General features: G+C 45.4%; 96 protein-coding genes and 1 pseudogene (1 of these 97 running past the window's edge). 54 read left to right on the top strand and 43 right to left on the bottom strand.

All coding sequences use genetic code 11. The features are described from left to right. From sdhC to L5L94_RS09455, 10 genes are all read left to right on the top strand, one after another. A protein-coding gene (gene sdhC, locus L5L94_RS09500; RefSeq protein WP_012089416.1) for a succinate dehydrogenase, cytochrome b556 subunit crosses the window boundary here: on the top strand, positions 1-299 show its 3' portion. The gene continues 97 nt to the left of window position 1, outside the view; only the last 299 of its 396 coding nucleotides appear in the window; its start codon lies beyond the left edge, outside the window; its stop codon occupies positions 297-299. Then, positions 293-640 carry a succinate dehydrogenase, hydrophobic membrane anchor protein gene (sdhD, locus tag L5L94_RS09495; RefSeq protein WP_028759700.1) on the top strand — a complete coding sequence of 116 codons (348 nt, stop codon included), beginning with the start codon at positions 293-295 and terminating at the stop codon, positions 638-640. The genes sdhC and sdhD overlap by 7 nt, the downstream gene beginning before the upstream one ends. Further along, complete coding sequence (gene sdhA / locus L5L94_RS09490; protein ID WP_011847025.1) at positions 641-2,407, top strand: succinate dehydrogenase flavoprotein subunit; 1,767 nt, start codon at positions 641-643, stop codon at positions 2,405-2,407. Positions 2,408-2,418: 11 nt separating this feature from the next. Next, a complete protein-coding gene (locus L5L94_RS09485; protein WP_028759701.1) occupies positions 2,419-3,126 on the top strand; it encodes a succinate dehydrogenase iron-sulfur subunit in 708 nt (235 codons plus the stop codon). Between the two features lie 214 nt (positions 3,127-3,340). Next, entirely contained in the window at positions 3,341-6,172 is a 2,832-nt protein-coding gene (gene sucA / locus L5L94_RS09480; RefSeq protein WP_198572331.1) for a 2-oxoglutarate dehydrogenase E1 component, read from the top strand. A gap of 31 nt (positions 6,173-6,203) precedes the next feature. Next, positions 6,204-7,394 (top strand): 2-oxoglutarate dehydrogenase complex dihydrolipoyllysine-residue succinyltransferase, encoded by a 1,191-nt coding sequence (odhB, locus tag L5L94_RS09475; protein WP_006081977.1) that lies wholly within the window; start codon positions 6,204-6,206, stop codon positions 7,392-7,394. A gap of 105 nt (positions 7,395-7,499) precedes the next feature. Beyond that, positions 7,500-8,666, top strand: coding sequence for an ADP-forming succinate--CoA ligase subunit beta (gene sucC, locus L5L94_RS09470; RefSeq protein WP_006081976.1), 1,167 nt, complete (start codon positions 7,500-7,502; stop codon positions 8,664-8,666). Continuing rightward, positions 8,666-9,538: a succinate--CoA ligase subunit alpha gene (gene sucD, locus L5L94_RS09465; RefSeq protein WP_028759703.1), complete on the top strand. Its 873-nt coding sequence runs from the start codon at positions 8,666-8,668 to the stop codon at positions 9,536-9,538. Before sucC ends, sucD begins: the two co-directional genes overlap by 1 nt. Before the next feature lie 399 nt (positions 9,539-9,937). Continuing rightward, the gene (gene rnk, locus L5L94_RS09460; RefSeq protein ID WP_028759704.1) at positions 9,938-10,345 is read left to right on the top strand and encodes a nucleoside diphosphate kinase regulator; all 408 of its coding nucleotides are present in this window, start codon (positions 9,938-9,940) and stop codon (positions 10,343-10,345) included. Positions 10,346-10,440: 95 nt separating this feature from the next. Next, the gene (locus L5L94_RS09455) at positions 10,441-10,938 is read left to right on the top strand and encodes a GNAT family N-acetyltransferase (protein WP_263162808.1); all 498 of its coding nucleotides are present in this window, start codon (positions 10,441-10,443) and stop codon (positions 10,936-10,938) included. 83 nt (positions 10,939-11,021) lie between these two features. Here the strand turns inward: L5L94_RS09455 and fur are convergent, their stop codons facing one another. Beyond that, complete coding sequence (gene fur, locus L5L94_RS09450) at positions 11,022-11,453, bottom strand: ferric iron uptake transcriptional regulator (RefSeq protein ID WP_028759706.1); 432 nt, start codon at positions 11,451-11,453, stop codon at positions 11,022-11,024. 257 nt (positions 11,454-11,710) lie between these two features. On the opposite strand from fur, the gene cobB reads away from it, so the two are divergent. The 4 genes from cobB (at position 11,711) to corA (ending at position 14,665) form a co-directional block, all read left to right on the top strand. Next, on the top strand, positions 11,711-12,442 hold the full coding sequence (gene cobB / locus L5L94_RS09445; RefSeq protein ID WP_028759707.1) for a Sir2 family NAD+-dependent deacetylase: 732 nt from the start codon (positions 11,711-11,713) through the stop codon (positions 12,440-12,442). Next, complete coding sequence (locus L5L94_RS09440; RefSeq protein WP_263162804.1) at positions 12,439-12,888, top strand: ATP-binding protein; 450 nt, start codon at positions 12,439-12,441, stop codon at positions 12,886-12,888. Before cobB ends, L5L94_RS09440 begins: the two co-directional genes overlap by 4 nt. 330 nt (positions 12,889-13,218) lie before the next feature. Next, positions 13,219-13,590, top strand: coding sequence for a hypothetical protein (locus tag L5L94_RS09435; protein WP_263162802.1), 372 nt, complete (start codon positions 13,219-13,221; stop codon positions 13,588-13,590). Between the two features lie 127 nt (positions 13,591-13,717). Further along, positions 13,718-14,665, top strand: coding sequence for a magnesium/cobalt transporter CorA (corA, locus tag L5L94_RS09430; RefSeq protein WP_105252689.1), 948 nt, complete (start codon positions 13,718-13,720; stop codon positions 14,663-14,665). 175 nt (positions 14,666-14,840) lie between these two features. Here the strand turns inward: corA and L5L94_RS09425 are convergent, their stop codons facing one another. Next, positions 14,841-16,103, bottom strand: a complete 1,263-nt coding sequence (locus tag L5L94_RS09425) for an HD-GYP domain-containing protein (protein ID WP_028759711.1) — start codon at positions 16,101-16,103, stop codon at positions 14,841-14,843. Between the two features lie 118 nt (positions 16,104-16,221). Between L5L94_RS09425 and L5L94_RS09420 the strand changes: the two genes are divergently transcribed. Beyond that, a complete protein-coding gene (locus tag L5L94_RS09420) occupies positions 16,222-16,917 on the top strand; it encodes a 2OG-Fe(II) oxygenase (protein ID WP_131523317.1) in 696 nt (231 codons plus the stop codon). 15 nt (positions 16,918-16,932) lie between these two features. Here the strand turns inward: L5L94_RS09420 and L5L94_RS09415 are convergent, their stop codons facing one another. The 4 genes from L5L94_RS09415 to L5L94_RS09400 all read right to left on the bottom strand — a co-directional run bounded on the left by L5L94_RS09415 (position 16,933) and on the right by L5L94_RS09400 (position 20,983). After that, positions 16,933-18,282: a sensor histidine kinase gene (locus tag L5L94_RS09415; protein ID WP_028759713.1), complete on the bottom strand. Its 1,350-nt coding sequence runs from the start codon at positions 18,280-18,282 to the stop codon at positions 16,933-16,935. Beyond that, complete coding sequence (locus L5L94_RS09410) at positions 18,273-18,947, bottom strand: response regulator (RefSeq protein WP_028759714.1); 675 nt, start codon at positions 18,945-18,947, stop codon at positions 18,273-18,275. The genes L5L94_RS09415 and L5L94_RS09410 overlap by 10 nt, the downstream gene beginning before the upstream one ends. A 182-nt stretch (positions 18,948-19,129) precedes the next feature. Further along, positions 19,130-19,489: a hypothetical protein gene (locus tag L5L94_RS09405; RefSeq protein ID WP_028759715.1), complete on the bottom strand. Its 360-nt coding sequence runs from the start codon at positions 19,487-19,489 to the stop codon at positions 19,130-19,132. Between the two features lie 171 nt (positions 19,490-19,660). Beyond that, a complete protein-coding gene (locus L5L94_RS09400; RefSeq protein ID WP_198572325.1) occupies positions 19,661-20,983 on the bottom strand; it encodes a dicarboxylate/amino acid:cation symporter in 1,323 nt (440 codons plus the stop codon). A gap of 222 nt (positions 20,984-21,205) precedes the next feature. Here L5L94_RS09400 and L5L94_RS09395 point away from each other — a divergent pair, with 222 nt between their 5' ends. After that, entirely contained in the window at positions 21,206-23,662 is a 2,457-nt protein-coding gene (locus tag L5L94_RS09395) for a hypothetical protein (protein ID WP_263162797.1), read from the top strand. A gap of 127 nt (positions 23,663-23,789) precedes the next feature. On the opposite strand, the gene astB is transcribed toward L5L94_RS09395, so the two are convergent. Further along, the gene (gene astB, locus L5L94_RS09390; protein ID WP_263162795.1) at positions 23,790-25,124 is read right to left on the bottom strand and encodes an N-succinylarginine dihydrolase; all 1,335 of its coding nucleotides are present in this window, start codon (positions 25,122-25,124) and stop codon (positions 23,790-23,792) included. 330 nt (positions 25,125-25,454) lie between these two features. Between astB and topA the strand changes: the two genes are divergently transcribed. Beyond that, positions 25,455-28,097 (top strand): type I DNA topoisomerase, encoded by a 2,643-nt coding sequence (topA, locus tag L5L94_RS09385; RefSeq protein ID WP_105252683.1) that lies wholly within the window; start codon positions 25,455-25,457, stop codon positions 28,095-28,097. Between the two features lie 242 nt (positions 28,098-28,339). On the opposite strand, the gene zomB is transcribed toward topA, so the two are convergent. Next, positions 28,340-29,119, bottom strand: a complete 780-nt coding sequence (gene zomB / locus L5L94_RS09380; RefSeq protein WP_263162790.1) for a flagellar motor control protein ZomB — start codon at positions 29,117-29,119, stop codon at positions 28,340-28,342. Positions 29,120-29,347: 228 nt separating this feature from the next. On the opposite strand from zomB, the gene cysB reads away from it, so the two are divergent. Beyond that, positions 29,348-30,331 (top strand): HTH-type transcriptional regulator CysB, encoded by a 984-nt coding sequence (gene cysB / locus L5L94_RS09375; RefSeq protein WP_028759721.1) that lies wholly within the window; start codon positions 29,348-29,350, stop codon positions 30,329-30,331. A gap of 63 nt (positions 30,332-30,394) precedes the next feature. Here cysB and L5L94_RS09370 read toward each other — a convergent pair whose 3' ends face one another. The 4 genes from L5L94_RS09370 to L5L94_RS09355 all read right to left on the bottom strand — a co-directional run bounded on the left by L5L94_RS09370 (position 30,395) and on the right by L5L94_RS09355 (position 33,983). After that, positions 30,395-31,057, bottom strand: coding sequence for a response regulator transcription factor (locus tag L5L94_RS09370; protein WP_028759722.1), 663 nt, complete (start codon positions 31,055-31,057; stop codon positions 30,395-30,397). 220 nt (positions 31,058-31,277) lie between these two features. Then, the gene (locus tag L5L94_RS09365) at positions 31,278-31,742 is read right to left on the bottom strand and encodes an acyl-CoA thioesterase (protein WP_168825401.1); all 465 of its coding nucleotides are present in this window, start codon (positions 31,740-31,742) and stop codon (positions 31,278-31,280) included. A 181-nt stretch (positions 31,743-31,923) separates the two neighbouring features. Then, the gene (locus tag L5L94_RS09360) at positions 31,924-32,988 is read right to left on the bottom strand and encodes a 3-deoxy-7-phosphoheptulonate synthase (RefSeq protein ID WP_028759724.1); all 1,065 of its coding nucleotides are present in this window, start codon (positions 32,986-32,988) and stop codon (positions 31,924-31,926) included. A 182-nt stretch (positions 32,989-33,170) separates the two neighbouring features. Further along, complete coding sequence (locus tag L5L94_RS09355) at positions 33,171-33,983, bottom strand: pyruvate, water dikinase regulatory protein (RefSeq protein WP_028759725.1); 813 nt, start codon at positions 33,981-33,983, stop codon at positions 33,171-33,173. Between the two features lie 124 nt (positions 33,984-34,107). Between L5L94_RS09355 and ppsA the strand changes: the two genes are divergently transcribed. The 4 genes from ppsA to L5L94_RS09335 all read left to right on the top strand — a co-directional run bounded on the left by ppsA (position 34,108) and on the right by L5L94_RS09335 (position 40,777). Next, positions 34,108-36,477 carry a phosphoenolpyruvate synthase gene (ppsA, locus tag L5L94_RS09350; protein ID WP_263162787.1) on the top strand — a complete coding sequence of 790 codons (2,370 nt, stop codon included), beginning with the start codon at positions 34,108-34,110 and terminating at the stop codon, positions 36,475-36,477. Between the two features lie 98 nt (positions 36,478-36,575). Further along, a complete protein-coding gene (locus L5L94_RS09345) occupies positions 36,576-39,617 on the top strand; it encodes an FAD-binding and (Fe-S)-binding domain-containing protein (RefSeq protein ID WP_263162784.1) in 3,042 nt (1,013 codons plus the stop codon). 125 nt (positions 39,618-39,742) lie between these two features. Next, a complete protein-coding gene (locus L5L94_RS09340; RefSeq protein ID WP_219235230.1) occupies positions 39,743-40,216 on the top strand; it encodes a DUF1285 domain-containing protein in 474 nt (157 codons plus the stop codon). 144 nt (positions 40,217-40,360) lie between these two features. Continuing rightward, positions 40,361-40,777 carry a MarR family winged helix-turn-helix transcriptional regulator gene (locus L5L94_RS09335; RefSeq protein WP_028759729.1) on the top strand — a complete coding sequence of 139 codons (417 nt, stop codon included), beginning with the start codon at positions 40,361-40,363 and terminating at the stop codon, positions 40,775-40,777. 135 nt (positions 40,778-40,912) lie between these two features. Here L5L94_RS09335 and L5L94_RS09330 read toward each other — a convergent pair whose 3' ends face one another. Both L5L94_RS09330 and L5L94_RS09325 read right to left on the bottom strand, forming a co-directional pair. Further along, positions 40,913-41,257: a hypothetical protein gene (locus L5L94_RS09330; RefSeq protein ID WP_011789104.1), complete on the bottom strand. Its 345-nt coding sequence runs from the start codon at positions 41,255-41,257 to the stop codon at positions 40,913-40,915. 211 nt (positions 41,258-41,468) lie between these two features. Further along, positions 41,469-42,503 (bottom strand): Glu/Leu/Phe/Val dehydrogenase dimerization domain-containing protein, encoded by a 1,035-nt coding sequence (locus L5L94_RS09325; protein ID WP_028759730.1) that lies wholly within the window; start codon positions 42,501-42,503, stop codon positions 41,469-41,471. A 280-nt stretch (positions 42,504-42,783) separates the two neighbouring features. Between L5L94_RS09325 and L5L94_RS09320 the strand changes: the two genes are divergently transcribed. Next, positions 42,784-43,233: a DUF4826 family protein gene (locus tag L5L94_RS09320; RefSeq protein ID WP_263162780.1), complete on the top strand. Its 450-nt coding sequence runs from the start codon at positions 42,784-42,786 to the stop codon at positions 43,231-43,233. A gap of 193 nt (positions 43,234-43,426) precedes the next feature. Here L5L94_RS09320 and L5L94_RS09315 read toward each other — a convergent pair whose 3' ends face one another. From L5L94_RS09315 to rluE, 6 genes are all read right to left on the bottom strand, one after another. Continuing rightward, positions 43,427-44,566, bottom strand: coding sequence for a cupin domain-containing protein (locus tag L5L94_RS09315; protein WP_263162777.1), 1,140 nt, complete (start codon positions 44,564-44,566; stop codon positions 43,427-43,429). 152 nt (positions 44,567-44,718) lie between these two features. Further along, on the bottom strand, positions 44,719-46,089 hold the full coding sequence (purB, locus tag L5L94_RS09310; RefSeq protein ID WP_263162774.1) for an adenylosuccinate lyase: 1,371 nt from the start codon (positions 46,087-46,089) through the stop codon (positions 44,719-44,721). A gap of 29 nt (positions 46,090-46,118) precedes the next feature. Continuing rightward, positions 46,119-46,736, bottom strand: a complete 618-nt coding sequence (gene hflD, locus L5L94_RS09305; protein WP_263138561.1) for a high frequency lysogenization protein HflD — start codon at positions 46,734-46,736, stop codon at positions 46,119-46,121. A gap of 3 nt (positions 46,737-46,739) precedes the next feature. Continuing rightward, a complete protein-coding gene (mnmA, locus tag L5L94_RS09300) occupies positions 46,740-47,858 on the bottom strand; it encodes a tRNA 2-thiouridine(34) synthase MnmA (protein WP_014610717.1) in 1,119 nt (372 codons plus the stop codon). 324 nt (positions 47,859-48,182) lie between these two features. Further along, entirely contained in the window at positions 48,183-48,677 is a 495-nt protein-coding gene (locus L5L94_RS09295; protein ID WP_105252674.1) for an NUDIX hydrolase, read from the bottom strand. A 45-nt stretch (positions 48,678-48,722) separates the two neighbouring features. Further along, on the bottom strand, positions 48,723-49,508 hold the full coding sequence (gene rluE / locus L5L94_RS09290) for a 23S rRNA pseudouridine(2457) synthase RluE (protein ID WP_263162770.1): 786 nt from the start codon (positions 49,506-49,508) through the stop codon (positions 48,723-48,725). Between the two features lie 343 nt (positions 49,509-49,851). Here rluE and L5L94_RS09285 point away from each other — a divergent pair, with 343 nt between their 5' ends. Continuing rightward, positions 49,852-52,077 carry an NADP-dependent isocitrate dehydrogenase gene (locus L5L94_RS09285; protein WP_263162767.1) on the top strand — a complete coding sequence of 742 codons (2,226 nt, stop codon included), beginning with the start codon at positions 49,852-49,854 and terminating at the stop codon, positions 52,075-52,077. Between the two features lie 317 nt (positions 52,078-52,394). Here L5L94_RS09285 and cspD read toward each other — a convergent pair whose 3' ends face one another. After that, the gene (cspD, locus tag L5L94_RS09280; protein WP_006081937.1) at positions 52,395-52,601 is read right to left on the bottom strand and encodes a cold shock domain-containing protein CspD; all 207 of its coding nucleotides are present in this window, start codon (positions 52,599-52,601) and stop codon (positions 52,395-52,397) included. A gap of 194 nt (positions 52,602-52,795) precedes the next feature. Between cspD and clpS the strand changes: the two genes are divergently transcribed. After that, positions 52,796-53,104, top strand: a complete 309-nt coding sequence (gene clpS / locus L5L94_RS09275; RefSeq protein ID WP_006081936.1) for an ATP-dependent Clp protease adapter ClpS — start codon at positions 52,796-52,798, stop codon at positions 53,102-53,104. 43 nt (positions 53,105-53,147) lie between these two features. Then, positions 53,148-55,415, top strand: a complete 2,268-nt coding sequence (gene clpA, locus L5L94_RS09270; RefSeq protein WP_263148401.1) for an ATP-dependent Clp protease ATP-binding subunit ClpA — start codon at positions 53,148-53,150, stop codon at positions 55,413-55,415. A 116-nt stretch (positions 55,416-55,531) separates the two neighbouring features. On the opposite strand, the gene infA is transcribed toward clpA, so the two are convergent. The 3 genes from infA to aat all read right to left on the bottom strand — a co-directional run bounded on the left by infA (position 55,532) and on the right by aat (position 57,243). Further along, positions 55,532-55,750 (bottom strand): translation initiation factor IF-1, encoded by a 219-nt coding sequence (infA, locus tag L5L94_RS09265; RefSeq protein ID WP_006081934.1) that lies wholly within the window; start codon positions 55,748-55,750, stop codon positions 55,532-55,534. Between the two features lie 82 nt (positions 55,751-55,832). Further along, a complete protein-coding gene (locus tag L5L94_RS09260) occupies positions 55,833-56,543 on the bottom strand; it encodes an arginyltransferase (protein WP_028759740.1) in 711 nt (236 codons plus the stop codon). Then, complete coding sequence (gene aat, locus L5L94_RS09255) at positions 56,530-57,243, bottom strand: leucyl/phenylalanyl-tRNA--protein transferase (RefSeq protein ID WP_113940541.1); 714 nt, start codon at positions 57,241-57,243, stop codon at positions 56,530-56,532. Before aat ends, L5L94_RS09260 begins: the two co-directional genes overlap by 14 nt. 54 nt (positions 57,244-57,297) lie before the next feature. Here aat and L5L94_RS09250 point away from each other — a divergent pair, with 54 nt between their 5' ends. Both L5L94_RS09250 and L5L94_RS09245 read left to right on the top strand, forming a co-directional pair. After that, positions 57,298-57,768, top strand: coding sequence for a glycine zipper 2TM domain-containing protein (locus L5L94_RS09250; RefSeq protein WP_028759742.1), 471 nt, complete (start codon positions 57,298-57,300; stop codon positions 57,766-57,768). Between the two features lie 70 nt (positions 57,769-57,838). Further along, on the top strand, positions 57,839-58,591 hold the full coding sequence (locus tag L5L94_RS09245; protein ID WP_263162763.1) for a Nif3-like dinuclear metal center hexameric protein: 753 nt from the start codon (positions 57,839-57,841) through the stop codon (positions 58,589-58,591). 156 nt (positions 58,592-58,747) lie between these two features. Here the strand turns inward: L5L94_RS09245 and L5L94_RS09240 are convergent, their stop codons facing one another. Together L5L94_RS09240 and metG are read right to left on the bottom strand one after the other, a co-directional pair. Beyond that, positions 58,748-59,704, bottom strand: coding sequence for an AEC family transporter (locus tag L5L94_RS09240; RefSeq protein WP_263162761.1), 957 nt, complete (start codon positions 59,702-59,704; stop codon positions 58,748-58,750). Between the two features lie 271 nt (positions 59,705-59,975). Beyond that, positions 59,976-62,045 (bottom strand): methionine--tRNA ligase, encoded by a 2,070-nt coding sequence (metG, locus tag L5L94_RS09235; protein WP_263162756.1) that lies wholly within the window; start codon positions 62,043-62,045, stop codon positions 59,976-59,978. A gap of 160 nt (positions 62,046-62,205) precedes the next feature. On the opposite strand from metG, the gene apbC reads away from it, so the two are divergent. The 9 genes from apbC (at position 62,206) to L5L94_RS09190 (ending at position 69,287) form a co-directional block, all read left to right on the top strand. Then, a complete protein-coding gene (gene apbC / locus L5L94_RS09230; protein ID WP_006081927.1) occupies positions 62,206-63,321 on the top strand; it encodes an iron-sulfur cluster carrier protein ApbC in 1,116 nt (371 codons plus the stop codon). Positions 63,322-63,332: 11 nt separating this feature from the next. Further along, on the top strand, positions 63,333-63,971 hold the full coding sequence (udk, locus tag L5L94_RS09225) for a uridine kinase (RefSeq protein WP_028759746.1): 639 nt from the start codon (positions 63,333-63,335) through the stop codon (positions 63,969-63,971). 31 nt (positions 63,972-64,002) lie between these two features. Then, complete coding sequence (gene dcd, locus L5L94_RS09220) at positions 64,003-64,584, top strand: dCTP deaminase (RefSeq protein ID WP_263162751.1); 582 nt, start codon at positions 64,003-64,005, stop codon at positions 64,582-64,584. Between the two features lie 5 nt (positions 64,585-64,589). Beyond that, positions 64,590-65,399, top strand: coding sequence for an aminodeoxychorismate lyase (pabC, locus tag L5L94_RS09215; protein ID WP_263162748.1), 810 nt, complete (start codon positions 64,590-64,592; stop codon positions 65,397-65,399). Next, positions 65,396-66,433 (top strand): endolytic transglycosylase MltG, encoded by a 1,038-nt coding sequence (gene mltG, locus L5L94_RS09210; RefSeq protein ID WP_263162745.1) that lies wholly within the window; start codon positions 65,396-65,398, stop codon positions 66,431-66,433. Before pabC ends, mltG begins: the two co-directional genes overlap by 4 nt. Before the next feature lie 22 nt (positions 66,434-66,455). Further along, positions 66,456-67,082 (top strand): dTMP kinase, encoded by a 627-nt coding sequence (gene tmk, locus L5L94_RS09205; RefSeq protein WP_028759750.1) that lies wholly within the window; start codon positions 66,456-66,458, stop codon positions 67,080-67,082. After that, on the top strand, positions 67,076-68,032 hold the full coding sequence (gene holB, locus L5L94_RS09200; protein ID WP_263162743.1) for a DNA polymerase III subunit delta': 957 nt from the start codon (positions 67,076-67,078) through the stop codon (positions 68,030-68,032). The genes tmk and holB overlap by 7 nt, the downstream gene beginning before the upstream one ends. A 6-nt stretch (positions 68,033-68,038) precedes the next feature. Continuing rightward, complete coding sequence (locus tag L5L94_RS09195; protein WP_028759752.1) at positions 68,039-68,365, top strand: PilZ domain-containing protein; 327 nt, start codon at positions 68,039-68,041, stop codon at positions 68,363-68,365. 133 nt (positions 68,366-68,498) lie between these two features. Beyond that, entirely contained in the window at positions 68,499-69,287 is a 789-nt protein-coding gene (locus tag L5L94_RS09190) for a TatD family hydrolase (RefSeq protein ID WP_131523337.1), read from the top strand. 241 nt (positions 69,288-69,528) lie between these two features. Here the strand turns inward: L5L94_RS09190 and rsmF are convergent, their stop codons facing one another. Further along, complete coding sequence (gene rsmF / locus L5L94_RS09185; RefSeq protein ID WP_263162739.1) at positions 69,529-70,974, bottom strand: 16S rRNA (cytosine(1407)-C(5))-methyltransferase RsmF; 1,446 nt, start codon at positions 70,972-70,974, stop codon at positions 69,529-69,531. A gap of 224 nt (positions 70,975-71,198) precedes the next feature. Between rsmF and L5L94_RS09180 the strand changes: the two genes are divergently transcribed. Next, the gene (locus L5L94_RS09180) at positions 71,199-72,425 is read left to right on the top strand and encodes a nucleoside recognition domain-containing protein (RefSeq protein ID WP_263148416.1); all 1,227 of its coding nucleotides are present in this window, start codon (positions 71,199-71,201) and stop codon (positions 72,423-72,425) included. Between the two features lie 140 nt (positions 72,426-72,565). Here the strand turns inward: L5L94_RS09180 and L5L94_RS09175 are convergent, their stop codons facing one another. Genes L5L94_RS09175 through L5L94_RS09165 form a run of 3 tightly spaced genes read right to left on the bottom strand, consistent with a single transcriptional unit; the run spans position 72,566 to position 76,443 of the window. Continuing rightward, positions 72,566-75,205, bottom strand: coding sequence for a PqiB family protein (locus L5L94_RS09175; protein WP_263162736.1), 2,640 nt, complete (start codon positions 75,203-75,205; stop codon positions 72,566-72,568). Further along, a complete protein-coding gene (locus L5L94_RS09170) occupies positions 75,192-75,809 on the bottom strand; it encodes a paraquat-inducible protein A (RefSeq protein WP_105252657.1) in 618 nt (205 codons plus the stop codon). Before L5L94_RS09170 ends, L5L94_RS09175 begins: the two co-directional genes overlap by 14 nt. Position 75,810: 1 nt before the next feature. Then, positions 75,811-76,443: a paraquat-inducible protein A gene (locus L5L94_RS09165; protein WP_028759758.1), complete on the bottom strand. Its 633-nt coding sequence runs from the start codon at positions 76,441-76,443 to the stop codon at positions 75,811-75,813. Between the two features lie 206 nt (positions 76,444-76,649). On the opposite strand from L5L94_RS09165, the gene L5L94_RS09160 reads away from it, so the two are divergent. From L5L94_RS09160 to L5L94_RS09085, 16 genes are all read left to right on the top strand, one after another. After that, positions 76,650-76,949, top strand: a complete 300-nt coding sequence (locus tag L5L94_RS09160; RefSeq protein ID WP_105252655.1) for a YebG family protein — start codon at positions 76,650-76,652, stop codon at positions 76,947-76,949. A gap of 17 nt (positions 76,950-76,966) precedes the next feature. Next, positions 76,967-77,425, top strand: coding sequence for a GAF domain-containing protein (locus tag L5L94_RS09155; RefSeq protein ID WP_028759760.1), 459 nt, complete (start codon positions 76,967-76,969; stop codon positions 77,423-77,425). A 280-nt stretch (positions 77,426-77,705) separates the two neighbouring features. After that, entirely contained in the window at positions 77,706-78,335 is a 630-nt protein-coding gene (proQ, locus tag L5L94_RS09150) for an RNA chaperone ProQ (protein ID WP_028759761.1), read from the top strand. Between the two features lie 28 nt (positions 78,336-78,363). Further along, the gene (prc, locus tag L5L94_RS09145; RefSeq protein WP_263162733.1) at positions 78,364-80,409 is read left to right on the top strand and encodes a carboxy terminal-processing peptidase; all 2,046 of its coding nucleotides are present in this window, start codon (positions 78,364-78,366) and stop codon (positions 80,407-80,409) included. A gap of 84 nt (positions 80,410-80,493) precedes the next feature. After that, positions 80,494-83,043, top strand: a complete 2,550-nt coding sequence (gene pepN, locus L5L94_RS09140) for an aminopeptidase N (protein ID WP_263162731.1) — start codon at positions 80,494-80,496, stop codon at positions 83,041-83,043. 43 nt (positions 83,044-83,086) lie between these two features. Further along, on the top strand, positions 83,087-83,302 hold the full coding sequence (locus L5L94_RS09135; protein WP_028759764.1) for a DUF2835 domain-containing protein: 216 nt from the start codon (positions 83,087-83,089) through the stop codon (positions 83,300-83,302). Positions 83,303-83,640: 338 nt separating this feature from the next. After that, on the top strand, positions 83,641-85,683 hold the full coding sequence (locus L5L94_RS09130; RefSeq protein WP_263162729.1) for a DUF1302 domain-containing protein: 2,043 nt from the start codon (positions 83,641-83,643) through the stop codon (positions 85,681-85,683). Positions 85,684-85,696: 13 nt separating this feature from the next. Continuing rightward, positions 85,697-87,061: a DUF1329 domain-containing protein gene (locus tag L5L94_RS09125; RefSeq protein WP_263162726.1), complete on the top strand. Its 1,365-nt coding sequence runs from the start codon at positions 85,697-85,699 to the stop codon at positions 87,059-87,061. A 54-nt stretch (positions 87,062-87,115) separates the two neighbouring features. Continuing rightward, entirely contained in the window at positions 87,116-88,132 is a 1,017-nt protein-coding gene (locus L5L94_RS09120) for a WD40/YVTN/BNR-like repeat-containing protein (protein WP_263162725.1), read from the top strand. A gap of 36 nt (positions 88,133-88,168) precedes the next feature. Further along, a complete protein-coding gene (locus L5L94_RS09115; RefSeq protein ID WP_113940560.1) occupies positions 88,169-90,484 on the top strand; it encodes an efflux RND transporter permease subunit in 2,316 nt (771 codons plus the stop codon). 264 nt (positions 90,485-90,748) lie between these two features. Continuing rightward, positions 90,749-95,593 (top strand): NAD-glutamate dehydrogenase, encoded by a 4,845-nt coding sequence (locus L5L94_RS09110; protein WP_263162722.1) that lies wholly within the window; start codon positions 90,749-90,751, stop codon positions 95,591-95,593. A gap of 63 nt (positions 95,594-95,656) precedes the next feature. Further along, positions 95,657-96,676 (top strand): quinone-dependent dihydroorotate dehydrogenase, encoded by a 1,020-nt coding sequence (gene pyrD, locus L5L94_RS09105; protein ID WP_263138625.1) that lies wholly within the window; start codon positions 95,657-95,659, stop codon positions 96,674-96,676. A 200-nt stretch (positions 96,677-96,876) separates the two neighbouring features. After that, on the top strand, positions 96,877-97,410 hold the full coding sequence (locus tag L5L94_RS09100) for a cell division protein ZapC (RefSeq protein ID WP_263162720.1): 534 nt from the start codon (positions 96,877-96,879) through the stop codon (positions 97,408-97,410). A gap of 282 nt (positions 97,411-97,692) precedes the next feature. Further along, the gene (locus L5L94_RS09095) at positions 97,693-97,884 is read left to right on the top strand and encodes a hypothetical protein (RefSeq protein WP_263162718.1); all 192 of its coding nucleotides are present in this window, start codon (positions 97,693-97,695) and stop codon (positions 97,882-97,884) included. Between the two features lie 165 nt (positions 97,885-98,049). Further along, positions 98,050-99,162 (top strand): AAA family ATPase, encoded by a 1,113-nt coding sequence (locus L5L94_RS09090; RefSeq protein ID WP_263162716.1) that lies wholly within the window; start codon positions 98,050-98,052, stop codon positions 99,160-99,162. After that, positions 99,159-99,830 (top strand): DUF4276 family protein, encoded by a 672-nt coding sequence (locus L5L94_RS09085; protein WP_263162713.1) that lies wholly within the window; start codon positions 99,159-99,161, stop codon positions 99,828-99,830. The genes L5L94_RS09090 and L5L94_RS09085 overlap by 4 nt, the downstream gene beginning before the upstream one ends. A gap of 315 nt (positions 99,831-100,145) precedes the next feature. Here the strand turns inward: L5L94_RS09085 and L5L94_RS09080 are convergent, their stop codons facing one another. The 13 genes and pseudogenes from L5L94_RS09080 to L5L94_RS09020 all read right to left on the bottom strand — a co-directional run. After that, entirely contained in the window at positions 100,146-100,481 is a 336-nt protein-coding gene (locus L5L94_RS09080) for a YdbL family protein (RefSeq protein ID WP_006086285.1), read from the bottom strand. 24 nt (positions 100,482-100,505) lie between these two features. Beyond that, positions 100,506-100,724, bottom strand: coding sequence for a YnbE family lipoprotein (locus L5L94_RS09075; protein ID WP_028759774.1), 219 nt, complete (start codon positions 100,722-100,724; stop codon positions 100,506-100,508). Between the two features lie 13 nt (positions 100,725-100,737). Then, the gene (locus tag L5L94_RS09070) at positions 100,738-104,187 is read right to left on the bottom strand and encodes a YdbH domain-containing protein (protein WP_263162710.1); all 3,450 of its coding nucleotides are present in this window, start codon (positions 104,185-104,187) and stop codon (positions 100,738-100,740) included. 306 nt (positions 104,188-104,493) lie between these two features. Beyond that, positions 104,494-105,681, bottom strand: coding sequence for an aromatic amino acid transport family protein (locus tag L5L94_RS09065; protein WP_263162708.1), 1,188 nt, complete (start codon positions 105,679-105,681; stop codon positions 104,494-104,496). Positions 105,682-106,198: 517 nt separating this feature from the next. After that, positions 106,199-106,855: a bifunctional phosphoribosyl-AMP cyclohydrolase/phosphoribosyl-ATP diphosphatase HisIE gene (hisIE, locus tag L5L94_RS09060; protein WP_263162705.1), complete on the bottom strand. Its 657-nt coding sequence runs from the start codon at positions 106,853-106,855 to the stop codon at positions 106,199-106,201. A gap of 112 nt (positions 106,856-106,967) precedes the next feature. Beyond that, the gene (gene hisF / locus L5L94_RS09055; RefSeq protein WP_006081894.1) at positions 106,968-107,741 is read right to left on the bottom strand and encodes an imidazole glycerol phosphate synthase subunit HisF; all 774 of its coding nucleotides are present in this window, start codon (positions 107,739-107,741) and stop codon (positions 106,968-106,970) included. After that, positions 107,723-108,460, bottom strand: coding sequence for a 1-(5-phosphoribosyl)-5-[(5-phosphoribosylamino)methylideneamino]imidazole-4-carboxamide isomerase (gene hisA / locus L5L94_RS09050; protein ID WP_263162703.1), 738 nt, complete (start codon positions 108,458-108,460; stop codon positions 107,723-107,725). Before hisA ends, hisF begins: the two co-directional genes overlap by 19 nt. A 66-nt stretch (positions 108,461-108,526) precedes the next feature. Further along, the gene (hisH, locus tag L5L94_RS09045; RefSeq protein ID WP_263162702.1) at positions 108,527-109,297 is read right to left on the bottom strand and encodes an imidazole glycerol phosphate synthase subunit HisH; all 771 of its coding nucleotides are present in this window, start codon (positions 109,295-109,297) and stop codon (positions 108,527-108,529) included. Positions 109,298-109,328: 31 nt separating this feature from the next. After that, entirely contained in the window at positions 109,329-110,420 is a 1,092-nt protein-coding gene (gene hisB / locus L5L94_RS09040) for a bifunctional histidinol-phosphatase/imidazoleglycerol-phosphate dehydratase HisB (RefSeq protein ID WP_263162699.1), read from the bottom strand. A gap of 107 nt (positions 110,421-110,527) precedes the next feature. Beyond that, complete coding sequence (hisC, locus tag L5L94_RS09035) at positions 110,528-111,730, bottom strand: histidinol-phosphate transaminase (protein ID WP_263163053.1); 1,203 nt, start codon at positions 111,728-111,730, stop codon at positions 110,528-110,530. A 60-nt stretch (positions 111,731-111,790) separates the two neighbouring features. Beyond that, positions 111,791-113,113, bottom strand: coding sequence for a histidinol dehydrogenase (gene hisD / locus L5L94_RS09030; RefSeq protein ID WP_263162696.1), 1,323 nt, complete (start codon positions 113,111-113,113; stop codon positions 111,791-111,793). Between the two features lie 3 nt (positions 113,114-113,116). After that, the gene (hisG, locus tag L5L94_RS09025) at positions 113,117-114,016 is read right to left on the bottom strand and encodes an ATP phosphoribosyltransferase (RefSeq protein ID WP_041408375.1); all 900 of its coding nucleotides are present in this window, start codon (positions 114,014-114,016) and stop codon (positions 113,117-113,119) included. 840 nt (positions 114,017-114,856) lie between these two features. Further along, positions 114,857-115,343 (bottom strand): annotated as a pseudogene (locus tag L5L94_RS09020) (IS110-like element ISShes7 family transposase); the annotation flags it as partial.

The raw sequence follows: 115,343 nt of genomic DNA, 5'->3' as shown, positions 1-115,343 counted from the left end.
ACCGTGTTTCCGGTGTCATCATGCTGTTCGCAGTTGGCATTCTCATTTGGTTGCTAAATTCATCTTTAGCATCAGCTGAAAGTTTCGCTGGCGTACAGTCTCTATTCGATAACTTTGTGATGAAGTTTATCCTGTGGGGCATTATGACTGCACTGGCCTATCACTTGTTTGGTGGCCTGCGCCACTTAGTAATGGATACCGGTCGTTGGGAAGAATTGTCATCGGGTGCCGCATCAGCGAAAGCTGTATTTGCCTTAACGGTAGCCTTTTCAATCATAGCGGGGATCTGGGTATGGTAACCAATGCAGCAAGTTTTGGACGCAGTGGTGTTCATGACTATATTCTACTACGCGCTAGTGCAGTGATCCTCGCCTGTTACACCATTTTCTTGGTTGGCTTTATTGCATGTAGTTCCCCTCTCACCTACGACGTCTGGCATGGCCTATTTAGTGCTCTGCCAATGAAAGTGTTTACACTTCTGACGCTGGTAGCCTTATTAGTACATGCTTGGATTGGTGTATGGCAAGTGCTGACAGATTACGTTAAGTGCACGTCGTTACGTGGTGTTTTACAGTTCACCTTTGTCGTTACCGTATTTTGTTATTTAGCGGCCGGCATTGTTATTGTGTGGGGTGTCTAAGTGAGTATTCCAGTACGCGAATTTGATGCTGTAGTGATCGGTGCCGGTGGCGCTGGTATGCGTGCAGCGCTGCAGATTTCCAAAGAAGGTAAAAGCTGTGCGCTTTTATCAAAAGTATTCCCAACCCGTTCTCATACCGTATCTGCGCAGGGTGGTATCACTGTTGCGTTAGGTAACGCCCATGAAGATCATTGGGAACAACACATGTACGATACCGTGAAAGGTTCCGATTTTATCGGTGACCAAGAAGCGATCGAGTTCATGTGTAAAACCGGTCCTGAAGCCGTGATTGAACTTGAGCAAATGGGTTTGCCTTTCTCTCGTTTCGAAAATGGTACGATTTACCAACGTCCATTTGGTGGTCAATCTAAGAACTTTGGTGGCGAGCAGGCTGCGCGTACTGCGGCAGCTGCCGACCGTACTGGTCATGCTTTGCTTCACTGTTTATACCAACAAAACGTTAAGCATAAGACGCAAGTCTTCTCAGAATGGTATGCATTAGATCTCGTTAAAAACGATGATGGCGCCGTTGTGGGTTGTACTGCGATTGAAATTGAAACGGGCGATATCGTTTATTTCAAAGCTAAGGCAACGATTCTAGCGACAGGTGGTGCAGGGCGTATTTATGCTTCGACCACTAACGCACATATCAACACCGGTGACGGCGTCGGTATGGCAATGCGTGCTGGCGTGCAAATGCAAGACATGGAAATGTGGCAATTCCACCCAACTGGCATCGCCGGCGCGGGTGTACTTGTGACTGAAGGTTGTCGTGGTGAAGGCGGTTATCTGCTGAACAAAGACGGCGAGCGTTTCATGGAGCGTTATGCCCCTAACGCGAAAGATTTGGCATCACGTGACGTGGTAGCACGTTCAATGATGACTGAAATCCGCGAAGGTCGTGGTTTAGACGGCCCATTAGGCCCACACTGTTTACTGAAGCTTGATCACTTAGGTAAAGAAACATTAGAAGCACGTTTACCAGGCGTGTGTGAATTGTCTCGTACTTTTGCCCATATCGATCCAGCCGATGGTCCAATTCCAGTACTACCAACCTGTCACTATATGATGGGTGGCCTACCAACTAAGGTCAGTGGTCAAGTTATTCGTAAGAATGAAGACGGCACTGAACAAGATGTTATTGGTCTGTTCGCTGTGGGTGAGATTGCCTGTGTATCTGTACATGGTGCAAACCGTTTAGGTGGTAACTCACTGCTTGACTTAGTGGTCTTTGGCCGCGCAGCGGGTCAGCATTTAGGTAAAGCTTTGGATGAGACTGACGATCCAAAAGACGCAAGTGATGCAGATATTCAAGCTTCTCTGGCTCGTCTGAATCGTTGGGAAAGCAACAAAGATGGCGAAGATCCAGCGCAAATCCGTAAGGATCTGCAACTGTGTATGCAATTAAACTTCTCTGTATTCCGTCGTGGCGATGCTATGGCTGAAGGGTTAGAGCAGTTGAAAGTGATTCGTGAACGTCTTGCAAATGCTAAATTGTCTGATAACTCTCGTGAATTCAATACTCAACGTATTGAATGTTTAGAGTTAGATAACTTGATGGCAACGGCAATCGCCACGGCTTATGCGGCTAACTTCCGTACTGAAAGCCGCGGTGCTCACTCACGTGAAGATTATTTAGAGCGTGATGATGAGAACTGGTTATGCCACAGCTTATTTGACCCAATCACTGAAACGATGGATCGTCGTGCAGTGAACATGGCACCTAAGTTACGTGAAGCATTCCCGCCGAAGAAACGTACCTACTAGGAGTTGCAAAGATGAAATTGACATTTGCAGTTTATCGCTACAATCCTGACGTAGATACTAAACCGTATATGCAGGATTACAGCTTAGAAGTGGCTGAAGGCTCTGACATGATGGTGCTCGATGCACTGATCAAGTTGAAAGAGCAAGATCCGACTTTGTCATTCCGTCGCTCATGCCGTGAAGGCGTGTGTGGTTCAGACGGCGTGAACATGAATGGTAAGAATGGTCTGGCGTGTATTACCCCAATTTCAACCTTTAAAGGCAAGAAATTAGAAATACGTCCATTACCAGGTATGCCAGTTGTTCGTGACTTAGTTGTTGATTTAACTCAGTTCTATAAGCAGTATGAGAAGATCAAGCCTTACCTCATCAATGATGAGAAACAACCCGCTCGTGAACACTTACAATCCCCTGAAGAGCGTGCTCATTTAGATGGTTTGTACGAATGTATCATGTGTGCCTGTTGTTCTACGGCTTGCCCATCATTCTGGTGGAATCCTGATAAGTTTATCGGTCCAAGCGGTCTGCTTCATGCATATCGTTTCTTGATCGACAGTCGCGATACAGCTACAGAAGAACGTTTATCTGAGCTGGACGACGCCTATAGCGTGTTCCGTTGCCATGGCATCATGAACTGCGTTGACGTTTGTCCAAAAGGTCTTAATCCGACTAAAGCAATTGGTCATATTAAGTCCATGCTGTTGAAGCGAGCAGTGTAATGCGAGAACCCGAGCTGAAACCAATAATAATATAGCTCTTGAAGAGTCACTTTCTGGTAGCAGAAGGTGACTCTTTTGCGTATGTAATGGAAGACAACGCGCCGTATATCTGGACATCTAGGGGCGGCAGAAATTATGCGTCGAAGGTAATCTCTACAGACTGCATATTTAATACTATGGCTAAGCACGTGTATAAAGTTTGAAAGGAATAGAAATGCACCAAGGCATCATGAAAGCCTGGCTCGAATCATCTCACTTAAGTGGTGCAAATTCGACCTACGTAGAAGAGATGTATGAAGCCTATCAAGAAGACCCACAGTCAGTCGCTGATGATTGGCGTGCGGTATTTGATAATCTCCCTCCTGTGAACGGTGCCTCTGTTGATGCGCCTGAAGCTGCTCACTCAAAAGTACGTGATTATTTTCGCAGTTTAGCGTTAGAAGGACGCCATAAGAGCTCTGCTCGTGTGACGGATCCTGAAATGGATGCTAAACAAGTTAAAGTCCTGCAATTAATTAACGCCCATCGTTTCCGTGGTCACCAAGGTGCTAATCTTGATCCCCTCGAATTGTGGAAACGTGAACCCGTAGCTGATTTAGATCCTGCCTTCCACGGCTTGACTAAAGAAGACATGGAACGTGAGTTTAATACAGGTTCTTTTGCTCATGGTGGCGAAACCATGAAGCTCGCGGATTTGGTAAAAGCGCTGAAAGCCACCTACTGTGGTTCTATCGGTGCTGAATATATGCACATTACCGATACCGATGAGAAACGCTGGATCCAACAACGTCTCGAACCTTCCTTAGGTAAAGCTAACTACGATAAAAGTGTTAAGACACGCATTCTTGAAGGCCTTAACGCCGCAGAAGGTATTGAAAAATACTTAGGTGCTAAATTCCCTGGTGCGAAACGTTTCTCGTTAGAAGGCGGTGATGCGTTAGTGCCTATGATGCGCGAAATTATTTATCGTGCAGGTGAAGCCGGTACTAAAGAAATCGTCGTCGGTATGGCTCACCGTGGTCGTCTGAACGTATTAGTGAACGTATTAGGTAAGCGTCCAGCTGAACTGTTTGACGAGTTCGCGGGTAAGCATGCTGATACCCACGGTTCTGGTGACGTTAAGTACCACCAAGGTTTTTCCTCTGATTTTGAAACGCCGGGCGGCAATGTGCATTTAGCACTGGCCTTCAACCCATCGCACCTTGAAATCGTTAACCCTGTGGTGATTGGCTCTGTACGTGCCCGTCAAGACCGTCGCGGTTGTAAGGATGGCTTACAAGTCATGCCTATTACTATTCATGGTGACTCTGCAATTGCAGGTCAAGGGATAGTGCAAGAGACATTCAACATGTCTCAAACCCGTGGCTTTAAAGTCGGCGGCAGTATTCGCATCGTAGTGAACAACCAAGTGGGTTTCACGACGTCTAACCATGCGGACACTCGTTCGACTGAATACTGTACTGACATCGCTAAGATGGTTCAGGCACCGATTTTCCACGTTAACTCTGATGATCCCGAAGCCGTTGCTTTTGTGTCGCAGTTAGCCGTTGATTATCGTAACGAGTTCAAACGTGATGTGGTGGTTGAATTGGTCTGTTATCGCCGTCATGGCCATAACGAAGCCGATGAGCCAAGTGCAACTCAGCCGCTGATGTATGCCAAGATCAAGAAACACCCAACGCCACGTAAGATTTATGCAGACAAGCTAATCGCTGAAAACGTGATGGCAGCTGATGATGTGACTGGTCTTATCAATAATTACCGTGATGCATTAGATCAAGGTGATTGTGTGGTTAAAGAATGGCGCCCAATGACGCTGCATTCTGTTGACTGGACTCCGTATATCGGTCGTGAGTGGGACGAAGCGTATCAAGCCTCTATGTCGGCTGAGCGTTTACAAAGTCTGGCTGACAAACTGAGCTATGTACCTGAAAGTCATCCATTGCAATCACGGGTTGCTAAGATTTATAGCGACCGTTTAGCGATGGCAAAAGGCGAGAAGCCACTCGATTGGGGTTTTGCAGAAACGCTGGCTTATGCCTCAATTCTGGAAGACAACAAGCGTGTACGTATTACAGGTCAGGATTCTGGCCGCGGTACTTTCTTCCATCGTCATGCTGTATTGCACAATCAAAACGATGGCACGACTTACATGCCACTGCGCAATATTGCTGATGAACAAGGCCCAATTGATATTACTGACTCAGTATTATCTGAAGCCTCAGTACTGGCGTTTGAGTATGGTTATGCCACAGCAGAACCCGGCGGATTGACTATTTGGGAAGCCCAGTTTGGTGACTTTGCTAACTGTGCCCAAGTGGTAATCGATCAGTTCTTGTCATCGGGTGAGCAGAAGTGGGGCCGTTTATGTGGTCTGACTATGCTGTTACCCCATGGCTATGAAGGTCAAGGCCCTGAGCATTCAAGCGCCCGTTTAGAGCGTTTCTTGCAGATGTGTGCTAACCACAATATGCAAGTGTGTGTGCCTTCAACACCTGCACAGGTCTACCATATGTTGCGCCGCCAAGTGGTGCGTCCTATGCGTCGTCCACTTATCGTTATGTCGCCTAAGTCATTACTACGTCATCCATTAGCGGTTTCAAGCTTGGAAGAATTAGCCAATGGCAGTTTCCAAAATGTGATCGGTGAAATCGATACGTTGGAAGCAAGCAAGGTTGACCGAGTTGTCTTCTGCAGTGGTAAGGTTTACTTCGAACTGCTGGAAAAACGTCGTAAAGAAAATATCACTAACGTAGCGTTAATCCGTGTCGAACAGTTATATCCGTTCCCACATGATGAAATGATCGTTGCTTTGGCTGATTACCAACATGTGAAAGATTTTGTTTGGTGTCAGGAAGAGCCACAGAACCAAGGTGCTTGGTACTCTAGTCAACACCATTTCTGGGCCGCGGTTCCTGCAGGCGCACAGTTAACTTATGCTGGTCGTGAAGCGTCAGCTGCACCAGCGTGTGGTTACCCTGAGTTGCACACACATCAGCAAGAATCTTTAGTGAACAGTGCCCTGAAACTTACAATCGCACTGTAGTAATAGACATTTTATAAAAGGATAGTTTTTCATGAGTATCGAAATCAAGGTACCCGTACTACCAGAATCTGTTGCCGATGCCACGATTGCCACTTGGCATGTGAAAGTGGGCGAGCAAGTTTCTCGTGATCAAAACCTGGTTGATATTGAAACCGATAAAGTGGTTCTTGAAGTGGTTGCGCCAGAAGATGGCCACATTGGCGAGTTCTTATTTGAAGAAGGCGCCACTGTTCTGGGTGAACAAGTGATCGCTAAATTTATCGCCGGTGCTGTATCGGGCAAAGAAGTCACTAAAGCACAAGCTGAAGCGGCAACGCCTGCAGCTGAAACCAGCGATGAAAGCAGTGATGCGTTAAGCCCATCTGTTCGCCGTTTACTGGCAGAGCACAATGTTGATGCCAGCAAAGTAAAAGGCACTGGTGTGGGTGGTCGTATTACGAAAGAAGACGTAGAAGCCTTCGTTAAGTCTGCCCCTAAAGCTGCGGCGCCAGCAGCACCTGCTGTAGCTCCGTTAGCGGCTGGCCGTAGCGAGAAGCGCGTGCCAATGACACGTCTGCGTAAGACAATCGCAAACCGTTTGTTAGAAGCGAAAAACTCTACCGCTATGCTCACGACGTTTAACGAAGTGAACATGAAGCCCATCATGGATATCCGTAAGCAATACCAAGATATCTTTGAAAAGCGCCACGGTATCCGTTTAGGCTTTATGTCTTTCTACATCAAAGCCGTGACTGAAGCGCTGAAACGTTTCCCAGAAGTCAACGCGTCTATTGATGGCGACGATATCGTCTATCACAACTACTTCGACATCAGCATCGCAGTATCAACACCACGTGGTCTGGTAACACCAGTGTTACGTGACACAGATACCATGAACTTAGCTGAAATCGAAAAAGCAGTTCGTGACTTAGCCCTTAAAGGCCGTGACGGTAAGCTGACTGTGGCTGACATGACTGGCGGTAACTTCACTGTGACTAACGGTGGTGTTTTCGGTTCACTGATGTCTACACCGATCCTTAACCTGCCACAAAGTGCGATTTTAGGCATGCATGCCATTAAAGATCGCCCAATGGCAGTCAATGGTCAGGTTGAAATCCTGCCCATGATGTACCTAGCACTCTCATATGACCATCGTATTGTTGATGGCCGTGAGTCTGTTGGTTTCTTGGTTGCGATTAAAGACTTCCTAGAAGACCCAACTCGTCTGCTGCTTGATCTGTAACACAACTCGATAAGAGATTGCGCTTAAAGAAATAGCCAGACATACCCTCGTGACTGGCCCAAACGGGCCAGTTGGATTTGATTAGAAGTATACGGATAGATCATCATGAATTTGCATGAGTATCAGGCAAAATCCTTATTTGCCGAATATGGTTTACCAGTGTCAGAAGGTTTTGCATGTGATACAGCCCAAGAAGCTGTAGAAGCGGCAGGCCATATTGGCGGAAATTTATGGGTTGTTAAGTGTCAAGTACACGCAGGCGGCCGCGGTAAAGCAGGTGGCGTTAAAGTCACTGGCGATAAAGAAGAAATCAGAGCCTTTGCCGAACACTGGTTAGGCAAAAATCTGGTGACTTATCAAACTGATGAGAAAGGCCAGCCGGTTGCTAAAATTTTAGTAGAAAGCTGCACCGACATCGCTAACGAACTGTACTTAGGTGCCGTTGTTGACCGCGCGACTCGTCGCGTTGTGTTCATGGCGTCGACTGAAGGTGGTGTTGAAATTGAGAAAGTGGCAGAAGAAACGCCAGAACTCATCCACACTGCAATCATCGATCCTTTGACTGGCCCACAAGGTTATCAAGCACGTGATCTTGGCTTCAAGTTAGGTTTAAACCCAACTCAAATGAAGCAGTTCACTAAGATTTTCATGGGTCTGGCGACTATGTTCGTTGATCATGATTTCGCATTGCTTGAAATCAACCCACTGGTTATTACCACTGAAGGCAACCTACACTGCCTAGACGGTAAAATCGGTATCGACGGTAACGCACTTTACCGTCAACCAAAAATCAAAGGCATGCACGATCCATCACAGGATGATGCCCGCGAAGCTCACGCTGCTAAGTTCGAGCTGAACTACGTTGCATTAGACGGTAACGTTGGCTGTATGGTGAACGGTGCAGGTCTGGCGATGGGTACTATGGATATCGTTAACTTGCACGGTGGCAAGCCAGCGAACTTCTTAGACGTAGGCGGCGGCGCGACGAAAGAACGTGTAGCAGAAGCATTCAAAATCATTCTGTCTGACAGCAATGTGAAAGCGGTTCTGGTTAACATTTTCGGCGGTATCGTACGTTGTGACATGATCGCAGAAGGTATTATCGGCGCAGTTAAAGAAGTGGGCGTTAAAGTACCTGTTGTGGTTCGTTTAGAAGGTACTAACGCTGAACTTGGCCGTGAAGTATTAGCTAAATCAGGTCTAGATATCATTGCAGCTACCAGTCTAACTGACGCGGCTGAGCAAGTAGTTAAAGCTGCGGAGGGCAAATAATGTCTGTCTTAATCAATAAAGATACCAAGGTAATTTGCCAAGGTTTCACTGGCGGTCAAGGTACATTCCACTCACAACAAGCTATCGATTACGGTACGCAAATGGTGGGCGGTGTGTCTCCTGGTAAAGGTGGTCAAACTCACTTAGGTCTGCCAGTGTTCAACACTGTGAAAGACGCTGTGGCTGCGACTGGTGCGACTGCTTCTGTGATCTATGTTCCGGCTCCGTTCTGTAAGGATGCCATTCTTGAAGCTATCGACGGTGGCATCGAGCTTATCGTTTGTATCACTGAAGGCATTCCTACACTGGACATGCTGCAAGTTAAAGTGAAGCTTGAAGAAACTGGCGTTCGCATGATCGGCCCTAACTGCCCAGGTGTTATCACCCCAGGTGAATGTAAGATCGGCATTATGCCAGGTCACATCCACTTAAAAGGCAAAGTGGGCATCGTTTCTCGTTCAGGTACTCTGACTTATGAAGCGGTTAAGCAAACAACGGATGAAGGTTTCGGCCAATCTACTTGCGTAGGTATTGGTGGTGACCCAATTCCAGGTACTAGCTTCATTGATGTACTGGAAATGTTCCAAAACGATCCACAGACTGAAGCGATCGTTATGATCGGTGAAATCGGTGGTAACGCTGAGGAAGATGCGGCGGCTTTCATTAAAGCACACGTGACTAAGCCTGTTGTGTCTTATATTGCGGGTGTCACTGCACCTGCAGGTAAGCGTATGGGCCATGCTGGCGCGATTATCGCTGGCGGTAAAGGTACTGCAGAAGACAAATTTGCTGCATTAGAAGCAGCGGGCGTGACAACTGTCCGCTCGCTTGCTGATATCGGCAAAGCGCTGCGTATTCGTACAGGTTGGTAAGCTAACCTTTCGAATATAAAAGGCGCCTAAGGCGCCTTTTTTATTGGCTGTAATTTCGGCAGCGAATCGCAGTAAATGACAGGAATGGGATTGAGCTAACACCATGAAGACTAGATATTTTTTCTTCTACGGGTTAGATTGATGCTTCTCTACTACGCGCTCGTCTGTGTCATTGGCGAGGATAATGTGAGTAGAGCCATTAACCATGAGCTAAGTGCTTATGGCTTCAGTGCTGTTCTGCAAAAAATCTTGAACTCAAATTTATTTAACACGGTTGCAGTCTATCGTTGCGAGCGTATTTGTTTTATGGGGCTTATCGCATTGGGGGAGGGTAAGCAACAGAGTCGATGTTAGCCACAGTAACGGCTTAAACATCACATTTTTTACGAGGGAAAAACTGTGAAAACACCTAAAATCATTATTTCGGAAATTGACTTAGAAAGACTAGAGCGATTATTGGAGTCACTGCCGGCAAATGCGTTTCCGGGCAAAGCGGCATTGGAGGCTGAATTAGACAGAGCCGATATTGTGCCTGCATCACAGGTGCCCGCGAATGTGGTGACCATGAATTCAGAAGTGAAGTTTAGCGTTTCATCCAGTAATGAGACTTTCTGTTTACGTTTAGTGTATCCAAAAGACGTGAACGGCGCGGGCACGATTTCTATTTTGGCGCCAGTAGGCAGCGCATTATTAGGGCTCTCTCAAGGTGATGAAATTGAATGGCCAGGTCCGGGTGGTTCTATGGTAAAAGTGCGTATTGAAGAAATCCTGTATCAGCCTGAACGCAGTGGTGATTTCCACCGTTAAGCTTGAGGTATTGGCGTAGTGTCGTTGACGTTACGCCAGTGCACTTTAAGCGAACCATTGGTTGATTTTTAAGTGCCATTTTTGAAGGAGCAAAGATGATAACCCAAACTGAACGGTTAATTATTCGACCATTTACTGAGCAAGATTGTGAAGCGCTTTATTTGATGAACAGTAATCCCGCGATGCTGAAATACATTCCCACCGCGGCATTTACAGCTCGCGAGCAGGCGGTTGAGTTGTTTCACAAGGTGATCAAAGTCGATTATCAGCAACATGGTTTTGGCCGTTGGGCGGTAGAGCATAAAGCCGATAAGCGGGTGATTGGTTTTTGCGGTCCGAAATTTATTCCAGAATTCAGCGAAGTCGAACTGGGTTATCGTTATTTCCCTGAGTATTGGGGAACTGGAATTGGTACTGAGGCCGCATTTGCTGCATTAGCTGAATTTAAACGTTTTGGCATTGACCAGACGATTGCACTTATCTTAGCAGGGAATCTCGGTTCTGAAGGTGTGGCTAAGCGTGTGGGCATGCATTGGCGTGAGCAAAATGAGTTTATGGGCCATAAAGTGAATATCTACGCCAAGGTGTTATAGCGGTTTACCCGTAAACATCATCCAATAAAAAACCAGCCTTAGGCTGGTTTTTTGCTTAATGCTTTATAAACACAATGGCCGACTTAGGCGTCGTTATGCTCACAGGTATCGTTGGTGCAAGTGCCGTACAAATATAAGCTGTGATTAGTCAGCTTAATATTGTGTTTCATGGCAATTTCATCTTGACGACGTTCGATGACTTCATCTGAAAACTCAATCACTTTGCCACACGAGAGGCAAACTAAGTGATCATGATGATGCTGAGTCGATAGTTCGAAAACGGCTTTACCGCTCTCAAAATGATGGCGACTGACAATACCTGCATCATCAAATTGGTTTAACACACGGTAGACGGTGGCTAGACCAATTTCTTCACCGATATCGAGCAGCTTCTTGTACAAATCTTCTGCACTGATATGTTGGTTTTCAGGTCCTTGCATCAGTTCTAGGATCTTGACTCGTGGCAGGGTAATTTTCAAACCCGCTTTTTTTAGCGCTTGATTTCCATCTGTCATTGCTAATCTCTTGATTGCAGAACCAATAGGTTCATCCGTGGATAGTGTTTGCCATTATAGGTGCTCAGGTTGAAAACTTAAACCTTTGTTCTGGCTTTCTAGGGCGATATGCAGATAAATTGTGTCAATAGGCGTTAAATCACAATATTTTGCGGCAATTCAAGCATAGTTTTTGTATGGTTATACCAAGGAATAATATTCACGGCTGCCAAAGTCAGTGAGAATAATTCAAATAAATAAAATAATAAGGAATCAGCATGTACCAGCAAATTGTGGTGTTAACCGGCGCAGGGATCTCTGCTGAGTCGGGTTTACGCACCTTTCGCGATCAAGATGGTCTGTGGGAAGAGCATCATATTGAAGACGTTGCTACACCAGAAGGTTATGAGCGTGATGCTGAATTGGTAGAGCGATTTTACAATAGTCGTTGGTTGCAACTGCACAGTGGCACGGTTGAGCCCAATGCAGCGCATGTGGCCTTGGCAAAGTTGGAAGCGGACTTTAAAGGTCAATTACTTATCATCACACAAAATATTGATGATCTGCATGAGCGTGCGGGCTCGCGCCGCTTATTGCATATGCACGGTGAATTATCCAAAGGCCGTTGTCCGCGCTCACGTCAGACCTTTATTTTACGTGAGCCCTTTGGTGCCGATAATTGCTGTACTTGTTGTATTCCGGCTCAGCGATTACGCCCCCATGTGGTGTGGTTTGGTGAAATGCCCTTAGGGATGGATCGAATTCACGATGCGCTCGATAACTGCGACTTGTTTATTGCCATTGGCACCTCTGGCACTGTGTATCCTGCCGCGGGCTTTGTGGATACAGCTAACCATCATGGGGCTCAAACAGTCGAAGTGAATATGATGGCACCCGATAGACACAGTCAGTTTCAATATCACCTCACAGGAAAAGCGGGGGAGTTAGTGCCTCAGTTGGTTGATACCATTTTAGCGGGTCGAGTGATTGGCAGTGAGTCGAACACATGAGCGAAAAAGTTGCGATTATAATGCGTGGCTTACCGGGCAGTGGTAAGTCACATTGGGTTGAAACTTACATTCTTTCCCTTCCTTTAGAAAAAGCCATTGGCGTGCGGCAACGTGGCGTATTTTCGACCGATAGTTTTTTCTACCATGAAGATGAATACCGTTTCGATGCCAAGAAATTACCTGAGTTTCATCAATGTAATTTGACGGGGTTTATTCAGGCACTTTCTTCAAGCGAGCCTGTGGTGATTTGTGATAATACCAATCTGTGCCACTGGGAATACATGGCCTATGAAGCGGCGGCAAAAGCCTTAGGTTATCAAGTTAGAATTGTGCTTGTGGGTGAACCAAGCAGTCTGGCTCATCAGCAGGAATGCGCGAAACGCAATCGCCACTGCGTTCCTTTGGCACAAATTCAGCGGATGGCGAAGGTATTTGAAGATTTTTAATTTCAGGTACTTACTTATGTTGAGTGTTGTGATCTGTAGCAATCAATTTTAGGTATGGGTCCCGCAGTGTTTTCGCCCTGTCATAAGTCTGTTGTACTCTGTTTCAACGTTCTGCTTTGTCTATGTCTATGTGCATGTGTATGTGTATGGCTCGTACATTCGCCTTGTCTATTTGACTGTGCACTTTAAGCTTGATCCCAAAGACAGTTTATCCACATAAGTCTGCGTATAATGCGCTAACTTGTGTGGCATTGAAGGGTCAATGCAAGATTGCTGCTGGCTTGATCGAGACCATTGAGCACAAGCGGACGTTTATCAGAGGAAAGAGCCATGCTCATTAAAATTTTACTAACAGTCTTAGTCATTGCTGGCGCTTGGTTTTTACTGGTGAAACGCAAGCGTCAGATTGAACCTCTGGCAGTTAATCTCAGTTCAAAGCGTTTTAGTGAACTGCTGTGGCGCCGATACCTGTTGACGGGTGTGTTTGTGGTGATTGGATTTAGCCTACTGAGTTACAGTGTTTGGTATTGGCGCGATCAGCATAGAATTGTCACTGTGAGAATTGTGTCACCGAATGCCGACAATAACGGCGAGTATCGTGTGCGAAAAGGGGATATCTCAGACTCGAAAATGGTCACTATCGATGGCATCCATATTCGCTTTTCGACCCAAGAACGGTTGGCAATTATCGAAACCGATTAAGGCATATTTATTTTACTAAATTACCTTGCACGCCTTTTCATTGCCAACTTATGCGGTAAACTAGCGACAATTTTTTAGCCTGCACTTAAGTGGAATCGTTAACTTAAGTTTTTTTTCAGGAGGACAAATGATTACTGCTTATGTCTATGATAATCGTCACCTTACTGTGACAGAGCTCGGCATACTGGACAGTATTCCCGCGTCGACCATTTGGTTAGATCTGTATAAACCCGATGATGAGGAGCGAGAGTGGTTAAGTCATTTTTCTGTTGAAGAAGTGCCTGACGAAGAAGATATCAATGAAATTGAGGCCTCAGCACGTTTTTATCAAAACAGTGACGGCTTGCATATTAATTCGTTATTCCCACAGCGTGTCGGCCAAGATGTGCGCGGCGTTAACGTTTCCTTTAACCTTCGTAGCAATTTTTTACTGACAATTCGTGAAGAAGACGTAGGTCTTATCCGTTTACTGCGTAACTACTTGCGTTTGGGACGGTTAGAAGTATCGACACCGCAGGAATTGTTTCTCGAGTTATTTAATCTGAAAGTGGATTATCTATCTGACTTAATTGAAGACGTTTACACTGTACTTGAAAATGTCGGTGAGCAAGTATTTGATAACGATGAACTTGACGATGTATTTAAGCTCATCACTCTGCAAGAAGACTCTAATGGTAAAATTCGATTAAGTTTGCTCGATACTCAGCGTTCACTGCGTTATATGCAGCGTTATTATCGTGGCCAGTTATCCGATGAACATTTAAAGGACTTGCGGGAAATGTTGTCGGATATCGAGTCGCTGATGCCCCACAGTCAGTTTATTTTCGATAAGTTAAACTTTCTGCTCGATGCGGCCATGGGTTTCAGTGGTCTGCAGCAGAACAAAATCATCAAAATCTTCTCGGTTGCCGCTGTGGTGTTTCTGCCACCGACCTTGATTGCCAGTAGTTATGGGATGAACTTTGCCAGCATGCCTGAGCTTGAGTGGCAATACGGTTACCCTATGGCGATTGTGATGATGTTAGCCAGTGCCGCAGGTACTTATTTCTTCTTTAAACGTAAGCATTGGTTATAAGTCTGGCGCTAGCTGTGTTGATTTCTCGAATTAAAAATAAGGGGCGAATGCAATATTCGACCCTTATTGTTATCACTTTTATTTAATCATGTTCATTCAATGAGTGAGACTCGATGACTTTGCTTAAATGAGTGAAGCTCGTTAGGCATAATCGTTAAGCCAGTTTCTTAATCAATTACTTACGACTATCGCCGCCAAAGTAGTAACTCACTCGCTCGCGTGGATTTAGATACTCGTGGACTTTTTCAGGAAGCGCCGCAGGTGGTAAGCAGCGCACTATGCTGATCCCTTCAATTTCCAGATCAACGATAGGCGCTTGGTCTTTAGGAACTAACGCATCGTAAACCAATATCTTAGGGCATAGCAGTTTAGTTAAGTTAACCGACATCACCATGGCATATTGACCGCTGGATAATTCCACCACACTGCCGGGGGGATAAATGCCCAGCATCTTGATCATCTTTCCAATATACTCTTGATTTAGCTTAGTTTTGTATTGCTTATACAAATGCCCCAGTGCGGCGTAGGGCATTCTGGCTTTGCCCTGTTGGCTTGGGTAACACAAGGAGTCATATTCGTTCACTACCGCAATCAGTTGCGATACCTTATCGAGAGCCTCTTCCTTTAGGCCTTTGGGATAACCACTGCCATCGAGAAACTCGTGGTGATTGGTGATTGCAGGTAAGGCTGCTTGGGGAAAATTATCGGCTAATTTGAGCAGTTCAATCCCAAGTAAAGGATGCTGCTTGATAAAATTAAGCTCTGGTGCTGACCAAGGTGTCGATTTTTTTAGAATTTGTGGTGGGATTTTTAATTTACCCACGTCGTGGAACAGGGCACTGAGACCGACCGTTTCGATTTCACTTCTATCCCATTCCATTTCTTTGGCGATCAGCATAGAGAGGATCGCAACATTTAAGGAGTGGTAGTAAATGCTTTCATCCTGCTTAGCATCACTCATCAAATGCAGCACTAAGTTATCTGAGTTGAGCAGCTGTTCGACTATTGTGTGCACCAAATCTTTGGCGTCATCGACCGCATTTAAGGGGCGATTACGTAGCTTAGAGATGAGGCTGCGCATCATGGCTACTGAGCGGGTAAAATTTTGCTCAGTTTTATTAATGTCACGGCGTAATTTTTTTTGTACTTCGATTTGCTCAGCCTTGTATTGATCCATGTCGTTTTTAAGCACATTGATTTCAGCACTTGGCGGCAATTTGATAGGGTTGACCGCATCAGCATGTATCGGGGCGACGTCGCTGCGTTCTAAATCGACGATGACATGTTCGATGCCCAGATTTTTAATCAACTCGATTTGCGCAGCTTGTTTAATATGAAAGCTACTGAATAAAAAGGGATGATCTTTCCAAGCCACGGGCAAACGCACAAAGTTGCCGACTTGAAGTTGATGGACTGAAACTTTACAGCTTTTTTTCATATTCTTGTTATCGTGAAGCGTAATGTGGGTTATTTTATCTCAATGATGCTGCTTTACAATTACTTAACTAACATGTCAGCATAGTAAGCCTAGAAAGTAGCCACTCCATTGAGGAAGTATGGACTTTATTGAAGTATACCCTAATGCGTTGCCGAATGACTTGTGTGACCGTCTCATTCTGGCATTTGAGCAACATGCTGGCGTTGTTGATGGACATACGGGCAATGGCGTCGATTTGGAGAAGAAGATCAGCCGCGATTTGACCTTAGATAGTTTCGTCGACCTGCAGCCTATCAGAAACGAACTCTTAGGTTATACCTTAAAGGGCGCGGTAGATTATTTCACAAAGTATTCAATGGCATTAATGGGTGCGGTTGCTGTGTCAGTGAGTGATGAGCAGGGCCAACCAGTGACGCTAACTCCGACTAATTTTGCGACGCTGGGCGCACCTAGGGCTGATGGCTTAGTGAAGTATTTGTATCGCAGTGGCAGTATTAATATTCAAAAATATCAGCAAAATAAAGGCGGTTATCCCCATTGGCATTCGGAACAATTCCCGCAGAATGGCCACAATGAAGCTCTGCATCGCGTCGTGCTCTATATGTTTTATTTAAATGATGTGGAAGAGGGCGGCGAAACCGAATTTTATTATCAACAGCGTAAAATCTCCCCCAAAAAAGGCACTATGGTGATAGCGCCTGCGGGATTTACTCATTCACATCGGGGAAATAAACCTGTGAGTGGTGACAAATATATTGCCACTTCTTGGATCATGTTTAATCGAGCCGAACAGTTATATGCGGTGATTGCCTGATAGTATCTCAGTTTCTTACACTGGGATACGGATCCTAAAGAGCGCCCCTTCTAAGCGACTTTCTTCAATTTTTAAGCTGCCACCGTAGCTGTGAACGATTTCATCACAGACAGCTAATCCGATCCCTTGCCCAGGAGACTGAGTATCGGCACGCACGCCACGTTGGATAATCTTCTGTCTTAAGCTTTCTTCAACACCAGGGCCATCATCTTCAACAATGAGTTCAAACTCACCTTGTGAGTTAATTTTAGCCGATACATGCACTTGGCTGATACACAGGCGGAAAGCATTTTCCATAAGGTTGCCACACAGCTCCATTAAGTCACCCTTGTTGCCGGGGAACATCAAAGAGGGGGATATGTTGGCCGAGAACTGCACTTGTTTTTCTCGATAAATTTTAAACAACATTTGTGCTAATTGATCGACTAATGGCGCAATAACAGTTTGTTCTTGCTTCAGGCCTTGGCGGCCTAACATGGCCCGTTTTAATTGGTATTTGACCAGCTGATCCATCTGGCTGACTTGTTCCATGATCTTTTCGCTTGCCGATTGTTTACTCAAACTGGCGTCATCTGTAATGGCATGCACGGCGGCTAAGCGGGTTTTAAGACTGTGTGCCAAGTCATTCATAGCATTTTGATAGCGCTGTTGTTGGGCACTCGATTGTTGCAACATCTGGTTGAGTGCTTGCGTTACGCCTTCAAGTTCAACAGGATAGCCCTCAGAAAGTGATTTACTCTTACCTTGGTTAATTGATTGCAGTTCATTTTGCATCCGTACCAAGGGACGCATGCCCCAATAGGCGGCGCTGACCAATAGAATTAAGGCTAAGGCCAATACCATGGCTAAACGAATATAAGTACGTTTACTGAACTTACTGTATTCTTGCTCCAGTTTGGCGGCATCTTTCATGACGAGGAGGTTGTAATGCACACTGGCAATTTCTACCGCGAGCAAATAGACGAAATAACCTCTGTCGTCAGCCATGGTGAGGTAGTAGGGCGGGGAGTCGTTACGGATTTCGTTAAAACGCTCACAGGTATCAAATAAGCCACGATCTACTGCGAGGGATGAGGTCCAAACCTGCTTAAATTTGTCATCGCAACTCGCTATTACATAGCGCTCTTGTTTATTATTTTCTTCTAACCAAGCACTGGTATCGGGGATAAGATCGTGCTCCCGTAATTCGGCGGCGACTTGGGGAATTTCGGCAATGAGTTGGGCAGTTTCTTCGTTATAACTATTTTGCGCATGCAGAATATTAACCATCCATGCGAGACCAAAACCCACTAAGGTAATAATTGATAGCGAGGTGAGAAACATCCGTGTCAGCAGACGTTTCTTGAATTTTAATCTTAATTGCATGGCAGGTTAAATTTATATCCTTGGCCGCGGATGGTCACTATGGGGTTATCGATACCATCGCGGGTCAGTTTTTTACGCAGGCGGCTGACCATGACTTCAATCGTATTGGGATCGCCTTCCTTATCACCATAAATCACATCGAGTAAACGTTGCTTGGCGACAACCTCATGACAATGGCGCATCAAATATTCGAGGATTAAATATTCAAAGGCAGTGACCTCCATGACTTCGTCACCCAGAGTGACTTGTTTGGCGGCGAGATCGAGTTTCAATTCTCCACTGCAAATCACGGGTTTAACAAAACCTGCGCTACGTCGCACTAAGGCATCAAGCCTTGCGACAAGCTCTTCTTTTTGAAAGGGTTTCACTAAGTAGTCATCGGCTCCGGCGTTTAGGCCTTCAACTTTATCCTGCCAATTAACTCGTGCCGTGAGAATTAATATCGGTGCTTTAAGACCCGCTTCACGGAGTTGTTGAATTAAGCTAATACCATCTTGATCGGGTAGCCCTAAATCGACAATGGCGACATCGATGGGATAATTAGTGGCTTGATAAAAACCTTCTTTGGCAGTCAGTGCCACTTGAACTTGATTGCCGAGATCGCTTAATTGCACTTTTAAGTGGTGGGATAAAATAGGATCGTCTTCAACAACCAAAATTCTCATAATATAATGCCTTAAAGTGTATGAGCTAAGCTTTAGCAAACTAGTCTACGTAAAATTACACTGATAACCAAATAGAGGATCAGCATATCTTAGTTGAACTTAACCTTTGCTGACCGAGTTGAACTTGTGGTCAAAATAAGTACTAATTTATTGTTGAATAAGAAGGTTTTGCCGTTAACGTGTTAGCGTATCGGGGAATTTCCCCAAGGCGATTTTTGTTTTCTGATCCGCAAAATGCCGTTGCCACACATAATCGCGCCTAAGGTAAATAACATCACCGCCATCATGATAAAAGACAATCTCAACCAAGGCATTTCTTGCGCTAATCGCAGATGTACCGCTTCAATGGTTGTGACGCCCCAGACGGCAAAGACACTTATAAATAATAAAATTTGTAATAAACGAAGTAAGTAAACTGAGTTAAAAAATAAGACTAAAGGCGCAAGTGCAAAAGGAATGGCAAAGTTAATTTGTTCATAACGTACGAAGTGGGCACTCAATAGCCAGCATGCAATCAGGATCCAAAGACTTCTCCACCACATTTATACCCCTCCCATTAAACGTATTAAAATAGTAAACATAATGTATCTAAAAACAAACTTCCGTACCATTGGCGCGTTCACATTTTGCTAACAATAGACATGTTAACTGTATTGCGTTCAAACAAAAACGCCCAACACTGAAGCTGGGCGTCATTTTGGTCTTTGTGAGGTTTAGTTCGATTTATCTAAATGATGAACTTGCTCATCAAAACTTCTAGCAACTTTACCCGCTTGAGTGTTGTTAAACACTTGCTCGTTAAATTCGCCCTCTGATTTAGCAATAATTACAGTTGCTACGCAATCACCTGTGACGTTTACAGCAGTACGTACCATGTCGAGTAAGCGATCGACACCGATAATCAGGGCAATCCCTTCCACTGGTAAGCCAACTTGATTTAAGACCATGGCCAGCATGATAAGTCCGACACCTGGAACGCCCGCTGTACCAATTGATGCTAACGTGGCAGTCACAACGACAACGGCATAATCGGTTAGTGAGAGCTCAATGCCAAAAACCTGCGCAATAAACACAGTGGCAACGCCTTGCATGATTGCTGTGCCATCCATGTTAATCGTAGCGCCTAACGGTAGCGTAAAAGCGGCGATTTTATTATCGACACCTAATCTATGTTCAGACGCTTCTATGGTAATGGGTAAAGTGGCATTTGAACTGGCGGTTGAAAAAGCAAACAACTGCACATCACGCATTTTACGAATAAATATTAAGGGATTGAGGCCTGAGAAAAGTTTTAGAAGTGTAGGGTAAACAACAAACGCATGGATCAGTAATACACCTAAGACCACGAAGAAATATTTAACCACACTACCAAAGGTCTCTAAACCGAGTGTTAATGCAAGTTTTGCCATCAGCGCAAATACACCATAGGGCGCGAGTTGCATGATCAGTGTCACGACACGCATGATGACTTCATTTAAATCTTCAAACAACGCCGCAATACGTTTGCCGCGCTCACCAATATGGGCAATAGCAAAGCCAAAAATGACCGCAAAAATAATAATTTGCAGCATATTACCTTCGCTCAATGCCTGCATCGGATTAGTGGGCACTATGTTTATCAGCACATCAGCGAGACTTGGGGCTTCTTTTGCGACGTACTCCATTTTTTCTGACGCCAGTGAGGCGTTTCCAGGATGTATAAGGACTGCGCTGACAATCGCAATCACTAAGGCAATGGCGGTTGTGAATAAATAGAAGGCGAGGGTTTTCCCCCCTAAGCGGCCTAATTTTGAAGGTTCACTCAGTGAGCAAGTTCCGCAAACTAATGAAATAAAGACTAAAGGAACGACTAACATTTTTAAGCTGGAGATGAAGATGGTACCGATAACATGCAAGAAACCTTCAGTAATATAATCTTTTACTATATCGCTTTCTGGAAAGGCATTGCGGAGAATGAGGCCTAAAGCAATACCTGTTCCCATACCGATCAGAATTTTACTTGTAAGGCCGAGTTTATTTTTTATAGAAATTGCCATAGAGAGTCCTGTGTGTTTTTTATACATTCTATTTTTTGGCGCTCACAAGACTAGCAAGAAAATCGTGAAGATGAAATGACAATTAATGTTAAAGTATTTATCAGATTTGCGAAATAAAATAAGATAGTTATGGGAAAGTTTCGTGAAAATTGTGTAATGTTAGCCTATAAGTAATAAGCGTCTCGCTTAGGTATTATCATCAGAGTAACAGGGAGCCTGACAATGAAGTCAGCGTATAAGGTTTTTCTCGCAGGATTGTGTTCGCTTTTATTATTAGCATGTGGTGGTGGAGGCAGTATCTCTGATGATGGTTCCGGTACTCCGCCATCTGATAAATTTGTTGTTAAATTAGAATTAGTTAATTCAGATGGACAGGCAATAACAGATATTTCGAATGCTATCCCTGGAAAGTTGAATGCGACTTTAACTAAGAATGCGAGTGCTCTTGCTGGTGCGCGAATAGTCTTCAGTATAGATGGACAAGGAGCTCTAACTCCAGATAGTGGTGTCACTAATGCAGATGGTAAAGTGTTTATTAATGTCTTACCTGGAAACAAATTAGGTTCAGGTAAAATTACCGCCACTTACACACCTGCAAGTGGAAGCACAGCTACTGCCGATATTTCTTTCAATACCAAAGGTGATGGTGGTGCATCAACTGGAGGTGCACAGGTGGCTTTAGTAATGGTGAGTGATCTTGAGTCAAAAACACCTATATCAACAATAACATCTCTTTCACCTGGTTATCTTATTGCTAATGTTACAGGAATTTCCAAGCAAACAATTGTGCAATTTTCCAGTACGCGCGGTGAATTACCCATTGATACCGCTGTTACAGAACAAGGTGTTGCTTATGTTCAAATTTTAGCAGGTACCCAGCCAGGTGCAGGTAGTGCGACAGCAACGTTACTAACGGGAGAAAAATCGGAACCACTAGTGTTTAGTATCGGTGCGACTAATGTATTTATGGGGAGTGGTTCTCCATTTCAAAATGGTGTTGCATCTGTTGAGCCTTCGGTTGTTTCAGCGGGTGGGACTTCAAGTGTCTCTGTAGCTATTCAGGATGACGCTGGAAATCCATTTGCAGATCCAGTTGAAGTACAATTTACCTCTGTTTGTGCTTTGAAGGCGAATGCTGAAGCCGAATTAAGCACGCCTGTAGTCGCGGTTAATGGTATTGCAACCAGCACCTACTTAGCAAAAGGTTGTGTGGGGGACGATACTATAAATATAAGCGCAAATGTTGGTGGAAAATCTCTAACCGCCAAGGCGACGGTAAATGTCTTACCTGCAAGTGTCGGCAGTATCTTTTTCCTAGAGGCAGTACCTGAAGTCATTAGGCTTAAGGGAACTGGTGGGGCAGAAGCCTCAACCGTGAAATTTAAAGTAATGGATAAAAATGGTATTCCGGTTAGTAATCAACGTGTGAATTTTTCGCTCAATACTGAAGTTGGCAATATCACTCTTGATCCTGAGTTTGCTACTACAAATGGTCAGGGAGTTGTTCAAACGGTAGTTAATTCGGGCTCAGTATCAACAAGTGTAAGGGTTACTGCAGTGGTTGCTGGCAGTACGCCAGCAATATCGAGTCAATCGAATCAATTAGTTATTTCGACAGGTTTACCTGACCAAGATAGCTTTTCTTTATCGGCATCAAACCTAAGCCCTGAAGGGTGGGATTACGATGGCATTGAGGTTGATGTGACGGCACGATTGGCTGATGCATTCAACAACCCTGTACCCGATGGCACAGCGGTTTCCTTTACCACAGAGGGCGGTGTGATAGTGTCTTCGTGTCAGACAGTTAATGGTGCTTGTTCGGTTAAATGGACAAGTCAAAATCCTCGCCCTACTGGTGATACGTTAGCCATGCAAGGTAAAGAACCTTCGTTAGATGCGGAATTGGGTCAACCTTATGGCGGGCGCGTGACGATTTTAGCGACGGCTATCGGTGAAGAATCTTTCCCCGATACTAATAGTAATGGACGTTTTGACGGATCTGAAGTAGCTAATTTTTTAAGTAAAAAGGATGTATCGGGTAATCCGTATGACTTAAGTGAAGCGTTTGTCGACCATAATGAAGACCGTATTTTTAACCCAAGTGTAGCAGGTGGTGAAGAGGGAGGGGATGCTGAAGTGTTTACTGATTTTAATAGTAATGGCGTTTATGACCAAGCAGATGGTTTATACAATGGTAGTTTGTGCCAATTAGATGCTAATGGCAGTAAACATGCAGGCTGTGCAGCGGGTAGCACTTCGCTGAATGTACGTGCTTCATTAGTTTTGGTTATGTCTGGTAGTGATGCGATGGCTTCAATTCCTCTTATTACGGATAGTTGTGTAGATGATAAAACTAAAGCTGATGTATGTGATGGCCTCAACGATAACAATACAATTGATATCATAGGTAAATCAACTGGGGGAGTTACTATCATTATTGGTGATTTACATAATCAGCCATTACCTTCAGGAACAGTTATTACGTTTACCCCCTCAGCTGGTAGCTTAGCAAGTAAAGGCTCTTTCACTGTCGCATCTTCAAATGATAACGGGGCAGGAAAGTATAGCGTTCTTATAAAAGGTGCTGACCAACCAGATGCAGGATCATTAGTGATTGAAGCACTGACTAAAAAAGGTGTTTTGACGCAGATTGCAACGATCCCAGTTGTTATTCACTAGCCATGATGTGTATGAAGTAAAAATATTAGCCAGTGTCAACGCTATTTAGGACGGGTCACAATATAAATAAAAAGCGCACTTAATTGTGCGCTTTTTAGTGTTTAGTCTTTAGAATTATATTTATTCATTAACGCTGGAACTGATACACGCTACCTAGTTTCATGATCTGTGTCAGTTCATCTAGAGCTGTTCGAGATTCGATGATTAGCTGAGGGTCTGCAAGATCTTGGGTGGTTAATCTGTCACGGTAATGTTTGTTTACCCAAAGATTTAAACGAGTAAATAAAGCATCATTCATCAGAGTGTGTTGATTTACCGCTGCGACTTCCACTTCATTCATGGCGACACGTAAACGAAGACAGGCAGGGCCGCCACCGTTTTGCATGCTTTGTTTTACGTCGAAATAAAGCACTTGCTTAATCGGCGTGTTTAACGTGAGTAATTCGTTCAAATAGGCAAATACCGCGGGATTTTCTTGGCAATCTGTTGGGGCAATAATCGCCATTTCACCGGATGGCAACGTAATAATTTGAGTATTGAATAAATAGCTTTTGACTGCGTCGTTAATTGCTACTTTCGCAGTTGGCACTTCAATGAAATACAGCTCAGTGTCGAGTTTACGTTTAATTTCATCGATCTTATTCTTGGTATTTAAGAAGGCTTGTTCGTGGTAGAACAGGACATTTTGATTACCTACTGCGATAACATCGTTATGGAATACACCTTGATCAATCACATCAGGATTCTGTTGGATGAAGACACAATTATCGTCTTCCAGCTGATGTAAGCGTGCGACTGCCATCGACGCTTCTAAGGTTTGTCTTGCTGGATATTTTTGCGGTTTAGGTGCGTTGGGATTGGTGGCTTCTTGTCCATAAACAAACAGCTCAACACCAGCATGGCCGTATTCATTGCAGAGACGAGTGTGGTTTGCGGCACCTTCATCACCGAAGCTATTATGCTCAGGTAAGTGACTATGGTGATGAAAATAGTGGGGATCACTGAAAGTTGCTGTTAATATGCGCCCCGTTGTCAAAGGTTCGATGCTGCGATGAAGTTTATCGACTAAATTTGCTGGGGTAAAATGCAGTTTGCCGTCACGTGTATCTGCACTTGGTGAGACTGTAGCGGCATTGGCTGTCCACATACTGGAAGCACTGCAACAGGCATTAAGTAATATGGGCGCTTCTTTTGCCGCTTGTTTTAATACATTAGCATCAGAGCCAGAAAATCCAATTCGGCGCAATGTATAGAGGTCTGGGCGCTCTTGAGGAGCTAATATTCCTTGAACCATGCCCATATCGGCTAGTGCTTTGGCTTTTTGGAGTCCTTGTTTTGCAGCAGCTTTGGGGTTGGAAACTAAGGCGGCATTGCTAAGTGAGGCGACATTGCCAAAAGACAACCCTGCGTAATTGTGTGTTGGTCCAACGAGTCCATCAAAATTCGCTTCAAAGTGCTTCATTGCTTATCCTTGTGATAGGGAAAGTTATTATTTGTTCATATGGTCCCTGAGGGAACCCAGTATACTGAAGCTTTTCGAGTGCACAAGCGGACGGTTTTGTGCTCAAAGCGACTTTTTCACGATAAATGCATAACTATTTCTTGCTTGCTGGCTAATAATGAAATATTAGTTTTTAATTACGCATATTATATTTTTACATTTTTTCAACTTTGATTAAAAAGTGACTCGCTGGTACATATAAAAGAGGGATTAACTTGAAACTATCAGTACAACCCTCTATATATGGTGCCAATTTCCACCTTCTTGAGATTTTTTGGCGCAAATTAAACTATGGGTAAATCGCTAGTTATTGTCGAATCACCGGCCAAAGCTAAGACTATTAATAAATATCTTGGCAAAGAATTCATCGTTAAATCGAGCGTAGGTCACATCCGTGATCTGCCGACATCATCGACTTCAGAAGGCAATGAAAAGGTTAAATCCGCTGCCGAAGTTAAGAAGATGTCGCCAGAAGAAAAAGCTCAATATAAAAAGGTGAAAGATCAGCAAGCGCTAGTGTCTCGTATGGGCGTAAACCCTGAAAAGGGCTGGGCGGCTAAGTACCAAATTTTGCCGGGTAAAGAAAAAGTCGTTAAAGAGTTACAGGCACTTGCCGATTCTGCTGACCAAATCTATCTCGCAACCGACTTAGACCGTGAGGGAGAAGCTATCGCCTGGCATTTGCAAGAGGTGATTGGTGGTGATCCTTCACGGTATCAACGTGTTGTTTTCAACGAAATTACTAAGTCTGCGATTCAAGATGCTTTTAGTAAACCGTCGACACTCGACACTAACATGGTGAATGCCCAACAAGCCCGCCGCTTCTTAGATAGAGTTGTCGGTTTTATGGTGTCGCCTCTGCTGTGGAAAAAAGTTGCTCGCGGTTTATCCGCTGGGCGAGTGCAGTCGGTTGCCGTGCGTTTAGTGGTCGAACGCGAAAGCGAAATCAAAGCCTTTGTGCCTGAAGAATTTTGGGATGTACACGCAGAACTCAATACGCCCGCTCAAGAAGCTTTGCGGATGGAAGTGGTTAAGCATCTAGATGCTGCTTTTAATCCTATCAATGAACAGCAAGCGATGGCTGCGGTTCAAGCGTTATCTGCGGCAAGTTTTACTGTGCTGGCCCGCGAAGATAAAGCGACTCAAAGTAAACCATCTGCTCCCTTTATTACGTCGACATTGCAACAGGCCGCGAGTACACGCTTAGGTTTTGGTGTGAAGAAGACCATGATGATGGCTCAGCGACTTTACGAAGCCGGTCATATCACTTATATGCGTACTGACTCGACCAATTTGAGTCAAGAAGCCGTTGAAAACTTGCGCGATATGATTGCCAAAGAATTTGGTGATAAGTATCTACCCGCCGAACCGATTCGATACGGATCAAAAGAAGGCGCACAAGAAGCTCACGAAGCGATTCGCCCATCAAACGTTCAAGTGCAAGCAGCGACCTTATCTGACATGGAACGTGACGCTCAGCGCTTATATGAGCTTATTTGGCGCCAGTTTGTCTCATGTCAAATGACACCTGCACAATATGATGCCACTAAGTTGACCGTAAAAGCGGGTGATTATGAGCTCAAAGCCACGGGACGTACCTTACGTTTTGATGGTTGGACTCGCGTACAAACAGCACTTAAGAAGAAAAACGAAGAAGACAATACGTTACCATTCGTGGCTCAGGGCGATGTATTAGCATTAAAAGAATTGCAGCCTAAACAACATTTTACTAAGCCTCCAGCACGATACAGCGAAGCTTCTTTAGTAAAAGAATTAGAAAAACGCGGTATTGGCCGCCCATCAACCTACGCAACCATCATTTCAACGATTCAAGATCGTGGTTATGTAAAAGTAGAAAATCGTCGTTTCTATGCCGAAAAAATGGGTGAAATTGTCAGCGAACGATTGGTGAGCAGTTTTGCTGATTTGATGAGCTATGACTTTACCGCCAGCATGGAGCAAACATTAGATGATGTGGCTCGGGGCGAGTTAGACTGGAAAAAAGTACTCGATGGTTTCTATGCTGACTTTACTAAGCAATTAGAAAAAGCGGAGCTGGATCCTGAAGAAGGTGGCATGCGTCTTAACCAAATGGTGATGACGGATATCAAGTGCCCAACCTGTGGTCGTCCTATGGGTATCCGCACGGGAACGACTGGCGTTTTCCTTGGTTGCTCTGGTTATGAATTGCCCCCTAAAGAACGCTGTAAGACGACGATGAACCTCACGCCTGGCGTTGAGGCGATTAGCGAAAACAGTGAAGATGCCGAAACAGATGCACTGCGTGCGAAGCACCGTTGTAGTATTTGCGGCACGGCAATGGACAGTTACCTGATCGATGAGAAGCGTAAGTTACACGTCTGCGGTAACAATCCAATCTGTGAAGGTTATGAAGTCGAAGAAGGCCAATTCAAGATCAAAGGCTATGAAGGTCCACTGATTGAGTGTGATCGCTGTGGTCACGATATGGAACTGAAAAATGGTCGTTTTGGTAAGTATTTTGGCTGTACCAATGAGGAGTGTAAGAATACCCGTAAATTACTGAAAAATGGTGAGGCGGCGCCGCCAAAAGAAGATCCTATTTATTTACCTGAACTGAAATGCAGTAAATCGGATGCCCATTTCGTATTACGTGATGGTGCGGCGGGTATCTTCTTAGCGGCTAGTACTTTTCCTAAATCACGTGAAACCCGTGCGCCTTTGGTTGAGGAACTGGTTCAATACCGTGAGCTGCTATGGCCTAAGTATCAGTATTTAGCGGATGCGCCAGTCACTGATGATGAAGGCAATAAGGCTGCGGTGAAGTTTAGCCGTAAGACGAAAGAGCAATACGTTGCGACTGAAGTCGATGGCAAAGCCACGGGTTGGTCTGCGCATTACGTCAATGGGAAGTGGGTGAGTGAATCTACCAAGAAGGCCAAGAAAGGCGCATAGCGACGGATTAAGCTAGCTTAACGCTAAGAGAACAACAAAAAAGCCAAGTCAGATATGACTTGGCTTTTTGTTTGCATTTTCGATATCAATTTGTTGCTATAGATAATAATTCAAACATGTTGAGTACTTTACACTTACTGAGTACTTTACACTTACAGATACAAACTGACTCACAATGACGCGGTAGCATGAGTGGCAAATGTGTCGCTAATTCAACTTAACGGTAAGCAAATAGAGACTGATCACCATTTCTTTTTAGGTTGAAACAGCATATCGATATCATCTTCTTCATTTTTAGGTCTAGGCGCACTGGGCTCAGATTGTTTCTGTGCCCCCATAATTTCATCAAGTAATTGTTTAGCCTCATCGACTTTACGCCCAATGAAGGGATCATTAGGCGTTTGTGCCTTAATGGCGTGTAATGTTGATAGGGCTTTGGTTACCATTTGTTTTGATGAGCCATATTGCTTCATAAAACTGGCCGCGCGGGCACGAGAAAGCATAGAATCGACATTAATTCTGAGCTGTAAACTGTCGATGCGGCTTTCTTCTTGAGCAAAAATGCTCGGATCGACTTTACCTTTATTATGCTCGGCTCTGAGTATCGCCTTTAATTTTTTTAAGGTTTGAACAAGCGCTAAAATTTGTTTGTCATTATCGGGTAGTCTGAAATTCTCAATTGGAGGAGTTTGAGGTTGTCCAGACTGTAAGCTTGTAATTTGATTATTGATATCGGCTAAGCGGCGTTGGTAGTCTGACTGTTGTTGGCCATTACTGATCGCTGTTGCAGATAGCAAGGCATCTTGTACACGCCGGTACAAAACCAACACTATATTCGTGCTACAAGGCATCATTCCTGTGTTTGATAACACAGTTTCAGTTTCATCGATAATTGCTCTTTGACGGGCAAATTCAATGCGACGCTCAGCCTCTACACGTTCTTTTTGTTGCTGTAATACGTTAATTCCGATAACAAGCAGTAAAAGCGCACCGATGAGGATCAGAACCAAGGTGAATGACATAGATGTTCCATTATTTATCCAATTGAGCTAATGCTACAATAAATCAATAAACTAGCATAGTTATCTTAGCCTAGGTTATCATTTCTGTCGTATGAATCTGTAGACTTGTGCTCTATATTCCTATTTGCTTTAATTTTTACTATATACTATAACGATTGATTATAGCTGAGAGTGCTTTGAGGGCTCAGTTGTTAATGGCATTTTGCGTGTTTGAGACAAGGAAATAAGATGAAACTGCAACAACTCAGGTATATTGCTGAGGTCGTAAAACATAACCTCAATGTATCGGCGACAGCTGAAAACTTGTATACCTCTCAACCTGGGATCAGTAAACAAGTTCGTATGCTTGAAGATGAGTTGGGGATCCAAATATTTGGTCGTAGCGGTAAGCATTTAACCCATGTCACACCTGCGGGTTTGCAAGTGATCAGCATTGCCAATGATATTTTAGGTAAAGTTGAAAGTATCAAAAAAGTGTCTGAAGAATATACTAAGCCAGATCAAGGTGAGTTAAATATTTCCACAACAGATACTCAGGCACGCTATGCATTACCGACGATAATTCGTCAGTTTATTGATCGCTATCCTAAAGTGAACTTGCATATGCACCAAGGGACACCGTCTCAGATCAGCGAACAGGCGGCTCGCGGTGATGCAGATTTTGCCATTGCGACCGAAGCAATGCATTTATATTCAGATCTGATCATGTTGCCTTGTTACCACTGGAACCGCTCTATCGTTGTGCCCAAAGACCATCCTCTTGCGACCCGCAATCAAGGCAGCTTGATTAGTATCGAAGATTTAGCGCGTTTCCCCTTAGTGACCTATGTCTTTGGTTTTGACCGTGCTTCTGAAATTGAGAAAGCGTTCAATCGGGCCAATTTAGAGCCGCGTGTCGTCTTTAGTGCGACCAGTGCCGATGTGCTTAAAACCTATGTTCGTTTAGGATTAGGCGTGGGCGTCATCGCGTCTATGGCAATTGATCCAAATGTTGATAAAGATTTAGTCGCTATTGATGCTGGCCATTTGTTTGCCCACAGTACGACTAAAATTGGTTTTAGGAAGGGCAGTTTCTTGCGCAGTTATATGTATGATTTTATTCAGCACTTTGCGCCGCATTTAACCCGTGATGTGGTGGAGAAAGCCGTAGCATTACGGGATCAACAGCTCATAGATGAAATGTTTGCCGATAAAAATCTGCCAATGCGTTAACTTGGATGATTTACAAACATAAAAATGCCGCTAATAAAAGTGGCATTTTTATGGGTTTAGCGATTAAGATAAATCGACTTTATCCATCTCGAGTTGCGCAAGGGCAATAACTGCTTGAGTGCGGTTGCGAACGCCAAGTTTTCTAAATATGGCAGTCGCGTGCGCCTTGATGGTCGCCTCAGACACGCCAAGATCGTAGGCTATTTGTTTATTTAATAACCCTTCGGCAAACATCTGCAACACTTTATATTGTTGCGGCGTGAGATCGGATAACTTGCTGGCCATTTTATCAATGGCATCGTCATTGATAGCAATAATCTCAGTGCCTTTAGGCAACCAAATATCACCGAATAACACCGCACTTAGCGCCTCTTTTAGGGTTTCCATTGAAGCTGATTTAGGGATAAAACCACTGCTGCCATAATGAATCGCACGGCTAATGGTATTGATATCCTCGTGGGCTGAAATCACCACAACGGGTAACTCAGGATAATGTGAGCGTAGGTGGATAAGCGTGGAATAGCCGTGGGACCCGGGCATCTGCAGATCTAACAGTACAAGATCGTAATCGACGCTTCGAACATCCAATACAGATTGCAGTGCGTCAGCACTGTCGGCTTCAAACCACTGTGCATGCTCGAAAGCGCTGGTCAGCGCTTGACGTAGTGCATTTCTGAACAATGGATGATCGTCTGCGATAATAATATTTAAGTTTTCTAGCTTCATGGCTTTTATGATTATGTTCGGTGCGCGTGAAGATTGAACTCAATGTAACAGAAAAGTAATCAAGGATCCTATTGCTTTATTCAGGAATAAGGACAAAATTTTGATATGTTTCTGGTTGTTAGACTTTGGTCGGTGTTTTACGGGGAAAAAGATGGACCGTATGGTTTCAATTGAAAGCCCGAAAGTACGGGCTAACCTATACTTTAAAATCGTCTAAAAACTACCCATATGTCCACACTTTTGTAGGATTTCGTTGTTCGTCAACCGCAACAAAGGTGAACACACCACGTATGGCATGCTCTCGATGGTCTTGATACATGTCTTCGACATAGATGTTGACTTCAACTTTTAATGACGTATTACCTACATGGATCACACGAGCGATGAGTTCTGCTAGTGTGCCAGCTGGGATAGGCTTTTTAAAATCAATTCTATCGGAACTCACTGTGACTAAGGTTTTACGGCAGAAACGAGTTGCCGCAATAAAGGCTGTTTCATCCATCCACGCTAAAGCTTCACCACCAAATAACGTATTGTGATGGTTGGTGATTGAGGGAAATACTGCTTTAATCACACGCGCTTCTGAGGAATCAATTCGAGTTTGAATCGCGTCAGGAAAAGGTGTTTCAGCGGCTTCGATTCGTGAGGTATTTTCGGTGTTTGTGGACATGGGGGTAAGCGACATACAGCAACCTAAGGTAATGCAGCAAAATAAGCTCGAATTATAAAGATTTATGGTGGTTAAAGATAGAAAACTACAGGCTTTAACCTGCAGTAGGCATATGACTGAGGATAATGTCATGCTTCCAATAAAAAAAACCGAAATGAGATCGGTTTTTTATTGGACGATTTATTTTACTTCAGATTTATTTGGTTAACAGTGCTTTTCTTTCGCGGGAAGCCGCTGCGAGCTTACGTAGCAGAATTTCAGAGTCGTCCCAATGTAAGCAGGCGTCGGTGATACTTTGGCCATAACAGAGTGGCTGGCCTTCAACGACTTTTTGATTACCTTCTTGTAAGAAGCTTTCAGCCATAATACCTGCGATGGCAGTGCTGCCAGCACGCATTTGAGTCATAATTTCATCGGCGACCATCAGCTGTTTGAGATGGTTCTTCTCACTGTTTCCGTGGCTGAAATCGATAACCATACGTTGAGTTACCCCAACAGATGCAAGCTGTTGACGCGCTTCTTCGATATCTTGTGCGTGATAATTAGGTTTTTTGCCACCACGTAGGATGATATGGCCAAACGGGTTGCCGTGGGTGCGATAGACCGCCATAGCGCCATCTTTATCCGGTGAATAGAAAACATGTGGCACTTGTGCGGCACGCACTGCATCAACGGCAATATTGATGTTCCCATCTGTACCATTTTTAAAACCAACAGGGCAGGACAGTGCTGAAGCCATTTCTCGGTGGACTTGGCTTTCCGTGGTGCGCGCACCAATCGCACCCCAAGTGATGAGATCCGCTATATACTGACCGTTCACCATATCTAAAAATTCGGTGGCGATAGGCAATTTTAATTCAGTGATTTGTTGCAGCAATTCGCGGGCAATGCGTAAACCTTTGTTTGGTTCGAAACTGCCATCGAGATCGGGATCTGAAATTAATCCTTTCCAACCGACAATTGTGCGGGGTTTTTCGAAATAGACGCGCATTAAGATACACAAGTCATCTTTCAATTCTTGGTGTAACGCGGCTAAGCGTTGAGCATAATCTAATGCCGCTTTAGTATCGTGGATTGAGCATGGGCCTATGATCACCAATAGACGTTGGTCTTCACCCATAATGATGGCTTCGACTTCACGACGTTGCTGAACCAGATAATCGGCTGCATCTTGAGTTAATGGGAACTCAGATGCCAGTTGCGCAGGTGAGATGACTTTTGCTAATAAGGAAGTGCGTAGTTCGTCTGTTTTTATGGTCATTCAAAATACCGAGCTTGCGTGCGGCGCTTTTCGCCAGATTGCCTCGGATTATAACGAATCGAACCGAGTTGCACAGTGCCAATTGCGTTAATTGTCGGCAACTGTGCAATGAATTTGATTTAAGTTAGTTTCTTTTAGACTAAATTCACTCGGTTTCTTTTGCTGATTTTGGCTTATTAGGCTTAGAACATATGCCGTTCTAGGCCCGTGACATCTAATATTTTAGTGGCAATTTCTTCCACGGAATGATTAGTGGTGTCTATATAAGGAATGCGTTCTCGTTTAAACAGCATTTCCACTTCTTTGACTTCTAAGCGGCACTGTTTGAGCGATGAATAGCGGCTATTCTCCATTCGACTCTGACGGATTTCATGTAAACGCACGGGATCAATCGTTAAACCAAACAGTTTTTTCTTATTGCGTTTCAGCGCTTCAGGTAACTTAAGGTTATCCATATCATCTTCGGTGAAAGGGTAGTTTGCCGCTTTTATACCGAACTGCATTGATAAATACAGGCTCGATGGCGTTTTGCCACAGCGAGAGACCCCAAGTAAAACCAGATCGGCTTGATCCATATGTTTCATGGTCTGGCCATCATCGTTATCCATGGCGAAATTAATGGCATCAATACGCGCTTCATAGCCGTGATTCGCTTTTCCATGGGTTCTATGTACAACTGGAGAGGCAGAAACACCTAAATGTTGTTCGAGTGGGGCCACAAAAGTATTCAAAAAATCATAATCAACCCCTTCACTCGAGTAGATGATGTCGCGGATCTCGGCTTTTACGATGGAATGGAATACTAACGGCCGCTCACCTGTTGTAATAAAACAATCATTAATTTGTCGCTTAACTTGCTCTGCTTTCGTCAGAGTTTCGACAAATGGAATCGTAAGTGACTCAAATTCTAATGGAAATTGCGAGAGAACCGCATGACCAAAAACTTCAGCTGTGATCGCTGTCCCGTCGGAGATATAGAATACTTTTGGTGCCATACTGACCTCTTGTAGTAATAAAATTACAAATAAAATTATAGATTTACGCGTGTTCGACAGGAGTGTAAAATGCCGCTGCCCTCGTGTGAAGGGGCCACTGAAATAAACTTGCGGAGATAGAACTGTGCAGCAATACGTACTCTGGTATCAAGAATTAGGCATGGGTGACGTCAACTTGGTTGGCGGTAAAAATGCTTCTCTAGGCGAGATGATCAGCAATCTGGCCAATGCCGGTGTTCAAGTACCTGGCGGATTTGCGACAACTTCCCATGCGTTCAACGAGTTCCTTGAACAAAGCGGAGTTAACCAGAAGATTTATGACATTCTAGCCACACTGGATGTAGATGATGTCAATGCGCTGGCTAAAGTAGGTGCACAGATCAGACAGTGGGTTATCGACACTCCATTTCAACCAGCATTAGAGCAAGCGATTCGTGAAGCTTACGATAAACTTGCCGCTGAAACTAGCGAAGCGTCATTCGCGGTACGTTCTTCTGCAACAGCTGAAGATATGCCAGATGCCTCTTTTGCGGGTCAGCAAGAAACTTTCTTAAACGTAAAAGGATTTGAATCCGTACTGACAGCGATCAAGCATGTGTACGCTTCACTCTTTAACGATCGCGCTATTTCCTACCGTGTGCATCAAGGTTATGAGCACCACGGTGTTGCCTTGTCTGCTGGCGTACAACGCATGGTTCGTTCAGATAAAGCGGCTTCAGGTGTGATGTTCACTATGGACACTGAATCTGGCAATAACGATGTGGTGTTTATCACTTCATCTTTTGGTCTGGGTGAAATGGTTGTTCAAGGCGCGGTAAACCCAGATGAATTTTATGTTCATAAACCTATTTTAGCCTTAGGTCACAAGGCTGTTGTGCGCCGTAATATCGGTAGCAAGCTCATCCAAATGGTGTATTCAGATGATGCTGCTCACGGCAAACAAGTCAAAATTGAAGACGTGACTGCTGACAAACGTCGTCAATTCTCTATCAATGACGCTGAAGTTGAAGAATTAGCCAAACAAGCCATGGTGATCGAAAAACATTACGGCCGTCCAATGGACATCGAATGGGCAAAAGACGGCAATGATGGCAAATTGTATATCGTTCAAGCGCGTCCAGAAACGGTTCGTAGCCGTGAAGATGTGCAATTGATTGAACGTTATCACTTAAAGAGCCGTGGCGTTGTGATCTGTGAAGGTCGCGCTATTGGCCATAAAGTGGGTACTGGTGTAGCCAAAGTATTAACCTCAATCGCCGATATGGATCAAATCCAACCTGGTGATGTGTTAGTGACAGACATGACAGATCCTGATTGGGAACCTATCATGAAGCGCGCAAGTGCTATCGTCACAAACCGTGGCGGTCGTACCTGTCATGCGGCAATTATCGCCCGCGAATTAGGTGTGCCAGCGGTGGTGGGTTGTGGTGACGTGACTGACCGTATCAAGAATGGTCAAATCGTGACTGTTTCTTGCGCCGAAGGTGACACTGGCTTTATCTACGAAGGTAAACAAGAGTTTGAAGTGATTTCAAACCGTGTTGACTCTCTGCCTGCATTGCCAATGAAAATCATGATGAACGTGGGTAACCCTGATCGTGCATTTGATTTTGCCCGTTTGCCAAACGAAGGTGTGGGTCTAGCGCGTTTAGAATTCATCATCAACCGTATGATTGGTATTCATCCGAAAGCACTGCTCGAATTCAATCAACAGGATGCAGCGCTGCAAACTGAAATCAACGAAATGATTGCTGGTTACGAATCACCTGTTGAGTTCTACATTGCCCGTCTGGTTGAAGGTATTGCGACTATCGGTTCAGCTTTCTATCCGAAGAAAGTGATCGTACGTATGTCAGACTTTAAGTCTAACGAATACGCAAACTTGGTTGGTGGTGACAGATACGAGCCAGAAGAAGAGAACCCAATGCTGGGCTTCCGCGGTGCGAGCCGTTATATCTCTGAATCCTTCCGTGACTGTTTTGCCCTTGAGTGTGAAGCGATCAAACGCGTTCGTAATGACATGGGGCTGAAAAACGTTGAAGTCATGATCCCATTCGTTCGCACAGTGAAAGAAGCTGAGCAAGTGGTTGGTCTGCTCAAAGAGCAAGGTTTAGAGCGTGGTAAAGACGGTTTACGTGTCATCATGATGTGTGAAGTGCCTTCAAACGCCCTGTTAGCAGACCAATTCCTTGAGCATTTCGATGGCTTCTCTATCGGCTCAAACGATTTAACTCAGCTGACACTCGGCCTTGACCGTGACTCAGGTATCATTAGCCATTTATTCGATGAGCGTGATGAAGCCGTTAAAATGCTACTTTCATTAGCCATTAAAGCGGCTAAAGCGAAGGGCGCTTACATAGGTATTTGTGGTCAAGGTCCTTCAGATCACGCTGATTTTGCCGCTTGGTTGGTAGAACAAGGCATAGATACAGTGTCATTAAACCCTGATACTGTGATTGATACTTGGTTGTATTTAGCCGAAGCGCACGGTTGATCTAGATAGTAATTTTATAAACTTGTTAAAAAAGCCGCTTTTTAGCGGCTTTTTTTTGTTTATAATGGCGCCATAACGATAATTGACAGAAGCCATCTATGCTACCCCTGCTATCACATCAACAAACATTAGAGCCAGTGTATTTGGCATACCTTGATGCACTGGAGCAAAGTGAGTATTCCGGTGATATAGACAAACGTTACAGCGCCCGTTTAGTGCAAGCCACCGACAACTCTGTATATCAATTTTTGCCTCAAGCCGTGCTTTATCCTAAAAATCAGCAGGATATTCAAATTGCATTGACGCTGGCTGCTACAGACGCATTTCGCAGCGTGACCTTCAGTGCGCGGGGCGGTGGTACGGGCACCAACGGACAATCTCTGACCCATGGTTTGATTTTGGATGTGTCGCGTTACATGAATCGCGTGCTCGAAGTGAATGCTGAGCAAGGTTGGGTTCGAGTCGAAGCTGGCGTGATTAAAGATGCGCTTAACGATGCATTGCGTCCCCATGGATTCTTTTTTAGTCCCGATTTATCCACCTCAAACCGCGCCACTATTGGTGGCATGATCAATACCGATGCCTCGGGTGCGGGCTCACTGGTCTATGGTAAGACGTCAGATCACGTGCTGGCGCTGCGCAGCGTGTTGATCGATGGCAGTGTGCTGGATACGCATCCCCTAGATGCGGGACTACTGTGTAACCCAGATAATGTCAGTGATAATCCGCTGGGGCAGAAACTGATTTCTGCTGTGGCGGCGGTATGCCGTGAAAAGCGTACTCAGATTGAAAACCAATTTCCTAAGCTCAATCGTTTCCTCACCGGCTATGACTTAAAACACGTGTGGAACGACAAGCTGACGCAATTCGATTTATCACGAATTCTGACGGGCTCAGAGGGCACGCTTGCGGTGATAACCGAAGCCAAACTCAATCTCACCCCGCTGCCGACTGAGCGCGCTATGGTGAACATTAAGTACGATTCGTTCCAATCGGCATTGCGTCATGCGCCATCCTTAGTTGCCGCGCGGGCGACTGTGGTCGAAACCGTCGATTCAAAAGTGCTTAACTTAGCCCGTGAAGATATTGTCTGGCATTCAGTGGCTGATCTTATCCAAGAAGTGCCAGGTAAAGTTATTGATGGCCTCAATATGGTCGAATTTGCAGGTGACACGGTCGAAGTTGAGCAAAAGCTCGCGAGTTTGGAAGCTGTGTTAACTGAGCAGATCAGCAAAGGCGAGTGCGGTGTGTTGGGTTACCAAGTGACGCAAGATAAGCCGAGTATCGAAAAAATTTACGGCATGCGTAAAAAAGCCGTTGGCTTACTCGGCGCCACTAAAGGTCGCCGTAAGCCTATCGCCTTTGCTGAAGATACTGCGGTACCGCCCGAAAAACTCGCCGATTACATTATGGAGTTTCGCGCGTTACTCGACGGGCATAATCTGCAATACGGTATGTTCGGCCATGTGGATGCGGGCGTGTTGCATGTTCGTCCAGCGCTCGATATGTGCGATGTTGAAGATGAAAAATTACTACGAGTCATTTCTGATCAAGTCGCGGCACTGACGCTTAAATACGGCGGCCTAATGTGGGGCGAACACGGTAAAGGTGTGCGCGGTGAATACGGTCCAGCTGTCTTTGGTGATGAACTTTTCGGTGTATTGCAAGATATCAAAGGTTTGTTCGACCCCGATAACCGACTCAATCCCGGCAAGCTGGTGGCGCCTAAAGATACAGGTGCCCTCTATTACGATGTCGACAGTGCTAAGCGCGGTAAGTTTGATCGACAAATCCCCGTTGATGTGCGTGATGCGTTCCCCGATGTGATGAATTGTAACGGTAATGGCCTGTGTTTTAATTACAGTAGCTATTCGCCCATGTGCCCATCGTTTAAGGTGACGGGTGACAGAGTGCAGTCACCTAAGGGGCGTGCGGGGCTCATGAGAGAGTGGCTAAGACTGCTTGAGGCTGAAGGGGTTGATGTTAATGCCCTCGCAAAAGCGAAACCTTTTGGTATATTGCAGCGCATACAAAATACCATCAATGCCAAACGTGATTATGATTACTCCCACGAGGTGATGGAATCGCTCAAGGGCTGTTTAGCCTGTAAAGCCTGCTCTGGACAATGTCCGGTCAAAGTGGATGTGCCTAAGTTTAGGGCGCAGTTCTTCAATATTTACTATCAACGCTATTTAAGACCCGCGAAAGACTATCTCGTTGCAGGGATTGAAGATAGCTTACCACTGATGGCTGCGGCACCGCGTCTCACTAACTTTGTTGCACAAAATCCATTGAGCCAATGGGTGATTAAACAGGCGATTGGTTATGTGGATGCGCCTGCGTTATCTGTGCCGACTTTAAAGCAAAGACTCGATGGTCATGCAAGCCGCGGTTACGACTTAGCTGCGTTGCAAGCGATTCCAGAAGAGAAGCGCTCGCAGTTTGTGTTGGTGGTACAAGATCCCTTTAACAGTTTCTATGATTCAGGTCTTGTGCTGCGCGTTATCCAATTGATTGAAAAGCTCGGCTTAAAGCCGGTGTTATTGCCCTACAAACCCAATGGTAAGCCAACACATATCAAGGGATTTTTAGATAAGTTTGCTAAAACGGCGCAGTCGAGTGCAGACTTTTTGAACCAAGTCCATAAACTGGGCATGCCCATGGTCGGTATCGATCCTGCCTTAGTCTTGTGTTATCGCGATGAATATCGTGAAGTCTTAGGGGCTAATCGCGGTAATTTTGAGGTCAAGTTAGCCAACGAATGGCTACTGAATGTCATCAAAGATTTACCTGCAAAAGCTGCGCAAGATAAGCAATATACTTGGTTTAGTCATTGTACCGAATCGACGGCCAAGCCAAATACCGCCAATGAGTGGACTAAAATCTTTGCCCATTTTGGCGCTAAGTTAACCGCAGTCAATTTAGGTTGTTGTGGTATGGCGGGAACCTACGGCCATGAGGCGGAAAACCTCGAGCGCTCTAAGGCCTTGTTTGATATGTCTTGGCAGCAAACGCTAGCGAAAATTGAGCAGCCGCAAGTGTTAGTGTCTGGTTATTCGTGCCGTAGTCAGGTAAAACGTTTTGCCGGATACAAGCCAAAGCATCCACTTGAGGCCTTACTCGAGTTAGTAAATATCTAGTGGTGTTTATGTCGTTTTGATTGCGTTAGTCAGATCGTCATTATCCTAACTGGTATATCCCAGTGTTGAATGTCACACTAAAGCCAGCCGCAAGGCTGGTTTTTTTATGGATGATGGAGGCCTAGATGGAAAAGATGACTGACAGTATTCAACACACGCTTAAACAATTCGCCGCCGATAGTAGGCTAACCTCGGTTGTGCCATTGTGCAGTGAAGCCCCATTGTTTGACATTAACGCCTTGGGTGATTGGACCTATCTAGGCACATCGCTGCCAGCAAAGTTTGCTAAGTTGTTCGCCAGTATTTTGCATTGCATCGATGATGAGTATTTCTTAATTACCCCAGTGGAGAAGGTGCGAGTGCGGGTTGAAGATGCCCCCTTACTGATTGTCGATTTCGAGCGAGCGCAACCCCATTCGCTGCTCAATGTAAGAACCAGCATTGAAACACAGCACCACAAAGTCGATATAAAACAGATGAAGCTCACCGATGACAGTGTTTATTTGCCGCTTGAGCGCGGTTTATGGGGCAAATTAGGTCGGGCCTGTTACTATAATTTTGTGAATGAATTCAATTTATCTGATCTAGATGAGGAATGAGCTCGTAGGTTAATCGCATAATTTGCTGTGGTCTAAGCTAGTTTATTATGGGTTAAGTGGTAGTATTAAAACTAACTCTGGGTTCCTATGATGGCGTGCAGAGTAAGTGAAAACGCGTTAAACCTTTGCTGTAGGAGGTGCTGTTTGAATCGTCATGAAAGCTTAGGCTATCTTGTATCCCACTTAAATATCGAGCTGCAAAATGAGCTTGATCTGCATCTTAAGCGATATCAACTCGATATAAAACTGTGGCCTGTGCTGTTTGCTTTGTGGCAAGAAGAGGGCATAAGCCAAACTGAATTGTCTAAGCGTTGCGATGTGGCAAATTACACTATGACGCGCTTACTCGATCAGTTGCAGGTGCAAGGTCTTATTACTCGTCATCAAGAAGTCGATAATCGGCGTGCTTTCCAAATCTTTTTGACCGATGAAGCCAAAGCATTAGAGCAAGATCTTATCTGCGAAGCTGAGCGGGTCAATGAAAAATTTCTGTCAAATTTAAGTGAAGATGAACAACAGACATTCATTTTACTATTAAATAAAATCAACCGTTTGGCTTGAAATTTTGAATCTAATGGGTATGGAGGAAAACTGTGGTTTAGCCGTTTTTACTTCTATCTGTATGTGGTTATCTAAATCATGTTCCCAGTTTAATCCCATCCACTATGCCTCACTCTGCGGGATTAACTGGTTTGATTAATTTAAGTAAAGTGCAAAGACGCAAAGCAGGCTGACGGCTATCACTGAGTGCTGTAAATAACGCCGGCTGGCTAATAAATTCTCTTTGCCTTGTTTTAGGCTAGCGACGAGTCTATGTTGCTTATAAATTCGGCACATTAACTCATCGGTTTGGGGATCGATAAGCAGTTCAAACTTGCAAGGTGCGCCATCTTTAAGCTGAATGGTATGCTCGCTTTGAGGCTTAAAGTTAAGCTTGTGCGACACCATCTGGCCATTAACGAAGACCCGCTCTAAACCACTCCAATTGCTGGCTTGCAGTTCTACCACATCTTGGTTGAGATCATATTTGAAACGGATCATAGCGCTATCCTGTGCTGGGACCTGATAGACTAATTCAAGCAGACAAATATGGCGTTTTCCAGCGTGATTAAATGAATATTCTGTGTCGAAATTAAAAGCGCGACTAAACCATGAGCTTAGTGATAGATTAAATTTTAGATAACAAAAAAGCGACCAGAAGTCGCTTTTTTCAATATTTGGCGGGCATAAAAATAATAAACGCGTAGAAAAATTACTGCTTAGCGGCTTCGATAATGGCTTTCGCCATTTCATCAGCCACGGCGCCGGTTGTACGGTTCTGCGCATCGGCTTGGCTGAATATTTTCAGCAGCGTGTTGTAAATTTCTTCTACTTTAGCCGTCGATTTTGCTGCGTCGTAATCTTTTTCGAACGACACGTTGATAATGCCGCCTGCGTTAATCACATAGTCTGGCGCGTAAAGTATGCCCATTTCTTTCAGTTGTTCACCGTGGCGTACTTCGGCTAATTGGTTGTTGGCACAGCCAGCAACAATTTTGGCTTTCAGTTGCGGTAAGGTCGCATCGTTTAAGGTTGCGCCAAGGGCACAAGGGGCATACACATCCACATCTTGCGCGTAGATTTCTTGAGGTGCGACAACAATGGCACCAAAGTCGGTAGCGACTTTGTCTAATGAGGCTTGATGAATGTCGGTAACAATCAGTTCAGCGCCTTCGTTATGCAAGTGTTTGCACAGGTAATAGCCAACGTGACCGACGCCTTGAACGGCGATTTTAAGGCCTTTAAGGCTGTCTAAACCAAGTCTATGTTTAACCGCAGCTTTGATGCCTAAATAAGTGCCAAGGGCTGTGAACGGTGATGGATCGCCACTTTTGCCTTCAAGACCCGCCATATAAGGGGTTTCTTCATGGGCGATCATAATATCAGCCGTAGTAGTGCCAACATCTTCCGCTGAATAGTAGCGGCCACCTAGGCTGTTAATCAAACGGCCAAAGGCGCGGAATAGGGCTTCGCGATCTTGTCTTTTCGGATCGGCAATGATCACTGATTTGCCACCGCCCATGGTTAAACCTGCTAGGGCATTTTTATAAGTCATGCCACGAGAGAGGCGTAATACGTCAGTCAGGGCTTCATCATCCGATTGGTAGTTCCACATCCTACATCCACCCACGGCAGGACCAAGGTTAGTGTTATGGATGGCGACAATGGCCTTTAAGCCACTTTCTTTATCATGACAGAATACAACCTGTTCATGTTCGTCAAAGGATACATGATTAAATACAGCCACGTGAATTTCTCCGCTATACACAATGAAAAAGCCGACGAGGTGAGCCTCTATCGACTGCTTGTTATATTTATTGCAGAACCATAGCATTTAGCGATACTCTCAACCATGCATAATGACCGAATAAATACATTATTTGTGGCAATTTAGCTTTCCACTTTACGTAAACGTAAGCTTTGCGATTAAGAATGGATTGTACTGAATTTAACGTAACGAATAGAATGAATCGCGTACTGATCCCAAGAATTAGGCTCGCGTTATAACAATAAGATAGGACGGAAGTATGACTGAACAAGCTGTCGACCAAACTCAACAAAATTTATCAGCTGAAGAAATAGAAAAGCTGCGTCAAGAGTGGGTCAGAACTCAATTTCAAAAAGCTAATCGTTTTCTCGCTGAAAAAGGCGTGATCCCAAGCAAAGTCCTAGCCGATGAAAGCCGTTATCTTGCGCCTTATATGGCGATTTGGAAGATGGAATCAAAGCGTCCAAGCAACAAAACCTATTGGGTGATGTCAGGTGATTTACCGTCGGATTTTGTCGATGTGAAAGTGGCGGCGACGGCCCGTGATGCCGTGCGTCATTTCTCTATGATGTGGCAAATGCAGGCGGAAAACTTAGTGCGTTCGGGTGCAACCCGTGATGTCACTCAGGCTAAATTTGCTCAACTATTAGTATCGCGTGCCGAGAGTTTATATCGTATGCACAACGACGATAAACTGTGGAATGCTTAAACTCAAATGAGTTGAGGATTGTATTTAGATAGTAGATTGTATTTAGATAGTATTGAGTTAATACAGTCACTTGTGTTGATTGATACTGATAATTGAAATAACAATAAGGCACTCAGTTGAGTGCCTTTTTTATATTGATGTTTTATTTACACTTTATATTAAAAACAAGGTCATCGAACAAAGTCGATAGGGCTTATTCTTCGCTGTCGCTCAAGTAGTAGAAACCTTGATTGATAAGTTTCAACAGTAAGGCTTGGACTTCTTCATGCTGACATATTTCAGTCGCTTCATCGGCGTTTAAGCTGACGTTATCGCTCAACTGTGCGATCATATCTGCCGGTGTATTTAGCAGTTCGTGCACATCACCATTGATGAATAATCGCGGTGTGGCGTCATTTTCAAGGCGCAATACTTTCAAACCGCCGATACGGCTGACGCCAGCACCTTGGGCGAAGGCATCTTGCAAATCTTCAATGCTGTAAGCTTCTTCGCCTTCACACAAATCAAGTTCGAAACGGTTTTGACTGAGTAGCTTACCTAACACGATTTGGTAGCTATTGGGATCTTGGCTCAGCTGACTCAAGAGTGACATTATGCCCACTTGATGATCTTGGCTGACGATACCGGCTGAACTCGGTTCAGTTTGCGACGTGAAACGCTGCTGACCTAAGTTATTGTCGAGCAAATAATCGGCGACTTCACTGACCAATTCTTGCTGGCTAGGAGCACGGAAACCAATCGAGTAACTCATTGCCACAGTTAGGGTTTCGCCGCAATGCGGGAAACCGGGTGGAATATAAAGCATGTCGCCTTTTTCTAACACTACATCGATAATGGGCGTAAAGTCCTCAACCAGCGGCGAGTTGGGATTGCCACTGCGGCGTTGTTGCGGGGTATTGTCACCCACGGTCCAGCGACGCTCACCTTCGCCTTGAATGATAAATACATCGTAGTTATCGACGTGCGGGCCGACACCGCCACTTGGGGTTGCAAATGAGGCCATCAAGTCATCGAAGCGCCAGTCAGGTAAAAAGCGCAGCGCTTCAACTAATGGCTGCGAATCAGGATTCCAATGGTTGACTGCTTGCACTAATAACTGCCAATGGGTTTCGCCATAGCTGTCGTAATCTTCAAACGGACCTTGCACTACTTCCCAATCATTGTCTTTGGTGACAACGATGCGTGAAGAGATTTCTTCTTCACAGGCAAGGCCTGCTAGTTCGTCGGCGCTGATAGGATCTTCAAATTGCGGAAATGCTTTTTTGATCAACAGGGGTTTCTTTTGCCAGTATTCACTAAGAAACTGGGCGATATCGAGATTGAGTGTATACATAGTGTTAAAAAAGGCGACCACATCGCGGTGATGTGGGTCGCCTTAATCCTTATTTCTGTTTAAGAAAGAGTATTGTCCGTCGCCAACTTCAGTTAATAACTAATTTCAGTCAATCGCTTAATATTAGTTAATCGCTAATTTTAATTAATAACTTAGTTCAGTTCGTCGACAAACGTTTCGGCGCGACCAATGTAATTGGCTGGCGTCATTTTCTTCAGTTCAGCTTTCACTGAGTCTGGTAATTCAAGTCCGTCAATAAACACTGACAGTTGCTGCGCGTCGATACGTTTACCGCGCGTCAGTTCTTTTAATTTTTCGTATGGCTTTTCAATACCATAACGACGCATCACAGTTTGTACTGGTTCTGCTAACACTTCCCAGTTGTGATCTAACTCGTCACGCAGGTGCGCTTCGTTAACTTCTAACTTGCTGATGCCTTTTAAGGTCGCTTGATACGCGATCAACGCATGGGCAATACCCACGCCTAAGTTACGCAGCACAGTTGAGTCAGTTAAGTCACGTTGCCATCTTGATAACGGCAGCTTAGACGCTAAATGTTGCATCAGGGCGTTAGCGATACCTAAGTTACCCTCAGAGTTTTCAAAATCGATGGGGTTAACTTTGTGCGGCATAGTCGATGAACCGATTTCACCGGCGATAGTGCGTTGTTTGAAGTGACCTAGGGCGATGTAACCCCAAATATCACGGTCAAAGTCAATCAGCACAGTGTTGAAACGGGCAACTGCATCAAATAATTCGGCAATGTAATCGTGTGGCTCGATTTGCGTCGTGTAGGCATTCCAGTGCAAGCCAAGGCTAGTCACAAAACGCTCAGACAGCTCATGCCAGTTAACTTCAGGGTAGGCTGACAGGTGAGCATTGTAGTTACCTACGGCACCGTTCAGTTTGCCCATGATTTCAACATTGGCGATTTGTTTGATTTGACGTTCAAGGCGCACTGCGACGTTCGCCATCTCTTTACCGAGTGTTGAAGGTGAAGCCGGTTGGCCATGGGTGCGTGACATTAACGGCACAGAGCGATATTCAATCGCCAGCTTTTTAATCGCAGTCAGTAACTTGTTGCAGTAGGGCAGTAATACTTGTTCACGGGCTTCAGTCAACATTAAACCGTGGCTTAAGTTATTGATATCTTCAGAGGTACAGGCAAAGTGAACAAACTCACCTACAGCGGCTAATTCGCTATTGCCCGCGATTTTTTCTTTAATGAAATATTCAACCGCTTTCACATCGTGGTTAGTGGTGCTTTCGATAGCCTTAACACGCAGCGCATCTTGTTCGTTGAAATTGTCTTTAATGCCATCGAGCACAGCGATAGCTGACGCGCTCAATGTTGGCACTTCGCTAATGTCTGAGCAGTCTGCTAACAGTTTTAGCCAATTGATTTCAACCTGAACACGGTACTTGGTAAGACCGAACTCGCTGAAAATCCCTCTCAATGACGCGGTTTTACTACCATAACGACCGTCTACCGGAGAGATAGCAGTTAGTGCGGAAAGATCCATGTGTAGCTCCTTGATGAACGCTAATTTTATTATAGGGTAAGACTTTTCTTGGCTGTATCGACGATGGCTTTGCGGGCGAAGACTAAGTGTCGACGTTTACCGCCCAACTGACGCCACAGTACTGCGCTGCGTATAGCGGCAAGCAGCAGAGCACGAATTTTATGTTGTACAATAGGGCGCTGCAAACACACAGGATTACCCGATATTTGGATTTTTGGCCCTAAATTACTGATGATGTCACTGTAAATGCTGGCAAGATTGGCAACAACTTGCTCATCTGTGATGGCAAAATGATGTAGTTGGCGATTCACTTGATTAATACGTTCAGCCAACATGCCTAAGCCACTGTTAGAGCGCACGAGTTTACGCTCTAGGGCAAGCACGCCCACTAAATAGCGGGTGATTTCAACATCTTTTTGACTGCTGTCACCGAGCTGGTTCAGGATCAGCTCATAGCCTTTTTGCAATACGATTTTATCTTGGTAGACATCGGCCGTATTGTCAGGATTGGTGACGAGAATGGTGTTTAAGCTCGCTGCGAGCTCGGCATTATCCAATTCGCCATGGCGCGCTAAATGTTGAACTTGGGCAATGGCTTGCAGTATGCCTGCAAACGCCATAGTCCGGTTAATGAGTTGCTCGTTCACGCGTTACCCTCGGATTAATTGATCTATGATGCCGCCACCTAGGCAGACTTCACCATCATAAAATACCGCAGACTGTCCAGGCGTTACAGCCGCTACAGGTTCATCGAAGACCACGCGCAAGGTGTGTTCATCTGTGTAGGTTAATGTGCAAGGCACATCTTGTTGGCGATAACGGGTTTTGACGGTGATATGACAACCATCGACAGGGCCAGTTCTATCCACCCAATGCAGTTGGTTAACTGTCATGCCGGTCGACATCAAACGGGGATGGTGTCCGCCTTGCCCCACGATCAATACGTTACGCTCAAGATCTTTATCGACCACATACCAAGGATCGTCATTACTGTTTTTCATGCCGCCAATGCCTAAGCCTTTACGTTGGCCTAAGGTGTGGTACATGAGTCCTTGGTGCGTGCCTATGACTTCACCTTCTGGGGTTTCAATATTGCCAGGCTGCGCCGGTAAATAAGTCCCTAGAAATTCAGTGAACTTGCGCTCACCGATAAAGCAGATGCCAGTACTGTCTTTTTTGTCATGGGTGATTAAGCCCATTTCTTTCGCAATTTCACGAACTTGATGTTTTTCGAGCTCACCGACAGGGAACAGGCTTCGGGCTACTTGTTCATGGCTAAGGGTGTAGAGGAAATAACTTTGATCTTTATTGCCATCAACGCCACGGAGCATTTGCGTACTGCCGTCGCTGTTATCGCGACGGCGAACATAGTGGCCCATTGCGATGTAATCGGCGTCGAGGATTTCGTCGGCAAATTCTAAAAATGCCTTAAATTTGATTTCTTTGTTGCACATGATATCGGGATTTGGCGTGCGCCCGGCTTTGTATTCGGCGAGGAAATACTCAAACACATTGTCCCAATATTCGGCAGCAAAGTTGACTGTATGTAGCTTGATCCCGAGTTTGTCGCACACGGCTTGGGCGTCTTTTAAATCTTCTGCGGCCGCGCAGTACTCGTTGTTGTCATCTTCTTCCCAGTTCTTCATGAAAAGGCCTTCAACCTGATAGCCTTGCTGCATAAGCAAATAGGCTGAAACAGATGAATCTACACCGCCGGACATGCCGACAATGACTTTTTTTCCTGTATGAGTGGGTTCGATTGATGTCATAAATCCTAAAAACCATTGAGTATGTGTGTTGGCTAGGTGGATGAATTTAAGCCGCGACATTGAGCGCGTAACAAAAATACCTAACCTAACTAAAAATATGGGCTAACTAAAAATCCAAGCTCACTTTAAATCCAAGCTAACTTTACATCTAGGTGCTGTGCTGCTGATTGTTAAATCAAACTTTGCCTGCGCTATCAAATAAAATGAGTCCGCAAACTGTCAGTAAACCTCGCATTTACGGGCAACTATTTATTTGCTGTACAAGGCCTCTGCAGTAGCACACGCATTAAGCTTAGCCAGCCGTTTATGCGGGGCGGTATTCTATCACGCCTTGCTCGCTTGGGCTATCGTGAGGCGGTCACTATTGAGTAGGCTAAGGGGATAAGTTTGGCCATTTTGTGCCTGATTGAGATAGTCTTTTAAGCAATCGAGTACTAAGGGACTGCGCAGTAAAGAGGACTTGGCTTCTATCTGCGCAAGACTTAACCAATGCGCACTATGGATCGCTTTATCCTGCGGCGCAGGTGAGGGCATATCATCTAACTGCACGAAAAAAGTAAAGCGCACAAAGGCTAAGTCTTCACTGGCGCTGAGTTGATAAATACCGACGAGTCCTTGGGCTTTTAGTGATAACCCCGTTTCTTCAAACACTTCGCGCTCACAGGCTTGGATCAAGCTTTCATTCGCTTCTAAGTGACCCGCGGGTTGATTAAAGCGTTGCTCGCCTTCAATCCACTCTTCTACCATCAGATATTTGTCCTGTGAAGTTGCATGAACAATACAAGCGACGGTCACATGGGGTTTATATCTTTGACTCATGGAGCCTCCTTTGAGTGGATTGGAACGCAAAAATTAGGCTGAAATTTAGACTTCATCACCGAGACGGATGCATTTGTGCTCACCCGATGGCAAATTATCTAGACTCCATTGGCCTATTTTATAACGGATTAATCTTAAGGTCGGAAAACCGATATGCGCTGTCATGCGTCTGACTTGGCGGTTGCGGCCTTCATGAATTTGGATTTCTAGCCAAGTTGTTGGGATATTTTTGCGCTCTCTCACCGGTGGATTACGTGGCCAAACGTCGGGTGAATCCATGATTTTGACTTTAGCAGGCAGCGTCATACCATCATTTAATTCAACACCTTGGCGCAGTTTAGTGAGTGCATCTTCCGTCGGAACGCCTTCTACTTGCACCCAATAGGTTTTAAAGGTTTTCTTTTTCGGCTCTGTCAGCCTTGCCTGTAATTGACCGTCATTGGTCAGCAACAATAAGCCCTCACTGTCTCTGTCTAAGCGGCCTGCGGCATACACGTCAGCAATCGGGATATAGTCTTTTAGGGTCTTACGACCTTGTTCATCGGTAAACTGGCAAAGTACATCAAAAGGCTTATTAAACAGCACAATAATCGGCGCGAGCGTTTGGCTCTGCACCGGTTTTGCCGCCGCAATTGCGCGTCGATTAGGATTTTTAAAAGGTTCTTTCTTTAAACTGCCATTGGCATTTCGTGCTGGCGCCACTTTGCTATCTACGGCGGTAGCGCGGTTGGCAGGGCCTCTGCTGGCGGGCTTAGCAGGTTTAATCGGGCTCTTGGCTGGGGAACTTGCGCTGGCATTGGCACCTTTAGGTGGAAACTTGTTTTTGGTCATACTTTTGCTAACAGGAGGTTGAGACACGCTTACCTGACTTGATTGAGTCGTTAATGTGGTCATAGTGTACTTGGCATTCGCCGTTAGTGGAATTTGAATATTATTGTGAATGCTCTATGATGTCGGCCAGAAAATGTGATCTGTGCCTAAATGTTTATTAGGTTTTAATGAGTCGTTGTAACAAATTTTAGCTTGCGCGCAAAGACAGAAGGGCATTGAGAATTTGAAAGGTGAGGGCGTGGTCGATTGCCTTGATTGATATTTTCCCTGTGCTCAGATTTGTTCGCCATGCTATAAAATTATTATAAAAAATATTAAATTTTACAATAATGTAGGATGTAACATGAAAGATAACTCATCAACAATTATTTACACTGAAACAGACGAAGCGCCAGCACTGGCCACCCTCTCACTCTTACCTATTATTAGAACGTTTACCGACGCCGCGGGCGTTGCGGTTGAAACCCGTGATATCTCGTTATCGGGCCGTATTATTGCCAGTTTCCCTGAGCAACTGACCGAAACACAAAAGATTGGCGACCATCTGACAGAGCTTGGCGAGTTAGCGAATCAGCCAGAAGCGAACATCATCAAGTTACCAAATATCAGTGCTTCGATCCCACAATTAAAAGCCTGTATCCTTGAACTGCAGCAAAAAGGTTACGACATCCCTAATTATCCGGATGAGCCAAAAACCGACGCTGAAAAGTCAATTAAAACCCGTTACGACAAGATCAAAGGAAGTGCGGTAAACCCAGTACTACGTGAAGGTAACTCAGATCGTCGCGCCCCATTATCGGTGAAAAACTTCGCCAAGAAAAACCCGCATTCCATGGGGAAATGGGCCAAAGATTCCAAGTCACACGTTGCCCACATGACTGACGGTGATTTCTACGGCAGCGAACAGTCTGTTACTTTATCTGATGCGGGCAGTGTGAATATCGTGCTGACCCAAAAAGATGGTCAAGAAGTAGTACTCAAGTCCAGTCTTAAGTTGCTGGCTGGCGAAATCATCGATGCTGCGGTGTTGAGTAAAAAAGCCTTAGTGAGCTTCTATGAGCGTGAAATCGAAAACGCCAAAGCAGAAGATGTGCTGTTATCGCTGCATCTGAAAGCCACTATGATGAAAGTGTCTGATCCTATTATGTTTGGTCACGCTGTGAAGGTATTCTTCAAGCCAGTATTTGACAAACATGTGGCGCTTTTCGCTGAATTAGGCGTTGATGTTAACAACGGTTTTGGTGATGTTTATGCCAAAATAGCGACATTACCTGCTGATAGCCGCGCCGAAGTCGAAGCCGATATCGCCGCCGTTTACGCTGCGCGTCCCGCATTGGCTATGGTTGATTCTGACAAAGGTATCACCAACTTACACGTACCAAGCGACATCATTATCGATGCGTCTATGCCTGCTGCGATTCGTTCATCTGGCCAAATGTGGGGACCAGACGGTCAACTGCATGACACTAAAGCCATGATCCCTGATCGTTGCTATGCCGGTATTTACCAAGAAACGATTGCTTTTTGTAAAGAGCACGGCGCTTTTGATCCTAAAACCATGGGCAGCGTGCCAAACGTGGGCTTGATGGCGCAAAAAGCCGAAGAGTACGGCAGCCACGATAAGACCTTTGAAATTCCTGCTGACGGTGTGGTCAACGTTGTCGATGCCAGCGGTAAGGTATTGATGAGCCATAACGTGGAAGCGGGCGATATCTGGAGAATGTGCCAAGTTAAAGACGCACCTATCCGTGATTGGGTAAAACTGGCCGTGCGCCGTGCCCGTTTAAGCAATACTCCAGCGGTATTCTGGTTAGATAGCAAACGTGCCCACGATGCGCAAATCATTGCTAAAGTGCAGCAGTATCTGCCAGAGCATGACACTGATGGCTTAGACATCAGCATTATGTCTCCAGAAGATGCTACGCGTTTGTCTTTGGCTCGCATCAAAGAAGGCAAAGATACCATTTCAGTTACGGGTAACGTTCTACGTGACTACCTGACTGACTTGTTCCCCATCCTCGAGCTAGGCACCAGTGCCAAAATGCTGTCAATCGTTCCGCTAATGAACGGCGGCGGTCTATTTGAAACAGGTGCGGGCGGTAGTGCACCTAAACACGTGCAACAGCTTGAGAAAGAAGGTCACTTACGTTGGGATTCGCTCGGTGAATTCTTGGCTCTGGCGGCGTCTTTAGAGCATTTAAGTCAAACCGTAGGCAATCCAAAAGCCCAAGTGTTAGCCGATACTTTAGATCAAGCCATTGGCCTATTCTTAGATGGCAACAAATCGCCATCAAGAAGAGTCGGTGAGTTAGACAACCGTGGCAGCCATTTCTACTTAGCCATGTACTGGGCACAAGCCTTAGCTGCGCAAACGGGCGATGAGCAGTTACAAGCTCACTTCATTCCGTTAGCGCATGCGCTAGCGGCGAATGAGCAAGTGATTGTGGCTGAATTAGCGACGGCACAAGGTGCACCAGTCGATTTAGGCGGTTACTACCGTTTAGATGCGGCTAAGGCTGAAAAAGCCATGCGCCCAAGCGAGACGTTGAACAAGCTGTTGATTGCTTAATTTAGCTCGTTATCACTTTTAGATGGTGTGCGCGTGTGGGCCATCTAAGCTGATGTAAAGTTGTAGGTCATTAGACTGATTTTAAAAAAGGATCTGCATTGCAGATCCTTTTTTATACCCTAAATTTGCTGTCGAGACCGATGATAAAAACTTTTTGCAGGGATGCAATGGATGGTCTGCGGCTATTGAACTTGAATTAAATTCATGCGAAATGATGATGAGCGATGTAGCATTAAGTGGTGAGAATTGATGAAACACGCAGCAATAAAAAGGCAGGGACAAGTCCCTGCCTTTTAGATCATTGGCCTCACCAAACGTTATTTTGTTGGTGAAATGGCTGAAGCGTGCATCCCTTTTGGACCGGCTTCTACTTCAAATTGAACGGGTTGGCCTGCTTTTAGAGTTCGATAGCCTTCCATTTCAATGGTAGAATAGTGTGCAAAAACGTCCTCACCACCTTGATCAGGGCAAATAAACCCGAATCCTTTGGCGTTGTTGAACCATTTAACAGTTCCGCTTGCCATACTTCCACTTCCTTCTGTTGTCTACTTACCAGTAAGATAGTAAAACCTGTATAGACGGGTATTCGTTCACCGTCTGCACAACAGAATGTAAGGAGTAAATGCGGAAGTCAAGCTAAAATTAACAAAGGGGTAACAACTGATTAATTTGAACGGATCAATTGGAAGAGGCCAACACGAGAGGCTAGTATTAAAAAATGGCAAAGATAGGAAATATTGAACACGTTGAAGAACGTGTCGAATCAGAGTTAATGCCGCCTTCGATGTATAAGGTGGTACTCAATAATGATGATTACACCCCAATGGATTTTGTGATTGAAGTTTTGCAGGTTTTCTTTCGCAAGAACGAGCAGGAAGCGACCGATATCATGTTGACGATCCATCACCAAGGAAAAGGGATTTGCGGTATTTTCCCGTTTGGGATTGCAGAAACTAAGGTGATACAAGTAAATCAATTTGCAAGACAAAACCAACATCCGTTACTGTGTTCGTTAGAGAAAGCATAAAATCGCTTTACTCTGTAGTCTGTTGTTAATTTTGGGGGTGCTTATGCTGAACAAAGATCTGGAAGTCACCTTAAATCTGGCGTTTCAGCAAGCCAGAGACGCGCGTCACGAGTATATGACAGTGGAACATCTGTTATTAGCTCTGATCGACAATCCTGCGGCTCAAGAAGCGTTAATCGCCTGTGGAGCGAATCTAGATAAACTCAGAGATGAAGTGGCAAGCTTTATCCAACAAACAACCCCAATCATTGCCGATATTGATGATGACAAAGAAACTCAGCCGACGCTTGGGTTCCAGCGAGTGCTGCAACGGGCAGTATTCCATGTGCAGTCATCGGGTCGCAATGAAGTGAACGGCGCTAACGTGTTAGTCGCCATTTTCAGTGAGCAAGAATCCCAAGCCGTGTATTTACTGCGCCGCTGCGATATTAGTCGCTTAGACGTAGTGAATTTTATTTCCCATGGTTTCGCCAAAAATGATGATGCTGAGTCACATCAAGATCAAGAACGTGTCGAAGATCAGGGCGAAGGCAGCGAAGAGCGCAGTATGTTGTCGCAATTTGCGTCCAACTTAAACCAACTTGCAAAGCAAGGGATCATTGACCCACTGATTGGTCGCGACCAAGAAATTGAGCGCGCGATTCAAACCCTGTGCCGTCGCCGTAAAAATAATCCACTGTTAGTGGGTGAGGCGGGTGTAGGTAAAACGGCGATAGCTGAAGGATTGGCGTATCGCATCGTCAATAAACAAGTGCCCGATGTAATGCTTGAAGCGACAGTGTATTCCTTAGATTTAGGTTCACTGCTGGCGGGAACTAAGTATCGCGGCGACTTTGAAAAACGCTTTAAGAACCTGCTAAAAGAACTTGCGGCGGATAAGCATGCCATCCTATTCATCGATGAGATCCACACCATTATCGGTGCGGGCGCGGCCTCCGGCGGCGTAATGGATGCCTCTAATCTGTTGAAACCTTTGCTATCTAGCGGTAATTTGCGCTGCATGGGCTCGACGACTTTCCAAGAATATCAAAGTATTTTTGAGAAAGACCGTGCGCTGGCACGTCGTTTCCAAAAGGTAGATATCAATGAGCCTTCAGTGGAAGAAACCACTAAGATTTTGATGGGGCTTAAGTCTAAATACGAAGAATATCATGGTGTTCGTTATACTCAGGCCGCGATCAGCAGCGCTGCAGTATTATCGGCCAAGCACATTAATGACAGGCATTTACCCGATAAAGCTATCGATGTTATCGATGAAGCGGGGGCTCGTATGGTGATGTTGCCTATGAGCAAACGTAAAAAGACCATAGGCCAGGCCGAGATTGAGTCGATTGTGGCGAAAATGGCACGTATCCCTGAGAAGTCGGTATCCGCTACTGATAAGGACTTACTGCGTAACCTTGAGCGTAACCTTAAGATGGTGGTCTTTGGCCAAGATAAGGCCATTGAGAGTCTGAGTTCGGCCATTCGCTTATCGCGCAGTGGCTTAGGTGCTGACAGAAAACCTGTGGGGAGCTTCTTATTCGCCGGTCCAACCGGTGTGGGTAAAACCGAAGTCACTAACCAACTGGCCAACTGCTTGGGGATGAAACTGGTGCGCTTTGACATGTCTGAGTACATGGAAAGCCATACAGTGTCACGCCTGATTGGTGCGCCTCCTGGTTATGTGGGTTATGACCAAGGTGGCTTGCTCACGGATGCTGTGATTAAAAATCCGCACTGTGTCGTGCTATTGGATGAAATAGAGAAGGCTCACCGTGATGTCTATAACCTGCTGTTGCAGGTGATGGATCATGGTACTTTGACCGATAATAATGGTCGTAAGGCTGACTTCAGACATGTGACTTTGGTGATGACCACTAACGCGGGTGTACAGGAGACTATTCGTAAGTCTATTGGCTTTACCCAGCAAGATCACACCCAAGATGCATTATCTGAAATTAATCGAGTATTTTCGCCAGAATTTCGAAATCGTCTCGATTCCATCATTTGGTTCAATCATTTGGACATGACGATTATCGCCAAAGTGGTCGATAAATTCTTGGTGGAATTGCAGGCTCAGTTGGATGCAAAACACGTTACTTTGGAAGTCAGCGACGAAGCCAGAACCTTATTGGCCGAGAAAGGCTACGATAAGAACATGGGTGCACGTCCAATGGCTCGGGTCGTGACCGAATTGATCAAACGTCCATTGGCAGACGAGATCTTATTTGGTGTCTTAGAGTCAGGCGGTGTTGCGTATGTGGATGTGAAGGAGGGCGAGATTGTCATTCGTACCGAACGTCACGAAAAAGCCACAACAAAAGCTTAATGCTTGATTATCAGTTAGTTTTAGACATAAAAATGGCTGCAATTGCAGCCATTTTTTTCATCTTTCGCAAACAAAAAAACCCGGCCTTGCCGGGTTTTTAAATCTAAGAGGCTATATCAGCGTGCGCGGAAGACAATGCGACCTTTGGTCAGATCATAAGGAGTCAGCTGGACGGTAACTTTATCGCCAGTGAGGATCCGGATGTAGTTTTTACGCATTTTGCCTGAAATGTGGGCTATCACCACATGACCATTTTCAAGCTCTACACGAAACATTGTGTTTGGCAAGGTTTCAAGGATAGTGCCTTGCATTTCAATGTTGTCTTCTTTCGCCATTAATTAATTATCCCATTAGCCTTCGAATATAAAAAACGGGCGTATCATGCCCCAAATTCCCCCCGCTGTAAAGGGGAAGTACTTAGCAAACTTGGGAATACTCCCAGCCCGTCGGTGTCAGAATTTGATAAGGGCGATACAAACGCTTGTAAGACATCTTACGGTTTTCATCTATTTGATATCCGAGATAAACAAATTCTTTATTCATGAGTTTCGCCAGTCGACACTGAATTAAAATTAACAGTGCGCCGAGGGAGCGATGTTCTTCGTCGGGGTCAAAATAGCTGTAAATTGCCGAAAGACTATTGGGCAAACTATCAGTGACCGCAACTGCCAATAATTTATTTCCATCATAGACTTCGATAAATGTTGGCGGTAACCAATGGCAAAAAAGAAAGTGATTATATTGATCTTCACTCGGGGGAAACATGGGGCCGTCAAAATGTCGCCCACGAATGTAATGTTCATATAGCGTATATTGCTCGGCGGTTTGCTCCGATGTTATTCGCCAGGTCAGATCTTGGTTTTTTGCTAAAGTGCGTTTTTGGCGTTTCGATGGGACAAATTCATGCGTTGGTACACGGATTGGTTGGCATGCACTGCATCTAGGGCAACGTGGTTTGTAGATAGAGCTACCACTGCGGCGAAAACCCACTGCGAGCAAACGCTCAAATAAAATGGGATCGAGCGTATCTTCTTGGATGACGAGTAGCTGCTCCTGCTGGCCATCAAGGTAGCTGCAGGGAAATATTTGACTGATACCGATAGCGATCGATGCTTTACTCGAGTTCAAGGATGACCTCTTTAGTGGCCCAAGTATTTGGGTCCACGGGATTGTTTCTCAGTTCGCTCAGTAACGTTATAAAATCAATGCGTTTAATAGCTTTAGCTCCCAAACTTTCTAGGTGGGGATTCATCACTTGTGCGTCGATGAGTTTGAATCCCATCTTGAGTAAATGTTGTTGCAGTGCTGCAACGGCGGCCTTGGACGCATTGGTTTTACGGTGAAACATGGATTCGCCGCAAAATACTTGGCCGATCGCTAAGCCGTAAAGCCCACCGATTAAACGTTCACCTTCCCACACTTCAATGGAGTGGGCATGACCTGTGTGATGCAATTCGCGATAGGCCATTTGAATTTCTTGGGTGATCCAAGTGCCGCTCTGTTTTTCTCTTGGCTGCGCGCATCCAGCCATCACATCGGTGAAAGCGTGATTGATTGTGATCCGCCAAGGTTGTTTTTTTAAGTATTTACGCAGGCTGGTGCTGATGTGAATTTCACCTGGAATAAACACGGCGCGGGGATCCGGTGACCACCATAGGATGGGATCGTCAGAATTAAACCAAGGAAAAATACCGTTGTAGTAAGCAGAGAGTAAACGTTCAGGACGTAAGTCGCCGCCGATAGCCAATAAACCATTAGGATCGGTTAAGGCGTGCTCGGGCGAAGGAAAAGCGTCAAATTCGTGATTCAGGAAAGACAGTGACTTCACAATTGAGTATGATTTAGTTATAGACCTTATTATTAAGTTAGCGGAAATTCAGATATGTGGAAACCTACTCTAGCAAGCTTTATGTTTATTTTTGCTTTTATCATCAGTCCCGCTAATGCTGGCTATGATCGCAATCAAGCCGTGCCAGTTGAGAAAGTACTCTATGGCGATATCACTTCGGTACGTAATATCACCGAAACCCAGTTAATTGAAGACCGTAATCAAGGTTGGAAAACCTTCGGCGGCGCCTTAGCGGGTGGGGTGATTGGTAATCAGTTTGGTGGCGGTTCGGGTCGAGATGTGGCGACGATTTTAGGTGCCTTGATTGGTGGGGGGATCGGTAACCGTTATGGCAGCGGTACTAGCGTGCAATCGTTTAAGCTGGTGGAACTGATGATCAATCAAGAAGATGGCACTCAGGTCATGGTGATCCAAGATTACGATGCTGGCATGACGTTTAACGCGGGTGACAGAGTTCGAGTGGTGTACCTGCAAGGTGGCGTGCGTGTTGATATCGCGATGTAAGCGATTGTCTCATCTTGAATAAGTGCTCATCTTCAGTAAATGGTCATCTAGAGTAACGGACGGTAATGCAATGACACGGACAGAACTAAGCCAATATTTAGCCGATTTTTTACATGTGTCGGCCTTTAAGGATTACGCACCCAATGGGCTGCAGGTAGAAGGCAAGGATGAGATCCGCACCTTAGTCACGGGCGTGACAGCGTGTCAGGCCTTGATCGATGAAGCGATTCGATTAAACGCCGATGCGATATTGGTTCATCACGGCTTTTTTTGGAAGAATGAGCCTGAAGTGATCACAGGCATGAAACAACGCCGAATTAAGGCGCTGCTCAAGCATGATATTAGCTTGTTTGGGTATCATTTACCCTTAGATGCCCACCCAATGCTCGGTAATAACGCGACTTTGGGGAGACAGCTTGGGATCGTCGACGCAGAAGCCATCGAAGAGGTGGCTCAGGGGCTACTGTGGCGTGGAAAACTTGATCTTGCAGTCAGTGCTAGCGAATTTTCTCACACTCTTGAGAATGCGTTAGGCAGAGCCCCACTGCACATTGGTGATCGCGATGCTAAGATCCAACATGTAGCTTGGTGTACTGGTGGCGCACAGGATTATATCGATGTTGCGGCGAGTTTAGGTGTGGATGCGTTTATCAGTGGTGAAGTGTCCGAGCGAACGTTCCATAGTGCGGTAGAGCAGGGCATACATTATTTTGCGGCGGGGCACCATGCGACAGAACGTTTTGGCATTCAAGCCTTAGGCCGTCACCTCGCCCGCGAGTTTGATCTCGTGCACCATTTTGTGGATATCACCAATCCGGTCTAATCCATTCATAAAGCGGCTTATGATGACCATCTAACTGTTTTATTCCTAAACGAAAGGCGAGCATGGCTCGCCTTTTTTATTGTGGTTTATTATTACTTATAGTCACTCAAATCCGTTTCTCTAGCGTTTGTGCAATCAGCTCTTAGCCTTTAGCTGCTAGATCAGCCCAAAAGTGGACAATACAAAGATGCCTAAGGTGCACGTGATCAGCGAGCAGACTGTGGTTAGCGTAATAATATTGGCCGCAAGGGGCGCATTGCCACCCATGGCGCGCGCCATCACATAGCTTGCGGCTGCGGTGGGCGCAGAACTCATTAAAAAGACCATTGCTAACTCAATCCCTCGATAACCCAACAGCAAGGCCCCAATCGAGATAAAAAGCGGGGCAAAGATCAGTTTCAATGCGGTCGAGAACCAAGTTGAATGCTTTTCATGTTTGAGTGAACCAATATCGAGCGAACCGCCAGTGCACAGTAGCGCTAGTGGGAGGGTCATATTGGCAAAGTATTGGCCCGCATCGAGCACCATTTTCGGTATTGGAATAGCAAGCAAATAGAACAACATGCCTGCCATAATGGCAATGATCAACGGGTTTTTGGTGATGGTCTTGATGATCACGCCAAATGCACGTTGGCTGGATTCTTCACCTTTAGGGCTTAGGCAAATAACCGCTTGAATGTTATACAGCAGCGTCATCGAGGCAACATAGACCGCGGCTAAGGCAACACCAGAACTCCCATAGGCGTTGGAAACGTAAGCTAAGCCGATAATGGCGGTATTGGCTCTAAATCCCCCTTGAATGATCACACCTTGGTCTTTGTGCTTGGGAAATAGCCGCCCAGTTGCATAGGTGGAGAGTATAAAAAACAGGAAATTGGCCACTAAACCATAGCCAATCAAGGGCGCACTGGAGGCGAGATCGTGATTGGAGCTAATAATGCTAAGGAACAGCAAGGCTGGCAGCGTCACGTTAAAGACTAATTTTGATGCAACATCAATAAAGTTTTCATTGATGATTTGGGTGCGTTTTAGGATCACACCGAGTGCTAACATCAAACAGATTGGACCCGTAATCGAGGCAGAAAACAGCAACTGCTCAACGATATTTCCCATAACGACTCCTCGAATTATTCATTTAGCACTGCGTCGATTTTAGACTTGTCACTGATATGAATGTCACATTGCCGTGAATATCTTGTCGATAGAAATACGAGTTTTAACTCGGTCTCTTAAACCACTCAGTTAAAATTAAATGGCTTAAACTCAGTCTTTTAAAAGACTGCGTGACACTTGCGACCACGAATCGGCTCAAACAATCGATACCAACAAATAAGGCCACATAAAATGCGGCCTTATTGATTTTTCGAGCGTTATCTAGCGCAGATTACTTAACCCGCATGCCAGGCTGTGCGCCTTCATGGGGTTCTAAAATCCACAGATCGCTGCTACCAGGGCCAGCGGCCAAAACCATGCCTTCTGACATGCCAAAACGCATCTTACGTGGTGCTAAGTTAGCCACCATCACAGTTAGTTTGCCTTCAAGGTCTTCTGGCGAATAGGCCGATTTGATCCCAGCAAACACTTGGCGTGTTTCGCCACCTATGTCGAGCTGCAACTTCAGTAACTTGTCTGCGTCAGCAACATGCTCGGCTTTCACGATACGAGCGATACGCAGGTCGATTTTCGCAAAATCATCAAAGTTGATGGTTTCACTGATAGGATCGTTAACCAGAGGCTCACTGCTGACATTAGATGATTCAACCGTTTTTTCAGGCGCAGCCGTCTTTGGTGCATCGGCCGTGACTTGCAGGTTATCCTTGGAGTCGGCAACCATAGCATTGACTTTATCCAGCTCAACACGTTGCATCATGGCTTTGAATGGCGCGATTTCATGACCCGCTAAATCTTGGTTCAATGCACTCCAAGTGAGCGGTAGTTGGAAAAAGGCTTCCACATCTTGGGCTAAACGTGGCAATACAGGTTTGAGATACGTCACTAGAATACGGAATAGATTCAAGGCATTTGAACACACTTGATGGGCCGCTTCCTGTTGATCATCGTGTTTTACCATTTGCCAAGGCGCAGCATCGGCTACAAAACCGTTAGCAATATCCGCCAGTGCCATGATTTCGCGCATTGCTTTGCCGTATTCGCGCGACTCGTAAAATTCGGCAATCACCTCTTGCTTGGCTAGAAACGCCTCAGTCAGTGTGGTGTCGTTAATTTTCGCTAGCTTGCCATCGAAACGTTTAGTGATAAAACCTGCGGTGCGCGAGGCTAAGTTCACTAGCTTACCGACTAAGTCTGAATTCACGCGCTGGGCGAAATCTTCGAGATTTAAATCTAAATCGTCGATACGGCTGCTGAGTTTGGCGGCGTAGTAGTAACGTAAATATTCAGGATCTAAATGATCTAAATAAGTTCGCGCCTTGATGAAAGTGCCTTTGGATTTTGACATCTTAGCGCCGTTGACCGTCACATAGCCGTGGGCATAGACGCTGTTTGGCTGGCGGTAACCTGAGCCGTGTAACATGGCAGGCCAAAACAGACTGTGGAAGTAGACTATGTCTTTACCGATGAAGTGATACACCTCGGCGGTTGAATCTTTGCCCCAGAATTCCTCAAAGCTCAGCTCAGGGCGTTTGTCACAGAGGTTTTTGAACGAACCCATATAACCGATAGGCGCATCTAGCCAAACGTAGAAATACTTGCCTGGCGCATCGGGAATTTCGAAACCAAAATACGGTGCATCACGGGTGATATCCCATTGCTGCAATCCTTGCTCGAACCATTCGTCGAGTTTATTGGCCATTTCGACTTGCAGGGCACCAGAGCGAGTCCACTCTTTTAGCATGCCTTCGAAGGCGGGCAGGTCGAAGAAAAAGTGCTCAGTGTCTTTCATCACTGGTGTCGCACCCGATACCGCTGATTTTGGATTGATGAGCTCAGTTGGGCTGTAAGTCGCGCCGCAGGCATCACAGTTATCGCCGTATTGATCCGGTGACTTACACTTAGGACAAGTGCCTTTTACGAAGCGGTCTGGCAGGAACATGGATTTCTCAGGATCGAACAGCTGAGAAATACTCTTGCTCTTGATATAGCCATTCGCACGTAGCTTGAGATAAATATCACTTGCCAGTACGCGGTTTTCATCGCTGTGGGTGCTGTGATAGTTATCGAAGGCGATATTGAAATCGGCAAAATCCTGCTGATGTTCTTTGTTCACTTGGGCAATCATGTCTTCTGGCGCTATGCCTAATTGCTGTGCTTTAAGCATGATTGGCGTGCCATGGGCGTCATCGGCACAAATATAGTGGCACTCATGTCCACGAAGCTTTTGATAACGCGACCAGATATCTGTCTGTATGTATTCCAGCATGTGACCTAAATGTATCGGTCCGTTTGCATAGGGAAGTGCGCTGGTCACGAGAATTTTACGTTGTGAAGTTGCCATCTTGTCTCAAATATCGTGGTGGGCCAAAAATATTGGTAGAGATACTAACCGATTACAGGATGATTTTCATCAAAACCTGAGCCAATTGAGCTAAATCTGCGCTAATGTTTTCTGCATTATCTGGTACACTTGGGCAAATTTATTGGTGGGGGTAATTCTTTTGTCTTCAACTCAAACTGATTATCGTCTGAATGACGATCTTCTCGGGCCAGTTCTGGCTATTCTCGATTCATTTGTTGACCCGTATCTCGCGAAAGGGTTAGTGAGCGCAGGATGCGTAAATAAGCTGGCATTGGAAGGTAAGCGTTTGCAGCTTGGCTTAGTCTATCCATACCCTTGTATGACTCAGTATCGCGACACTGTCATGGCGCTGACGAATAAGTTAGCGGTGCTCGATGCTATTGATGAAGTCGAGTGTGAAATCGATTTTCAACCTAAAGCCTACTCAGCGTTATCTTCTATTGCGCCGATTGCCAATGTGAAGCAAGTGATTGCCGTAGCCTCAGGTAAGGGCGGCGTGGGTAAGTCAACCACAGCGGTGAACTTAGCTTTGGCATTAGCGGCCGAAGGTGCGCAGGTGGGTATTCTCGATGCCGATATTTACGGCCCGTCAGTGCCTATGATGTTAGGTATCCCTAATTTCAGACCGCTTTCCCCCGATGGCAAACATATGACAGCCGCCAGTGCCCATGGTATTGCCGCGCAGTCGATTGGTTTTATGCTCAGTGGTGATGAAGCTGCCGTGTGGCGTGGCCCAATGGCCGCGGGCGCGTTGGCCCAGTTACTGAATGAAACACAATGGCCAGAACTGGATTATTTAGTCGTTGATATGCCACCAGGCACAGGGGATATTCAGCTCACGTTATCGCAAAAAGTCCCTGTGAGCGGCGCTGTTATCGTGACTACACCGCAGGATATCGCGCTGGCCGATGCCAAGAAGGGCATCAATATGTTCCAGAAAGTGAACATTCCTGTGCTGGGTATTGTCGAGAACATGAGTTTCCATTTATGTCCTGAGTGTGGTCATAAAGAACATCCATTTGGAACTCACGGCGGCAGTAAAATCGCTGAACGCTATCAAGTTCCACTGTTAGGCGCTTTGCCGCTGCACATTAATATCCGTGAAGCCATGGATAATGGTGCGCCGACCGTCGTTGCCGAACCTGACAGTGAAGTCGCAGCTCTTTATCGGGAAATTGCCCGTAAAGTGGGCGCAGAACTGGCTTTAAAGCAAAGCCAGAAAACAGTTTCTATTAGTGTTTCAGATGACGAGTAAGGTTTAAGGGTATGAATTCTCAGCAGTGTGTCATTATTGCAATTGCTGGCGCGTCAGCATCGGGCAAAAGTTTAATTGCCAAAACGATTTTTGACGAATTGCGCCGCGATTTAGGCACAGATCAAATTGGGGTAATTAATGAAGACGCGTACTATCGCGATCAGAGTCATTTATCCATGGATGAACGGGTATTAACGAATTACGATCATCCAAAAGCGCTGGACCATCAACTGCTGTGCACGCATTTACAGTTGCTCAAGTCTGGCGAAGCTGTTGATATCCCTTGTTATAGCTATACAGAACATACACGCACTGCAGAAACCTTAAAGATGACACCGAAAAAAGTGATCATTTTAGAAGGTATCTTATTGCTGACCGATCCTAAGTTACGTGCCCTGATGGACGCGAGTGTGTTTATGGACACGCCGCTGGACATTTGTTTCCTACGTCGCTTAACTCGTGATGTGGCCGAGCGGGGCCGTACTATGGAGTCTGTGATTTCACAGTACAAGAAAACCGTGCGTCCTATGTTCTTACAGTTTATCGAACCCTCAAAACAATACGCCGATATTATCGTTCCCCGTGGCGGCAAAAATCGTATTGCGACCGATATTTTAAAGACTCGTATCCAACATTTACTGGCAAAATAACGACATAAAAACTCAAGGAGTAATAGGCAAGATGCGCTTAACCGATATCGAAATTGAACAGGCCCTTGATAACGGCACTATCGTAATAGAACCTCGCCCAGGCATAGAAGCTATTTCAGGCGTCAGTGTTGATGTGCGCTTAGGTGGACAGTTTCGCGTCTTTAAAGATCATACCGCGCCTTTTATCGACTTGAGTGGTCCAAGTGCTGAGATGCAAGTTGCGCTTGATCGGGTGATGAGTGAGATTATCGAAATCCCCGATGGCGAAGCATTTTTCTTGCATCCTGGTGAATTGGCTTTGGCTGTGACTTACGAGAGCGTAACTTTACCTGCTGATATCGTCGGTTGGCTTGATGGCCGTTCGTCTCTAGCGCGTTTAGGGCTGATGGTACACGTAACGGCGCACCGTATCGATCCGGGTTGGCAGGGTAAAATTGTGCTCGAGTTTTATAACAGCGGTAAGTTGCCTTTAGCTTTGCGTCCACGCATGACTATAGGTGCGCTTAACTTTGAACGCTTAAATCATGCGGTTGCACGTCCTTATAACACCCGTAAGAGTGCCAAGTACAAAGATCAGCAAGAAGCGGTGGCTAGCCGTATCAGTCAGGACTAACACGCGTGTTCTGGGTGAATGGCGCATCGCAGGCAAGTGTCGACCCTTCTGATCGAGGGCTTGCCTACGGTGATGGTCTGTTTGCAACGATGCGAACGGACGCTGAGGGGATTATGTTTTTTGAAGCCCATCAAGCCCGTTTAACCGCAGGCGCCGCAAGGCTTGGATTTCAATGGCAAATGAGTGAAGCATTGCAACAGCAACTGAATACCTTAGCCATTGAATATCCTCATCATTGCATTAAGTTAATCGTTTCCCGTGGTGCTGGTGGCCGTGGCTATACACCGCCAGAAACGGTTAATCCTACCGAAATCGTCTCAGTTCATACTATCCCCGGCCATTATGCTCAGTGGCAGCAACAGGGTATTAGCCTTAAAACTTCGTCGGTACGATTGGGTTTGCAGCCGATGTTGGCAGGGATGAAGCATTTAAATCGACTCGAACAAGTTTTGATTAAATCACACTCTTTACCGCAGGGATTTGATGACTGGTTAGTCAAAGATATCGAGGAGAATGTGATTGAATCTTCGATGGCGAATGTGTTTTTTATCAAAGATAATCGCATTATCACGCCTTCATTAGCCCTGTGTGGCGTGGCGGGTGTGATGCGCGAACAGATAATGTTGGCCTTGCTTGAACAGAACATGAATATCGAATGTTTGCCCGTTGGCGCCGAGCGTTTAATCGAATTTGACTCAGCGTTTATCACTAACAGCGTTTTAGGGATTGTGGATGTACTGGCGATAGACTCGCTCAAGTTCACCCGTGCTCCGATTACCGCGCAACTTAGACAGACACTTTCACTCACTCTATGAAAAAAATCATTATTATCGCCAGTTCAACCCTGTTGACCTTGCTAACCTTAGTCTGTTTGGGTGCCTTTTGGGGCTATCAAACAGTTGTCGAATACAGTCAAACGCCGCTGAGTCTCAGCGAGCCTAAAGAGTTGAAGGTTGAACGTGGCACCAGTGTAAATCAACTGGCGCAGCAACTTGCCGATGACGGCGTTATTCAAGATACGTGGAAACTCAAGTGGCTACTTAAGTTTCGTCCTGAGCTTGCCAAAATTCGCACGGGACTTTATGAAATATCACCTTCACAAACGATTACTGATTTACTCAATGATTTGATTGCCGGCAAAGTAAAAACCTTCAGTTTGACCTTAGTTGAAGGTAAAACTATTGTGGAATGGGAACAACAACTTACCAGTGCTCCACATTTACAAATGTCACCAGAAGCATTTGCAGCAGTATTGATGACACAAGGCGATGATTCTGGTTTGCCTGAGGGGAAATTCTTCCCCGACACTTATCATTATACCGCCGAGGCGGATGCTAAAGTCATGCTGACTCAAAGCTATAAAATGATGGAGCAGGAGCTTGCCAAAGCGTGGGCGGAACGGGCGCCTAATTTACCGTTAAAATCGCCCTATGAAATGCTGATTTTGGCATCGATAGTTGAAAAGGAAACCGGCCAAGCCCATGAGCGTGAGCAAATCGCCGGTGTATTTGTTAATCGTCTTAACCTAGGTATGCGTCTGCAAACCGATCCGACGGTTATTTACGGTATGGGCGATCGCTATAAGGGCAATATCACCCGCAAAGATTTAGTCGAAGAGACGCCTTTTAATACTTATCGCATCTTTGGATTGCCGCCAACGCCGATAGCTGCACCGAGTAAAGCCTCATTGATGGCCGTGTCTAAGCCCGCCAGTGTGAGTTACCTTTATTTTGTATCGCGCAACGATGGCACCCATGTGTTTTCAACCACGCTTGAAGAACACAATCACGCCGTAGACGTCTATCAGCGTAAGATAAAACCAGCGACGCCAGAAAAATCACCAAAGTAAAAATGCAGAGAAAGAAAATCCAATGTCAGTTTTTGCAAAATTTATCGTTATTGAAGGTTTAGAAGGCGCAGGTAAGTCGAGTGCGATTAACCTTATTCGCGACTTTATTGAAAAACATACGGGTAAAGCGCCGATTTGCACCCGCGAACCGGGCGGTACACCATTGGCCGAACGTATCCGTGATTTAGTTAAGATTGCTGATGCGAATGATCCCCTGTGTGATGAGGCCGAGTGTTTACTCATTTATGCTGCCAGAGCTCAGTTAGTTGCTAATGTCATAAAGCCCGCGCTTGCGCAAGGACAATGGGTATTGGGTGATAGACACAATCTATCGTCATTAGCTTATCAAGGTGGTGGCAGAGGGTTAATGCCGTTAGTGGAAGCGGTGAGCACTGCAACACTAAAGGGATTTAAACCCGATCTTACTTTGTACTTAGATTTAGATCCTAAGCTTGGGCTTACCCGTGCAGCTAAACGTGGTGAACTTGATAGAATTGAGCAACAAGCGATTGATTTCTTTGAGCGCGCACGCGCTACGTATCTCAAACTTGCCAGCGAAGATGACAGTATTGTGGTTATAGACGCGAGCCAAACTATGGCCGAAGTGCACAAAGATATCTTAGCTGTGCTTCAGGCGATGGTATGGTAGCCGAGTCCGGATTTACGGCTGAGCAATTACCTTGGCTCGAAGGGCCAAGACAGGCATTTTTAGCTCAATTAGCGCGTCAAAAAATACCTCACGCACAACTCGTTGGCATTGATTCAGCCTATGGCGGTGAGTTGCTGAGTGTGTTTATGGCGCGCGCGGCTATGTGTGTGCAGCCAACGCCTGTGGGAGCGTGCGGTTTTTGTAAGTCTTGTCAGCTCTATGATGCGGGCAATCATCCTGATTTTTATCATATCGCCGCCGATGGCAATCAAATTAAAGTCGATCAAATTCGTGAGCTGTGTACGCGTCTGACGGCCACTGCACAGCAAAGTGGCAGGCGTGTAGCGATTATCCACCACAGCGAGCGTCTTAACTCCGCTGCCGCGAACGCACTCCTTAAAACCCTTGAGGAGCCTGGTAAAGACACCTTACTGATTTTGCAGTCGGATACGCCTGCACGTTTGATGGCGACGGTTAGCAGTCGTTGTCAACGCATTCCTTTTGTCGTTCCGAGTCGAGAGGTCATCAAAAACTGGCTTGCCCAGCGATGTGGTATTCAAGAGGATGTAACTTGGTGTTTGAGTGTGGTGGGTGGGCCGTTAAAGTTGGCTGAGAGCTTGCGGTCTGAGGGTAGCCAACAGAGTCGGTATCAATCTTTGCTACAATTTCGCAAAGATTGGGCACAAAGTTTGTCGTCTGGTCATCTGTGTGCTAGTTTGTTAATAATAAGTGAACAACAAATAATTGATGTTCTTAAGGTTTTGTACCTACTTATACGACAGGTTTTACTGAAAAATAGCCATCAAGATGCGTTTGTTCATGCGCAGCTCGGGAATTTGGCGGCTAAGATCATGGGAATGTGTCATAGCTTAAGCACAATGCCGAGCGTCAATTATCTGGCCCTGTGTCAAAGTTATGTCTTAGAATATAGAGAGATAACAAATAAGTAATATGCCATGGTAGATCTCGTCGTTAATTTTGATACCTTACATCAGTTATATCGTGCCTATATGCCTTTTATTAAGCCGGCAGGATTATTTATTGCGACCAGTGAAAGTCATTATCTTGGCCAACCGCTGACGATTGCGTATCGTTTACCCGGCGCAACCCTCACTAATGAATTTCGTGGTGTTGTGGTGTGGATTAATCCCTTAGGAGCGTCGGGTGGCCGCCCTGTGGGGATTGGCATTAAAATTATTTCTGAGCCAGATAGCCATAAACACCATATCGAAAAGTTACTGTCCCGCGAACTCGCCTCCGGCGATCTAACCTGCACTATGTAGCTTAGCCTGCATTATTGATCTGGTTTAAACGTTTGTTCACTGCCTAAACTGGCTATTTACTTCTGTTGAATTTGACCTCGATCTCTTGGCTGGGTATCCTTGTCGTCCTTTGTTACTCTGCTTGGAAATCCTTGTGCTTATTGATTCACACTGCCATCTCGATCGCCTCAAAGCGGCGCCTGATCAACAAACCTTAGAACAGATTCTTGCTAATGCTAAAGCCCGTGGCGTGGACTATATGTTGTGCGTGAATGTACGCCAGCAAGGATTTGAATCGATGCGAGATAAAGTTGCAGCCTTCGAACAGGTATTTTTGTCATCAGGTGTGCATCCATTAGACGTTAAAGAAGGCCTCGATGTTGAGCAAATCCGCCGCTTTGCCACCGATCCTAAAGTGGTCGCGATTGGTGAAACGGGGTTAGATTATTTTTATGCCGACGACACTAAGCTGTTGCAACAGCAATGTTTTGAGCAGCAGATTGCCCTTGCGGTAGAAGTGAATAAACCTTTAATTGTCCATACCCGTGATGCACGTGAAGATACGATCAATATGCTTAAGCAGGGCAACGCGGATAACGTTGGCGGCGTGCTGCATTGCTTTACCGAGAACTGGGAGATGGCGAAAGCGGCGATTGATCTCGGCTTTTATATTTCGGTTTCAGGCATAGTCACTTTTAAAAATGCGGGTGATCTGCGAACCGTTATTCGCAAAGTGCCTCAGGATCGTCTGCTAGTTGAAACTGATTCGCCTTATTTGGCGCCGATCCCACACCGTGGACAAGAGAATCAGCCTGCCTATGTGCGTGATGTGGCTGAGTTTGTGGCAGAGCTTAGAGGTGAGCGTTATGAAGATCTTGCTGAATACACCAGCAATAACTTCTTTAATTTATTCAAAGATGCAGCGCGTTTAGTTGGCCGTTAGCAGCAAGTGCTTTGAATCACTTTATGCGATTGCGTGATTGTTAGCGTACAGGCATAAAAAAGGCCCAAAACGATTAAAGCTGTTTGGGCCTAGGGGAATGGCTCATTGAAGAGCCGTGCGCTACAGGTGAAAGCGCCATGCAGTGCGCTTTACAATAGACTCAGTGTAGTCGAGCTTTTGTCTTATAGTCGCGCTCACTTTCCCCCTTTTTTAGGTTATTTATCGCTAAAAAACAGCGAAATTATAACGATTTCGTCTGTTCTGGTAGCAGTAACACTTTATCTTTCACTAAGTCTCTGGGTAGGTTGTTTTTTAACTTATTGCCTAAATGTTTCGCCATCCCTAATGGTGCACCGCCATAACAGACGATCACTTCACCTTGAGCTTTCACTGCGGTGTTTAGGGCAATATCTCGCCCCATCAAATACTCTTTCGCTTCAACATCGCTCACATCGACCGTTTTTGCGGTTGGGCTGAGCTGTTTTCCTGCTAATGCAATAATCGCTTCATGGCGGACTTTAAAGCCGTGTTTACTGTTATCGGCGAGTTTAATGCCAATACGCTGAAAGCGCATACGGCCGATAAAAGCGTTGAATTCATGCGGGAATAGCCAGAATTCATCATCGCGAACCATGATGAGTTCGTCCGGTAAGCTGATGCCTAAATCCTGCTGAAAATAGTCTTTGATCCCTTGGGCTTGTTTCGCTGATGCGGGCGTGAAGGGGAAGTTTTTCTGCAGTTTAGGCTCAGGCTGTAAACGCGGCACTGAGGCGGTTTTTGTCAATTTAGCGACAAAGAAACCTTCACTGTCGTAAATCTGTGGCCAGACATGTAAGAAGCCTTCGGGCGTTGTAGCTCGATCTGCGCCATCAAATAAATCGCTTAAGGATTCAAATTGCACCGCATCGCCGTAGACTTGCTTTAAATACTCGCACACGCCTTGGTTTTCGAGGCGGTTTAAGGTGCAGGTTGAGTAGACCAAACTGCCGCCGGGTTTCAGGGCGAGAAACGCCGATTCGATTAAGGCTTTTTGGGTTTCGCTAATCGCCAGCACATCGTCTAGGCTCCAGTGTTTTAGTGCATCGGCGTCTTTACGCACTGTGCCTTCACCGCCACAGGGCGCATCGATAAGCACGGCATCAAAACTTTCGTACAGGTATTCGCCAAATACACGGCCATCGAAATGAGTGAGGGCGCAGTGGCTCGCACCCATGCGCAGCACATTGGCGTGCAATACTTTCACGCGGCTCGCCGAATACTCATTAGCCACCAATAAGCCTTGGTTTTGCATTAATGCGGCCATTTGAGTGGTTTTTGAACCGGGTGCGGAGGCGAGATCGAGTACGCACTGCCACTTTGCACTAGGCGTAAATAGTGCGGTCGGCGGCAACATAGAGCTGGCTTCTTGAATGTAGAATAGACCCTGAATGTGCTCTAAGGCATTGCCGAGCTGTTCTTCTTCGTCGTAACTGATCCAAAATCCGTCTTCACACCAAGGAATAGGATCGAACGTCCAGCCCTTAGGTTGCATCAAGGTCTTAAAGTCGTCACTGCTGATTTTTAAGGTATTGACCCGAATTGAACGTCTAAGCGGCCTGTCGCAGGCGGCAATAAACTCGTCCATGGATAAATGGGCGGGGAGTTCTTGGGTGATTGTATCGATAAAAATTTGATTTAATTGGACCATTGATTTCATTGAACCATAGGAAAATAGACTGTGTATCAACTGGTGCGAGTATATCATAATCCCTTATTGGGTCTGAGATTTTATCCCGAGCCGCCAAGGTTGCTATTGTGATTTAATGTTTATGCTTTGACGATTTGAGCGATATTGGAATGAGTCGCCATAAAGCTAGCACTCAGTAGCAATGAGCTAATAGAATAAAAACAAATAAAAATAAGGGGATTAGCGTGCTGAATCGTGTGTGGTTGGCTTTTTTTATCACGGCATTGCTTGCAATAGCGGTGCAACTGTTCAATGGGCACATAGAAGTCCTATCGGCTTCGGTCGCCGCATTATTTGCGAGTGCTAAGCTTGCCGCTGAAATTTCCCTTGGGCTGATTGGCGTGCTTTCTCTGTGGATGGGATTGATGCAGGTAGGAGAAAAGGCTGGCGTTGTCGGCGCTATTGCCTTTGTGTTTGAGCCATTACTGCGCCGTTTGATGCCTGAAGTGCCCAAGGGGCATCCGGCCTTTGGCAGTATCACGATGAATTTAACAGCGAATATCTTTGGGTTAGATAATGCCGCCACACCACTTGGTTTAAAGGCGATGCATGATTTGCAGAGTTTAAATCCGCTAAAAACCGTGGCGACCAATGCGCAAATCTTATTTTTAGTACTCAATACTTCCTCTGTGACCTTAGTGCCTGTGACGGTATTTCTTTACCGTGCCCAGCAAGGTGCCGCTGCGCCTGCGGATATTTTCTTGCCGATTTTACTGGCCACTTCAGCATCGACATTGGCGGGTTTGCTGGTTGTGGCGTTAGTGCAGCGAATTTCATTATTAAACTCAGTGGTGCTCGGTTATGGCGCCTTGATGCTCTCAGGGTTAGTGGCGAGTGGTTTTTATCTGATGACTTTAAGTGCTGATGCCATTGGCACAGTGTCGACGGCAATGGGCAATGGTATCTTGCTGTTATTGGTATTTACCTTCGTGATTGTTGCGGGCATTCGCAAGGTGGCGGTTTATGATGAGTTTATTGAAGGGGCGAAGGCGGGTTTTGCCCAATCCATCCAATTGATCCCTTATTTGCTCGCCATGCTATTAGCGATTGGTTTACTGCGTGCATCCGGCGCCTTGGATTATCTGTTGCACTTGATTGCCACTGGTGTGCGGATATTGGGTTTTGATACGCGTTTTGTCGATGCTATGCCGACCGCGCTGATGAAACCTTTTAGTGGCTCAGGCGCCAGAGCCATGATGCTTGAGACAATGGATCACCACGGAGTAGATTCCTTTGCGGGTCGATTAGCGGCGATTTTTCAGGGTAGTACTGAAACCACTTTCTATGTTCTCGCTGTGTATTTTGGTTCTGTGGGTATTCGCCATGGACGCCACGCCTTAGCTTGCGGTTTAACCGCGGACTTTGCGGGGATCAGTGCCGCGATTGCCGTTTGTTATTGGTTCTATGGATAAGGGGGCTAGAGTATTGAGCGACCTAGAATGTCTCAATAACATTGCGAGAAGCTAAAAATAAATCAGGCGCATTATGCGCCTGATTTATTTGTAAGAGCTTTAATATTAGTGCGTTGGTGTAAGTATTTTGATGAACATAATTACTGGGTAGGTGCCCATTGCTGCCATTCGGTTTCGGCTTTGTGTTGCAATCTTAATACTGTGCCAGTCGCTAAACGATTATCCCCTTGAGTCGTGTCCTTAGTCGCCACATTGATGCCGCCAGCGAGTAAGGTTTCCAGCGAGCCCGCTTCGATTTGGGCACCTGAGAAGAGGCCAACATCGACTTTAATCCCTGAGGCATCCCAGAACTGACTGCTTTGATTCACTAAGTGACTGTACTGCGGCTCAATATGGGCTTGCATCAGCACGCTATTGCCCTGTGTCGACAGGCTATAGCCGTCGATTTGACCTACTTTAATCCCACGGAAGAAGATAGGTGTGCCGACTTTCATCGAGCCTAAGGTGTTATCTTCTAAGGTGAATTTTAGCGCATCTTCGGCAACGTTGGCATAGCTGCTGGCAGCGAGGTTGGCAACAAACTGGGTCGCTTTCTGACTGCTTGTACCCGGCAGTACACCGATATAAGGGCCAGTTAACAAGGTATCAGGCGCTTTAATTCCCGCCAGAGAAATTTGTGCATCCACTAAATGATATTCACAGTCACTGCGGCTGAAATGTTCGGCATATTCCCCGTAGAGATATGCGCTAGCTGTGAGTGTATCGAGATCCGCATTGAGCTTCACCTGCGACACTTCACCCACTTGATGACCTTGATAGCGAATCGCTGCCTTGGCCGCCAGTTTGCTTGAGGCGGGTAGGGTGAGGCGAATTGCCTGCGCCTGAGTTAATGCCAGCTGCTTGCTCTCATAGAGTTTTAAGTTAGCTGCATTGCTGGCTTTGTCATTGCTATCAAGCAGTCCCAGACTGATGCTGCCCTTTAATGCCCCTTGTAGCGGGGCAACGGCGACATCAATACCGGCAAGACTGGCACTGATATCCACGGCGTTGTTACGCCAGAATACTTTTGGCTTTTTCAGCAAGGGTTGAAACTGTTTGTCGATAGCGAGCTTGATAGCGAAGTCTTCGGTTTTGCTTTGCCAGTTCACTGAGTCAACTGTACCAATTTGCATTTTTTTATAGTAAATCGGTGAGCCTTGGCTGACATCGGCGCCATCTTGACTGATTAACGTTAAATGCACTTGCTGCTGACGATCATAAAAAGCTGTCGCGGCATCCACAGAGCTAAAGAGGGGCAGAGCGCTGTTAGCAACTAAAGGTGTGTCGCTATGACCTTGGATCAAGCTAACTGCACCTTGAGTGAGTGTTGTAAAATCCCTTGCTTTGACTGAGACCCCGTCTAACGATGCGTTTACCGTTAATGCTGACTCAGGCACAAAATAGCTGTCGCTGCGAATTAGACTGGCAAACTCAGGTTGTAGCTCGAGTTGGTATTCCACCGCCGATAAATCTTTGGTTAACTTAACCGCAAGCACTGAACCAATGGGAATTTGCTTGAAGCGAACCTGAGCGCCCGCTGAAATACCCATGTTTTCGGCTGAGGTTAGGGTCAAGAAACGCTTCTTAGATTGCAGTAAATCAGGCGCCTTTGATTGTAAGACAAAGCTGTTTGGTACCGAGCTTTTGGTGTTGATGCCTGGCAGGAAGTTGATCACGCTACCTGTCAGTAAACGTTCTGGATTTTTAATGCCTGAGAGGGAAATATCAGCACCTTCAAGCCAAAACACGCCGTCGTTAGTTAACAGTGAACCGTATTGAGGTTCAAACTTAGCCACGGCTGTAACACCATTAGACGTGAGTTGTTTACTTAAAATACTGCCAATGCTCATGCCGCGATAAACGATGCGGGTACCTTTGTCGACACCGTTAGCGTCAGCCATGGTCAGGTTTATTTCTATGCCGCCAAGGGCAGTGGTTTCTGAATCATAAAGCGAAAAAACGTCACCGTTTTTAGCTATGTCTGCTTTATCGTCAGAGCTGAAACTCACGCCGCCAGCCAGAATGGATGCCAAACTCTCTGAACTGACTTTAACTCCAGTTAGTGAAGCATCAATTTTGACGCCAGAAACATTCCAAAAGTGAGAATTTTTCTTCACTAATCGCGCGTATTGCTCTTGAATGAAAGCGCTGATAATGACTCTTTGATTGCCATCTAAACGATAGCTGACCACGCTACCCACGGGGATTTGGCGGAAAAATATTGGCGAGCCAACATCGAGTGAACCGAGTTTATCGGAGGTCAATTCGACCATCACACCTTCTGAGCCGATTTGCATCGGCGGCGGTTGGCGTTCTGCTTCAAAAAAGGTCGAGGCATTACCTTTCCCTGGTTGGATAGCAATATAGTTACCCGAAAACAGCGCATCTAAGCCTTCAACACCTGTAATACTTGCTTTAGGTGTGACAAGCCAGAAGAGGGTTTCTTTATTCAAAAAAGGCTTAGCGCGGTAGTCCATCATGACCTTGACGTTCACGCCTTTGAGATCGTCATCTATGCCAATGTCTTTAACTTTACCGACAGTCAAACCTTGGTATTTGACTAAGGTTTTACCCACATCAATCCCTGTGGCGCTCGGAAAGTGAATTTGAATTTCAACCCCCGATTCTTTAATGCTCTTAATGCCCAGCCAAGCACCTAATGCCAACGCGACAATAGGAAGCAGCCAAATGGGCGAAAAGAGTTTTTTCTTTACAACTTTCGGCGATTCAATTTGTGTCATCTTGAGGTTCCAATCGATCCCAGAGTAAACGAGTGTCTAAAACTTTTGCGGCTAACTGAGTTAACAGAATCACCAAGGCAAATGCGGTAGCCGCAGGCGCGGGTTTCGCGTCGAGTAATTGTCCCATGTTCACTAATGCCACTGTGATTGAGATGACAAATAAATCGAGCATTGACCAGCGGCCAATCCATTCGATGATGTGAAAACCCACCATCAATTTCTTTTTTGAAATCGGGATATCAAAGCTTATCGCACACAGATAAATGGATAAGCCGATGATTTTAATCCATGGTACTAAAATACTGGCGGTAAACACTATGATGGCAATAGGCAGCATATCTGAATGCACTAAATGCAAAATGCCTGAAAAAATGGTGTCGTGCCGCACTTGCCCTTGATTGGTCAGCATAGTGATAGGGTAAATGTTGGCTGGCACCAGTAAGATGGCAGCGGTAATCAACAAAGCCCAACTTTTTTGCAGGCTGGAATAGTCTCTGACGTGCAACTCAGTTTCACAGCGCTGACAGTGCGTGAGTTCACTGCTGTTGAGTTGGCGACACACTTTACAGAGACATAGGCCGATATCTTTACCTTGTTGTTTCATATCAGCTATGACCTTCCAATAACGTCCACATATGTTCTAAGTCGTATTCTCTTTGTAGAAACAAGGTCACGAGAAACAGCATAGTGAAGCAAAATGTGCCCATACCAAAATAAATGTCCGAAAAATCAGATAGCTGAAATGATGAAACTAAGAAGCTGATCACATAAATTTCCAGCATAGTGAGTTGCGATAAGACGCCATGAAATTTTAACAACTGCTTCAATGAGTTACGCCAAAAAAGGCTACTCAATCCCCATTTCACAATTAAAATCTGTGTCAATATCGATAACAGTAATAAGCCTGGACCTATCACAGCTGCGGCAAGTACGGCGACACCTACAACCCAATAGCCTTGGTCAAATACTGCAAATGCCCCTTGGAAAACCGTAGTAGTACGAATACTGCCGAAAAAGTGGATCTCGAGTACGGGTAAAAAATTGGCAGGGAAATAAAACACTAATGCCGAAATACATAGGGCTAACATACCATTCACAGAGCAGTATGGCGTGTCATAAAGTGCAGTGCTGCAACGAGGACAGATTGCTCTAACGCCGCTAGGCAAGGCACGTTTGCGGACTGCTAAATCGCAGGAGCGGCATAGGGTTACTGAATTTTCTGCTGCGTTTTCATGCATATAAAAATATATATTAGCCTAATAGGAGTAATAACAGCGAGATCGGTGCAAAGTGTCGTGCTAGTTAGCTGTTAAGCCACGTCTAGCGCTTTATAATCTTGGCAACGAAAGTACGCTAATAATATCAGATTAATCAGAACACTTGCATCACAAGTTCAATCTATGTCACTCTAGTTACTGTATATAAAAACAGTGCGAGGGCAGTCATGGCAGTAATAACACAGTTTGTCGTGGTCAGAGAAGGGGTTGAAAAGATGACATTCACATCTAAGAAGGAGGCTGATGCCTACGATAAGATGCTCGATATCGCCGATAACCTTATCCCCTTCATTCAAAAAGCTGATTTGGGTATAGATGAAAGTGTGGGCGAAAAGCTCGCATTCTATTTTGCTAACAATAAAGATGAGCTGACGAACTTGCTTAAAGGCGCCGTTCAGGTTAATAGTACGCCAACGAATCCGCCTGCAGCGAAAAAAGCGGCTAAAAAGACCGAAGCAGCAGAATAAAATTGTTAGGAAATGTAATGAAATCGAAATTTTATGAGTCACTTAACCGTCAAGCCTTGGCCTTGTTGGAAGGGGAAGACGACCTTGTTGCGGCGATGGCGAATTTTTCAGCCTTGCTCAATGATAATTTAACTGAGCTGAACTGGGTGGGATTCTACGTCATGCGTGGTGAACAACTGGTACTTGGCCCGTTTCAAGGTAAAGTGGCTTGTACACGCATTCCGTTAGGAAAAGGTGTGTGTGGTACAGCAGCATTCACTAATCAAACTCAGCGAGTGGCTGATGTCCATCAATTTGATGGTCATATTGCCTGTGATTCTGCCAGTAATTCTGAAATCGTTGTGCCAGTTCGTGCGCAAGGTAACGTGGTTGCCGTGCTCGATATTGACAGTCCTATCTTCGATCGTTTCGATGAAGAAGACCAAAAGGGGCTGGAATTACTGGTTAAAAGTTTTGAAAACTGCCTATTTGATTAATTTGCGTACAATAACGCATAATTCATAGTCGCAATCGGTGGCGTGCGCCTTATAATATGCGCCTGCACGCATTAAGCTGGTTTGATTGGCATGCAATGAATAAGCTTAGTGTTTTGAGCTGTCAAAATTTGTTAAGGTATATTTTTTAACTTTAGTAAACGCGGCTAGGATGCTAATTTGTACGTTGACTCAATATTGAGTTTAACGAAGATAAACGACATGTAAGAAGCTGATATATATCACCTCGAATCGATGTCCCTTTTTGACTGTGGAAGTAATGATGGAATCAACAGAAAAGTTGACCGACACCAATGCAATTTTGGCGTATTTGTATGAAACATTTCCTTTGTGCTTTATTGCTGAAGGTGAAACTAAGCCATTAAAAATCGGATTGTTTCAAGATTTGGCTGAAAGGTTGGCTGATGATTCTAAAGTCAGTAAAACTCAGCTCAGAGTTGCCTTGAGACGTTACACCAGCAGCTGGCGCTATTTAAAGTGCGTTAAAGCAGGCGCACAACGCGTAAACCTGGATGGCGAACCTTGCGGCGAGTTAGAGCAAGAGCACATTGATCATGCTCAAGCCATGTTGAAAGAGAGTCAGGATAAGGCCAAAGCGAAACGTGCAGCACTTGCACCTAAGCCCGCGGCGAAGAAAGCACCTAAAAAGGTGGCTGTTCCTCAGCGTCCTAAAACTGAGCGTCCTGCTAAGCCTGCACCAAAAGCTGCAGCGCCAGTCGTCAATTATGTTCAAGCACAATTGACTGATTTAACGAAAAAACAACGCGTCAATGTTAAATTAGGTATGACACCCGTAGCCGGTGTGATTACTGACATTAACAAGGAAGATATTCATGTTCAGCTTGATAGTGGCCTAACGATTAAAGTTAGAGCAGAACATATCCTGCTGTAATCATTTATTAAAACGGAGTAACTTGTTGATGCGAAAACTCACTTTGGCTACCTCGATCGCCACTGTTTTTGTCGGATTCTCGGCTTGGGCCGTACCACCCACGATTCAAATCAGCGAGTTACCCACTCTCAAGCAGGAAGCGCAACATAAGGTTGCGAGCAAAAGGGTAACGGACTTATACACTCGTTCGCACTATCATAGATTCAATCTTGATGACGCCTTTTCTGCGCAAATTTTTGATCGTTATCTGCAGCAGTTAGACTATCGCCGCAATGTGTTAACCCAAGCGGATGTCGATAGTTTTAAACCTTATGCTACCCAATTCGATGACATGCTCAGTTCTGGTGAACTTGAGCCTGCCTATAAAATGTTTGATATCGTCCAAAAGCGCCGCTATGAAGGCTTTGTCTATGCTTTATCTCTATTAGATAAAGAGATGGATTTTTCTGCGCCCGGTGATGCCTATGAGTACGACCGCGATGAGGCCGCATGGCCAAAAGATCAAGCCGAGATCAATGAGTTATGGCGTCAACGTGTTAAATACGATGCGCTAAATCTGAAACTCACAGGTAAGAAATGGCCTGAGATTGTTGATATCCTGCAAAAGCGTTATAACAACGCTATTAAACGCTTGATTCAAACTAACAGTGAAGACGTGTTCCAAGGCGTGATGAATGCCTTCTCTCGTAGCATTGAGCCACATACAAGTTACCTTTCACCACGCAATGCTGAACGTTTCCAAATGGAAATGAACTTGAGCCTTGAAGGCATTGGTGCTCAACTGCAACTTGAAGACGATTACACAGTCATTAAAAGTTTAATTACTGGCGGCCCTGCTGCGGGCAGTGAAAAACTGTCGCCGGAAGACAAGATTGTCGGCGTCGGTCAAGAAGGCGGCGAGATTGTTGATGTGATCGGCTGGCGTTTAGACGACGTGGTTGACCTGATTAAAGGTCCTAAGGGCAGTAAAGTTGTTCTGCAAATTTTACCGAAGAAAGGCGGTTCCAATGCTAAGCCATTCGACGTTACCTTAGTTCGCGACAAAATTCGTCTTGAAGATAGAGCGGCAACCTCTAAGGTGATTGAACCTAAAGACGGCGAGTATGCTAATCGCAAAGTCGGTGTGATCCAAATTCCTGGTTTCTATATGAATTTGTCGCAGGACGTTGAAAAAGAGCTAGTGAAGTTAAACGACGCCAAAGTAGAAGGCATAGTCATTGACCTTAGAGGTAACGGTGGTGGTGCATTAACGGAAGCCGTGCTACTGACGGGACTTTTTATCGATATGGGCCCTGTAGTGCAAATTCGTGATGCCGATGGACGAGTGTCTGCGCATCGCGATAACGACGGTAAAACCAGTTATGTAGGACCATTGACTGTGATGGTTGACCGTTACAGTGCTTCAGCCTCTGAAATTTTTGCTGCCGCATTGCAAGATTATGACCGTGCACTGATCGTCGGTGAGTCGAGTTTTGGGAAAGGCACAGTACAGCAGCATAAGAGCCTAGGCCGTATCTACGACATGTATGAGAAGCCAATTGGCCATGTGCAGTATACGATTCAAAAGTTCTACCGTATTAATGGTGGTAGTACACAGATTAAAGGTGTGACCCCCAACATTGCTTACCCAAGTGCGTTGGAGCCGGGCGAGTACGGTGAAGCTGAAGAGAAAAATGCTTTACCTTGGGATAAAGTGCCTATGGCGCAATATGGCACGCTTAATGATGTTACGCCTGAGTTAGTGACTAGCCTTGAATCTAAGCACCTTAACCGTATAAAAAACAGCGTAGAGTTTGCCTATATCAATCAAGATATTGCCGACTTTAAAAAGCATCACAAAGAGAAAACTGTTTCTCTGGTTGAAAGTGAGCGTATTGCTTCCCGTGAAGCCGATGAGAAAAAAGTCCTCGACAGAACAAACGAGCGTCGAGTCGCCAATGGTTTAGCACCGGTTAAATCAATGGAAGACATTAAAGACGACGCTGAATTGCCAGATGCATTTTTAGACGAAACCGCTTATATCACCTTAGATATGGCTGATGTGCAAAAAGTGGCTAAAACTAGTGCTAAGTAGGCGCTAGTCGAGTCGATTTATCCGATATCAAAACGCGCTTATGGCGCGTTTTTTCTTATTTAGATCAGCGTTAAAGGGATCGAAATGACACAAGCTCAAGCAAAATACTTAAAAGATTATCAAGCGCCACTTTTTACGATAGAGACTATCGATTTAGCATTTAATTTGGCTGGCAATGAAACCCAAGTGCAGGCGATCAGTCGTATAAAACGCACTTCAAAACATGCACAAGCCTTAGTGTTGGATGGCGAAGATTTGACCGTTGTTTCGCTGACTGTTAATGGTGATGCTGTGCCTTACCATGTTAGTGCAGGTCAATTAGTTCTAGAAACTGAGCTTGATGAGTTTGAGCTGAACATTATCACTAAGCTCGATCCTGAAGCTAATTCGAGCCTTGAAGGGCTCTATATGTCCGATGGTGCCTACTGCACGCAATGCGAGGCAGAGGGCTTTCGACGTATCACTTATTTCCTTGATCGCCCTGATGTATTAGCTAAATACACAGTTCGTATTGAAGCCGATAGAGCCGCATTCCCGTTTTTACTGAGTAACGGTAATTTGATTGATCAAGGTGAGTTAGATGGTGGACGCCATTATGTTTGCTGGCAAGATCCATTTCCAAAACCAGCGTATTTATTTGCCTTAGTCGCTGGCGATTTTGATCTATTGCAAGATGAGTTCATTACTCGCAGTCGCCGTAAAGTGATCCTGCAAGTGTTCGTTGATAAAGGTAATTTACATAAAGCACACCATGCGATGGCATCACTTAAGAAATCCATGGCATGGGATGAGAGCCGTTTTGATCTTGAGTATGATTTAGATATTTACATGATAGTGGCCGTCGACTTTTTCAATATGGGTGCGATGGAAAACAAAGGCTTAAATATCTTTAACACTAAATATGTGCTTGCAGATACCTTAACGGCCACCGACGAGGATTACCACGGCATTGAATCGGTTGTAGGTCATGAGTATTTCCATAATTGGACAGGAAACCGCGTAACGTGCCGCGATTGGTTCCAGTTAAGTTTGAAAGAAGGCTTAACGGTTTTTCGCGATCAAGAATTTAGCTCAGATTTAGGCTCTCGTGCTGTGAATCGAATTCACGCAATTAAAGTGATCAAGAATCAGCAATTTGCAGAAGATTCTGGCCCTATGTCCCATCCTATTCGTCCAGAATCTGTCATTGAGATGAATAATTTCTACACTGTGACTGTGTATAACAAGGGCGCTGAAGTCATCCGCATGATGCACATTTTGCTCGGCGAAGAAAAGTTTCAGGCGGGAATGAAACTGTATTTTAAACGCCACGACGGCCAAGCTGTCACCTGTGATGATTTTGTGGCGGCAATGGAAGATGCCAGCGGAGTGGATTTAAACCAGTTCCGTTTATGGTATAGCCAAGCTGGTACGCCGATTGTGACTGCGATGGACAGCTTTGATGCGCAAACGGGTGTTTATCAATTGACCCTTAAACAAAGTCTAGCGAACTGTGCATCACCGCTGCATATTCCGTTTAGCTTAGAGCTCTTAGATGCGAAGGGCCATTCTTTAGTGAATGAAATCCTCAATTTTACTCAAACTGAACAAGTGTTTAGCTTTGATGGACTCACTCATAAACCCGTAGCTTCGTTACTGCAAAACTTTTCCGCGCCCGTTAAATTACAATATCGATTCAATGTGGATCAACTCGTCCACTTGATGCGTTTTGCTAGCAGCGAAGTGGCGCGTTGGGAAGCCTCTGTGACTCTAGTGAGCCAAGCTATTTGGCAAAATGTGGCGAGTTTACAACAGCAACAAGCTATGACGCTCGATCCCCGTGTGCGCGATAGTTTTAAAGGTGTGTTGTTAGACACTGAGCTTGATCCGGCATTGATCGCCGAAATATTAGCGATACCTACGGCTTCTGCTTTGATTGAGCAAACAGAGAGTGTTGATCTAGATGCGTTAGCTTTAGCACGTGAATTTGTACTAATAGAGCTCGCTTCACATAGTGAAGATGAATTGATTGCGCTATATCGTTCTTTAGTCGCAGTAGAGAGTACGCAGGCAAGAGCCCTTAAAAATCAGTGTTTAACTTGGTTAGCTCGGGTGTCGGATGAGGCTGAGGGGTTAGTGATTTCTCAGTTCGATAACGCCAGTAATATGACGGATTCTCTTGGTGCGTTGACGGCAGCCAATGTTGGGAATTTACCTTGTCGTGATGAACTGATGACGACATTTGAGCTACGTTGGCAGGATACGCCATTAGTGATGGATAAATGGTTTATGTTGCAAGCGACCCGTGATGCAGATGATGTGATTGAGTGTTTGCGTCAGTTGCAGCAACACAAGTGCTTTAGTGTGAGCAATCCAAACCGAGTGCGTGCTTTAGTGGGCAGTTTTGCTGCCAGTAATATTTATCAATTCCACCGTAGAGACGGTAAAGGTTATGCTTTCTTAACCGAATGCTTAATGACTCTTAATAAGCTCAATCCGCAGGTTGCGGCCCGTATGGTGACGCCATTGATCCAGTATCATAAATTCGACTTAGGCCGCCAAACCTTGATAAAAGCCTGTTTAGGGCAACTTTTGGCTTTGCCTGACTTATCTAAGGATATGTACGAAAAAGTCTCTAAAGCATTGGCAAAATAGCAGTTTGTAGGAGGAGGGCAGCAGTTTGTGCTGCCCTGATATTATGGAACTGTATTTCAAATTATCGATCAGCTATCGAGATTTCTTACCTTATTATCAAGGGCTTGCCGATAAAGTCGAGGTTCGTGAAACTCAAGGGCGGATTTTGTGGATTAATGGCCGTCATTTTAGGCGTTTTTTAACCGAAAATGGCATTCAAGGCTATTTCAAATTGGTTTTAGATGACAAGGGACAATTTGTTTCATTAAATCGAGTTTAGTCTTAATTTGTTTATCTTTACTTAGAGCAATTACTTTAAACGGTCGGCTGATTACTAAGCTCGCTTTGTGATATTTTATTTTTAAATATGTTAATGAATTATATGATTTTTTAATGTGTTTTTATGTTTCATTCCTATTCCGCTTTTCGCTAATTTAAATCTCTCCTTTTTAGTTAACGGTACAAATGTACCTACATGCTTAATTCTTTAGAAAATTTTCTCTAACTGCGCCTTGCTCAAGGGGATTAATTGCTGTAACAATGATGTTACCTGTGAGCTAACAAGATGTTGGTTGTAATTCCTAAAACAAAGAATCCAGCAGGGTACGGAGAGCTAAAATGAAAATTGTTAAAAATAGTTTTAACAAATCGGCGCTTGCTTTGGGGGTGGCGTCGGCATTGAGTTTGTTAATGATCCCAAGCGTTAATGCAGTATCTTTTAATTGGGGAGAGGTTGAGGGCACATTTGACTCAACTTGGACTGCTGGTGCGAGCTGGCGTGTAGGGGAGCGCGATTGGGAAGGTCAAATTGGTAAGGTTAATCAACCCCAATTCGATTGGTCTAATTACAGCGCATTTGGCAATACTAAATACACTTCTGCTGAGATTTGGGCACAGCCCGGATCGTATTCCAGTAACAATGACTTAAGTAATTTACTTTATTCTCAAGGCGATACTACGTCCGAAATCGTTAAAGGTTTGCATGAATTGTCATTGAAATACAAAAACTACGGTTTATTCGCTCGTGGTATGTATTTCTATGATCGTAAACTCAATGACGGTAATTATGATTTTAATGATCCGATAACGGGCAAAGAGTTTGACCCTTGCGAAGATAACCGTGCTTCAGAAGTTCAATGTAAAGATATTCGCTTACTCGATGCGTTTGTGTATGGCAACTTTGACCTCAACGATGGCGCTAATCCATTATCTATTCGTGTAGGTAATCAAGTGGTGTCATGGGGTGAAAGTACACTGATTGCCCATGGGATCAGTGAAATCAACGCCGTTGACTTGAACATACTTAATGCACCAGGCGCTGAACTAAAAGAAGCGTTCAGACCTCAAGGCATGGTGTGGGCTTCCCTTGGTTTGACGGATTCATTAACGGTAGAAGCATTCTATCAATATGATTGGCAACCTATTTGGGTTCCAACACCGGGTTCTATTTTTGCGACTAACGATTTTGCGGGTTTCGGTGGTTACGCTCAAAACGCTCAGCTTGGGTTTAATGCTAACCCTGACATCAATTTAGACTTCGTAATGCAAGAATACGAGCGTTTAGCGGGCATGATTGCCAGCGGCCAATCTATTCCGACACAGCAATTGGTTTCTATGGCCTTAGCCTACCCAACAAAAGTGACGCTAGTGCAGGATGAGGCAGAGCCAAGCAATGATGGCCAATATGGTATTAAGCTGGGTTATTACGCGCCTTCACTGGGTGAAACCGAATTTGGTTTTTATTTCATGAATTACCATAGCCGTCGTCCTCTTATCAGTGGTACAGCCGCCGATTTTAGCACGGGTGCACTTTTGTCTGATCTGGCGACTATAGGTCAAAACTCGGGTAATATTGATCGTGAATTGCTGCTCAATTTGAAGAGTTTCTCTAAGGCGCAAATCGTTTATCCAGAAGATATCAAGCTTTACGGTTTCAGTTTCAATACCTTGGTTGGTGATACCTCTGTCGCGGCTGAAATTGCCCATCGTCAGGATGAACCACTGCAAATCGATGACGTAGAATTGTTGTTTGCCGGTATGCCACAGCAGTTAGCTAACGCTGGTCTTCGTCCAGATCTCGATGGTATTTCACAGATTAAAGATGTTAAGCCGGGTGAAACCGTGGATGGCTTTATCCGTCTTGATACCACTCAGGCGCAGATGACTTTCACCCATTTATTTGGTCCAACGTTAGGTTTAGATAACTTGACTATGTTGGCCGAAGTGGGTGGCGTGTGGATCCATGATATGCCAGGTTTTGATGAGCTACGTCTCAATGGTCCTGGTACGTCACGTTCTGGCGGCAACCCGGATATGCCCGGCATCATTCAAGCCTTGCACAATGGTCCTGAAACTAACCCGTTTCCAACCGACTTTGCTTGGGGATACCGTTTAGTTGGAAAGGCGGATTTCAACAACATATTTGCTGGGGTCAATATGTCTCCACGGGTGATTTTCTCCCATGACGTTGATGGTATTACACCTGATCCTATGTTCCTGTTCACGGAAGGACGTAAGTCTGTCGCGCTAGGCGTTAACTTCGACTATCAAAACCGTTGGGGTGCAGATATCTCCTATAACAATTTCTTTGGCGGTGTCGGTACGACGAATGCGATGGCAGATCGTGATTATGTTTCATTCAATATCAAGTATTCGATCTAAAAGGACTCAAACAATGAAGAAACTGACGATATTGGCGAGTGCAGTCATGCTGGCGTTCGCAGCGCCAGTCGCTATGGCTAAGATATCAGAAGCTGATGCGGCAAAACTTGGCAATGAACTTACCCCTTTAGGTGCTGAAAAAGCAGGTAATGCTGATGGTTCTATTCCTGCGTGGGATGGTGGTATCACTAAGCCTGTGGCGGGTTATACCAAAGGGATGCACCACCCAGATCCTTTCCCTGAGGATAAGATTGAATTTACTATTACTAATGCTAACAAATCGCAATATAAAGATTTTTTAACGCCGGGTCAGGTGAAGCTGTTCGAACTTTACCCTGATACCTACAAGATGAATGTGTATAAGACTCGCCGTAGCGCCTCTGTACCACAGTTCGTTTACGATGCGACTAAAGTTAACGCGACTCGTGCTGAACTGATTGCACAGGGCAATGGTATTTCTGGCGCGGCTATTGGTATTCCATTCCCGATCCCTGCAAATGGTTTAGAAGCAATTTGGAACCACATTTTGCGTTTTCGTGGTATCGATATCGAAACTTCCCGTAGCCAAGCTGCACCGACAGCCGATGGTAGCTATAGCTTAGTCGAAACGGCTGAGGAAATTCGCTTCGAATATTCTCGTCCAGAAATTACCTTAGATCAGCTTAAAGCCAGCAATACGCTGTTCTACTTTAAGCAAGTGGTGACTCAGCCTGCACGTTTAGCAGGTACAGCCTTATTGGTTAAAGAAACCATGGATCAAGAGGCGCTTCCCCGCCAAGCTTGGACCTATAACACAGGTCAACGTCGAGTACGTAAAGCGCCGAACGTGGCTTTTGATACACCGGGTACAGTGTCAGACGGTCTGCGTACGACAGATGATTTCGATATGTTTAACGGCTCCCCAGTGCGTTACAACTGGGAACTGGTTGGCAAAAAAGAAATTTATATCCCGTACAACGATTACAAACTGCATTCAGATAAGCTGAAATATGACCAAATATTGAAACCTGGTCATGTGAATCCTGAATACGTTCGTTGGGAAAAACACCGCGTATGGCAAGTGAGGGCGACGCTGAAAGACGGTATGCGCCACATTTATAAAGTGCGCGATATGTACCTTGATGAAGATTCATGGCAAGTGTCAATCGCCGATCTCTACGACAACCGTGATCAGTTGTATCGTGTGGCCGTTGCACATGGCTTGAATTATTACGAAGTACCTGCACAGTGGGATACTTTGGAAGTCTTCCATGATTTGCAATCCCGTCGTTATCTCGCCATGGGCTTAGACAACCAAAGTGGCATGTATAACTTCGATGCCAAACTGACTGAAGCTAACTTTACCCCCGATGCATTGCGTCGTGAAGGTATCCGTTAATAGGCCACGTACAAAGGGGCGCTTAGCGCCCCTCATTAGTTTAAGGAAGTTTGTATGTCGTTTCGCATCCTTCAGTGTGTCGCTGTATTAAGTTTCGGTGGCGCTTTTTTTCCTTCTACATTATCTGCAACGCCCTCTGATCCGATTTTTTCTCAAGTTCAACCTCTTGCTGCTTCATCTTTGATTTTAGATATTGCCAACGTAGGTGCTGGTTTAGTGGCTGTGGGTGAACGTGGTCATGCTCTTGTGTATGACGGCAGTTGGCATCAAGTAGCAACGCCCGTGAGTTCACAGCTGACCAAAGTCTTTTTTCTCAATGAAAAACGCGGTTGGGCTGTAGGTCATGATGCAACCATTTTACAGACTCAGGATGGCGGTCAAACTTGGCAGCTACAAATGCATTCGCCAGAGATTGAAAAGCCTTTCCTCGATGTGGTGTTTTTAGACGAAAACAATGGTATTGCCATTGGCGCTTACGGTTTGTTTTATCGCACTAATGATGGCGGCGCCCATTGGAGTGATGAGTTTCATGAGGAGCTTTTAGCTGAAGAAGATGTGGCTTATTTGGCGGAGTTAAAAGGCAGCGACCAATCGGCCTATTTGAGTGCGCGCGCTTCATTATTGCCGCATTTTAATCGTATTTTAACCTTAACCGATGGACGTTTATTATTGGTTGGCGAGCTGGGCTTAGTCGCTGTTTCTGGCGATCAAGGTAAAACATTTACTCGTACCAATTTTGATTACGATGGTTCTATGTTTAACGCCGTAGAAACGAAAAATGCTGTGTATGTGATGGGCCTTCGCGGTCATATATTCAAAGCTGATGTGAGTTTAAGCCAATGGAATCAAATAGAACTGCCTGTGCAATCCTCAATCAACGGTGCCATGGTTGTTTCTGACGACGCGCTATATTTAGTGGGAAATGCGGGGATAGTGATCAAGCTAAATGAGGATGACACTAGCAGTATCGTGACTCGTCGCCAAGGGGAAAACTTAGTGTCTATTGCGAAGGATAATCAAGGGAATATGTGGTTATCCGGCAGCCAAGGGCTGTTTATTCTTAAGCCATAAAATTTTAAAACTACAATAAATAACAGGGCCGAGAAGATGTTAGAAAAACTGGTCAACGGATTTGAGTCATTTTTGTTTCGCAATCGCGCATGGGTCGTCGGCATTTTTGTGTTTTTGACGTTGTTTTTTGGCTATCAGGCCAGTCAACTCAAAATGGATGCGGCTTTTATCAAAAATATTCCACTGCAGCACAGTTATATGCAGACCTACCTGAAACACCAAAAAGATTTTGGTGGTGCCAACAGCATCATGGTGGCGGTTGAGGATACCAGCGGTAATATTTTTAATGCTAACTATTTTGATACCTTAAAAAACGTGCATGATCAGCTGTTTTTTATTCCAGGGGTTGATCGTGCGCAGGTGAAATCAATTTTTTCGCCTTCCACTCGTTTTACTGAAGTCGTTGAGGATGGTTTTGCTGGCGGGCCAGTTATTCCAGCGGATTTTTCAACTTCAGTGTCTGGGTTAGAAACGGTTCGCGATAATATTGAAAAAGCAGGGATTGTCGGCCGATTAATTGCCAACGATTACAGTGCGGCTATGGTGTCGGCTCAATTAATGGATTTTGATCCACAGACGGGTAAACCGCTTGATACCATTGCTTTTGCTGCACAATTAGAAAAAGAGCTTAGGGGCAAGTTCGAAACCGATAAGGTTAAAATTCACATCATAGGTTTCGCCAAAATGGCGGGGGATGTGGCTGATGGTGCTAAGGGTGTATTGCTGTTCTTCGTGATCGCGATTTTGGTCACCGCCATCATGGTTTATCTCTTTTCTAAATCAATCATCTTGACCATGCTGCCACTGGTCTGCAGTTTAACGGCTGTGGTCTGGCAGCTTGGTTTATTGACTGTGATAGGTTTCGGTCTCGATCCTATGTCGATTCTGGTACCGTTTTTAGTCTTCGCCATCGGTGTGAGCCACGGGGTGCAGATCATCAATGCTGTACGGCGCCGAGTGCTCGACGGGCAAACGACAAAAGCAGCTTCGGCGTCGGCATTTCGTAGTTTATTAGTGCCGGGTGGTGTGGCATTACTGTCCGATACTGTTGGTTTTATTACCCTGTTATTTATCGATATTGGGATTATTCGCGAGCTGGCGATTTCTGCCTCGCTCGGTGTTGGCGTGATCATTTTTACTAACCTTATCCTGTTGCCTTTGGTGATTTCTTTTACTGAAATCAAAGTTAATAAACATGCAGAACCGACTGCTGAAGAAGTGCGAACTGAGGCTATTTGGCGCTTCATGGCGCGTTTTGCGACGCCTAAATATGCTGTGGTAGTCATTATTGCCACTGTGGTGTTGTATTTTGTGGGTCTGCAACAAGCTAATCAGATGAAGATTGGTGACTTACAGGGCGGCGCGCCAGCGTTACATCAAGATTCGCGTTATAACCTCGATACCTTCTTCATCACAGATCATTTCTCTATCACCACAGATGTGATGACTGTGATTGTTGAGGCAGCACCTGAAGCCTGTACTTACCACGATGTGCTCACTCAAATTGATCAGTTTGAGTGGTTAGTGCGCAATACCCCTGGGGTGGAGTCGACTGTGAGTTTGGCGTCAGTCGCTAAAAAAGTGAATGCAGGCTTCAACGAAGGTAATCCAAGATGGGAAGTGTTGCCGCGTACAACGGCGAGCTTAGTACAGGCCATTGGCCAAATTCCCACGACTTCAGGTTTATTAAATGGCGATTGTTCTGTCATGCCTGTGTATCTGTTTATGAAAGATCACAAGGCCGAAACCATAGAAACTGTGGTCGCTAAGGTCAAAGCCGTCGCCGCGAAAATGGATAACGAGAAGTTGCAGTTTAAACTGGCGTCGGGTCCTGTGGGTGTAATGGCAGCGACTAACGAAGCGGTGGCCGAGGCGCAGTTACCTATGATGATATACGTCTATGGTGCCGTGTTTGTACTCTGCTTAATCAGCTTTAAATCTTTTAAAGCCACTGTGGCGGTCATTATTCCGTTATATGTCGTGTCGACACTGGCACAAGCTTTGATGACTCAGCTCGATATTGGCCTAGCTGTCAGTACCTTACCTGTCATTGCGCTGGGGGTTGGTATTGGTGTGGACTATGGTATTTATATCCTCTCGACTATGTCGTCTAAGCTATCGAATGGTATGCCAGTACAGCAGGCTTACTATGAGGCGTTGGTCGAACGGGGTAGTGCGGTGATCTTTACTGGCCTTACATTGGCGATTGGTGTCAGTACTTGGTTCTTCTCGGCGCTTAAATTCCAAATGGACATGGGAATATTGTTAACATTCATGTTTGTGGTAAATATGCTCGGTGCCATAATTATCCTACCTGCATTGGCCGCCATTTTCTGGCGCCAACCTAAGTAGAGTCTACAAATGGGGAGCTAAGCTCCCCATTTACTTTTGAATACTTAGTCTGCTTTATCGATTGTTTGGTCATTTGTCATTCCTTGTTTACGCCAATACTGGATTTCAAGAGGATGTACCACTAAAATTTTCCTCGAAATACAGCGGTTTTAGTAATAAACTTCGCGCGACGATCTAGATCACATTAATTTATCTGCGATTGTTAAGCCGAAGCATCCAAATAATGAAAAAAGCGCTGCCATAGACGCTTAAGGAAACAGCAACATGGCCTTGAAAGATGCAATGCCTTCAGTACTACTTGAAAATGTAGTCAGTTTAATTCACGCTAAAGTCCCTAATTCACAAGCCAAGCAAGTTGAACAGTTCGCCACCTGCCTTTATGCCCACATGTCGAAAGACGATCTCAATGCGCGTAATGACAGTGATTTATACGGTGCGGTTCTCAGTTTATGGAACGCCCTGAACAAAACACCAAAAGGTAGCACTCATCTGAGAGTGTTCAATCCTAGCCAAGCCAAACACGGCTGGCAATCTACTCACTCGATCATTGAAGTTATCCAACCTGACATGCCATTCTTGGTCGATTCAGTTGGTATGGCATTGAAGCGAATGGGTATTACTGCTCACATGATGTTGCACACTCCACTGGCGATTGAGCGTTCAGAAAGTGGTGTGACGAATGTCACTTATCTTAATCAGAGCCCTGAAAGCACTGAGCATGTCGCTGTATTTTTGATTGAAATTGACCGTCAAAGCAGCACGGTTGATATCAAAGCATTAGAGCGCGAAATTCAGTCTGTGCTTGCCGATGTCGCTTCATCAGTCAACGACTGGGAAGCCATGTCTGCCAAGTTGGCTGAGATGATCAAGGAATTGCCAAAACGTCCGTTCCCGGGCGATAAGCAAGAGTTAGAAGAAGCGATTAACTTCCTGACTTACTTGAATAATCATCACTTTACGCTATTAGGTTACCGTCAATACGATTTGAAACGTGTCGAAGGTGACGTTGAGTTAGTGCCTAATATCGCCTCTAGTTTAGGTTTGATGAACAAGCACACTAAAGCACAACCTGAGCAAGGTTTGTTGTTATCTAGCTTCTCCGATAGTGCCCGCAAAGAAGCCTTAGATCACAGCTTACTGATCCTCACTAAGAGCAGTGCTAAGAGCCGTGTACATCGTCCAGCTTATGTCGATTATATCGGTATTAAGCGTTTCGATAAGAAAGGCAATGTGATTGGCGAAGATAGATTTATCGGTTTGTATGCGTCAAACCTGTATAACCGTAGCCCACGTGAAATCCCACTGCTGAATGAAAAAGTGCAGCGTGTGTTAGATCGTTCAGGCTTGACCCCACGTTCACACGACTATAAAGCCCTGCTAAACATCCTTGAGAATTTACCTCGTGACGAGCTAATTCAAGCCAATGTTGATGATTTATCGCACATGGCCCATGGCGTGTTAGAAATGCAAGACAGAGACAAGCTGAAACTCTTTGTACGCAAAGATGGCTTTGGCCGTTTCTTATCCTGTTTAGTGTACGTTTCTAAGGATCGTTACAACACTAAACTCCGCCAAGATACTCAACGTATTCTGGCCCAGCACTTTAACAGCAAAGAAGATGTAGAGTTTACGACTTATTTCTCCGAGTCGACGCTAGCCCGCACTCACTACATAGTCAAAGTTGATAACAATAATATGGATGTAGATGTGGCTGCCATAGAGAACAACTTAATAGAAGCGGCACGTTCGTGGGAAGATAAGTTAAGCACTGCGCTTAACAGTGCACTCGGCGAAGAAGCTGGCACTCATCTGACTAAGCGTTATTTCAATGCGTTTGAGCAAAGCTATAAAGAAGACGTATTGCCAAGTTCTGCCGTCGTCGACATGCAACAGCTCGAAGCACTGGATGATGAACACAAGCTCGGCATGTTGTTCTATCAACCGCAGGAAGCGGCGCTGAACGATAACAAAGTGCGTTTAAAGCTATTCCATAAAGATGAGCCTATTCATCTTTCTGACGTGCTGCCAATGCTCGAAAACTTTGGTCTGCGCGTGATCAACGAGCGTCCATATGAAGTCACGACTTCAGACGGTTCTACCTTCTGGATCTTAGACTTCTTGATGACAGTTAAAGTCGTCAACACAGATAACATCGCTGATAGCCAAGACAGATTCCAAACTGCACTGTCACAAGTGTGGCAAAAGAAGTTAGAAGATGACGGCTTCAACCGCATTATTCTGGCGTCAGGTTTAACGGGCCGTGAAGTCTCTGTATTGCGCGCGTATGCGAAATACATGCGTCAAATCGATGCGACTTTCAGTCAGTCATATATTGAAGAAACCTTCGGTCGTTACCCACAAATCGCTGATTTGTTGGTGAAGATGTTCATCCGTAAATTTAACCCTAAACTGAAAACCCGTACTCTGGGCAAGTTTTTGGAGCAGATCAATTTACGTTTAGATGAAGTGTCTAGCTTGGATGATGACCGTATTATTCGTCGTTATTTAGACTTGATTAACGCCACTCTGCGTACCAACTTCTACCAACTGGATGCCAAAGGCGAATCTAAGAGTTATATCTCGTTTAAATTCATGCCTTCACTGATCCCTGAAATGCCACGTCCACTGCCGAAATTCGAAATATTCGTTTATTCGCCACGGGTTGAAGGTGTGCATTTACGTTACGGTAAAGTGGCTCGTGGTGGTCTGCGTTGGTCAGATCGTCGTGAAGACTTCCGTACCGAAGTATTAGGTTTGGTAAAAGCACAGCAAGTGAAAAACACTGTGATTGTGCCTGTGGGTGCTAAAGGTGGTTTTGTTTGTAAACAATTGCCAACTGAAGGCGGCCGTGAAGCTTTCTTCACCGAAGGTCAAGAATGTTACCGCATCTTTATCCGTGCATTGCTCGATATTACCGATAACATTTTGAACGGTGAAATCGTCCATCCATTGGATGTGGTTCGTCATGATGAAGATGACCCATATTTAGTGGTAGCAGCCGATAAAGGTACAGCGACATTCTCTGATATCGCGAACTCGATTTCCCTCGAATACCGCTTCTGGCTCGGTGATGCATTCGCATCGGGTGGCAGCAACGGTTATGACCATAAGAAAATGGGTATCACGGCCAAAGGCGGCTGGGAATCGGTTAAGCGTCATTTCCGCGAAGTCGGTATTGATTGTCAAACCACAGACTTTACCTGTTTAGGTATAGGTGACATGGCGGGCGACGTATTCGGTAACGGTATGTTGTTGTCTAAGCACACTAAACTGGTTGCAGCCTTTAACCACATGCATATCTTCATCGATCCAAATCCGGATACGGCATTAAGTTATGATGAACGGGCGCGTTTATTCGCTCTGCCACGTTCAAGCTGGGAAGACTACAGCAGCAAGTTGATTTCTAAGGGTGGCGGTATTTTCCTCCGTTCATCTAAATCCATTCCATTATCGGCAGAGATGAAGCAAATGTTGGCCACAGAGAAAACCTCTATGACCCCAACTGAGCTGATGAAAGAACTGTTGAAAATGCCAGTGGATTTGATCTGGAACGGCGGTATCGGTACGTATGTGAAATCTTCACGTGAAACCCAAGCTGAAGTCGGCGATCGTGCCAACGATGCTCTACGTGTCAACGGTGGCGAACTGCGCGCTAAGATAGTCGGCGAGGGCGGTAACTTAGGTTGTACTCAGTTAGGTCGTATTGAATATGCGTCTAATGGCGGTCGCATCAACACTGACTTCGTGGATAACGTTGGTGGTGTGGACTGTTCAGACAACGAAGTGAACATCAAGATTTTGCTGAACGCTATGGTGACTGAAGGTGAACTGACGCTTAAGCAGCGTAACCGTTTACTGGAAGAAATGACCGAAGAAGTCGGCCAAATCGTACTGCAAGACTGTAAAGATCAAACTCGTACTATCTCTGTGACTCAAGTGCGCGGTGCTGAGCAGTTAAAAGAGCAGATCCGCTTTATCCAGTATCTGGAAAAAGAAGGCAAGTTAGACAGAGCGTTAGAGTTCTTACCGTCTGACGACGAGCTAGCTGAACGTTTAGCCAGTGGTCGTGCATTAACGCGCCCAGAGCTATCAGTACTGGTTGCCTATGCGAAAATGGTGCTGAAAGAGCAATTAGTGACGCCAGAAATCACTGAAGATACTCTGTTAAGCCAACTTCTTATCGCGTATTTCCCGAAAAAACTTCAGGAAAAATACAGCGACAAAATGGCAACCCATCCACTGCGTGGCGAAATCATTGCGACCTCACTCGCCAATGAACTTGTCAACGACATGGGCTTGAATTTTGTTCAACGTATGCAAGATGAGACTGGTGCCTCAGTTGCCGACGCGGCAATTTGCTACACTATGGCCCGCGAAGTATTTGGTTTAGCTGAATTAACTAAATCGATCACTGACTTAAACGGCATAGTTCCGGCTGTGGTTCAAGGTGAAATGCTGCATCAGTTACGCCGCAATATGCGTCGTGCTAGCCGCTGGTTCCTACGTCACCGTAACCGCTCTTGGAGCATCGAACAAACCGTTGCTTTCTTCAAACCGGTATTTGAACAAATTAAAGATAATGTTCATTTATATCTGGTCGAAGAAGAAGCTAAAGGTATCCAATCTGAGATCAATGCTTTGGTCAAAGAAAACGTACCACAAGCTGTTGCAACGATTGTGGCTAACATGAGCACCTTGTTCTCTGCCTTAGACATTGCCCAAATTGCGCAAACAGAAGATAAGACAGTGGCATTAGTGGCTGAAACTTACTTCAAACTCGGCGCCCGCGTTGAGCTGCACTGGTTCTTAGAACAGATCAGCGCTCAACCTGTAGCGAACCATTGGCAAGCACTGGCTCGTGCCGCCTTTAGGGAAGAGTTAGATTGGCAACAACGTGCATTGAGTTCAGTGGTCTTAAGAACCTGCAGTGCAACCTGTGATGCCGAAAGTGTGATTTCTCAGTGGATTGAGATAAATCAAGGCTTATTGGAAAGATGGTTCCATATGCTAGCTGACTTTAAAACGTCGCAAATCCATGAGTTTGCTAAGTTCTCTGTCGCCCTACGTGAACTTAACCTTCTGATCCTTCATTGCGAAGGCCAAAAGTAAACTTATTATAACAATCAGAAGCCCTGGCGATCGCCGGGGCTTTTTTTAGGTCGAGGAAAGTACATGTTTTATAAAATCGCACAGAAAGTCATGTTTCAGATGGATCCTGAGCGAGCTCACCATCTTGCTATAGGCAGTTTAAAAATGACCGCCAATAGCCCGTTAACGTGTCTATATGGACAAACGATTGCACCCGCTCCTGTCAGCTTTATGGGGTTGACCTTTCCTAACCCAGTGGGACTTGCTGCCGGTATGGACAAGGATGGCGAATCGATTGATGCCTTTCATGCGATGGGATTTGGTCATATTGAAGTGGGCACTGTGACCCCAAGACCACAGCCTGGTAACGATTTACCCCGTCTATTTAGATTAAAGCCTGCCAAAGGTATTATTAATCGCATGGGGTTTAATAATAAGGGTGTCGATAATTTGGTCAAAAATTTGGTCGCTAAAAAGACCAATATCATGGTTGGCGTCAATATTGGCAAAAATAAAGACACGCCAGTAGAACAAGGTAAAGACGATTATTTGATCTGCATGGATAAAGTTTATCTCCATGCGGCTTATATTGCGGTGAATATTTCATCACCCAATACCCCAGGATTACGATCGCTACAATATGGCGATCTATTAGATGAATTATTGAGCGCAATTAAAACTAAGCAACTTGAGCTGGCCGAAAAGCATAAAAAATACGTGCCCATCGCGCTTAAAATTGCTCCAGATTTAACCATCGAAGAAATTGAAAATATCGCGCAAGCTTTGATTAAAAACAAATTTGATGGCGCAATTGCGACCAATACCACTTTAACGCGTGATGGTGTTAGCGGTCTTGCCAACGCCAATGAAAGCGGCGGCTTAAGCGGCAAACCCTTAACTGAGCTGTCTACTAAAGTGATTAAGCAATTGGCGATTTGTTTGAAAGGGCAGATCCCGATCATAGGTGTGGGCGGTATTAATAGCGCTGAAGATGCCTTAGCCAAATTCGATGCGGGCGCCACTATGGTACAGATTTATTCAGGTTTTATTTATCAAGGTCCGAAGTTAATTAAAGAAATAGTGAATGCATACCGCTTGAAATAATGATCTTAGGGTTAATATAACGATCTAAAATAAGATCTTATTCTTTAACAGCGATCTAAAATGATCCTTAGATCGCTGTTAAGATCTTACAATAGATCGACTAAGTAACTGTTAAATAATTTGTATTTTATTATTTTTATTTTGATATTGGATAAAATATCTACTATTATGTCCCAGTGTTCAAATATTGGGTCACCGTTATGTTATTAATGCCGCAAAAAGATTGGCAATGGAAATATAACGATTCGTATGGTGTATTAGGCGTATCGTTAGGTTCCGAGATAGAATTTCTGACGTCTTATAAAGCAAAATTACTCATTCCAGATGCCTTATCAAGCATGGAATTTAATATTGCGCACGCCAAATTCTATATGAGCTTACTCGATAGATTGCCTAAAACACTGTCTTTGTCCGATGCCGCTATTGTGCAAATCGCCCTCAATGCCACCGCAGCCCATTTTATGCTGACACCACAAATGCCTAAATCATGGTTTTTTGATACCAGTGATGTCTGTGTTTACAGTGATGTGGGTAAAGTCTTTGAGCTTAAATGCCAAAAGCAAAGGGCACTCGTGCTTGTGGTTGAAAACACCCTGCAATCGGCCTTAGTGATGTTATTATCGCCCGAATGTGTTTTATCCGGTGCTAAAACTATGGTGCAGTTTGAAACCATCAAAGTGATGCATAATCGCTTACACCCCCTACGTGCGCAGCGCCACGTGGTTGCGGCATAGTGTAGTTGTAGATCAATAGCCATTATTGGTTTTTAATATCTGCCATTAGCCATACATCACGATTGGTTTTGATATTAACCACTTGCCGATAATTCGCTAAAATCCCCATGGCGTTAGTGCGTTATCTGTACTCTTTTCTGCTAAGAAAGCCTTTTCCTAAAATTAGTCACGTGGATCTTCAACACCTTCCTTTCGAATTCTACCCAACGATAATTTGTGAGTCTTATTACTCTTTATTGGCTCTGCTTTTAGTATCAAACTCACTACGCAGTCTGGTTTGCCATGGTATTCACTCGTCGACTCGCAGCGAGTCCATCCGTGGATGCTCGACCGCCCCGTCCATGGGGCGGACGGTCGTCTCGCCAATCACCATGGCGCACCTTTCAGCATTTGCGTAGTCTGCAGGTTCAAGAGGAGGAGTTTTTATTTAACTATGGTAAGAACGGTTTTGGTGAGCTGTTTGTGTACCTCTAAAAGCAAAAAGAGTTGGGAGTGCCTATATTTTTTGGGGATTAAAATGCGCTAGCCGTGGTAAAGTGTCTGTTATTGTTTGGACCGAATAAGGCGATCGTATCAACGATTACCAATTAACGTCAGCAGAAAAGTGTGTAGCCAGAGAAAGCTAAAAGAGGGTGTAAAATGGGTACAGTAAACCCCATCAAGGAATTGAGTATTGTCGGTTTTAAATCGATACGTTCGATGGAAAAGCTAAGATTAAATAGCTTAAACGTCCTAATTGGCGCTAATGGTGTTGGTAAAAGTAACTTTGTTTCATATTTCCGCTTGCTTGGTGAGATGCTCGACGGGCGTTTACAGGTATGGAGTAAAAAACAGGGCGGAGCAGATCGAATTTTAAGCTTTGGCATAAAAGAAACTGAAAAATTTGGATCTCTTGTGACCTTTGGTATTAATGGTTATAAGTTTCTTTTAGAACCAACAGTAGATGGTGGTTTTACTTTTGCGCAAGAATCACTCTATTTTAAAGGGCCTTATTTTGGTGATAAGTGGATTTCTCTGGGTTCTGGTCATAATGAAGCAAAGCTAAAATTTAAATATGAAAAAAGCAGTAAATTTTCAGAAGCTGATTATTGTTATAGTTCAATTTCGAGTTGGCGTGTGTACCATTTTCACGACACTAGCGATACGGCAGGAGTAAAGCGGTTATCCTCTGTACACGATAACGAGTATTTACGTAATGATGCTTCAAATTTAGCAGCGTATTTATATCGTTTAAAAAATGAAGAGTCCGAGGTATATAGTCAAATTCGTAAGACTGTTAAGCTAGCGATACCATTTTTCAACGATTTTGTGTTAAAGCCAACTCAGTTAGAAACTGGTGAAGAACAAGTTCGTTTATTATGGACACAAACAGATAGTGATTATGCGTTATGGCCTAGTCAGTTGTCTGATGGTTCAATCCGTTTTATTTGCTTAGTAACAGCGTTGCTACAACCCAAACCTCCTTCTACCATTATTATTGACGAGCCTGAGCTTGGATTACACCCGTACGCTATTACTTTACTTGGAGCATTATTACGATCGGCTTCACTGCGTATGCAAGTGATTGTTTCGACACAATCAGTACCTTTGCTGAATGAGTTTGAAATCGATGATCTTATTGTTGTAGAAAGAGAAAATGGTGCTTCTAACTTTAAACGTTTAGAGGAAGATGAATTTAAGTTTTGGCTTGAGGATTATTCAGTTGGTGAACTTTGGGAGAAAAATATTTTAGGCGGGAGGCCGTCAAAATGATCATTGTTCATGTCATTTGTGAAGGGCAAACTGAAGAAGCCTTTGTTAATAATTTACTTGTTGAACCTTTTGCTAATAAAGGTATTTACCTTAGGCCTGCTTTAATGGGTAAACCTGGGCATAAAGGCGGTAACTTCAAATTTGAACGTCTTTTGCCCGATATCCGAAATCGACTTACTGCGGATAAAAACTGCTATTGCACCACATTTTTTGATTTCTATGGGTTACCCGAATCATTCCCGGGTAAAAAAGCTTTAGCTGTTAATGCTGCTATTACGGATAAGGCTGAATCGTTGCAGAAAGAATTGGTTGCAAAGCTTACCGAGACATTAGGTACTGATGTGATGCGCCGCTTTATTCCTTTTGTACAAATGTATGAGTTCGAAGGTTTGTTATTCAGCGATCCCGAGAAAATGGCTTTAGGCATGGATAAACCAGATTTAGTTGCATCCTTTCAAGCTATCGCTGATAAGTTCGCTTCACCTGAACACATCAACAACAGCCCGCAAACAGCACCGAGTAAGCGTATTATAAGTTTAATTGATAATTACGAAAAACCACTGATGGGAACTTTGGCGGCACTAGATGTTGGCCTTGAAGCTATGCGCGGAAAATGTGAGTTATTTAATACATGGTTGCAACAAATTGAAGCATTGTCAGCAGAGTAATTATTACAATAGCAATCGATTTTTTAGTAAAACAATTACGTAATTTAGTTAATAATTTAATAGCACCCATTGTTAAATTTGGTTACCCAGTATACGCCGGGGTTGATGAGATTAAGCACAGTCATGGAAGTGACCATCCGTGACATGGATGTCACGGTCGAGCCTATAGGGATACTTCTTACTAGGTAACAGGACGGCGTGTCACTGGAATAAGTGTGCTTAATTAAACTCCATCAACAAAAACGCCTGCTACTGCAGGCGTTTTGTTTATGTCTATTCGCTTTGCTTTTACGCGCTAGAGCCTTAGAAAGCGGACTATTTTTTAATCCATTTGCCTTTGGCATCTTGCACATAGTTGCCTTTATCTGTGGCGGCTATGGCTTTTTCGCCAGCAAGTTTAGCAACGTCGGCTGGGGAGAGTTTGTTCTTCTTAGCGATGGTTTCGTAGTGGGCGCGACGTTTGTTATTTACGTCGTCCATCACGGCTTTGGCTTCGGGATTGGCTTGCACTAATCCTAAGTAGCCGTTGGCTTGTTCGCCTAAATAGCCCTGTGATTTAGCTTCTTGAAGTGACATAGCAAAGGCGCTTAGGCTTAAGACGCTGAGGGTTAATAGCAATAATAACTTTGTTTTTAGTCGGATTGATTTCATGGTGATTCCTCAATTCTTATTTAATTAGAACAGCTTATCGTCTGACAGGAGTTGGTCTAATTCCTTATCTACTTTGATCCGTATCTCATGTTCAATTTTCACATTGAGATTGATAACGATAGGTTTATCTGGCGGTTCTATTTTGACTGTGGGCGTACAGCCCTGCAATGAGGCTAGGGCTACCAATGCGATAAGCGCGCTTCGGGTACCTATGCTAATTTGCTGTAATTGAATTATCTTCACTGAGGTTTCCTTGTTACTTCACTGATTTTTCGATTCTGTCCTGCAAGTCATTACCAATTTGCAGACTTCTAAATAATTGCAGCATGTTCTCTTCGTGGGAGTAATTCAAGTGGATAGGGCGTTCAATCCCTTCACCGCGGCCTTTTACTTCGACGAGTAGTTTAGCATCACCGGCTTGGTCCATATCAAAGCTGCTTGATAATTGGCTGTATTGTAAGTGTTCTAACGTCGAAAAGACAAAGTCTAGATACGGTTGGGATTGGCGCATCTGCTCAACGGCGGGGTTGCCCGAGATAGCGATGAGGCCGCCGGGTGCGCGCGCGGCTAATTGCCCGCCAGTGATCGACACTTTGCCGTTGATTAAATCGACGGGCAACACGCCATCGAATATGCCGTCGGCATAGATGCCAATTTGTGGTTGAATGCGCAGGACCTCTTCTAGACTCATGGCCTGCAGTAACAGATAGGCATGGGATTTATCCTGCAATTTAAGATTAAATTCTGGCAGCAGAAACTGGCCGCTGAGCACTTTGCCTTTGGCGGTCATGGAAACATCGGTGTCACTTAAGCCTGTGAGTTGTTGTATCCAATTGTCGGGCAATTTCTCGGCATCTTTGCCAAGGGCGATATCGGCTTCCACTTCGATATCGGTCAGTGGGAAGCCTGGATCAAATAAGTTAAAGGTCATCAGCGTCTGCGGGCAATTGAGCTTACTGAGGCTGCTAAAATAGCCTTTATCCTGTGGCTTGTTATGAGACTCTTTTTTATAAGATTGCCCCCAAGTGAACTCACATTGCGCTTGCAGTTTCCCCCCCTCAAAAATGATGTCTTTGTAAAAGCCTTCAAGTTCAGTCATCGATTGAGTTATTTGCATGGCAAATTGGGTCTGATCGCGCCTTTGCGTTAGGTTAAACTGCGCCTGTAATTGGTTATTACCTGTGACATTAAGCTCAGATGGTAAGGGTTGGGTTTGATTGAGCAAGGCTAGCGCCTCGGTCATGCTAGTGTTGACTATCCATTGGCCCGTTAACACTAAGGGATTGTTCGCGGTGGCAAGATTCAGCTTATGTTGGCTTTGCAGTTCAACTGTGCCCACTTGCCAGTGCTCATCACCAAAGAGCGTATTATTTTTCCAATCTAAGCTTTGTGCCAGCGTTAACTTGTCCAGCTTGAGTACGGTTTCTTTGCGGCTGCGGCCTTTGCTGCTGAGCTGTTTTTCGATATTAAGCTGACTTGCTTGCCATGCGAGTTGATTACGCCAAGTGGTAGCGCGTAGTGAGTCGAACAGCGCTTCGATATCGGGTTTAAGCTCAAATGACATGGCTTTTTGTAATGCAATCGAGAAACTGCCCGCATTCATATCGGTTTTCGTTATGATGCTAGTGCTAGCATTTTTATCCGCATTAGCCTCAGTGACTACATCATCTGTCACTAAAGTCTGTTTGGTCTGCGAAAAATACAGTTGCTCCAGTGCTAAGTTTAAAGGCGGTATGGCAAGGGTTAACCTGTTTGCGGTATCAGATGTGGGCACTGAGCTTTGCGCTGGACTGGCTTTCTGAATGCTAGCGTTTTGAATACCAGAACTCTGAGTATGAGTGCTTTTCTGCGAGCTTATGTTCAGCGGCGCGAGGGCATTTATCGCGATACTACCAAGGCTAAACTCTGCATGTTTAGCCGCATTTTTATTTTGCATGCTAATACGCTTAAGCTCACCCACGGCGAACTGTAGCGTGTTGCCAGTATTTTGTTTTGTTGATTGAGTCAGTTCAGTCGATTTGGTAGCGGCAGTGATAAATTGCCAATCGGTTGAACTTGGCGTCTGAACTAAGTTAAATGTGCCTGCTGTCGTTAACTGACTATTATTCCAGCTAAAATCCTGCGGCGGATTTGTCCACAATTCAGATAATTGCATTGAGCTTGTTTGCTTCGTACTAAGGCGCCAATCTGTTTTGAAGGACAGTGCTTCGGTTGATTTTGTGATTTCAACATTGGCCAAATCGACTTGGGTATCGAGCTTACTGCCTAAGGTTTTAAGCTTCACTCGAGGAAGTTTAATCGCAAGGGGATTAGCCAAGTGCACATCTTGCGGAATTTGAGTCAGCGGGTAATGCAGGGCTTCAGGTAATGTCAGTGCGATTCCCACTGGTGTATCTGTACTTTTGAGCCCCGATAGCAGCTTAGCGATTTGACTCGCTAACGGATCAGGCACTTGCTCCGAAGCAGGCTTGGCTGCTGGCTGTGTTAAAGATTGAGACGAAGGCTGAGTTAAAGGCTTAGCCAGCGACTTATCGAGTAGCTGCATCAGTCGTTGTTGCTGCTCTGTATTTGGACTCAGCGCTAAGCTAAAGGGCTCTAGTTTTAGGTCAAGTTCGGCTAAATGTCCAGCAATCTTAAATGCGAGCTCAGGTTTTGGCGCAAGCTCGGGTTTAGGTGCAAGTTGCAGCGCAGCCAACTGATTAAAGGTCAGCTTTGGCTCGATTAACTGATGCTCACTGATAAGCTCGCCTGAGGTTAATGTGATACTGCTGTTGGATATCAATTGGCCTTGTAAATCAATCGCTAACGCTTGCCACTCTTTATCAAGTTCCGTTAACGGACTCAGTACACTGTCCTGCGCTTGCCTTAGGCTGATTTGATGCAAGCTTGCAAGCAGCGGCGCGAGCTGGATTTGACTCATGAGTTGCCATTTGTTGGTTTCGAGTGTGGCTTTAAGTATGGCGATGCTTTCGCCTGCATGGCTAAACTCGCTGTTGATTTCCCCTGCGCCGTTAAGGCTCAACTTATCCATTACCAAACGATAGGCGGGTAAATCATTATGGGTGTTGAGATGGTGGGAGTTGAGAATAAGGCTGGTTTTTCCGATATCGATGAGTGGTAGTGATTTGATATCTAAGGCCAATGCGGGGCCTTGTTCATCGATGGCATTCCGATTGGGTAAAAACAGTGATTGCCCTAACTCGACTTCAATATCACCTGTGGATATTTGGGTGATTTTTTGAGTGAGGTAAGAGGCTTGGCTGAACTGTTTAAGTTCGGCAAAACTCTGTGGCCAGTCAAGTTTTAGCTGAATATTCAAATCATTAAGCTTGATATGGCTATCATGCACCCTCAGATTGGCAGAGGTAATTCGCCAATGTTCTAACTGACTTTGCTCTAATTCAATGTCAATCAGTTCGCTGTCCATACCTGTGAGGGCAAAATTTGCCGCCCGTATGATGAGTTGTTCAGCCTGGGTATTTACAATCCAAACGGTTAACGCCACGCCCGCCAAGATGCCCGTTAAGCTGGTCGCCAATAAGGTTTTTTTTAGGGGGAATTTACGGCGATTTTGCGCAGCAACATGAGTATCCGTTCCAAAACCTAAAGCACCACTGCGAGGGCCAGCAGATATCTGCGTTGCCTCGTGCTGAAGTGCCTTGCTATCAGAGGCATTGCCACGGCTTGGCTTGTTGTGGATTGGCATTGGGTTTGATATTTATCCTTTATTGACTGAGCCCTGATCAAACTCGTGCCTTAGAAGTGCACAAATACACGAATGTGTATATTTCATCGGCACTTTTACTTCGGAGCGGCTACATCGGAGCTCTTATATCACGCACGAGCACCTGAGGCAGTTTAACACTCAAGGGCTTAGCTGACTAATGTGAAAGGATCATTGAATAGACAAGAGCCTGATGTCAATAGTTGAGGTTTTACAGGCTCTTGTACTTAATCTTTTATTCGAGCTAGCTAACTTTTAGTTAACTTACTCTTGGTGAGTGAATTGCGGCTAGCTAAATATCTGGGCGGCGATCACCACAATTCCGCAAAGTGTGGCGAGCATTAAGGCTAACTTGCCGCCCGCGACCCGATAACCCATCGGCATATTGGCAGCGTCTCGCATCTGGCGTTGTGTCCACACCATGGCCACAGGTAAAAAGATGGCGAGGATCACCAGCGCAATCGCCGCGTAACCCAGCGCTGTGATAAAACCTTGAGGGTAGAAGAGGGCAAAACCTAAGGGCGGTAAAAAGGTGATAGCCGCGGTTAAGCTGCGACCTGTTGTATTATCTTCTTGCCTTAAGCTTGAGGCCATAAAATCGAACAAACCTAAACTCACCCCTAAAAACGAAGTCGCAAGGGCGAGGTCGGCAAATAGACTAATAGCGCTACTTAAGTATTCACTGTGCAGCACACTTGCCAGTTGATTGATAAAGCTTGATAAACTCTGGTTTTCGAGCAATTGATTTTGGTTCAATACGCCTTGACTGCCCAGTTGCCACAAAAGGTAAATAACTAATGGCAAAGCCGAGCCAAACAACATGATCCTTCGCAGGGCTTTGACTTCAACGCCCAAGTAGCGCACCACTGAGGGAATCGAACCGTGAAAACCAAAGGAGGTAAAAATCACCGGAATAGCCGTGATAATTAGGCCTTGGTTGAGCGGGAGTTCGAGCAAATGTGGGCTTTCAACCTGCGGCAGTAACAATGCCAACATAAGCAATAATGCCAATAGCTTAAGGGCAAATAAACCGCGATTGATGAGATCCACACAGTGGGTTCCCATGCCCACAATGGCGCCAACCAGCAGGGTGAATAGGATTGCACCCGCCTGCGGTGGCAAATTTAGTCCTAGCCAAGTGCTCAGTTTTTGGTTCACTTGCTCGCCGCCGCCAGCAATGTAGGCGGCGCAGAGGGCGTACAGTAAAAACATCAAGGCGCTATTGGCGATCAACTGGCCCTTACGACCCAATAAGTGTTGCGCTAAGTGATTAAGGCTGGCATCGCTGGGGGCGAATTGGTGGATCTCCACCATTAGCAGTGCCGTGTAGGCCATCAGCGCCCATAGGATGAGCATAATGGCGGATGACGTGCCAAAACCGAGTCCCGCCGAAGCGATAGGCAAAGCCAACATGCCCGCGCCGATTGTGGTGCCGGCGATAAGCAGTAAACTGCCGAAAATTTTATTCTGTGTCATAACATGATCTCAAAAGCGTGTTACAAGAAAAAGAGATAAAGACTTGATCCTAAAGCAACTGCCTTAAAGGATTTTGATGCGATTCAAGCACAAAATGATTTAAGCAAATGAGACAGTGGCGCTCAGCGGATCCGAAAGGATATGGCCACAATGGAAGGTCAGGCGATGGAGCCTATCTATGCCATTGCGGCTACAGATAGGGAGTATAAAATGCTGTGAAACACATAAAACTTGCCTTAGCGTGTGTTGAGTAAAAACGGATAAGTGTTTTGATGCTTTGCCTTAATAACCTAACGGCAACGGAGGTTACCATAGGGAACTGAAGTGTACTTGTCAACCATTACAAAAGTATTTTGATTATTTTTTGTCACAGGATTAAGGCGCAAGATATTCATTGATCACATTGCGGCAATGGCACTTGAGGGAATCGCGCGATAAAAAATGCCGCAGACTTGGCTTAAGTGTGCGACATTTTTAGATGTCAGTGACTTGTGTGAAATCAGAATCAGTAAGCAGATTATGCTTTGCTCTGCAGCGCCTTTTCATGTCTTGCCAGCAAGTTTGCTGTGATGTCACTGAAGCTTAAATGTTGATCTTCAAGCAATACCAGCAAGTGATAGATAAGATCTGAGGCTTCGTTAACCAGCTCTTCCTTATCGTGGGTCGCGGCGGCAAGGGCGGTTTCAAGACCTTCTTCCCCGACCTTTTGGGCGATACGTTTTGTGCCGCGCGCAAACAAAGAGGCCGTGTAACTGGAATCGGCACTTTGTCCTTTACGCGAGGTGATAAGGCTGGCGAGGTTGTTCAAGAAAGGGTGCGCATTGTCATCTAACCAGCAACTTTCGGTGCCTTTGTGGCAGGTTGGGCCGTTGGGGATCACTTGCACTAACAGGCTGTCGTTGTCGCAGTCCTTATCGATAGCGACCAACCTTAGCGTATTCCCCGAGGTTTCCCCCTTGGTCCACAAGCGCTGTTTTGAGCGGCTGAAAAAGGTGACATCACCTGTACTCAAGGTTTTTTCCAGCGCGGCCTTATCCATATAACCGAGCATCAATACCTTGCCCGATAAATGATTTTGGATAACGGCAGGAATGAGCCCATCCTGTTTGTTCCAATCCAGCTCATTAACTTGAACAGGGCTAAAATCCGACTTAGTGTTTGTTTGCGTTGACATAGTATTCACTCTTAATCTGTTTGTAGAACCTAGAACCTAGAACCTAGAACCTAGAACCTAGAACCTAGAACCTAGAACCTAGAACCTAGAGAACCTAGAACCTAGAACCGCTCTAGCGTCTAATCGCGATACCTTCGGCCGCTAAATAGGCTTTTAATTCACCTATGTTGATAATCGCCTTGTGGAATACGCTCGCTGCCAGCGCCGCATCAACCTTAGCTTCAATAAATACATCGCGAAAATGCGCCATAGTCCCAGCACCGCCAGAGGCAATTAACGGCACGTCGCAGATGGCACGAACAAGACTTAACTGCTTGATATCATAGCCGCCGCGCACGCCATCTTGGTTCATCACATTGAGCACGATTTCACCACAACCTCGTTTCTGTACTTCTTCAACCCAGTCTTGGGTGAACCACTGCGTATCCTTAGTTGCCGCTTCATCGCCGGTAAATTGCTTTACCTTATAGCTGTTGCTGGTGGCATCGAAAAAGGAGTCGATACCAATAACGATACATTGGCGGCCGAACTCGTCCTGCAGGCGTGAGATCAAACTCGGATCGGTTAAGGCGGGCGAGTTAATCGAAATCTTATCCGCACCAAAGGCTAATAATTCACGGGCTTGGCTAATGGTTTTAATGCCACCGGCCACGCAGAAGGGAATATCAATCTGCTCCGCCACGCGGCTCACCCACGATTTATCGACCACACGTTCGTGGGCGCTGGCGGTAATGTCATAAAACACTAGCTCATCGGCGCCTTCTTCGGCATAACGCGCGGCTAAGGGGACGATATCGCCGACAATTTCGTGGTTACGAAACTGCACGCCTTTCACTACTTTACCGTCTTTCACATCTAAACAGGGGACTAATCGTTTGGCCAGCATTGGATTGCCTCCACCACGTTAAACTGATTGATAAGCAAGGCTTTACCAATAATGATGCCCGCAGCGCCGCTGTCACGCACGGCGCTCACATCATCAAGAGTTGCAATACCGCCGGAGGCTTGCCAAGCGATGTCGGGGAAGCTAGCTGCAATTTCTTGATAAAGCGCGGTATTTGCGCCCGTTAGCGTCCCGTCACGGCTAATGTCAGTCACTAGCGCATGCTTTAAGCCGACCGCGCTAAAGGTTTCTACAAGGGATTCTAAACTCTTACCGCCGCCACTTTGCCAACCGGATACGGCGACAATTTTCTCGCCGCTCTGGTTGATATTGACATCGAGCGCGAGGCAAATTGCCTCGCTGCCGTACTTGATAAACCATTGTTTAACTAACTCAGGTTCTTTCACCGCCAGCGAGCCAATCACCACACGTTTTACGCCGATAGCTAATAATTCAGTGACTTGCTCTTCAGTACGAATGCCGCCGCCCACTTGAATATTGGCGTTAAGTCCCGCCACGAGTTCACTGATAAGGCGAGTTTGGCGTTTCGCGGGATCTTTCGCGCCCGTTAAATCAACGATATGCAACCACTTAGCGCCTTGTGACTCGTATGATTGCAGCTGCGCCAAAGGACTTAAATCAAATGTGGTCTGCTGGCTGTAATCGCCTTGATAAAGGCGGACGACATTGCCATCAATTAAATCAATCGCAGGAATAATCATATGCTTAAATCCTCGATTGATTTATTTGTAAGTTGTTTGTTAATAACTGGTTTTTTAATGAGTAATTTATTCATTGGTCAGTCTTTCCTGCGCCAACTTGTCCATCAGCGCTTCATCCATCTGTAAAAAGTTACGCAGAATTTGCGCGCCCACGGTGGCACTTTTTTCGGGGTGGAACTGCACGCCCATAAAGTTGCCTTTGCCAATGGCGGCGCTAAAACCTTCACCATAGGAACATTGGGCTAAGGTAAATTCACTCAACGGCGCGCGGTAACTGTGGACGAAATATACATAACTGCCATCTTCAACGCCTGCAAACAGCGGGTGAACGTTAGGGATTTTGGCTTCTTGTGAGTTTGTCGTTAGCTTAAGTTGGTTCCAGCCCATGTGTGGCAAAGGTAAGCCTTCAGCTTTGAGTAACTGCGTATCCAGTTCACAAATGTCGATTGGGATTATGCCTAAGCACTCGCAATCTTGACCTTTTCCGCCGCGCTCCTTAGAAATCGCCGCGAGCATTTGCATGCCAAGGCACACGCCTAGCACAGGTTGAGTCAGGCCTTGAATAAGTTCGACTAAACCTTTTTCATGTAAGGACGCCATGGCGGCTCCCGCTGTGCCCACTCCCGGTAGCACCACACGTTTTGCCGCTTTGATTTTGGTTTTATCGTCTGTGACTAACACCTTAGCGCCTAAACGCTCGAAGGCGAAACGTACTGAGTTTAAATTGGCGCAGCCCGTGTCTATGATGACGGTTTCAGCATCTGATGATTCATTTGCTGTTAATTGCGGGCTAGTTGTTAATTGCTGGCCAGCTATTAATAGAGTGTCTTGTTGCATCCTAACCTCTTAAACGATTTATGCTGATGCCTTAAAGCACGCCTTTGCTCGATGGCAGAATATCGCCTTCGACTTTAACCGCTTGGCGTAGCGCGCGCCCGAGCACTTTAAACAGGGCTTCAACCTTATGGTGATCGTTATCGCCTTCGGTCGACACATGCAGCGTACAGCGCAGGCCATCGGCAAAGGAGCGGAAGAAGTGTGGCACCATTTCTGTGGCCATTTCGCCTACGTGCTCACGCTCAAAATCGGCTGAGAATTTGATAAAAGGACGGCCAGAGATATCCAGCAGGCATTCGCCCTTGGCTTCGTCCATCGGCAGACTAAAGCCGAAACGGGCAATACCGCGTTTGTCACCGAGCGCTTGGCGCAGGGCATCACCTATGGCCAACGCAGTGTCTTCGACGCTGTGGTGATCGTCGATTTCCAGATCGCCATCGACTTTCACATCCATTCTAAAATTACCATGGGTGGCAATTTGATTGAGCATGTGGTCGAAAAAGCCAATGCCAGTGTCTATTTTACCTTTGACTGAACTGTCGAGATCCACAGTCACACGAATATCGGTTTCTTTGGTGGTGCGCACGACCGTCGCGGTGCGGCCTTTATTGAGCAGCGCATCGGCGATGGCGTTCCAGCCCAATGTGTCGCGTTGATATTTCAGGCTTTTAATGCCCATGGCATTGCCCAGTTCCACATCGGTTTCGCGATCACCAATCACCGCCGATTGAGTGAAATCGATACAGCCTTGGGTGAGATAGTCTTTTATTAGCCCAAGCTTAGGTTTACGGCAGCTGCAATTTTCATCATTAAAGTGTGGGCAAATCACCACATCCTCGAAGTTAACCCCTTGGCTTTTGAGGATTTGCATCATCATATTGTGGGGCGCGTCGAAATCTTCCTGCGGGAAAGACGGTGTGCCAAGGCCGTCTTGATTGCTGACCATGACTAAACGAAATCCCGCCTTTTGCAGACGTAGCAAAGCGGGGATCACCTGTGGCTCAAACACTAATTTAGCCAGACTATCGACCTGTTTGTCGGTGACGGGTTCTTCAATCAAGGTGCCATCGCGGTCGATAAACAGAATTTTTTGTGCAACGTTCGGGATAAATTGTGGGTTCATGGCTCTACCTTCAAATTCAATTCGTTTAGCTAATGCTTAAGCTGATTTTACCTTCAGCGTTGCATTCGCTTTTTATTAGTTTTTTATGATCAGAGATTTATTATCAGTTACTTATTATTCGTTTCTGGTGATTGCTCAGTGTGTTGCGATTCAAATAAATTCACTAACACATCGGTATCCGCCTTTGAACTAAAGCTAAAGCGGATAGCCTTGGCAAGCCTTGGGTCTTTGTAGGCGCGGGCGACAACGCCGCTGCCTTGCAGTAACGCCGCGACCTTGGCGACATCATCAAATTCAGCCAGCACATAATTGCCGTTAGGCTTAAGCACGCGGGCGCGCGAATCTGAACTATTCGATTTTGAACAATAAGCGCTGATCGCCGCTGTGAGTCTGGCGCCTTGCTCATTTAATTGTGCAACTTGCACTTTCATCCGCGCAACGCCTACGCTTGATAGCGCCTGCGTGGCGACCTCACTCACTGGCAGCGGCACAGGATAGGGCGCAATCACGCGCATAATAATTTCGACTACGGCCTCGTTTGCTAGCATAAAACCACAACGTGCGCCGGCGAGTGCAAAAGCTTTAGACAGGGTGCGCAGTACCACTAGATTCGGATAGCTTTCCAGTAAATCCGCCACACTATATTCAGGGCAAAACTCAATATAGGCCTCATCGATCACCACAAGCGCGTCGGGCAGGGCTTTGATTGCTTGCTCGATAATGGCTTTGCCTAACACAGTCCCGGTCGGATTATTGGGATTGCAGATAAACACCAGTTTTGCGCCGCGAACGTCCTCGGCATAGCTTGTCGGCAAGCCATATTCTGCACTGAGATTTAACGCTTTAACGCCCACATTAAAGGTGTTCGCACTGATGGCATACATGCCGTACGTCGGGCCAAAGCAGGCGATGCTGTCGACGCCTGGAATACAAAAGGCGCGAATTAACAGTTCAATCGCTTCATCGGCGCCGCGGCTGGCAACTATCTTGCTGGCGCTCACGCCGCTGTATTCGCTGTAGGCATTGATAAGCTGCGGCGGTTGGCATTCTGGGTAACGATTTAATTTCGATAAATCGAGCGCTGCGGTATCGACATTATTGAAGGGTGATTCGTTGGCATTGATCCAAATATCACCACGACCGCCCAGTCTGCGGGCACTCTGGTAGGGCGTTAAATCCAGTAACTCAGGGCGCGCTAAGCGCTCGGCTAACGTTAGCGGCGTCGATTGCGCTAACGTTGATGATGCTAGCTTTGATGCCGTTAATGCTGCGGGTTCTGCTGTCTTTTCCATGCTGCTCACTTGGTTCATTTTCTTCACTCAGCTCTATTTTTATAAACTTAAGTGCTAATCACTTAAGATCTAGGCGGGTCATTTCTCTAGGCTAGCTAGACGAATAGCGACGGCATTTTTGTGCGCATCGAGCAATTCGTTACTGGCTAACGTCATGACCGCTTGCCCCAATCCGATTAAGCCCTTAGCGCTGAGTTCCTGCACGGTAAAGCGGCGGCTAAAATCGGCTAATGACAGGCTCGACACGGCGCGGCTATAACCGTAGGTCGGCAGCACGTGGTTGGTGCCACTGGCATAATCACCAATAGATTCAGGTGTATAAGCGCCTAAAAATACCGAGCCCGCCGCGCGAATGTTTTTCAGTACCTCACGGGGAAAGCGCGTTTGAATGATCAAGTGCTCAGGCCCATATTGATTCGAAACCTGCGCGGCTTGCATCATATCGTCCACAACAAAAGTACGACTGCTCAGTAGTGCCGTTGTAGCTATATCACAACGCGGCAGCGCGGCGAGTTGTCTTGTCAGCGCGTCATTGACGCCATCGGCGATAGCTTGCGAATCTGTCACTAAAATCACTTGTGAATCTGGGCCGTGCTCGGCTTGCGAAAGCAAATCGGCGGCGATAAATTCGCAATTGGCGTCGCTATCGGCAATCACTAACACTTCAGAAGGACCGGCTGGCATATCGATACACACAGTGCAGCGACCATCCTGTGACACTAAGCGTTTAGCTTCTGTCACGTAGCGATTACCTGGGCCAAAAATCTTATCGACCGCGGGAATCGTTTCTGTGCCGAAGGCCAGTGCCGCAATGGCCTGCGCGCCGCCTACTTGATAAATTTCAGTGATCCCACAGGCATTGGCGGCATAGATAATGGCATCGTTGATGGGCGGTGGGCTGACTAATACTCTTTGTTCGCAGCCTGCGATCTTGGCGGGCAGGGCGAGCATCATCACGGTAGAAATTAATGGCGCACTACCACCAGGGATATATAAACCCACTTTTTCAATCGGTTCGCTACGTAGCTCGCAGCGTACTCCCGCCTCGGTTTCCATATCAATCGGGCGAAATTGCTGGGCGCTGTGAAATACGTCTATGTTCGCCATGGCTTTGGATATCGCAGCTTTCAGCTCTGGCGATACCCGTGCGCTTGCCGCAGTAATGTCGGTTTCACTCAGACGCAGCTCATCACTACCTTGTCCATTTACATCTATGGTCGCGCTATTGAAGCCATCAAACTTTTGATTAAATTCGGCAATGGCGGCATCACCCCGCGTTGCCACCGCATCGATAATGGCGCGAACGCTTTGCTCTAAGCCGCTGTCACCAATTAAAGGTGAGCGTTTCAGCGCCGTTTTTTGCTCGGCGGTTGATAAGGTTGACCAAGTTAGGATTTCCATACATTACCCCATCATTTTTTCGATTGGCATTACCAGAATCGAGCTGGCACCGAGTGCGGTCAACTGTTCCATGGTATCCCAGAACAAATCTTCGGTACTGACGGCGTGGATAGCAACGCGGTTAGTATCATCATTTAATGGCAATACGGTTGGGTTTTCCGCGCCGGGCAGTAGGGCGACGATTTGATCTAAGGTTTCGGTTGGCGCGTGTAGCAGTATGTATTTGCTCTCACGGGCGCGGATAACGCCGTTGACGCGGGACAGAATTTTGTCGATGAGTGCTTGTTTAGTCGGCGATTGAGTTTGGGTCGATTGAATGATGCAGGCCATAGAGCGGTAAATCACTTCGGTTTCGTATAAACCGTTGGCCTCTAAGGTGGCGCCCGTCGACACAAGATCACAAATCCCATCGGCAAGGCCGGCACGCGGGGCGACTTCAACCGAGCCTTTTAACATACAGTCGCGATAAGTTATGCCTTTTTGTTGCATAAAACGGCGCAGAAGGTTCGGATAAGAAGTGGCGATGCGTAATCCTTCTAACGAGGAGGCATCGGCGTAACTGAATTCTGTTGGTACGGCTAACGAAAGGCGACATGATCCGAAATCTAACTGACGCAGTTTGAGACAATCTGCGGGTTTGTTCAGAGTTTGACGCTCGATTTGTTCTTCTTCGAGCACGTTTTCACCTATGATCCCCATATCGACTACGCCGTCCATCACTAGACCTGGGATATCGTCATCACGAACGCGCAGTAAATCGATAGGCATATTGTCAGCATGAGCGATAAGGCGTTGTTCATTAATGGAAAATTTAACACCACAGCTTTTTAGCAGTTGCTGAGAGTCAGTAGAAAGACGGCCAGATTTTTGGATGGCGATGCGTAAACGGTTCGATTCAGTCATAGTGTTATCTCGCTCAAAAGTATCAAAATTAAAAGATTCAAAAAGTGTTGTTTAATCGGTTTAATACGCACTGCCATTCAATGGGCCCTAGCTAAGAAATCTAGCTAACGTATTGATAATTTATTAAATATCTAAAAGTTTTTTATTTAAATTAAAACCGAAATTAATGCCTAAATGCAAAAACCCCCGGAATTCCTTCCAGGGGTTTATGATCATCTTGAATCAGTCCGCCAGAAGGATATAGTCCTCCGGCAGTGAGCGTCCGAAGGCTACCGCATATGGTGGTGATGGTGGTGGATAGCGTTCAGTAGTGTGCTCATTTTACTCTCTCGGTATTTAACGTTATTGGCCCAACTGTTCGAAATAAAGTGCAGTCGAAATACAGTTAAGCCTTGAATGCGTTGTTACGGACGTCTATCCGTATAAGTGGATTTAAACTAACCGCTTTTATGAGCCTTTGCAACAGCCAATTTGAATTAAATGAGAATATTTATGCGTTTTTGTGAAAGGCGGAAGGTTATCGTTAAATAAAGTTATTGAGCATTTTTGTTGGGTGGATGTTGAAAGTAGATGGAAATGTGTTGGAAGTCGTGCAGGGGGAACTGTAACTTGAGTTGTGAGCATTTGCTGATATTCATTAATACTGCGTACGTATATCCGACCTGTTTGTGAGAATCTTTGTTCTCTGGCCTTAATGAGAACCGCGCCTTTGCTGCTTATCGTCCTTTCGGAGTCATATGCTCCTTGTACTCTCTCRGCATCTGCAAAGGCCGGTATTACCTGTTACTTCATTATCTGTAGTTGTGTTTTGAGGTGAGTTTAATACTCGATTTTTACATATTAACAAGGCCGATATTCGCTGCGATGAAACAGCATAGCCCAGATGATCCGYGCCAATTTGTTTGCAATTGCTACTGCCGCTTTCTGTTTACCTCGCCGCTCAATCACCTTTAAGGCCCATACGGAGATCCTGTCATTACTCTTACTTGCATARCGAATAATCGACCAAGCTCCCTGGATCAGTTGCCGCCGCAGATAGCTGTTACCTCGTTTGGTTATGCCGCCCAATTTYTGTTTYCCCCCACTGGAAAACTCTTTAGGAACCAGTCCTAAATTTGCAGAAAAATGCCGAGCACCATGATAGCCWGAGCCATCTCCGGCAAATGACACCGCGGCAGTGGCAATGATTTCTGCAACGCCTCTTATACCCATCAGTCGCTTGGCATCYGGGTGCGTTCTTGCCTGCAGTTTGATGTCTTTTTCCAGCGAACCTATTGCAACGTTGATCGCACGCAACTCTTCCATCAGCTCACGCATGTATTGGCGT

This window comes from Shewanella sp. SM21 (assembly GCF_025654335.1).
Taxonomy (GTDB): domain Bacteria; phylum Pseudomonadota; class Gammaproteobacteria; order Enterobacterales; family Shewanellaceae; genus Shewanella; species Shewanella oncorhynchi.
Note: the sequence above shows the minus strand (reverse complement) of the source record. Positions and strands in the feature narration are given on the sequence as shown.

Excerpts from the sequence above, each read along its gene's own strand:
- sdhD (WP_028759700.1), top strand. The coding sequence starts at position 293 with ATGGTAACCAATGCAGCAAGTTTTGGACGCAGTGGTGTTCATGACTAT.
- L5L94_RS09485 (WP_028759701.1), top strand. The coding sequence starts at position 2,419 with ATGAAATTGACATTTGCAGTTTATCGCTACAATCCTGACGTAGATACT.
- sucA (WP_198572331.1), top strand. The coding sequence starts at position 3,341 with ATGCACCAAGGCATCATGAAAGCCTGGCTCGAATCATCTCACTTAAGT.
- odhB (WP_006081977.1), top strand. The coding sequence starts at position 6,204 with ATGAGTATCGAAATCAAGGTACCCGTACTACCAGAATCTGTTGCCGAT.
- sucC (WP_006081976.1), top strand. The coding sequence starts at position 7,500 with ATGAATTTGCATGAGTATCAGGCAAAATCCTTATTTGCCGAATATGGT.
- sucD (WP_028759703.1), top strand. The coding sequence starts at position 8,666 with ATGTCTGTCTTAATCAATAAAGATACCAAGGTAATTTGCCAAGGTTTC.
- L5L94_RS09455 (WP_263162808.1), top strand. The coding sequence starts at position 10,441 with ATGATAACCCAAACTGAACGGTTAATTATTCGACCATTTACTGAGCAA.
- fur (WP_028759706.1), bottom strand. The coding sequence starts at position 11,453 with ATGACAGATGGAAATCAAGCGCTAAAAAAAGCGGGTTTGAAAATTACC.
- cobB (WP_028759707.1), top strand. The coding sequence starts at position 11,711 with ATGTACCAGCAAATTGTGGTGTTAACCGGCGCAGGGATCTCTGCTGAG.
- L5L94_RS09440 (WP_263162804.1), top strand. The coding sequence starts at position 12,439 with ATGAGCGAAAAAGTTGCGATTATAATGCGTGGCTTACCGGGCAGTGGT.
- L5L94_RS09435 (WP_263162802.1), top strand. The coding sequence starts at position 13,219 with ATGCTCATTAAAATTTTACTAACAGTCTTAGTCATTGCTGGCGCTTGG.
- corA (WP_105252689.1), top strand. The coding sequence starts at position 13,718 with ATGATTACTGCTTATGTCTATGATAATCGTCACCTTACTGTGACAGAG.
- L5L94_RS09425 (WP_028759711.1), bottom strand. The coding sequence starts at position 16,103 with ATGAAAAAAAGCTGTAAAGTTTCAGTCCATCAACTTCAAGTCGGCAAC.
- L5L94_RS09420 (WP_131523317.1), top strand. The coding sequence starts at position 16,222 with ATGGACTTTATTGAAGTATACCCTAATGCGTTGCCGAATGACTTGTGT.
- L5L94_RS09415 (WP_028759713.1), bottom strand. The coding sequence starts at position 18,282 with ATGCAATTAAGATTAAAATTCAAGAAACGTCTGCTGACACGGATGTTT.
- L5L94_RS09410 (WP_028759714.1), bottom strand. The coding sequence starts at position 18,947 with ATGAGAATTTTGGTTGTTGAAGACGATCCTATTTTATCCCACCACTTA.
- L5L94_RS09405 (WP_028759715.1), bottom strand. The coding sequence starts at position 19,489 with ATGTGGTGGAGAAGTCTTTGGATCCTGATTGCATGCTGGCTATTGAGT.
- L5L94_RS09400 (WP_198572325.1), bottom strand. The coding sequence starts at position 20,983 with ATGGCAATTTCTATAAAAAATAAACTCGGCCTTACAAGTAAAATTCTG.
- L5L94_RS09395 (WP_263162797.1), top strand. The coding sequence starts at position 21,206 with ATGAAGTCAGCGTATAAGGTTTTTCTCGCAGGATTGTGTTCGCTTTTA.
- astB (WP_263162795.1), bottom strand. The coding sequence starts at position 25,124 with ATGAAGCACTTTGAAGCGAATTTTGATGGACTCGTTGGACCAACACAC.
- topA (WP_105252683.1), top strand. The coding sequence starts at position 25,455 with ATGGGTAAATCGCTAGTTATTGTCGAATCACCGGCCAAAGCTAAGACT.
- zomB (WP_263162790.1), bottom strand. The coding sequence starts at position 29,119 with ATGTCATTCACCTTGGTTCTGATCCTCATCGGTGCGCTTTTACTGCTT.
- cysB (WP_028759721.1), top strand. The coding sequence starts at position 29,348 with ATGAAACTGCAACAACTCAGGTATATTGCTGAGGTCGTAAAACATAAC.
- L5L94_RS09370 (WP_028759722.1), bottom strand. The coding sequence starts at position 31,057 with ATGAAGCTAGAAAACTTAAATATTATTATCGCAGACGATCATCCATTG.
- L5L94_RS09365 (WP_168825401.1), bottom strand. The coding sequence starts at position 31,742 with ATGTCGCTTACCCCCATGTCCACAAACACCGAAAATACCTCACGAATC.
- L5L94_RS09360 (WP_028759724.1), bottom strand. The coding sequence starts at position 32,988 with ATGACCATAAAAACAGACGAACTACGCACTTCCTTATTAGCAAAAGTC.
- L5L94_RS09355 (WP_028759725.1), bottom strand. The coding sequence starts at position 33,983 with ATGGCACCAAAAGTATTCTATATCTCCGACGGGACAGCGATCACAGCT.
- L5L94_RS09345 (WP_263162784.1), top strand. The coding sequence starts at position 36,576 with ATGCTACCCCTGCTATCACATCAACAAACATTAGAGCCAGTGTATTTG.
- L5L94_RS09340 (WP_219235230.1), top strand. The coding sequence starts at position 39,743 with ATGGAAAAGATGACTGACAGTATTCAACACACGCTTAAACAATTCGCC.
- L5L94_RS09330 (WP_011789104.1), bottom strand. The coding sequence starts at position 41,257 with ATGATCCGTTTCAAATATGATCTCAACCAAGATGTGGTAGAACTGCAA.
- L5L94_RS09320 (WP_263162780.1), top strand. The coding sequence starts at position 42,784 with ATGACTGAACAAGCTGTCGACCAAACTCAACAAAATTTATCAGCTGAA.
- L5L94_RS09315 (WP_263162777.1), bottom strand. The coding sequence starts at position 44,566 with ATGTATACACTCAATCTCGATATCGCCCAGTTTCTTAGTGAATACTGG.
- purB (WP_263162774.1), bottom strand. The coding sequence starts at position 46,089 with ATGGATCTTTCCGCACTAACTGCTATCTCTCCGGTAGACGGTCGTTAT.
- mnmA (WP_014610717.1), bottom strand. The coding sequence starts at position 47,858 with ATGACATCAATCGAACCCACTCATACAGGAAAAAAAGTCATTGTCGGC.
- L5L94_RS09295 (WP_105252674.1), bottom strand. The coding sequence starts at position 48,677 with ATGAGTCAAAGATATAAACCCCATGTGACCGTCGCTTGTATTGTTCAT.
- rluE (WP_263162770.1), bottom strand. The coding sequence starts at position 49,508 with ATGACCAAAAACAAGTTTCCACCTAAAGGTGCCAATGCCAGCGCAAGT.
- L5L94_RS09285 (WP_263162767.1), top strand. The coding sequence starts at position 49,852 with ATGAAAGATAACTCATCAACAATTATTTACACTGAAACAGACGAAGCG.
- cspD (WP_006081937.1), bottom strand. The coding sequence starts at position 52,601 with ATGGCAAGCGGAACTGTTAAATGGTTCAACAACGCCAAAGGATTCGGG.
- clpS (WP_006081936.1), top strand. The coding sequence starts at position 52,796 with ATGGCAAAGATAGGAAATATTGAACACGTTGAAGAACGTGTCGAATCA.
- clpA (WP_263148401.1), top strand. The coding sequence starts at position 53,148 with ATGCTGAACAAAGATCTGGAAGTCACCTTAAATCTGGCGTTTCAGCAA.
- infA (WP_006081934.1), bottom strand. The coding sequence starts at position 55,750 with ATGGCGAAAGAAGACAACATTGAAATGCAAGGCACTATCCTTGAAACC.
- L5L94_RS09250 (WP_028759742.1), top strand. The coding sequence starts at position 57,298 with ATGTGGAAACCTACTCTAGCAAGCTTTATGTTTATTTTTGCTTTTATC.
- L5L94_RS09245 (WP_263162763.1), top strand. The coding sequence starts at position 57,839 with ATGACACGGACAGAACTAAGCCAATATTTAGCCGATTTTTTACATGTG.
- L5L94_RS09240 (WP_263162761.1), bottom strand. The coding sequence starts at position 59,704 with ATGGGAAATATCGTTGAGCAGTTGCTGTTTTCTGCCTCGATTACGGGT.
- metG (WP_263162756.1), bottom strand. The coding sequence starts at position 62,045 with ATGGCAACTTCACAACGTAAAATTCTCGTGACCAGCGCACTTCCCTAT.
- udk (WP_028759746.1), top strand. The coding sequence starts at position 63,333 with ATGAATTCTCAGCAGTGTGTCATTATTGCAATTGCTGGCGCGTCAGCA.
- dcd (WP_263162751.1), top strand. The coding sequence starts at position 64,003 with ATGCGCTTAACCGATATCGAAATTGAACAGGCCCTTGATAACGGCACT.
- mltG (WP_263162745.1), top strand. The coding sequence starts at position 65,396 with ATGAAAAAAATCATTATTATCGCCAGTTCAACCCTGTTGACCTTGCTA.
- tmk (WP_028759750.1), top strand. The coding sequence starts at position 66,456 with ATGTCAGTTTTTGCAAAATTTATCGTTATTGAAGGTTTAGAAGGCGCA.
- holB (WP_263162743.1), top strand. The coding sequence starts at position 67,076 with ATGGTAGCCGAGTCCGGATTTACGGCTGAGCAATTACCTTGGCTCGAA.
- L5L94_RS09195 (WP_028759752.1), top strand. The coding sequence starts at position 68,039 with ATGGTAGATCTCGTCGTTAATTTTGATACCTTACATCAGTTATATCGT.
- rsmF (WP_263162739.1), bottom strand. The coding sequence starts at position 70,974 with ATGGTCCAATTAAATCAAATTTTTATCGATACAATCACCCAAGAACTC.
- L5L94_RS09175 (WP_263162736.1), bottom strand. The coding sequence starts at position 75,205 with ATGACACAAATTGAATCGCCGAAAGTTGTAAAGAAAAAACTCTTTTCG.
- L5L94_RS09170 (WP_105252657.1), bottom strand. The coding sequence starts at position 75,809 with ATGAAACAACAAGGTAAAGATATCGGCCTATGTCTCTGTAAAGTGTGT.
- L5L94_RS09165 (WP_028759758.1), bottom strand. The coding sequence starts at position 76,443 with ATGCATGAAAACGCAGCAGAAAATTCAGTAACCCTATGCCGCTCCTGC.
- L5L94_RS09160 (WP_105252655.1), top strand. The coding sequence starts at position 76,650 with ATGGCAGTAATAACACAGTTTGTCGTGGTCAGAGAAGGGGTTGAAAAG.
- L5L94_RS09155 (WP_028759760.1), top strand. The coding sequence starts at position 76,967 with ATGAAATCGAAATTTTATGAGTCACTTAACCGTCAAGCCTTGGCCTTG.
- proQ (WP_028759761.1), top strand. The coding sequence starts at position 77,706 with ATGGAATCAACAGAAAAGTTGACCGACACCAATGCAATTTTGGCGTAT.
- prc (WP_263162733.1), top strand. The coding sequence starts at position 78,364 with ATGCGAAAACTCACTTTGGCTACCTCGATCGCCACTGTTTTTGTCGGA.
- pepN (WP_263162731.1), top strand. The coding sequence starts at position 80,494 with ATGACACAAGCTCAAGCAAAATACTTAAAAGATTATCAAGCGCCACTT.
- L5L94_RS09135 (WP_028759764.1), top strand. The coding sequence starts at position 83,087 with ATGGAACTGTATTTCAAATTATCGATCAGCTATCGAGATTTCTTACCT.
- L5L94_RS09130 (WP_263162729.1), top strand. The coding sequence starts at position 83,641 with ATGAAAATTGTTAAAAATAGTTTTAACAAATCGGCGCTTGCTTTGGGG.
- L5L94_RS09125 (WP_263162726.1), top strand. The coding sequence starts at position 85,697 with ATGAAGAAACTGACGATATTGGCGAGTGCAGTCATGCTGGCGTTCGCA.
- L5L94_RS09120 (WP_263162725.1), top strand. The coding sequence starts at position 87,116 with ATGTCGTTTCGCATCCTTCAGTGTGTCGCTGTATTAAGTTTCGGTGGC.
- L5L94_RS09115 (WP_113940560.1), top strand. The coding sequence starts at position 88,169 with ATGTTAGAAAAACTGGTCAACGGATTTGAGTCATTTTTGTTTCGCAAT.
- L5L94_RS09110 (WP_263162722.1), top strand. The coding sequence starts at position 90,749 with ATGGCCTTGAAAGATGCAATGCCTTCAGTACTACTTGAAAATGTAGTC.
- pyrD (WP_263138625.1), top strand. The coding sequence starts at position 95,657 with ATGTTTTATAAAATCGCACAGAAAGTCATGTTTCAGATGGATCCTGAG.
- L5L94_RS09100 (WP_263162720.1), top strand. The coding sequence starts at position 96,877 with ATGTTATTAATGCCGCAAAAAGATTGGCAATGGAAATATAACGATTCG.
- L5L94_RS09095 (WP_263162718.1), top strand. The coding sequence starts at position 97,693 with ATGGTATTCACTCGTCGACTCGCAGCGAGTCCATCCGTGGATGCTCGA.
- L5L94_RS09090 (WP_263162716.1), top strand. The coding sequence starts at position 98,050 with ATGGGTACAGTAAACCCCATCAAGGAATTGAGTATTGTCGGTTTTAAA.
- L5L94_RS09085 (WP_263162713.1), top strand. The coding sequence starts at position 99,159 with ATGATCATTGTTCATGTCATTTGTGAAGGGCAAACTGAAGAAGCCTTT.
- L5L94_RS09080 (WP_006086285.1), bottom strand. The coding sequence starts at position 100,481 with ATGAAATCAATCCGACTAAAAACAAAGTTATTATTGCTATTAACCCTC.
- L5L94_RS09070 (WP_263162710.1), bottom strand. The coding sequence starts at position 104,187 with ATGCCAATCCACAACAAGCCAAGCCGTGGCAATGCCTCTGATAGCAAG.
- L5L94_RS09065 (WP_263162708.1), bottom strand. The coding sequence starts at position 105,681 with ATGACACAGAATAAAATTTTCGGCAGTTTACTGCTTATCGCCGGCACC.
- hisIE (WP_263162705.1), bottom strand. The coding sequence starts at position 106,855 with ATGTCAACGCAAACAAACACTAAGTCGGATTTTAGCCCTGTTCAAGTT.
- hisF (WP_006081894.1), bottom strand. The coding sequence starts at position 107,741 with ATGCTGGCCAAACGATTAGTCCCCTGTTTAGATGTGAAAGACGGTAAA.
- hisA (WP_263162703.1), bottom strand. The coding sequence starts at position 108,460 with ATGATTATTCCTGCGATTGATTTAATTGATGGCAATGTCGTCCGCCTT.
- hisH (WP_263162702.1), bottom strand. The coding sequence starts at position 109,297 with ATGCAACAAGACACTCTATTAATAGCTGGCCAGCAATTAACAACTAGC.
- hisB (WP_263162699.1), bottom strand. The coding sequence starts at position 110,420 with ATGAACCCACAATTTATCCCGAACGTTGCACAAAAAATTCTGTTTATC.
- hisC (WP_263163053.1), bottom strand. The coding sequence starts at position 111,730 with ATGAACCAAGTGAGCAGCATGGAAAAGACAGCAGAACCCGCAGCATTA.
- hisD (WP_263162696.1), bottom strand. The coding sequence starts at position 113,113 with ATGGAAATCCTAACTTGGTCAACCTTATCAACCGCCGAGCAAAAAACG.
- hisG (WP_041408375.1), bottom strand. The coding sequence starts at position 114,016 with ATGACTGAATCGAACCGTTTACGCATCGCCATCCAAAAATCTGGCCGT.